We start from the raw sequence: 88,619 nt of genomic DNA, 5'->3' as shown, positions 1-88,619 counted from the left end.
AATTCCATCTGGTGGAGCCAGACGGGATCGAACCGACGACCTCATGCTTGCAAAGCACGCGCTCTCCCAGCTGAGCTATGGCCCCGTACCAGAAGACGAATGCTCCGCACTCGATCAAAATGGTGGGCCTGGGAAGACTTGAACTTCCGACCTCACGCTTATCAAGCGCGCGCTCTAACCAACTGAGCTACAAGCCCCTAACACGAGAGACATGCCGGCGCGCACTCGACCTGAAGTCGGTACATCGCACAGCGCTCAGCCCCTGGCGCGTGTTCGTCCGCGAAGAAAGAGAAACGAAGACGGCGAAATCCCGCCAATGGAGCTCAACAATCCTGAAACTGTTGGCCCCTGAATGTTTCTAAAACGATCCGATAGATAGCGTGAGCTGATCTGAAGGATCATCCTTAGAAAGGAGGTGATCCAGCCGCAGGTTCCCCTACGGCTACCTTGTTACGACTTCACCCCAGTCGCTGACCCTACCGTGGCCGGCTGCCCCCTTTCGGTTAGCGCACCGTCTTCAGGTAAAACCAACTCCCATGGTGTGACGGGCGGTGTGTACAAGGCCCGGGAACGTATTCACCGTGGCGTGCTGATCCACGATTACTAGCGATTCCAACTTCATGGGCTCGAGTTGCAGAGCCCAATCCGAACTGAGACGGCTTTTTGAGATTTGCGAAGGGTCGCCCCTTAGCATCCCATTGTCACCGCCATTGTAGCACGTGTGTAGCCCAGCCCGTAAAGGCCATGAGGACTTGACGTCATCCCCACCTTCCTCGCGGCTTATCACCGGCAGTCTCCTTAGAGTGCTCAACTAAATGGTAGCAACTAAGGACGGGGGTTGCGCTCGTTGCGGGACTTAACCCAACATCTCACGACACGAGCTGACGACAGCCATGCAGCACCTGTCTCCGGTCCAGCCGAACTGAAGAACTCCGTCTCTGGAGTCCGCGACCGGGATGTCAAGGGCTGGTAAGGTTCTGCGCGTTGCGTCGAATTAAACCACATGCTCCACCGCTTGTGCGGGCCCCCGTCAATTCCTTTGAGTTTTAATCTTGCGACCGTACTCCCCAGGCGGAATGCTTAAAGCGTTAGCTGCGCCACTAGTGAGTAAACCCACTAACGGCTGGCATTCATCGTTTACGGCGTGGACTACCAGGGTATCTAATCCTGTTTGCTCCCCACGCTTTCGTGCCTCAGCGTCAGTATCGGGCCAGTGAGCCGCCTTCGCCACTGGTGTTCTTGCGAATATCTACGAATTTCACCTCTACACTCGCAGTTCCACTCACCTCTCCCGAACTCAAGATCTTCAGTATCAAAGGCAGTTCTGGAGTTGAGCTCCAGGATTTCACCCCTGACTTAAAGACCCGCCTACGCACCCTTTACGCCCAGTGATTCCGAGCAACGCTAGCCCCCTTCGTATTACCGCGGCTGCTGGCACGAAGTTAGCCGGGGCTTATTCTTGCGGTACCGTCATTATCTTCCCGCACAAAAGAGCTTTACAACCCTAGGGCCTTCATCACTCACGCGGCATGGCTGGATCAGGCTTGCGCCCATTGTCCAATATTCCCCACTGCTGCCTCCCGTAGGAGTTTGGGCCGTGTCTCAGTCCCAATGTGGCTGATCATCCTCTCAGACCAGCTACTGATCGTCGCCTTGGTGAGCCATTACCTCACCAACTAGCTAATCAGACGCGGGCCGATCTTTCGGCGATAAATCTTTCCCCGTAAGGGCTTATCCGGTATTAGCTGAAGTTTCCCTCAGTTGTTCCGAACCAAAAGGTACGTTCCCACGCGTTACTCACCCGTCTGCCGCTGACATATTGCTATGCCCGCTCGACTTGCATGTGTTAAGCCTGCCGCCAGCGTTCGCTCTGAGCCAGGATCAAACTCTCAAGTTGGACTTGAAACCTTGAACCGGCTGATCACAACGTTTGACGAGGTCCCACCATTCTTCGTCGACCGAAGTCAACGAGCCGCCTGCGATTCACATCGTTGGCAGCGATGGTGTAACCTTTAAAACGTGTACCGCCGAAGTCTTTCGTCCACTCTCAGAAGTCAAAAGCCGAAGCTTTCAAGTATTCCGAGAGACGCAAGGACTCCGCCGTCCACGTTTCTCTTTCTTCATCTTCACTTGTCAAACAGCCCGGGATCCGATGACCCCACACCCTTGGAGGGTGGTTCTACCCTTCACCGGCCGACGGTGAACTTCAACCGATTTATGTCGGCTGTTGTGTCACTCATCGAAGTGAGGAGCATCAGTGGCGCGTTCGCTCGCCTTGGTCAGTGACCCGGCGGCGCCGCGCTCAGTGGTTGGTTTATAGTCCGCACCCCTCGGGATTGTCAACGGCCATTGTCAACAAATCGTCGCACGCCCAAATCGCTTGTGCAGTGCGAAGAAATTCTCGTGCTTTCCGTGGCTTAGGTCGGAGGTAAAAATTCGCCGCCCAGCCCACGCGGCAAAAAACTTTAAAAAAAGTTCGTCGCCGGGCGGCCCGTGAGGCCCTCCAAAACGGGTTCCGACCGCCCCGGGGCCGGGCGGCGCGCATCGACCTGCTTTCAGGGAAGCTTTTCCACCTCAAATGCCGCACTTGAGCCACAATCCTGCGACGTTCTGGCTATAACGAATGCATTGAACCGCTCGTAACCTGTGGGGGCTGGGGCGGTTTTTCTGGGGGACCAGGCGATTTTCTCCAAAAATCCGTCGCCTCTTCCCTTCGCGGCCGAGCAACATCGAGAGATCTGCACACCATTGACGTTCGAGATCGCGGCTAGCTAATGGCCATCGGCTTCTCGAATTCGATGCGTGTGGCTCGCCACACTGCCGCGATTCCTCTTCGGGGGATCAAGGTGGGGACGAGGACGAGCTGAGGTCGATCGCAGTTGCTGGAATTTGGGGGGATATCGGGTTGAGCCAACGGGCGTCACGCGGAAGCGGAATTGGGCGCGAGACCGGGATGATCGATCTCGGTCACGAGCCGCCGCTTTCAGTCGACGGCACCGAGGCCGCGGTGATCGACCGTCGCCGTGTCTCCGTCCAATGGTTTAGCGGCACCATTCTGACTGGACTATGTGGCGCGGCCCTGATCGGCGGCGCCGTTTTTGCGTCGCTCGACGGCGAGATGACCTTCGCCAAGGTGCCGGAGCGTGTCGAAGGCGCGCTCCGCGGCGCGTTCACCGGCAACGATCGCGTCGTCAGCCTGCACAAGGGTGACCGCCTGCCGCCGCCCAGCGAATCCTCCGCCTCCCGCAGCCTGGTGCGCGTGTCGACCGTGACCCGCGTCGGCAATCGCGACGTGATGCGGGTGCGGCCCTTCATCCGAATTTCCGGCAATCTCTCGATGACCACGAGCGACCTGTCGGCAAAAATCCCTGCGTTCAACGCGCAGCGTCTCTTGACCGATGTCGGCTCCGACACGCCGGCGGCGGCCGAGGATCCGAATGCGGCGGCCGAGCCCGACGCCGAGGTCTCGTTCGTCACCAAGGATCTCGGCTCCGTGCTGCCGAAAGCCAAGCTCGCCGCGGTCGTCGCGCTCGACGACGTGCTGATGCGGGTCCGCGACGCCGCCAACTGGCGCGGCTCCGGCGGCTCGGTGCGCTACGCTTCACTCGCCAATGCCGCGGCTGACGCGAGCGGCGCCGGCCCCGACATGAGGATGGCCTACGCCACCGAGGGCAACACCTCCGATCCCTATGCCGGCTTCGAGACCCGCGTGGTGCCGGAAAACGTCACCCTGCTGCCGAAGACCAAAGAGCAGGTCACCGGCGGCAATCCGGTCGGCGAGCGGGTTCACCTCGTCAGGAAGGGCGACAGCATCACCTCGATCCTGCGCGATCAGGGCGCAACGCCCGACGAGGCGAAGGCGATCGCCGCAACGCTCGGCCCGCGTGGCCGCGAGGGCGGCCTGAAGGAAGGCCAGAAGGTACGGATCCTGATGGCGCCGGCCGCGCCCGGACCGAATGTCAGGCTGCAGCCCTATCGCGTGATCGTCGCCAACGAATCCGTCATCGAGGCCGTCGCTGCGCTGTCCGATCTCGGCAAATACGTTGCCGTCGACGTGCAGAGCATGAACACCGTCACCGAGACCGCCGACAATTCCAGCGACGATGACGAGGATGATGGCAGCGGCGTGCGGCTCTATCAGAGCATTTACGAGACCGCGCTGCGCAACAAGGTGCCGCCGACCGTCATCGAAGACATGGTCAAGATCTACTCCTACGACGTCGATTTCCAGCGCAAGGTCCAGCCCGGCGACTCGTTCGACGTGTTCTTTGCCGGCGAGGACGAGGGCGTCACCAGCACCGAAAAGACCGAAGTGCTCTACGCCGCGCTGACCGTGGGCGGCGAAACCAAGAAATACTACCGATTCCAGAGCTCCGACGACGGCCTCGTCGACTACTATGACGAGACCGGCAAGAGCGCGAAGAAGTTCCTGGTACGCAAGCCGGTCAACAACGCGATCATGCGTTCGGGCTTCGGCGGCCGCCGCCACCCGATCCTCGGCTATGTGAAGATGCACACCGGCGTCGACTGGGCCACCGCCTACGGCACGCCGATCTTCGCGTCCGGCAATGGCGTGCTCGAGAAGGTCGGATACGAGGGCGGTTACGGCAAATATATCCGCATGAAGCATGCCAATGGCTACGAGACCGCCTACGGCCACATGTCGGCCTTCGCCAAGGGCATGGAGATCGGCAAGAAGGTGCGGCAGGGCCAGGTGATCGGCTTCGTCGGCTCGACCGGCCAGTCGACCGGCCCGCACGTCCACTACGAAATCCTGGTCAACGGCCGATTCGTCGACCCGATGCGCGTGAAGCTGCCGCGCGGCCGTTCGCTCGAAGGCCCGATGCTGGCGAACTTCGAGAAGGAGCGCGACCGGATCGAGGCCCAGATGTCCAGCCGCGGCAGCTCGCGAATCGTCTCGGACGCCACCAGTTCCACGTCGCAGACGCGCTCCACCACCAACCGCTGACGGCGGAAACCTCGCTCAGGAAGCCGTTCCATCCGGAACCATCCGCGCCCGTCAGGCTTTGTCCGCTTAGGTAAACCTTGCAGAGGAGGCGCGCATGGCAAGCCTCACCCGCGACGATGTGCTGAAGGCCGTCGGCTCCGCCGACGACGTCACGATCGCGAGGATTATCGCGTCGGGGGCGACGATCACCGAGCTTGCCGAGGCGCAAGCCTGGCTCGCCAATGACGAGCCGCTGATCAATGCCGGCAAGCCGCTGGCCACCGGCCGCGCCCGCGAGCTGGTCGATATCCTGTCCGAACTCGAGCCCGGCGAGGACGACGAGCCGTCACCGCCCATCGCCCCGCCGGAATGACGGCGCGAGGCTGGCGCAGATCAGGAACACGATCCCGATCGCGGTCAGCCCGAACGCCACGGATGCGAGCGGGAGCAGCATGTCGATGGTGGCATGGGTGCTGTTGATCGTGCTGCCCCAGACCGCGAATTCGCCGGTCCGCCACTCCCGGAACGGAATCGACCGCTGATGCAGGTTGTGCCGATCGTCGTATTTCTGCCGGATCAGCGAAAGCACCCACGGCAACAGCACCGCGACGAACAGCGATACGCTGACGAACATCAGCGACAGCTCGACGTCGTCCTGACGGTCGAACAATATCCATGCCGCCACCGCGAACCACCGGCGGCTACGCCGTAGACGCGGGGATGAAGATCGTCATAGACGGGCCGGTTATGGGCAATGAGGTCTCTGCTCATGCAATTCGCCTGCTGCTGAGGGCGACCGGAGGTGTGGCTTTGCAGGATGATGCAAGGCGGCGCGCGAATCAGCGATGCGATTCGGACCGAATACTTCCCTTTGCAGCTGCGCGGGACGTTTGCCACGCCAGCCGATCATCAGGATGAAAACGAACGCCGTCCCGAGGCGGTTTCATTAATTCGGGCTCACAAAACCGGCCGCCGAACAGGAACTCCGTCGCATGCGGCCCGCCGATGTCATGGCGATGGATGCGGCCTGTCGCCAGGCCGCATCCGGTTTCGCTATCGAAACGCTCAGTTCAGCTTGCGCTTCGAGACCGGGGCCTCGAACTGCACGATCTCGGCGGTTTTGGGCACCTGACCGTTGAAGGTCAGCACGTTGCCCTTCTCCGAGATCACGACATGATCGCCGTCCTTGACCTCGCCGGCGAGGATCATCTCGGCCAGCGGATCCTGCACGCTGCGCTGGATCACCCGCTTCAGCGGGCGGGCGCCGTAAGCCGGATCCCAGCCCTTCTCCGCGAGCCAGTCCCGCGCCTTGGGGTCCAGCGTGAGCTCGATCTTGCGATCCTCGAGCAGCTTGGTCAGCCGCGCGAACTGGATCTCGACGATACGGCCCATCTCGCTCTTCTGCAGGCGGTGGAACAGGATGATCTCGTCGATGCGGTTCAGGAATTCCGGCCTGAAATGCGCCCGCACGACGCCCATCACCTGATCGCGGACCGCCGCGGTGTCCTCGCCCTCCGGCTGATTCACCAGGAACTCCGAACCGAGATTCGAAGTCATGATGATCAGCGTGTTGCGGAAGTCGACGGTGCGGCCCTGACCATCGGTCAGGCGGCCGTCATCGAGCACCTGCAACAGCACGTTGAAGACGTCGGGATGCGCCTTCTCGATCTCGTCGAACAGCACGACCTGGTAGGGCCGGCGCCGCACGGCTTCGGTCAGGGCACCGCCCTCGTCGTAGCCGACATAGCCGGGAGGCGCGCCGATCAGCCGCGAGACCGAGTGCTTCTCCATGAACTCGGACATGTCGAGGCGGACCATCGCGGTCTCGTCGTTGAACAGGTCAGCGGCGAGCGCCTTGGTCAGCTCGGTCTTGCCGACGCCGGTGGGGCCTAAGAACATGAACGAGCCGGTCGGCCGGTTCGGATCCTGCAGGCCCGCGCGGGCACGGCGCACGGCGGTTGCCACCGCACGCACGGCTTCAGCCTGGCCGACGACGCGCTTGGCGAGACTGTCCTCCATTTTCAGGAGCTTGTCCTTTTCGCCCTCGAGCATCTTGTCGACCGGCACGCCGGTCCAGCGCGAGACGACCTGCGCGATGTGGTTGGCGGTGACCGCCTCCTCCATCATCTCGCCGCCGCTCGGCTTGCTGTTCGCTTGCGCCTCGATGTCGGCGAGCTTCTTTTCCAGCTCGGGAATCCGGCCATAGGCCAGTTCGCCCGCCTTCTGGAATTCGCCGCGACGCTGCGCATTGGCCAGCTCAACGCGGAGCGCGTCGAGTTCGCTCTTCAGCTTCTGGGCATTGGAGAGCTTGTTCTTCTCCGCGCTCCAGCGCGCCGTCAGCGCCGTCGATCGCTCCTCGAGCCCTGCGAGTTCCTTCTCCAGGGTCTGCAAGCGGCTCTTGGAGCCGGCATCGTTCTCCTTCTTCAGCGCCTCCTGCTCGATCTTCAGCCGGATGATGTCGCGATCGAGCGAATCGAGCTCTTCCGGCTTCGAATCAACCTGCATCTTCAGCCGCGCCGCCGCCTCGTCCATCAGGTCGATGGCCTTGTCCGGCAGGAAGCGGTCGGTGATGTAGCGGTTCGACAGCGTGGTCGCGGCCACCAGCGCGGAGTCGGTGATGCGCACGCCGTGATGCTGCTCGTATTTGTCCTTGAGGCCGCGCAGGATCGAGATGGTGTCCTCGACCGTCGGCTCGCTGACATAGATCGGCTGGAACCGGCGAGCCAGCGCCGCATCCTTCTCGACATGCTTGCGGTACTCGTCGAGCGTGGTCGCACCGATACAGTGCAACTCACCACGCGCGAGCGCAGGCTTCAGGAGGTTGGACGCGTCCATTGCGCCGTCGGTCTTGCCGGCGCCGATCAGGGTGTGCATCTCGTCGATGAACAGGATGATGCCGCCCTCGGCCGACGAGACCTCCTGCAGCACGGATTTCAGCCGCTCCTCGAACTCGCCGCGATATTTCGCGCCGGCGATCAAGGCGCCCATGTCGAGCGACAGCAGCTTCTTGTCCTTCAAGCTCTCCGGCACGTCGCCATTGAGGATGCGCAGCGCCAGGCCCTCGACAATGGCGGTCTTGCCGACGCCGGGTTCACCGATCAGGACGGGATTGTTCTTGGTCCGCCGCGACAGAACTTGAATCGTGCGGCGGATCTCCTCGTCGCGGCCGATCACCGGGTCGAGCTTGCCGTCGCGCGCAGCCTGGGTCAGGTCGCGGGCATATTTCTTCAGCGCGTCGTAAGCGTTCTCGGCGGTCGCACTGTCGGCGGTGCGGCCCTTGCGCAGCGCTTCGATGGCCGCGTTCAGGTTCTGCGCCGTGACGCCGCCCTTGCTCAGGATCGAGGCCGCCTCGCTGCCCTTCTCGAGCGTGAGCCCGAGCAGCAGCCGCTCGACGGTGACAAAACTGTCGCCGGCCTTGTCGGCGGCCTGTTCCGCCGCATCGAAGGCGCGCGCCAGCTCCGGCGACAGGTAGACCTGTCCGGCGCCATTGCCCGAGACCTTCGGCAGCTTGTTCAGCGCCTCTTCGGTCGCTTTCAGGATCGCTCCGGAATTGCCGCCGGCACGGTCGATCAGACCGCCGGCGAGCCCCTCATTGTCGTCCAGCAGTACCTTCAACAGATGCAGCGGCGAGAACTGCTGGTGACCGTCGCGCATTGCGAGCGACTGGGCAGACTGGATGAATCCGCGCGCGCGCTCGGTGTACTTCTCAATGTTCATTCGTTTTCCCTCGGCCTGCCGTCACCACCCATTCAGGCATGGTTCCGGCATCTTCATTGGGTTTCCGCGGGCCGCGTTGACGTTCCTCAACCAGCCTCTGGTCGTCGCCATCATTTTTCAGGCTTGCCGCAGATGTGGGCACTTGGTTCCAAAACGGAAGAGCCACAGCCTGCGATTTCGCCCGGTGAAGCTCAGCGCCGCACGATGGCGACAAGGTAGCGGCAAGGCTGAGCGGTTTCGTTACGGAAGACGATGTCCGACGGCGGACCGAGCTCGACGCGGTCGCCCGCAGCGAGCTCGTGGCGCTCCGCTCCTTCCATCAAGGTGAGGCGGCCGCTGATCACCCAGACCACCTGGCGGACCAAGTGATAGGCGCTGGCGGGGAAGCCGGCTTCCTGCCTCGCAGGCAGTTCGATCTCCACCAGCTCCAGCGGATTGGCCGGATGCAGGAACACTTGCCGCCGCAGATAGGCCGCCTTCGGATCTCGCCACACCGGCTGATCCTTGGCCCGCTGCAGGCGGGAATTTCGTGAGGCAACCTCGAACAGCGCGGCCATGGTCAGGCCATAGGCCGTGGCGATCCGCGACAGCGTCGCCGCCGTCGGGCTTGCCTCCGCCCGCTCGATCTTGCTGAGCATGGCCTTGGACACGCCCGCCCGCCCGGCGAGGTCCGCCAGCGACCAGCCGCGGCCCTCCCGTTCGGCGCGAACCCGCCGCCCGAGAGCCTCATCGGCCTTGTCCTCTATAATTGACATATCGTCTTATATAATAGACGATGGGGATCCGTTCAAGAGGCCCGTCAAGGAACCACCGATGATTATCCGCCCCGCCACAGAGCAGGACATCCCTGCGATTACCGCGATCTTCAACGAGGCGGTCGCCAACTCGAATGCGATCTGGACGGAGAAGCAGGATTCCGAGGCCGAGCGGCTGGCCTGGATGACGGCGCGGCTGGCTCTGGGCTATCCCGTGCTGGTGGCCGTCGAGGGGACGACGGTGCTCGGCTACGGCACATTCGGCGACTTCCGGGCCTTCCCGGGCTACCGCTACAGCGTCGAGCACAGCGTCTATATCCATGCCGATCATCGCGGCCGCGGCCTCGGCCGGATCATCGTCGACGAGCTGATCGCCGCGGCCACCGCGCTCGGCAAGCACGTCATGATCGCCGGCATCGACGGCGGCAATCTCGCCTCGCTGCGGCTGCACGCGCGGGCCGGCTTTGTCGAGGTCGCCCGGATGCCGGAGGTCGGACGCAAATTCGGCCGCTGGCTCGATCTCGTGTTCATGCAACGCCTGCTGGACGCTCCTGGAGCGGCGCGCGCCGACTAGTACCTTCCCGCGGGCGGCAGTTCTCCTCGCACGCCAAACAGGCTAGAGCGGGCGAATGGACAACACGCACGCTTCCTCTGCCCGGATCACCGGCATCTATCGCTACCCCGTCAAGGGTCTCACGCCCGAGCCGCTGCCGCACGCAGAGCTCAAGGCCGGCGAGACGCTCCGCTCCGATCGCCGCTATGCGATCGAGAACGGCCCGAGCGGTTTCGATCCCTCGGTGCCGAAATGGCTGCCGAAGCCGCATTTCCTGATGCTGCAGCGGGACGAGTGGCTGGCGCCGCTGCGCGCCCATTTCGACGATGACAGCCATGTGCTGACGCTGCGCCGGGATGGCGCGATGGTGGCCCAGGGCGACCTCGAGACCGCGGAAGGCCGCGCGGCGATCGAACGCTATTTCGCCAATCGTCATACCGGCCAGATCAAGGGCCCGCCCAAGGTGCTGGTCAGCCCCGGGCACAGTTTCTCCGATGTGCCGCGCAAGGTGGTCTCGATCATCAATCTGGCCAGCCTGCGGGCGATCGAGGAGATGGTGCAGGCGCCGGTCCATCCGCTGCGCTTCCGCGCCAACCTCTATGTCGAAGGCTGGCCGGCCTGGCATGAAGCCAGCCTGCTCGACCAGACCATCGCGATCGGCAGCGCCCGGGCCAGGGTGGTGAAGCGCATCACCCGCTGCGCCGCGGTCAATGTCGATCCCGACACCGGCGCGCGCGACCTCTCGGTGCCGAACACGCTGATGCAGCGTTTCGGCAACAATGAGTGCGGCATCTATGCCGAGATCATCAGCGATGGCGGCGCCGCCGTCGGCGACACGATTGCCGCTGAGGGACCTGTAGCGTCGTAGGCCGGGCAAGGCGCGTGCGCGCCCCGCCCGCTTTCGAGCGATCAGTTGGTCGGCATCACATAGGCGTAGATGCGGCCGCGCGAGACCCGCGTCTCGCGGACGCGGTGGCCGCTGTTGCCCGAGATCATGATCGGATTGCCCTTGGCATCGACGCCGGTGATGATGCCGACATGGCCGCCGCCGCGGCGGCTCATCACGGCGATGGCGCCGACCTGCGGTCCCGAAACGCGCGTGCCGTATTTGGCGAACGAGCTCGCCATGTCGGAGCCGGTGCCGCGACGGCCGGTGTGCTGCAGCACCATGTTCATGAAGCGGGCGCACCACAGGCTGGAGCGGCCGGTCGGATTGCCGCCGAGATAGCGGCGCGCCTCGGCCACGATGCCGGACGAGCCGAAGCCGCTTGCCGCAATCACGCCGCCCGTGTTGGGCACGGGGTCAGGCAACGGCGCTGCGTTGGTTTCGATGATCCCGCCCGGCTGCGCGAGTGCGCGGCGCTCGGCGCGCGACAGCCGCGCTGCGGGCCGATAGTGATGACGGGCATAATGACGCGCGTGATGGCCGGCATGGGCCGAATGCGCGTGACGGGAATGATGCGGACGGGCGGATGCCGGTGCGGCGGAGATCACGGCGAGAGTGAGCGAACACAGAGCCAGCGCCAAAACACGAAGTGACCGGCGACACGCAAGCAACTGAACCATACTTCACTAGATCCTCTGTAACGCCCCCCAATTCCCCGTCGCGTTCCCGGGGGAACACGGCGGTGGTTTTGAAAATCGGGATGGCGCGAGGAAGATTTCATGCGGCACTGCGGGACCAATTTCTTGGTCATTCCGCGATGATTCGATGACGAGAAAGGAACCGGAACTGCCGCATTGCGGCCTCGAAAATTAACTGCAAATCTGGAGGCGGCCAACGAGAGGAGAATTTCAATGCCCTACGCCACGACGAAAGATCATGTCCGCCTCCACTTCGAAGAGGCCGGCAGCGGAACCCCGATCATCTTCCTGCACGAGTTCGCCGCTGATCACACCAATTGGGAGCCGCAGATGCGCTACTTCGCGCGCGGCCACCGCTGCATCGCCTATTCGGCGCGCGGCTACACGCCGTCCGACGTGCCTGCGAGTGCCGACGTTTACACCTACCAGCACTTCTATACCGACGCGCTCGCCGTGCTCGACCATCTCGGCATCGCCAAGGCGCATTTCGTCGGGCTCTCGATGGGCTCCTATTCGTCGCTGCAGATCGCCCTCAACGCGCCGGAGCGCGCGCTGTCGATGACGCTGGCCGCGGTCGGCTCCGGCTCAAGCCTCGAGCATCTCGATGCCTTCCGCGCGCAGTGCCGTGCCAATGCCGAGCAATACGAGAGCATCGGCGCGGTCGAGGTCGCCAAGGTGACGCGCGAAGCGCCGAGCCGGATTCCGTTCCTGGTCAAGGATCCGCGCGGCCACGCCGATTTCTACGCCGCGCTCGCCCGCCACGACGCCAGAGGCTCAGCCAACACGATGCGCAGCTTCCAGGGCGGCAGGCCCTCGATCTACACCATGACCGACGCCATCAAGCGCGCCGCGACGCCGGCGCTGATCCTGTGCGGCGACGAGGACGACAATTGCATCGCGCCCAGCATGTTCCTGAAGCAGCATCTGCCGGCCGCCGGCCTCTCGTTCTTCCCGAAGTCGGGCCACGTGCTCAACCTCGAGGAGCCGGCGCTGTTCAACGAGATGGTCGAGCGCTTCATCGCGCTGGTCGAGGCCGGCCGTTGGCCGGTACGCGATCCGCGGTCGCTGGTGGCGGCGCCGGTGTAGTCCTGTCATTCCGGGGCGATGCGCAGCATCGAACCCGGAATCTCGAGATTCCGGGTTCACACTTCGCGTGCCCCGGAATGACGCCATGACGTCACTTCCCCTGCCCACCCCGGCTGAGCAGGAACACGCCCTGCTCGCCGAACATGTTCCACACCCACCACGGCAGGTTGAGCGGCACCGGACGGCCGTAGAGATCGAGCGCCACCGCGCGCTCCATCTTGACGTTGATCTCCTCGCAGAGCTGCACGAAATCCTTGATGGTGCAGAAGTGGATGTTCGAGGTGTCGTACCAGCTCGCCGGCAAATTCTCGGTGCGCGGCATGTGGCCCCCGATCAACAGCTGCAGCCGCATCCTCCAGAACCCGAAATTCGGGAACGAGACGATGGCGCGCTGGCCGATGCGCAGCAGATTTTCCAGCACCACCTTGGGCTGTCGCGTCGCCTGCAAGGTCTGCGACAGGATCACGTAGTCGAACGCATCATCCGGATAATTGACGAGGTCGGTGTCGGCATCGCCCTGCACCACCGCGAGCCCCTTGGCGACGCAGCCATTGACACCCTCGCGCGACAGCTCGATGCCGCGGCCGTCGATGCCGCGGCTTTCCAGCAGTTGCAGCAATTCGCCGTCGCCGCAGCCGACATCGAGCACGCGCGAGCCCGGCCGCACCATGTCGGCGACCAACAGATGATCGGTGCGATAGCCGCCGGTCCGCTCCGGCGCGATACCCGGCAAGGGCAATGTCTGCTGCATGCTCATGACCGGCCGCCGTCCTTCAGGCCGCGCGCCTTGCCTGCGGCCAGCAGGAAGGCACGGGAGATCTCGAGGAATTCGGGCACGTCGAGCAGGAAGGCGTCGTGCCCCTTGTCGGTCTCGATCTCGGCGAACGACACCCGCGCGCTCGACGCGTTCAGCGCATGCACCAGCGCGCGCGATTCCGAGGTCGGAAACAGCCAGTCGCTGGTGAACGACACCACGCAGAACCGCGTTTGGATGCCGGTGAACGCCTTCGCCAGCACGCCGTTGTGGTCGGCGGCGATGTCGAAATAGTCCATCGCGCGGGTCAGATAGAGATAGGAGTTGGCATCGAAGCGCTCGACAAAGGACGAGCCCTGGTAGCGCAGATAGCTCTCGACCTGGAAATCCGCATCGAACGAGAAGGTCGGCAGCTCGCGGTCCTGCATCCGCCGTCCGAACTTGCGGTGCAGCGCGGCGTCCGAGAGATAGGTGATGTGCGCGGCCATCCGCGCCACCGCCAATCCGCGGTGCGGATGGGTGTCCTCGTCGACATAGCGGCCGCCGCGCCAGTCCGGATCGGCCATCACGGCCTGGCGGCCGAGCTCGTGGAACGCGATGTTCTGCGCCGAGTGGCGCGTCGAGCAGGCGATCGCGAGCGTCGAGAACACGCGCTCCGGATAGGCCGCGGTCCATTGCAGGACCTGCATGCCGCCCATCGAGCCGCCGACCACGCAGAACAGCGTCGTGATGCCGAGACGATCGATCAGCATCGCCTGCGCACGCACCATGTCGGGGATGGTGATGATCGGGAAATCGAGTCCCCACACCTTGCCGGTCGCGGGGTTCAACGACGCAGGGCCGGTCGAGCCCATGCAGCCGCCGATCACATTGGAGCAGATGATGAAGTACTTGTCGGGATCGATCGGCCGGCCGATGCCGACCATGGTCTCCCACCAGCCGGGCTTGCCAGTGACGGGATGGATGTTGTTGACATGCTGATCGCCGGTCAGCGCGTGGCAGACCAAGATCGCGTTGGAGCGGTCGGCATTGAGCTCGCCATAGGTCTGGTAGGCGATCTGGAATGGTGCGAGATCGACGCCGCAATCGAGCTTGAGCGGCTGGTCCATCCCGAACTTCGCCACCAATGACGACGGATGGTCGGCCTCATGGGCGCGATCATCGCTCGGGGTTTGTGGGCTCGGTATCGGACGCACGTTGCTCATCTAGGCGACCCTGCCTCCGCGCGGGAGGGCTCGACGGACCTCAGGCCAATAAAAAACCCGGCCTGAACAAAGGTTCGGCCGGGAGCTGATAAGGTCCCCGGCCTGTTTAGCGAGTTGTTTAACGTGGCTGCAAGCCGGCCGGCTCAAATGACCACGGGACGCAGGGAACGTAGTCCCCACGCCCCCCGCCGTCAAGACAGCCCTGCCCACGGCCAATTGGTTAACCGAATGCGCAAGGCACGCCTGCGACGTTTCTCTTTGCTTTCGCTGCCCGTCTTTCCTAATCAGGGACCCTGTCCGACGCGGCACCGGGCCGCCCCGACGACAAGGTTTGAGAGCATGTCCAACCCACCCCCGTCGCCGCCCTCGCTGCAGGATCTGCGCAAGGAGATCGATGCGATCGACGAGCAGGTACACCGCCTGCTGATGGCGCGCGGCGACATCATCGACCGCCTGATCCAGGTCAAGAAGACCCAGGAGGTCGGCTCGGCATTCCGCCCGGCACGCGAGGCCAGCATGATGCGCGAGCTGGTGCGGCGTCATCGCGGCATCCTGCCGCTCGACACCATCGAGAGCATCTGGCGCGTCATCATCTCGACCTTCACCTATGTGCAGGCGCCGTTCGCGGTGCATGCCGATGTTTCGGTCGGCGAGTCGGCCATGCGCGACTCGGCGCGGTTTCACTTCGGCTTCGTGGTGCCTTACGTGTCGCATTTCAGCGCACAGGCCGCGGTCGAGGCGGTGGCGAAGTCGAAGGGCGACCTCGCGCTGGTCTCCGCGATCGCAAGCCGTACGCCGTGGTGGAATGCGCTCGAGGCCAGTGGCGCGCCGAAGATCATCGCGCGGCTGCCGTTCCTCGAACGCGCCGACCATCCCGCCGCGCTGCCGGTGTTCGTGATCTCGCGGGTCGCCGACGACGCCATGGTCACCGAAGTGCAGACCTGGAGCGTGCGCGTCTCCGGCTGGAACGCCGATGTCGCCCGGGCGCTTGCGCCGCTCGCCGAGATCGTCGCGGTCCCCGACACCGCTTTCGACGGCGCGGCGCTCCTGGTCTCGGTCACCGGACACGATTTCGAGGCCATCAAGCTCGCCCTGATCAAGGCCGGCGCCTCGGTCCGCTCGTCGGCCCTCGTCGGCAGCCACGCAACGCGCTATACGGTGCCCTCTAACGGATCGGCCAGGACCTGAAGTAAGAGCCAGCCGCCCGTCCAGGCTTTTGTTTTGACGCGTTTTCTTCACGCGAACCGGTATCCACTTCGCTCGAAAACGCTCTGTTCGGAGTTGATGATGTCCCGCCCCGTGCCGAACCCCGGCATCCTCGATATTGCGCCCTACACGCCCGGCAAGAGCCCGGTGCCGGAACCGGGCCGCAAAGTGTTCAAGCTGTCCGCCAACGAGACGCCGTTCGGGCCGTCTCCGAAGGCGATCGCGGCCTACAAGGCGGCGGCTGACCATCTCGAGGACTATCCGGAGGGGACCTCACGCGTGCTGCGCGAGGCGATCGGCCGCGCCTACGGGCTCGATCCCGACCGCATCATCTGCGGCGCCGGCTCCGACGAAATCCTCAACCTGCTGGCGCACACCTATCTCGCGCCCGGCGACGAGGCGATCTCGACCACCCACGGCTTCCTGGTTTACCCGATCGCCACCATGGCGAACGGCGCCAGGAACGTGATCGCGGCCGAGACCAATTTCACGGCCGACGTCGACGCCATACTCAAGGTGGTGACGCCGCGCACGAAACTGGTCTGGCTCGCCAACCCGAACAATCCGACCGGCACCTACATCCCGTTCGACGAGGTCAAACGGCTGCGCGCCGCGCTGCCGTCGCATGTGCTGCTGGTGCTCGACGCCGCCTATGCCGACTACGTCTCGCGCAACGACTACGAGCTCGGCATCGAGCTGGTCGCGACCACGGACAACACGGTGGTGACGCACACCTTCTCGAAGATCCACGGCCTTGCGGCGCTGCGGATCGGCTGGATGTTCGGGCCGGCGCATATCGTCGATGCCTGCAACCGTATCCGCGGTCCGTTCAACGTCACGACGCCGGCGATGCTGGCGGCGGTGGCGGCGATCGAGGACTCGGCGCATGTGCAGATGTCGCGAACCCACACCGAACAATGGCGCAACTGGCTGACCGAGCAGATCGGCAAGCTCGGGCTGAAGGTGACGCCGAGCGTCGCCAATTTCGTGCTGATCCATTTCCCGACCGACAAGGGCAAGACCGCGGCGGAAGCCGACGCCTATCTCACACGGCGCGGCCTCGTGCTGCGCGCACTCAACAATTACAAGCTGCCGCATGCGCTGCGCATGACCATCGGCACCGAGGAGGCCAACCGCCTCGTGGTCGAGGGGCTGCGCGACTTCCTGGCCGGAAAGTGACATCGTGACCACCGCCCCGCTCTTCCAACGCATCGCGCTGATCGGCTTCGGCCTGATCGGCGGCTCGATCGCGCGCGGCGCGCGCGCGCAAGGGCTGGTCGGCGAGATCGTGACCACCGCGCGCTCGGAGAAGACGCGTGCGCGCGTCGCCGAACTCGGCATCGTCGATCGCGTCGTCGAGACCAACATCGAGGCGGTGAAGGATGCCGACCTCGTCATCCTCTGCATCCCGGTCGGCGCCTGCGGCCCGGTCGCCGCTGAGATCGCGCCGCATCTGAAGCCCGGCGCGATCATCTCCGACGTCGGCTCGGTGAAGGGCGCCGTCGTCAAGGACATGGCGCCGCATCTGCCTGACGGCGTCCACTTTGTCCCGGCGCATCCGGTGGCCGGCACCGAGCATTCGGGGCCGGATTCCGGCTTCGCCGAGCTGTTCATCAACCGCTGGTGCATCCTCACCCCGCCCGAAGGCACCGATCCCGCGGCGACCGACCGATTGCGAACGTTCTGGGCCGCGCTCGGCGCCAAGGTCGAGATCATGACGCCCGACCATCATGACCTCGTGCTCGCGATCACCAGCCATTTGCCGCATCTGATCGCCTACACCATCGTCGGCACCGCCGACGAGCTGGCGCAGGTGACGGAATCCGAGGTCATCAAATTCTCCGCCGGCGGCTTCCGCGACTTCACCCGCATCGCGGCCTCGGACCCGACGATGTGGCGCGACGTATTCCTCGCCAACAAGGACGCCGTGCTCGAGATGCTCGGCACCTTCAACGAGGATCTGTCGAAGCTGACCCGCGCGATCCGGCGCGGCGACGGCGAAGCGCTGTTCGACCACTTCACCCGCACCCGCGCCATCCGCCGCGGCATCGTCGAGACCGGCCAGGACTCCGCCGCACCCGACTTCGGCCGGCCGCATGCGAATTTGGAGAAGTAGCCGGGGCGACTCTTTCCATTCGTCGTCCCGGCGAAAGCCGGGACCCATACTCCGCGGCGGGTGTGGTTGACGGGACTCGTCGTTTCAGCTTCGCGCAACGATGCAGCGAAACCCATCATTGGCGCCGCGGGCTTAAATCGATGGGTTTCGCTTCGCTCTACCCATCCTACAATTGGAGTTGCCCGTCGGATTGTGTCGCCGCAGGGCCGACCCGCCTACCGGCGGACGGAGCGAGCTGATAGCCTCCAGCAGGAAAGCCGGCGCGTCGCTGATGACAGGGAGCGATCAGATGATACTCAGTCCGGATCATGTGACTATCGCAGTGGCAGATGCCGGCCCGGCGATCGAATTCTTCGCGCTGCTCGGCTTCAAGAAGACTCACGTCGCGACCATCGACGGCGGCGTTCCCGCCCGGTACATGGGCATGCCGGCCATGAGAGCGCAGCACATCACCCTCGCACTCGAAGGAGCGGATTTCGAAATCCAGCTGCTTCAGTTCGACCCGCTCCCGGGGACCGATCCGGGGATGCACCCGACCAATCTGCGAAAGCTGGGCTTCAATCACCTCGCCTTCCGCGTCGACGACATCGAGGCGGCCACCGCGCACCTGGTGGCCAACGGTGTCACCATGCTGAGCGAGGTGATGGACTACATCAGCCGGAAGCTCCGGCTGTTCGAGGGCCCGGAGGGCATCACCTTCGAGTTGGTCCAGCGGGACGCCTGAGACTACGCTGGCCAGGGCCGTTTGCATTGCCCCAAGCGGCGCAGAATGATGTCGGCTTTTGACCCGAGCGGACCCGATCTTCGGCTAGCCCGGGCCAATATCCCGCCCCATTATCACGAGACCTCGGGCGCGCTATCATCCGGCCATTCTTTAGACAAGACTGAAGGGAGTGCTGGAGGCTGATCGCCCCTGACGGATAGCCGAGTCGGCACTCTTGGGTGACATTGGACGGAAAGGGAAACGTCAATGAACTCCACGCCCACTCCGAACCCAGTTGGATCGAACGATAGCCCGAGCGCGCGCGCCGACGAACGACTCGCGGAAGCCCAAAAGCAGATTGCGCGCGCCGATGAAGAACTCACGCGCTTGAGTGAACAGCTCGCAAGAATGGAGCGCGATGCCGCGTCCCACCCGTCGGCAAAGCCAAACCCGCCCTCGGTCGGACCCAACCCCGTTTCTTCCGGGCCCAGCCCTGCTTCTTCCGGACTTGCCTCGCAATCGCGGCCCGGAAGACCGGTATTCCGCGCCCTCACCGCCTTGTCGGTGGCAGCATGTATCGTGGTCGCTGCCCTGGCTTTGCAGTCGTCATATGGCGGGGAAGCCAAGCTGCTTGTCGCCCGTTGGGCGCCGCAGCTCGTTTCAACTCCAGCATTGCCGCCGGATGATCCGCAGCCTCCGGCGCAGCCCGCTCCACCTGCCGTTCAGGTCGCCGCGGCAGACGCCGCTCCGCCCCAAGCGACGCCGTTGCCTCAGACCGCACCACCGCAGGACGCCGCGCCGACGGCCAACACAGCCCTTCCCGATCAGACGCAGCTGCTGCAAACGATCGCACGCGACCTCGCAAATGTTGAGCGAAATATCGAGCAACTAAAGGCGAACCAGCAACAGATGGCCCGCGAGAGCTCCAAAGCCATTGAGGAACTCAAGGCGAGCCAAGAAGAAATGAAACGAGCGCTCGCGAAGGTTTCCGAGCCGAAGGCGTCACCGGCTCCGACGCAGCCGGCGCCGGCCGCGCGCAAGCCCGAGCGGACGTCTATCCCGCCATACGCAAGAGCGCGGCCTCGTATCCCGAGGGAGTGGTTCTACGACGAATGGTGACCGTCGATGCAGCCATCCTTCAGTTCCGGATCGCTTCAAGCCGGCGGCAGGCCGAGTGACTGCGCGGCCTCCATCCAGACCGGCAATTCACGCTGATACAGCGCATTGCTGTCCTTGAAGCCGATCGCGGGCTCCAGCACGAAGGTCGCGAGCACCTCCTTCACCTTCGGATCGTTATTGGCGGCGACGCAAATCTCCGACAGCCGATCGACGATCGGCTGCGGCGTCGCCTTCGGCAGTGCCCAGCCCGAGAACCGCTCACGGTGAAGAACTTCGACGTCGCGCCCTGCTCGGGCAGCGTCCTGATCTCGGGGATCGCGTCGACCTTCTTCGAATGCACCCCAAAAACGACGCCGCGACCGCTTTGCAGGACGGTTTGCGCGGCGGTGTAGCTGCCCATCGCGACATCGAGCGTACCTTCCGCGAGCCCGGTCCACATCGGTGCTTCGCCGCGATAGTGGATCGGCTCGATGGTGAGGCCATACTGCTTGTTGAGCTCGTTGATCGTCATGTGCGGCGCGGAGCCCGCGCTATAGGTGCCGAAATTCACCTTGCCGCTGCTGCGCGCATAGGCGACGAATTCCGCCAGTGTCTTGACGCCCAATTTCGGGCTCGCGACCAGCAGCAGCCCGGCGCCCGGGATCACGCTGACCAGCGTCAGATCCTTGTCCATGTCGTAGCCGGGGTTCTTCATCATCGCGCGGTTCATCACGTAAGTGGTCGAGATCGAGCACAGGATGGTGTGACCGTCAGGCGCGGCGCGCGCCACCTCGGCGGCGCCGATCGAGCCCGAGGCGCCCGCCTTGTTCTCGATGACGACGGTTTGCCCGACTTGCCTTGCGATGAATTCGCCGAAGGCGCGTGCCAGGAGATCGGTCTGCCCGCCGGCGGGGTAGCTGCAGATCATGCGGATTTGCCGCGAGGGCCAGGCGGCTTGCGCCGAGGCGCCGCGCGGCAGGAAGGGCATCGCAGCGGCCGCGGTTCCGGCAGCGATGACGTGACGGCGGGTGAATTTCGCTGGCATGAAGTCCCTCCCCGATTTTTTGGTGAGGGTATCGCATCGGCCGATCGCAGCTACGGGACAGATTGGCGCAGCGGGCCGCAGGTCTGCGACCGTGCTCACCGCCGCAGCCGTTGATCCCGGATCGGCCGCGTCGACATCGCGGCGGCGTTCGCCAGCCGCTGACGGCCGACGAGACCGGCGGTCGCCAGCATGATGCCGCCGCCGAACCACCAGGTGCCGATCACGAACTCCCAGGCGCGCGGCGGAATCTCGTCGAACACGATGCCGTAGACCGACACCAGCGCAGCCAGCGCGGCAAGGAAGATGCCGCCCGCGCTCATCAGCTCGACGGCATCGATGCGACCCGTGCCGCGCATCACCGGCTTGGGAACATCGATGCCGAGATAGAAGCCGACTGCACCGATCACGATCGTCGTCGCGATGAAGCCGAGCGTGCCGAAGACAGCGACATGGCCCTTGGCGAGCTGGGCGGCGACGAAGGTGCCGGCCATGGCACCGGCCATCGCGAGGCCAGTTCGCTGCAGCACATGCGCGGCGCGGCTGACCATCATCAGTTCGCGCGCGATCACGGCCCTCTGCTTCGGTCTGGTCACGATCCTCATGTGCGGTGTTCCTTTGCCGGTGGTGCACTCCCTCTCCCCGTTCTTACGGGGTCGAGACAAGCGAAGCGTGCTCTTGGAGGGTTGGGGTGAGGGGCCGTCTCCGCATGGATGGTGATAGCAACGTTTGCGGAGGCTCCCCCTCACCCGGGGCGCATCTAACGATGCGCTCCGACCTCTCCCCGCGCGCGGGGCGAGGTAACCAGAGTTCGTAGCTCGGCTCGAAATGACATCGTCACGCCCTAGAACGGGTAGTAGCGGATCTGGGTCATGACGATGTGGTCGTCGGTCTTCGGCGCGCCGCCGACACCCTGGAAGGCGAAGCGCTGGGTGTAGGAATATTGCGCGCCGGCCTTGATGGTGCCGTAGGAGCCCTTGAAGATCGTGTCGTAGAAGCCCGCGGTGTACTGCCTCACCTCCGAAGTGTTGCCGTTGCAGGTCGCGGCCGGCGAGTTCTCGATGTTGCAGCCGAGGTTGTTGTAGAGCGGATTGCCGTAGCCGAACGGCACCGTGCCGACATTGGAGAAGGTCGCCTTGGTCTGTTCGAGCCCGGCATAGGCGTAGAGATCGAGCGACGGCGTCGTGTGCCAGACCGAGCCGACCAGGAAAGCCGTGATCGGCAGCGGCTGGATCGAGCCGTCCTGGCGCACGGTTGCATCCGGGAATGGCGTTGCGGTGAAGCGGCCCAGCGCACCGTAGGAGGCGGAGGCCTGCACCTCGAGCAGCTTCGGCACGATCTCGGCCGAGAGGTGGCCGCCGAAGCTGACCGTGTTGACGTCGTGATTGGCGAAGTTGAAGCGATCATAGAAGTCGCGGTAGAGCGCCCACGCCTCGACATGCAGCTTGTAGGGCCCGAGCCGCGGATCCCACGCGCCCTTCACGGTGAAATCCGGAACGTGGTTGAGGCTGACATTGTTCAGGCTGTTGAAGAAGCTGCCGCCCGGACCGGTGAGATTGACCAGCAGATTCGGATTGAGCACGCCCTGCGGGCCAACCGCCGGCGTGCCGACCAGCGGGTTGTTGCCGCCGAAAAAGGATGTCTGCGGATTCTCCGCCGAGACCGCGAGCTTGAACTCCGGCCCGATATCCTGCCAGACCCGGACGCCGGGTTGGCGCGCGCCGAGAAAGCCCGGCACCAGCTCGAAATCGATCACGCCCGGCGTATCGGCGCCTCGCGGATCGATGCCGGCCTTGCTCGGCGTGTTCAGCGACCATGATTGGCCGGCGAGGACATGCAGGCCGAGATCGCTGCGGTCGATCTCGATGCTGGCCTGCCGCAGCCGCGGATTGAACGAATTGGTCGCGACCGAATTGGCGGTCTGCGCCGCGCCCTCGAAATCGAGCTCGCCATAGCCGGCGACGTGGATGTTCTCCGTGGCGTTGGCTTCGGCGAGCACCGAGAAGCGGGTCTGGCGCGCGGTGAAGCGCGACTCGCCGGTGTTGTAGTTCTTGCTCTGCGGGAACGGGATGAAGTTGTAGACCGAGCCCGAATCGGAGGCGAGGTTGCGGCTGCGATAGATGCCGGTGAGATCGACCCAGCCGCCGAAGGTGAAGGTGACGCCCTTGTAGCAGAGCTTGCCCGATGCGCAGGGATCGAACGGCACCGGCGCCTTCGCCGTCATCTGCGCGTTCTGAATTGCGTTCTGTCTTGCGGCCAGCGCCTCCTCCTTGCGCGCCTGCGTCTCCATTTTCTGCTCGAGCTGCTTGAGCCGTGCCTTCAGCGCACGCAGCTCGGACGCATCGTCCTCCGCCAACGACGGACCTGCCGACAGCAGCATGCTGCCGAGCAGAATTCCCCCGAGAATTCGCATCGCTTCTCCTCCACACGAGGTTGCTTCCTCAGGCGAGAGAGCGGTACTCGGGGAGTGATATTCGCGCCGGGGCGCATTATTCCGGTCACGTTTTTCTCATCGCGGCGGCGGGAATAGATCGCGGTAATCGACGATAGCGCGCGAGGAGATAGTGAGCGGCCTTACCGGTAAGCTCTGTCATTGCGAGCGAAGCGAAGCAATCCATCGCGCGGCATATGCGGAGCCATGGATTGCTTCGTCGCTATCGCTCCTCGCAATGACGGATGTTTCCGCAGCGTCCATCCGCTCAGAACAGCGGCGGAATCTGCGCGACTTTCAGCGGCCCCAAGAACACCGCGCCGTCGGCGAAGCGCAGCGGGAAGCTGCGCGCCTTCTTGCCTTCGAGGGTAGCCTCGGTGCCGAGCGAATTGACGCCGGCGGAAATGCCGGCATTGGCGTTCTGCTTGATCACCTTGCCGAGGCCGGGGATGGCGCGATCCAGCGCGCCAAAGAGATTGCTGAGGTCCTGGCTCTTCACGCCGGGCGCGACGCGATCAAGCGTTGCCTGCGGCACGCCCTCCTCCAGCATCTTGTCGATGCCGAGCGCGGGGATGACGCGCTCGAGGCCGGCGACCGTCATCTGCAATTCGCCCTCGATGCGACCCTGCGCGTTGAGGCGCAGCGTGCCGGCCGCGACCGACAGCACATCGCCCTGCTCGATCCGCGACTGCTGGATCTCGACGCTGCCGCCGGCGGCCTGGATCTCGCGGAAGCGATCGGGCCAGGGTTTCGGCGAGAAATCCTTCAGGCCATTGAGCCGCGCATGGATGTCGGCGTTGAACGGCTGGGCGAGCAGCGGATGCACCTCCTGCAAGGTGCCGCCGGCAATCTGCAGCACGGCCTCGATCGCCGGACTGTCCGGCGCCGAGCCGTCGACCTGCCTGCCGTGCAGCTCGATGTGATTGACCCGCGCCAGCGGCGCCGGCGCCGCGCCGCCGGTGCGGTCGATGGCGAGATCGTCGAACACCAGCGAGGCGCGCTGCGGCGGCGCCGGCAGGCCGACCACGCTGCTGCGTGCCTTGCTCCAGCTCACCGACAGCGTCGGCTGCGCGCCGCGCTCGGCGATCGTGGCCGGGCCCTTGAATTCGGCGATCACGAGCTTGGGATCGTAGACCTGCGCCACGACCAGGATCTCGGCGAGCCGCGCCACGAACGCCATCTGCGGCGCGGCGGTCTGCGAGACCAGCATCACGCTCGGATCGGTGCAGCGGACCTCGAACCGGAACGGGTAGCCCGCCACCGAACGGTCGCCGCAATCATAGACCCGGCCGGCCTTCGCCTCCTGCGCGCGCCAGGCATCGGCCTGCACGCCGACCTGCGAGGCGGCGAAGAACCAGAAGCCGCTCCATGCGACCGCGGCGATCAGGACCGCGACGGGGACGGCATAAAGGCCGAAGCGCGAGCGGCGGCGGGGGGCGGAGGTCTGATCCGACATGCAGGTCCTTTGGCGGGCGAATTTGTCAAAATCTAAGCGGCCGCGGGCCTTGAACAAGCCCCGAGCAACCCTTGAGCGAGCCTTCAGCAAGCCTTGGAAACATCACGGAATCCGCTTCGCTTCGACGGCCCGTTCTGCTAGCCCATCAGCGCGATGTCAGCAAATCCTCCCCATTCCGAAACCGACGGCGACCTCTGGGTGTTCGGCTATGGCTCACTGATGTGGAAGCCGGGCTTCGAGTTCCTGGAACAGGTGCCGGCGCGGCTGATCGGCGAGCATCGCGCGCTCTGCGTCTATTCGTTCGACCACCGCGGCACGCCGGAGAAGCCGGGCCTGGTGCTCGGGCTCGACCGCGGCGGCGCCTGCCGCGGCATCGCATTCCGCGTCGCCGCCCGCCTGCGCCACGACACCATCGCCTATTTGCGCGGACGCGAGCAGACCACCAACGTCTATCGCGAGGTGATGCGCTCGGTGTGGCTGGAGAATGCGGCGCGCGAGCGCGTCAGCGCGCTGGCCTATGTGGTCGATCGCGGTCATGTGCAATATGCCGGGCGGCTGTCGCTCGCCGAGCAGCAGCGCCTGGTGCTGCAGGGCCATGGCCGCTCCGGCAACAACCGCGACTATGTGCTCTCGACAGTGGCCTCGATCGAGAAGCAGGGCTTTCGCGACACGCAGCTGCACCAGCTAGCGACGATGCTGCATGATGCCCACGCGGCGCGTCACCCGCTGCAGGATGCCCGGGATGCGTAAGGCTGCGTCGCGAGGCTCTACTTAGTTCGCTTGGCCAACCGTCGTTTAACGACCTCGCCGAGCGGACTATCCGGCGACTTGCGGAATGCCTTGAGCTTCTTCATTTGGCCTTTGCGCAGTGCTTGCGACTGCGCTTCGCCACCATCATCGATCAGCCTTTGTAAACGGGTTTTGCCAGATCCTCGTTTTTCGGCGTGCGCCGCGGTGCATCCGGCAAATCGCGGCGGCGGTATGGCGCCGCCCTGTGACATTTAGGCTTTTGCATCCCGGCGCGGACGGATAGAAGCTGATCCGCAAACAGCGCTCGCAAATTCGATGAACCTCTCCGCCCCCTTTGTCCGACGGCCGGTCGGCACCACGCTGCTGTCGCTTGGACTGGTGGTGGCGGGCATCATTGCGTTCTTCAAGCTGCCGGTGTCGCCGCTGCCCGACGTCGACATCCCGACCATCATGGTGCAGGCGACCCTGCCCGGCGCCAGCCCGGCCGACGTCGCCTCCACGGTGGCAAGCCCGCTCGAGCGCCACCTCGGCCAGATCGCCAGCGTCACCGAAATGACGTCGGTGTCCTCGCTCGGCTCTGCCCGCATCACGCTGCAGTTCGATATCGACCGCGACATCAACGGCGCTGCGCGCGACGTGCAGGCGGCGATCAACGCGGCGCGGGCGGACCTGCCGACCAACCTGCGCGCCAACCCGACCTACCGCAAGTTCAACCCGGCCTCGGCGCCGATCCTGATCTACACCTTGACCTCGGACACGCTGACGCCGGCCGAGCTCTATGACGCCGCCTCGACCGTGCTGGCGCAGAAGTTGTCGCAGGTCGAGGGCGTCGGCGAAGTCTCGGTCGGCGGCGGCTCGCTGCCGGCGGTGCGCGTCGAGCTGATCCCGCCGGCGCTGTACAAATACGGCATCGGGCTCGAGGACGTCCGCGCCGCGCTCTCGAGCGCCAATGCGCACAGCCCGAAGGGCGGCATCGACGTCGGCAACCAGCGCTACCAGATCTACGCCAACGACCAGGCCCGCAAGGCGGCCGACTACAGGCCGCTGGTCGTCGCCTACCGCAACGGCGCGGCGGTGCGCCTGACCGATGTCGGCGACGTGATCGATTCCGTCGAGAATGTGCGCACGCTCGGCCTTTCCAACGGCAAGCCGGCCGTCGTGATGATCGTGTACCGGCAGCCGGGCGCCAACATCATCAAGATGGTCGACACCGTGAAAGGGCTGATGCCGCAGCTGAAGGCCTCGGTCTCGCCTGCGGTTGACATCACCCTCGCGATGGACCGCTCGAAGACAATCCGGGCCTCGCTGCACGACGTCGAGATCACGCTGTTGATCGCGGTGGCGCTGGTGATCCTTGTGGTGTTCGCCTTCCTGCGCAATGCCCGGGCCACGCTGGTCCCGGTGGTGGCGGTCGGCGTGTCATTGATCGCGACGTTCGCCGTGATGTATCTACTCGGCTACACGCTCGACATCTTCTCGCTGATGGCGCTGACGGTGGCGACCGGCTTCGTGGTCGACGACGCCATCGTGGTGCTGGAGAACATCACCCGGCACATGGACGCCGGGCTGTCGCGGCTCGAGGCCACGCTGGTCGGCACCCGCGAGGTCGGCTTCACGGTGCTGTCGATGAGCGTGTCGCTGATCGCGGTGTTCGTGCCGATCCTGCTGATGGGCGGCCTGGTTGGCCGCCTGTTCCGCGAATTCGCCATGACCATCACGATCGCGATCGTGATCTCGCTGGTGGTCTCGCTGACCACGACGCCGATGATGTGCGCGGTACTGCTGCGCAAGGAGGAGGGCCGGCCGCACGGCCGGATCTACCGGATCAGCGAACGCATCTTCGAGCTGATGCTGAACGGCTACCGCGCGACGCTCGGCCTCGCGCTGCGCCATCCGCTCCTGGTGATGCTGATCCTCTGCTCGACGCTCTATTTGAACTTCCATCTCTACAAGGTGGTGCCCAAGGGCTTCGTGCCGCAGCAGGACACCGGATTGCTGGTCGGCTCGATCCAGGCCGACCAGAGCACCTCGTTCCAGCTGATGCAGCAGAAGCTGACCCAGTTCATCGACATCGTGAAGTCGGATCCGGCGGTCGACACCGCGGTCGGCTTCACCGGCGGCGGCGGCGTGGGTCCCGGCGGCACCAACACCGGCACCGTGTTCGCCTCGCTGAAGCCGATGGACGAGCGCCGGCTGCGCGCCGACAAGGTGATCGAGCGGCTGCGCGAGCCGTTGGCAAGCGTCGCGGGCGCCACGCTGTTCCTGCAATCGATCGGCGACCTCGGCGCCGGCGGACGCTCGGGCAATGCGGCGTATCAGTACACGCTGAAGGGCTCGACCTTCGAGGAGCTGAACGAGTGGACGCCGAAGCTCGTCGCGGCATTGCAGAAGGAGCCGACGCTCGCCGACGTCAACAGCGACCAGCAGAACAAGGCGCTGCAAGCCAATCTGATCATCGATCGCGACGCCGCCTCCCGGCTCGGGATCACCGTCAGCCAGCTCGACAACACGCTCTATGACGCGTTCGGGCAGCGCCAAGTCTCGACCATTTTCGTCGCGCGCAACCAGTATCATGTCATCATGGAGGTCGCGCCGCGTTTCTCGCAGGACCCGCAGACCCTCAAGGAGGTCTATATCTCGACCTCGGGCGGCTCGGCGAGCGGCACGCAGAGCACCAATGCCGTGGCCGGCACGGTGGCCTCGTCCTCGCAAAAAAGCTCGGTCAGCGCGGTCGCCGCCAATGTGGTGCGCAACCAGGCCACCAATTCGATCGGCGCCACCGGAAAGGGCGTCGCATCGACCGGTACCGCGGTCTCCACCAGCGCGGAGACCATGATCCCGCTGTCGAGCGTCGCAAGCTTCGAGCACGGCGAGACGCCGCTTTCCGTCAACCACCAGGATCTCCTGGTCTCGAGTACCATCTCGTTCAACCTGCCGCCGGGCGTCTCGCTGAGCACAGCGACCACCACGATCGAGAACGCGATGCACGCGCTCGGCATGCCCGCGGGCATTTCCGGCGGGTTTGCGGGCTCCGCGAAAATCTTCCAGCAGGCGCTGGCGAACGAGCTGTTCCTGATCCTCGCCGCGCTGGCGACGATCTACATCTCGCTCGGCATGCTCTACGAGAGCTACATCCACCCGCTGACCATCCTCTCCACTTTGCCCTCGGCAGGCGTCGGCGCGGTGGCGGCCTTGATGCTGTCGCACACCGATTTCGACATCATCGGCATGATCGGGGTGATCCTCTTGGTCGGCATCGTGAAGAAGAACGCCATCATGATGATCGACTTCGCTCTCGATGCCGAGCGCCAGCGCGGGCTGTCGTCGCGCGATGCGATCTACGAGGCCTGCCTGATGCGCTTCCGGCCGATCATGATGACGACGCTGGCTGCCTTGTTCGGCGCGGTGCCGCTGATGATCGGCCTCGGCGAAGGCAGCGAACTGCGTCAGCCGCTCGGCATCGCGATCTTCGGCGGCCTGATCCTGAGCCAGATCCTGACGCTCTACACGACGCCGGTGGTCTATCTCTATCTCGACCGTGCCAGGCTCTGGACCCAGCGCCGCCGCGCCGCGCGCCGCGCACGCCGGGCCGCGGCATCAAGCGCCGCCGGTCGTTGACAGACCGGTATCGATGTTGCCAACCTTGCGCCGTGAGCGGACGCAAGGAACCGATCTGTGACTCTCGCACCTGATATCGCCGCGTCGCGCTGGTTCAACACCAGCGAGCCGCTGACCCTGGCTGGGCTGCGCGGCCGGCCGGTGCTGCTGCACGCGTTCCAGATGCTGTGCCCCGGCTGCGTCGCGCACGGCACGCCGCAGACCCAGCGCGCGTTCGAGCTGTTCAAGCATTCGGACCTGCAGGTGATCGGGCTGCACACCGTATTCGAGCACCACGCGGCGATGACGGAGGTGTCGCTGGAAGCCTTCATCCACGAGTACCGGCTGACCTTCCCGATCGGCGTCGACGAGGCCGGCGAAGGCACGCCGATCCCGGTCACCATGCAGCGCTACGGCATGCAGGGAACGCCGACCAGCATCCTCATCGGCCGCGACGGCAACGTCGTGCATCATGGCTTCGGACAACAGAGCGACATGGCGCTCGGCGCGATCATCGCGGCCGAGCTTGCCGCGCCGCATGGCCGATAGCGGCCCGCCTCGGCTGCAACCCGGCTCACGCGACTGCGTTATGACGGCGTCGCGCAATGCGTGATAGCGTTCCGCCAACCAGAACCATCGCCTTGCGGGAGGATGTCATGAAAACCTATCAGCTCTACATCAACGGCCAGTATGTCGACCCCGCCAATGGCGAATGGTTCGACAGCATCGATCCCTATCGCGGCGAGGCCTGGGCGAAGATTCCGCGCGGCACGGCCGCCGACGCCGACAAGGCGGTGAAATCAGCCAATGAGGCGATGTGGCGCGGCCCCTGGGCGAAGATGACGGCCTCCGCACGCGGCAAGGTGATGCGCAAGCTCGGCGACCTCGTCGCGGCCAATGCCGAGCGCCTTGCCGAGATCGAGGTGCGCGACAACGGCAAGCTGATGGCCGAGATGCTCGGCCAGTTGCGCTACCATCCGGAGTGGTGGTGGTATTTCGGCGGGCTCGTCGACAAGCTCGAGGGCGGCCTGGTGCCGATCGACAAGGCGGAGACCTTTGCCTACACGACCCATGAGCCGGTCGGGGTGGTCGCGGCGCTGACCGCCTGGAATTCGCCGCTGCTGTTCGTCGCCTGGAAGTGCGCCGCCGCGCTCGCCGCTGGTTGCGCCGTGGTCGTCAAACCGTCGGAATTCACCTCGGCCAGCACGCTGGAATTCGCCGCGCTGACCAAGGAAGCCGGAATTCCCGACGGCATCTTCAACGTGGTGACCGGCTTCGGTCCCGAGGCGGGCTCCGCGCTGATCGCCCATCCCGGCGTCGCCAAGATCACCTTCACGGGATCCGATACGACCGGCGCAAAGGTCTACGAGACCGCAGCCAAGAGCCTGAAGCGCGTCTCGCTCGAGCTCGGCGGCAAGTCGCCCAACATCGTGTTCGAGGACGCCGACCTCACCGCCGCCGCGGCCGGCGCGATCTCCGGCATCTTCGCTGCCACGGGGCAGACCTGCATCGCGGGATCGCGCCTTCTGGTGCAGAGCTCGATCAAGGAAAAATTCGTCGCGCGGGTGCTGGAGCTGGCAAAGTCCGCCAAGATCGGCGATCCCATGCAGTCCGACACCAATGTCGGCCCGATCACGACGCCGGCGCAGTACAAGAAGGTGCTCGACTATATCGACATCGCCAAGGCCGAGGGCGCGCGCTGCCTGCTCGGCGGCAAGCCGGCCACCGGCGACGGCATCAAGGGCGGCCAGTTCGTCGAACCGACCATCTTCACCGACGTCGACAACACCATGCGGATCGCGCGCGAGGAGGTGTTCGGACCGGTGCTGTCGATCATCTCTTTCGACACCGAGGAGGACGCCATCCGGATCGCCAACGACACGATCTACGGCCTCGCCGCCGGCATCTGGACCAAGGATCTCGCGCGCGCCATCCGCGTGCCGAAGCAACTGCGCGCGGGCACCGTGTGGGTGAACACCTACCGGGCCATCAGCTACATGATGCCGTTCGGCGGCATGAAGCACTCCGGCGTCGGCCGCGAAAGCGGCATCGACGCGGTCCGCGAATATCAGGAGACCAAGAGCGTCTGGATCTCGACCGCGACGGACGTGCCGGCCAATCCGTTCGTGATGCGGTGAGTTTTCCGCACTGACATCGCTTGCTTCACCGCTCCCGGACGCACAGCGGTACGACGGCACCCGCGCGCCGAGCTGTCGCACTTGACGTGCAGGGTGGAGCAGCGATCATCAGCCCCACGGCACACGCCGAAGAGCGTGGCCGATACTTGGGGAGATTCGCCATGACGTTTCGTTACTCACGCGCAGTGTTCTGCGCGCTGATGCTCGCCACCGCCCAACCTGCCCTCGCCGACAAGAAATACGGCCCCGGTGTCACCGATACCGAGGTGAAGATCGGCCAGACCATGCCCTATAGCGGCCCGGCGTCCGCCTACGGCACCCAGGGGCGTCTCGAAGAGGCCTACTACGCGATGATCAACGCGAAGGGCGGCGTGAACGGCCGAAAGATCAAGCTGATTTCACTGGACGACGCCTATTCGCCGCCGAAGACCGTGGAGCAGACGCGACGCCTCGTCGAACAGGACGAGGTGCTGGCGATCATAGGCACCATCGGCACGCCGACCAATTCAGCGATCCAGAAGTATCTGAACCAGAAGAAGGTCCCGCAGATCTTCATTTCGACGGGCGCGGCAAAATGGGACGACCCGAAGAACTTCCCGTGGACCACCCAGCTTTATCCGCCCTACCAGATGGAGGGCATGATCTTCGCCAAATATCTGTTGAAGAACAAGCCCGACGCGAAGCTCGGCGTGTTCTCCCAGAACGATGATGCCGGAAAGGATTGGGGCTGAAGGATGGCCTCGGCGACAAGGCGAAGACGATGATCGTGAAGGAAGTGACCTACGAGGTTTCCGATCCGACGGTCGATTCGCAGATCGTCTCCCTGAAAGCCTCCGGCGCCGACACGCTGTTCACGATGGCGACGCCCAAGTTCGGCGCGCAGGCGATACGCAAGGTCTACGAGCTCGGATGGAAACCGCTGAACTACGTGGTCAGCGTCTCCTCATCGATCAAGGGCGTCATGGAGCCGGCCGGCATCGAAGCTTCGAAGGGATTATTGACCGCGCTGGCGTTCAAGACGCCGACCGATCCCACCTGGGAGAACGCCGCCGACGTGAAGGAGTTCAAGGAATTCCTGGCGAAGTGGTATCCGCAAGGCGACATCGCCGACGGCAGCAACGTCACCGGCTACATCTCGGCCTATATGACGGTGAAGGTCATCGAGATGTGCGGCGATGATCTGACGCGCGAGAATTTGCTGAAGCAGGCAACCAACCTCAACAAGGTGGTTGCGCCGTTGCTGCTGCCCGGCATCGCTATCTCGACGCGGCCGGACCGCTATGCGCCGTTCACGCAGATGCAGATCGCGACGTTCGACGGCAAGAGTTGGGTGCCGCAAGGCGAGACCTTCAACACCGACGCGGCGGCCGGTCAGTGATGGCGACGCCTTTCGCGATACGGTAACTCTCCGCATCGTCATGAGCCGGGCAGCCGCCCGAAGGACGGCATCGCTTCGGCTTGCCTGTGCCCGGCCATCCACCGTCTTGCTTCAGGCCGAACCAAAAACGTGGATGCCCGGGACAAGCCCGGGCATGACGATTTCTGAAGGGACCGACGAAACCGCGCGCACGAAATTCCCGGCAGCAACCGCACCAGGGCTTGTGCTGCGCCCTACCCTTTCGCCGCGTTCGGCACACCGCCGAACAATTTCGCCTGCTCGGCGCGGCCGGCCTCGACGATGCGGGTGGTGGCGGTTTCGATCTGGTCGCGCAAGCGAGCCATGAACTCATCGCGCGGCAATCCCGGCGGCAGCGGATCGAGGAATTCGACCACCAGCGTCCCCGGATAGCGCATGAAGGTGCGGCGCGGCCAGAACAGCCCGGAATTGAGCGCGATCGGCAGGCACGGCACGCCGCTCTCGGCATAGATCTGCGCGACGCCGGCCTTGTAGTTCGGCGGCGCCCCTGGTGCGGTACGGGTGCCCTCGGGAAAGATCACAAGCTGCCGGCCGAGCTTCACCTCGGCCGCCGCGCGCTTCAGCGTCTTGATCAGCGAGCGCGGGCCGCCGCCGCGCTCGACCGAGATCATGCCGACCTTCTTGAGGTACCAGCCGAACACCGGGATCATCATCAGCTCGCGCTTCAGGATGAACAGCGGATGCTCGAAGAAGCGCACCAGCGCGAACGTCTCCCAGAACGACTGGTGCTTCGAGGCGACGACCAGCGGCCCGCTCGGTATCTTCTCGATCCCGCGAAACTCGATCCTGATGTTGCAGATCACGCGCATCAGGAACAGGCTGGTGTTGGCCCACGCGACTTCGAGCGCCATCAACGCCCCCCGCGGCAACAGCAGCGCCGGCAGCGCGATGATGCAGAGCACCACCAGCACGAGATAGAACAGCACGTTGAAGATCAGCGAGCGCAGGAAGATTGAAGTCATTCTCTCAACACTATCCTTTACACCGTCATTCCGGGATGGTGCGTCAGCACCAGACCCGGAATCTCGAGATTCCACAATTCGCAATTACGAATTGGGGTTCGATGCCGCGCATCGCCCCGGAATGACGGTGCCTGATACATCAATTCGCCTGCGCCGTCGCCGGGCGGCGCGGCGCGGCAGCCGGCTCGGCGAGATCGGAGGTCAGGTCGAGGCCGAGACCGGCCAGCCGCACCCGCATCTCGGCGGCGACATATTTGGCGTATTCCGATAGCAAGAGACGGAACGTCGCGCCGCTCGTCCACCACGGCTCGTCGCGCCATTTGTCGCCGACCACCGCGAACGGGATCAGCGTGACGTCGGGCATCGCATGTGACAGTTCCACGATCGCCCGCGGCATGTGGTAGTTCGAGGTCACCACGATCAGCGACTTGAAGCCGCGCTCGCGCGCCCAGCGCCGCGTCTCCGCCGCGTTGCTGCGGGTGTTCAGCGCCGAGCGGTCGAGATCGACGCAGCAGCTCATCAGCCCCTTGCTGTCCGGCACCGAGCGAGAAATGTCGCTGGCGTCGTTGGTCGGATGTACGCCCGAGATCAGCAAACGCTTGCCGTAGCCGGCGGCCAACAGTTCCATGGCGTCGGACACCCGCGACGAGCCGCCGGTCAGCACCACGATGCCGTCGGCATTTTGCGGCGGGTCGGTCTCGACGCCGCGCAATTGCGAGAGGAAGCCGACAAAGCCGACCGCCGCGGCGACGAAGGCAAGCGCCAGCGGCGCGACGATAACGGCGCGCAGCCAGCCGCGCGGGCGCGCGGCAAAGCCATTCGGCGACGTATCGTCGGACTGCAAACTCATGTGATGCGGTTATCCTTCCCCCCGGGCGATTTTAAAGCATGATCCGGAAAAGTGGAAACCGGTTTTCCCCGGGACCAGTGCCGCGTGCACGCGCGCGAAATCACACCTGGGCGACGAAATGCGATCACGAGGCGGCGCCATGATTTCGAGTTTCGCAGCGCCGTCAGTCGATGTCGTCGAGCGTGGCAAACAGGGTGCGCCGCGATGCCCACGCGGTGATCGCCGCGATCAGCACCGCCTGCATCGCCAGCACCAGATAGCCCGACGGACGCAGCGAGAACGTGCCGAGCAGGGCCGCGAACTGGTCGCCGACCGGCGTGCCGGAGAACCAGTTGGCGATCGACTCGGAGAAGCCGAACGCCAGCATCGCCGCACCGCCACCGATCAGCCCGCCTTCGAGGCCGAGCCGAAGGAAATGCCGCAGGAAGCGGTTGGCGATGAAGCTGTCGCCGGCGCCGACAAAATGCAGCACCTCGACGATCGGGCGGTTGGCGGCCATCGCGCCGCGGGTCGCGAACGACACCGAGATGATGGTTGCGATGATCACGAGGATGAGGATGCCGACGCCGGCGAACGTCGTGGCGCCGGTCATCGAGCGCATGCGCTCGATCCAGGCGCGGTGATCGTCGACGCTTGCGGTCGGCGCCGCCTGCGTCACCCGCGCGCGTAAGCCGGCGAGATCGAGCGTGGTGCCGGGCTGCACCCGCGCCACGATGACGCGCGGCACCGGCAGTTCGTCGATCGAGAGCCCGCTGCCGAGCCACGGCTCCAGCAGCTTGGCGGATTCCTCCCTGCTGAACGGACGGACCTCGAGAATGCCGGGCTGCGCCCGCATAGCGTCCACCGCGGCCTGCGCGTCGCGATCGAGGTCACGGCCCGGCGAGGGGCGCACCTGGATGGTGATCTCGCTCGATACTTCCGACTGCCATTCGGCGGCTGACGCGCTGACCAGCAGCACGGTGCCTGTCGTCAGCGAGGCGAGGAAGGTCATGATCGCGACGACCGCGACCAGTGCACGGCCCGAAATCGACGCCCGCGGCACGATCGGCGACATGTTGCGCGCAGTGGCCGGGACCTGCGGGCGTTCGCGCCCGAGATCGACCAACGACACTTTCTCGTCGCCGCTCCTATTCATAGATGTGCAGCCGTCCCTGATGCAGCACCAGCCGCCTCGCTTCGTATTGATCCATCAGCGTGATGTCGTGGGTCGCGATGATGACCGCGGTGCCGGATTTGTTGAGCTCGATGAACAGCCGCAGCAGGCGGCGCCCGAGCGTCGGATCGACGCTGCCGGTCGGCTCGTCCGCCAACAGCAGTTGCGGCCGCGAGATCACCGCGCGCGCGATCGCGGCGCGCTGCTTCTCGCCGCCCGACAGGATCGGCGGCAGCGCGTCCATGCGCTCGCCGAGGCCAACCCATTTCAAGAGATCGATCACCTCGCGGCGATAGCTCGATTCCTCGCGGCCCATCACGCGGAACGGCAGCGCGACGTTCTCATAGGTGGTCATGTGATCGAGCAGGCGAAAATCCTGCAGCACGATGCCGATCCGCTTGCGCAGGTCGGCGACCTGATCCTTGCTCAGCAGCGAGACGTCCTTGCCGAACAGATTGACCAGCCCGCGGGTCGGCCGCAACGACAGGAACAACAGCCGCAGCAGCGAGGTCTTGCCCGCGCCCGACGGCCCGGTCAGGAACTGGAACGAGTGCGCCGGGATCATGAACGAGAGGTCGCGCAAAATCTCCGGGCCGAGCCCGTAGCGCAGACCGACATTTTCGAACCGAACCAATGCGCTAGCTCCGTTCGAGAGGGCCGATGGCCCAATACCCTACACCGACGGCGAAGACGGCCCGAACCCCGGCCGAGCGCCCGCGAACCGCACAGAAAGCTTGTGCTTCGGTTATGGTTTCCGATTCGTTAACGGTCGCTAAGTAGCATCCGGGCATCCACACGGTGGAGATTCGGCCTCCATGCATATTGTCTGCCCGCATTGTACAACATCCTACGCCATCAATCCGGCCACCCTTGGCGAGGCCGGACGTACCGTCCGTTGTTCCCGCTGCCGGGAGGTCTGGCTGGCCCGGCCGGAGGACGCCATCGGGGCGACCGCGCCCACTCTGGCCTATCAGTCCGCCGGATCCGACCTCGCCGCCGAATGGGAGGCCGTGGGCCGGGAGGAGGCTGACGCGACCCCGATGGTCGAGAGCCCCTCGATTTCGGCCGATTTGCCCACCGAGGGCAGCGACGCCGACACGGAATGGCCGGCGCTGGCCGAGGCGGATGCAGTGGCCCATGCCGGGGACGCGGGAACCAGGGGCCGCTTCCGCCTGCCCCGGCTTCCCCGCCTGTTCCGCCTGCCCGCCCTGCCCCGAATTCCGTTCATGCCGGTGATCGGCGCCCTGCCGACCACCTGCGGCGCCATGGCCGCGCTGATCATCGCGCTGTTCGTCTGGCGCAACGACGTGGTGCGGCTGCTGCCGCAGACCGCGCTGTTCTACAAGATGGCCGGGCTCGACGTGAATCTGCGCGGGCTCGCCTTCAAGGATCTCAAGATCACCAACGAGACCGTGGACGGCAAGCCGGTGCTGGTGATCGAGGGCATGATCGTCGGCCAGACCAGGAAGCCGGTCGAATTGCCGCGGCTGCGCTTCTCGGTCCGCGACGCCCAGGGCGCCGAAATCTATGCCTGGAACGCCGTGCTGGAGCAGCCGGTGCTCAATCCCGGCGAGCGGGCCTTCTTCAAGTCGCGCCTCGCCTCGCCGCCGCCCGAAGGCCGCAATATCGACGTACGCTTCTTCAACAAGCGTGATCTCACCGGCGGCCGCGCGTGAGCCGCCGGCCAACTCCATCGGGAACCGACCAATCACCATGACGCGTGTTCTGATCGCCGACGACGAAGACTCAATGCGCTCGCTGGTGGCGCGCGCCATCGCCATGGACGGCCACGAAACCGTGACCGCGCAGGACGGCGCCGAGGCGCTGGAGGTGCTGACGCGCGACGAAGGCGCGTTCGACCTTCTGCTCACCGACATCCAGATGCCCGTGATGGATGGCATCGCGCTGGCGCTGACCGCGGCGCGCGACTTCCCTGCGCTGAAGATCCTGCTGATGACCGGCTTCGCCCATCAGCGCGAACGCGCCTCCGGCCTCGAGGCGATCGTGCATGACGTGGTGACGAAACCGTTCTCGGTGGCCGATATCCGCACCGCAGTCGCGGACGCGCTGGCGGCGCGGAAGGCCGGCTAGTGTGCTGAATGCGAAGTTCGTGCGATTTCGCGGCAGCCACTTTCACGAACTTCGCATTCATAAAGCACACTAGAATCATAAATTTGCTAGTGTCTTTATCGAATCCGAAGTTCGCTCCGAAGGTGCGGCAAATGATGCGAACTTCGGATTCGGGACACTAGGGTTACGAGCTCAACTCGGAAAGCATGCCCGGGCGGTCAGCGTCACCGGGGACAGATTGAGAAATTGCGCAAATTGAAATGCATAACTCGCGCTGACCACGTTGCCGCAGGCTGACGTGGAATAGGTGAATGTCTGCGCCGGGAGCGTGAGGCCGAACGCCTGCTGCGCGGCGTAATTCGTGATGGCGCTGCCGCTTGGACAGAGCGTGCTGTTGACGGTCGCGCAACGCGCCGCCATTTCGGAGCCGTGCTGCAGCCCGAGCTGAGTCCAGAACAGCAGTCCGAATTCGATGATGCCAAATATGAACAGGAAGAACACGGGAGCGGTCAGGGCGAATTCCAGCGCGGAGGCCCCTCGATTGTCCCGCCATAGCGGTGTGAGTTTCACTGCAGCCTCGCAGTGGACTGGGCGCTATAGGTGTAGGTGGCCGCCACAATCTGATAATTGATCAGCGTGTAGTAGGTCCCTTGCGCCGAAACCATGGCATATGTTCCGGCCTGCGCGCCGCTGGGGCAGACCGCACCGCAACTGACGGTGCTGACCCCCGAACTGGTCGGGCACCCGCAAAACTGGTACGGCTTGGGCGAAGCATTGATGGCTGTGGAATTCGTGGCGGCTGTTACGGCGCTGGTGACGCCAGTCTCGTCAAAGCCGCGCACGATGGCGTATTGCGCTCCCGCCTGCGCGGCATTCTCGACCTGCATCTTGCGATAGAGCGCGAGTCCGATGTCGGTTACCGAGACGACCATCAGGGACAGCAACGGGATCATGATCCCGAATTCGATGGCCGCGACGCCGCCCCTGTCGTGAACGGCGGTGCGCACAAGCCGCGTCAGAGAGAAAACCAATCGACCACGGCTGTTGGATGAGGATCTCTGGATTTGCATCGGGGCCAACCTCACTCGATGAGTTGCGCGGTTTGCGTGCCTATCGTCGCGGTGCCGAGCGCCGAACAATTGACCTGAAGGTTCGACGTGCCGCTGAACGTCAGCGTGTCCGCGATGATCTTGGTGCATGATGTGCTTGTGCCGTTGCCACCGCCGAAGCTGAGGTCGGCCTTCGGCAGGTAGATGGCGCCGCCGAAGTTCTGGGTGGCACCACCCGTGAGATTAAAGGTAGTCCCGGCCGGCATGTTGCGGTCGCCATACATGACGATGCCCTTCGTGGAGCCGGAGGTCGGCGCCGTCAGATCGACGATCGCGTTGCTGCCGATCGAAGCCGTGCCCCACTTGCTTCCCGAGCCCGTAAAGACCAGGGTCACGCCGCTGCCCGTGATGGTGGCGTTGCCCGCGACGCTCAAGTTCGAGCCGTCCAGGTAATAGATGCCTGGATCGAGGTTCAGCGTTGCGCCGGCGTTCACCGTAATACTGCCCGAGTAGCAGCCGGGGCTGAGGGAGTTCGTCTTTCCGTTGGAATTGACCGTAATCTTGGCGTTCGTGCAGCTCGGCTTCGACGGCGGAGAGACGTTCGCATACGGGTCAGCCATTGGCTTCACATGCGTCTTGACGCCGTTGGTGGCCGTGATGTTGCTGGTGCCGGAGACGTCGCCGACGACGCCGACCTGATTGGCGGCGACCGTCGCGCTGCCGGCCACGTTGAGCGATGGGCTTGCACCCGAGTTGCTGTAAAGGTTGCACTTGATCAGGTTGAGCTGGTTGCCGCCGCTCACGTTGACCGCGGGACTGGCGCTGGCGTTGAGCGCAAGCACGCAGCCCGTCCCGGAATTCGGCAGCGCGACCGCGCGCGCGGTGACCGGCACCGGGGCCGAGCCGAACAAGGCTGACAGCAACCGCTGTTGCGGTTGGCTCACGATGACTTCGACCGCCTGCAGGTTCGACGTCTGACTGCCGGTCTTCGGCGGTTGATTCACCCTGACCGTGACGTTGTTCGCCCCGTTCGCGTAACCGTAGTTTGCCGTGACCGCATTGGCTTCGGACAAAAGGTCGGCGCCTGCACTTGCCGCCGTTGCGGCGCTCACCGCGCCGGAGTCGGCGGCACTCTGCATGTTCTTATGTTTGTAGTACCACCATCCCACTTCGGTACCCAGCCCTGCCGTGCCGACCAGGACCGGCATGAGCAGCGCTGAAATGATCACATAGCTGCCCGACTGGTCTCGAACGAATTGTCGAACCAAGCTGGTCTGATGTTGGTGCCGGCGAGTAATACCCAATGGCCGGTATGACGATGCAATGAATAAACGGCTGTGCCTCATGTGCTCTCCTGAGACGCTTGCCAATTTTCCGAAGTAAGGTGACGCAAGCGACTTAAATGCGCACCAACGGGAACCCGACAATTTTAGGAAAATTGTGCGCAACGGGCGGACGACACCCGGTCCCGATCGCACCGATTGGAATACGGGGCGCGTAGCCCGCAGAAGCTGACGTCCGCAGGCTTACGACCGTCGTGCAGATTCCGCGTCATTCCAGTGGAAGCGCGGCATACAGGTGGCCGTGGCCGTTCGATTCAAAGCGCCGATGTCTCGTGAGTAGGCACGAGCTTTCACGGATGACGACAGTCGAAGGACGAGGCGCTCAATAATCCTTCAGCAGCCGCTCGATGTAGTCGAGCTCGATCTGCGGCCGCGACGGATCGGCGAGGCGGCGGCGCAGCTCTTCGAGGATGCGGCGGACGCGCTGCACGTCGATCTCGCCGGGGATCTTCACCGTGTAGTCGTCGCCGAATTCCCGGCCATGCAACGGGCGGCCGAGCGGATCGGTCTGGTTGCCGCCGCTCTGCTGGCGGCCGGCGCGGTTGCCGGGGCTGTCGCCCGGCTGGTCGCCATCGCCCTGCTGCATCGCGTCGGCGAGGCTCTGGGCGCCCTTGCGCAGCGCATCCAGCGCACGGCCCTGCGAATCCACCGCGCCGTCGGCATTGCCCTCGCCGAGCCGCCCGGAGGCATCGCCCATCGCGGAATCGGCCTGGTCGAGCCCGTCATCGCCGTCATCGCCCTGGTCGCCGCCTTGATCGCCCGGCTGCGCCTGGTCGCCCTTCTGACCCTGGCCTTTCTGGCCCTTCTGGCCGCGCTGGTCCGGTCCCATGCCGCGCTTGGCGAGTTCTTCCTGCAGCTTCTTCAAGCGGTCGCGCAGCGCCTGCTGGTCCTGCTGCAGGTCGCCCATCGACTGCTCGCCCTGCTTGCCGCGCATGCGGTCGCGGCGGGAATCCTGGCCCTGCTTGAAGGTCTTGTCGCGCAATTGCTGCTGCTTGCGGATCATGTCGCCGAGCTCGTTGAGCGACTGCTGCATGTCGTCGTCGCCCTGATTGGGCTGCGCCATTTGCAGGTTTTCCAGCATCTGCTGCATCTGCTCGAGCAGCTGCCGCGCCGCATCCTTGTCGCCGGAGCGTGACAGCCGCTCCATGCGATCGAGCATGTTCTTGAGATCCTGCTGGCTCAGCACCTTGGCATTGGGATCGAGCGGCCGGGCGAGCTGCTGCGGATTGTTGCGGAACTGCTCGACCATCTGGCGGAGGAAATTGTCCAGCGCGGCGCGCAGATTGTCGGTGAGCTTCTTGATCTCCTCGTCGGTCGCGCCGCGCTCGAGCGCCTGCTTGAGCGCGTCCTGCGCCGCGCGCAGCGCCTTGTCGACGTCCGAGATATTGCCGTCCTCGATGGTGACGGCGAGCGACCACAGGCTGGCGACCACCTCGCGCAATTGGTCGTCGGTGCGCGCCGCCTCGAGCTGCCGGCTCACGGTGTGCAGGCCAAGGTAATAGCCGGTCTCCGGCATGAACATTTCGGGCGCGATCATCAGCGCCTCGAGCGCGGCGAACACCTGGCCGTTCTGGTTGGCGTCGAGCGCCAGGATACGGCGCTGCTCGATCAGCGCGCGCGCCAGCGGCTTGGTGAACAGGCGCTCCGGCAGCCGCATGTTGAACGGCTCGCTCTTGCCCTCATTGCCGGCCTCGTCCTTGGCCGTCAGCGTCAAGGTCACGTCGGCGCCGGCATAGGGATCCTCACTGAGGTCCTTCACGGTCTGGCCGACGCCGTTGCGGGTGCGCGCATTCGGCAGCACCAGCGCGAATTGCGGCGGCTCGAACAACGGCCGTGGTTGCGCCGCCTTGCCGTCGGCATCCTTCTTGCCGTCAGCCTCCTTCGGCGCATCGGTCGGCCGCACCGCGAATTGCGCGCGCGCTTCGCTGACGCCGTAATCGTCCTCGAGCCGGTAGGACATCTGCAGCGCGCCGCGCGCCTGCCGCTCCGGATCCTTGGCGAGCACAATCGACGGCGGGCGGTCCGGCGTCGCAGTGAACTTCCATTGCGGCTGGCCGGCCGGCGCGCGGACATGCGCGGTGCCGTCGCCGGTGATCTTGAAATGCCGCTCGTTGGTGCCCTTGGGCGCCTGCCCGTCCGGCGCGACCTCGGTAACACCGCCACCGACGACGACGTCGATGCTGCCGCCGCTGGAGCGTACCAGGAGCGTGCTGCCGGCCGGAACCGCGAGCGGGGTGGTGTCCGCCGCGTTGGCGTCCTTGTTGGCGTTCGACAGAATGATCGGCGGCTTGCCGGTGTAGTTGGGCGGCGTCACCCAGGCATCGACCCGGACATTGGCCGGCGCCATGATGCCGTTCCAGTCGAATGCGGAGGCGACCCGCAGGCCGCGCTCGTCGCCGGCGGCGACATAGCTCGCGACCAGCATCACGATGACCAGCGCGCGCAGCGCCCAGGGGTCGTGCAGCGACACGCGCGGCCGCGGCAGCCCGGCGCGGATGCGCTTGATCGAGGCCAGCGTGCGCTCGCGCTGCGCCTGCCACAGCGCCAGCGCAAACGGGTCCTTGTTGGTGAGCGTGTCGGAGAGCGTGGTCGCCGGACGATGGCGAATGCCGGCGCCGCGGTCGAGCCGGCTCAGGCCCTCCTCGCGGCTCGGCCAGCGGAAGCGCACCAGCGGCGACAGCGCCGCGAGCGCGGCAATCGCGAACAGGCCGGCGCCGGCCACGCGTGCGACAAACGGCAGCACCAGCCACAGCCCGGCCCAGGACGCGACCAGGAACAATCCTGCGACCGTCAGGAACCGGGCCAGATGCGGCCAAGCCCGTTCCCACCCAATCGCGAACCTTGCCCGCTGCAGAGCCTCTGTCAGTTTCAGCCGCGCGATCGCATCGCTGTCGCGGACGGCGCGTGACGGGTCAGAGGGGTCGATGTTGGCTCCGCTCAATAAAATCTCCGGGGTAGCCGGCAGGTCAGCCTAGCACGGCGGCGGCTTTGAGGCACCCGTTCCAGGACGTAACCCACACCGGGAAATACGCATAACACGAAGGCGTGACTGCGGCGGTTCGACCCCGTAACGTCGCGGCCGAACCATCGCATTAACGCATGAGGAACGCGATATGGACCAAAAAACGCACGACAAGGGGCTTGAAATCCGCAAGGCGGTGCTGGGCGAAGCCTATGTCAACAATGCGCTGAAGAATTCGGACAGCTTCAACAAACCATTCCAGGAACTGGTCACCGAATATTGTTGGGGCGCGGTCTGGGGCCGCGAGGAACTGCCGCGCAAGACCCGCAGCATGCTCAACCTCGCCATGATCTCGATCCTGAACCGGCCGCACGAATTGAAGGCCCACATCAAGGGCGCGCTGACCAACGGCGTATCCCGCGACGAAATCCGCGAGATCTTCATGCAGGTCTCGATCTATGCCGGCATCCCCGCCGGCGTCGACAGCTTCCGCATCGCGCGCGAGGTGTTCGCCGAACTCGACAACAAGGCGTGAGCGAGCTCCACTCGTTGTCGTCCCGGCCAAGCGAAGCGCGAGCCGGGACCCATAACCACAGCTCGTCGTGGTTACGACGGCTGTGGCCCCGACTGCACCAAACAACTTAGTCCTGGGGTTATGGGTCCCTGCTTTCGCAGAGACGACATCGTGTGGGAGGCGCGCATATCGCACACAACGACATAGAGGAAACGACTCATGGAAATCGGATTCATCGGCCTCGGGAAGATGGGCTTCCCGATGGCACGCCGGCTGATCGAGGCCGGCCACAAGCTCACCGTGTTCGACACCAGCAAGGACGCGCTCGACAGGCTGGTCGCACTCGGCGCGGTGGCCGCAACCTCGCCCAAGGACATCGCCGACCGCGTCGAGACCGTGATGGCGAGCCTGCCCTCGCTGCAGGCCTCACTCGAGGTGGCGACCGGCGCGGGCGGCGTGATCGAGGGCACGCGCGTCAAACGCTTCATCGACCTCTCCACCGTCGGCTCGCGGATGGCGGTGAAGATCCACGAGCTGTTGGCCAAGAAGAACATCGTGCAGATCGACAGCCCGGTCTCCGGCGGCGTCGCCGGCGCCGAGAAGGGCACGCTGGCAGTGATGGTGTCGGGCCCGCGCGCCGATTTCGAACTGGTGAAGGGCGCGCTCGACGTCATCGGCAAGGTGTTCTTCATCGGCACCAAGCCGGGCTCCGGCCAGACCATGAAGCTCGCCAACAACTTCCTGTCGGCGACCGCGATGGTGGCGACCTCGGAGGCTGTTGTGATGGGTGTCAAGTCCGGGCTCGATCCGGCCGTGATGATCGACGTCATCAATGCCGGCTCCGGGCTGAACACCGCGAGCCGCGACAAGTTTCCGCGCTCGGTCTTGCCGCGCAGCTTCGACTTCGGCTTCGCCACCGGCTTGATGGTGAAGGACGTGCGGCTTGCGGTCGAGGAAATGCGCGCGCTCGGGCTGTCGATGGAAATCGCCGAGGCGGTCGGCCGGCTCTGGGAAGTCATCATCCGCGACGAGGGACCGGAGTCGGACTTCACCGCGGCGATCAAGCCGATCGAGAAGGCCGCGGGCGTGATCGTCGGCGGCGGTAAAGGCGGCGCGCACGCCGCGAAGTAACGCTCTCGCCGAAATAAACGCTGTCGTCCCGGGCAAGCCAACGGGTCGGCGCGAAGCGCCGCCCGATGACAGGCTCCGCGCGACCCGGGACCCATCACCACAGGACTTCGTGGTTTAGCTGAGCTGCGGCCCCAGCTCAGGACAACAATCAGGAGCGGTGGTTATGGGTCCCTGCTCCCGTGCGCAATTGCGCACTAGGCAGGGACGACACCGTTAGTGAAGCGCGACACCGGCCATCACAGCCACGGCGCCGGCTTGTCCATCGCGATCAGGGCGTCGACGTCGATGCGCGGGCGGACCACGGCGTACTGGTCGTCTTTGACCAGCACTTCGGGCACCAGAGGCCGCGTGTTGTAGGTGCCGGACTGCACCGCGCCGTAGGCGCCGGCGGTCATGATCGCCAGCAGATCGCCGGCCTTCGGCTGCGGCAGCGCGCGATCGAGCGCGAGGTAATCGCCGGTCTCGCAGACCGGGCCGACTACATCCGCGACCATGGTCGGGGTGCCGGGCGCGGGCTGGCGCACCGGCAGAATGTCGTGATGCGCTTCGTACAGCGTCGGCCGGATCAGGTCGTTCATCGCCGCGTCGATGATGACGAAGTTCTTGGCATCGCCCGGCTTCACATGGATCACGCGGGTGACGAGGATGCCGGCATTGCCGACGATCATGCGTCCCGGCTCGAACATCAGCGTGCAGCCGAGATTGTGCGTGACGCGCTTGACCATCGCCGCATAGGCGTCCGGCGCCGGCGGCGCGGCGCGATCCATGTAGTAGGGGATGCCGAGGCCGCCGCCGAAATCGATATGCGAGATGTCGTGGCCGTCGGCGCGCAGCGTCTGCACGAATTCGGCGAGCAGCCGGAAAGCGACCTCCAGCGGGCCCAGATCGGTGATCTGGCTGCCGATATGCACATCGGTACCGGTGACCTTGATGCCCGGCAGCTTTGCCGCGCGGGCATAGACCTCGCGGGCGCGGGCGATCGGAATGCCGAACTTGTTCTCGGACTTGCCGGTCGAGATCTTGGCATGGGTGCCGGCGTCGACATCGGGATTGACCCGCACCGAGATGCGGGCCGTCTTCTTCATCTCGACCGCGAGACGCGACAGCATCTCGAGCTCCGGCTCGGACTCGATATTGATGCAGAGGATGTCAGTTGCGAGCGCGGCGCGCAGCTCGCCTTCGGTCTTGCCGACCCCGGAGAACACGATCTTCGAGGGCGGAATGCCGGCCGCCAGAGCCCGCTTCAACTCGCCGCCGGATACCACGTCGGCGCCGGCGCCGAGCTTGGCCAGCGTGCGCAGCACCGACTGATTGGAGTTCGCCTTCATGGCGTAGCAGACCAGCGCCTTCTCGCCGGCGAAGGCTTCGGTGAAGACGCGGTAGTGACGCTCCAGCGTCGCGGTCGAATAGCAATAGAACGGCGTGCCGACGGCCTCCGCCAGCTCAATGAGATTGACCGCCTCGGCATGCAGCACGCCGTTGCGATAGTCGAAATGGTTCATGACACGCTTTTAAATACTAATTGCCGAGCAGCGGATCGAGGAGGAAGGGCCGTTTATTGCCTCGCGGCGCGGCCGGCGCGGCCTCCGAGCCATAGGTCGGATTGAACACGCTGGGCTGCGCCGCCCGCTCGCTCTCGGTGTCGCTCGGTGCCGCGCCCGGCGCGACGTTCGCGGTCGGCGGCAGGTCGAGCGGTCCCTTGCGGCCGCAGCCGCCGAGCGCCAGCGCGGATACGCCCAGCACAATGATGGCCCATCCCGAGGGGGTCAGGCGGTTCTTGCTAATCACGACGAATTCCCCAATTCGGGCGGCACCATACAAACATTGGCGTGCTCTGGCGAGAGGCGGAGCGCCATGAAATCACGGCCAAATTTTCCGGTTCAGCCCAATTTTCGCTCTTTTTCCAGCCGCTTGGCCCAGGCCTTGGCCTGCGCCATCACATTCTTCGGCGCCGTGCCGCCAAACGAGGTCCGGCTCTGCACAGAGGATTCGACGCTGAGCACCCTCAGCGCGTCGGCCGTGATCTTCGGCTCAACCTCCTGCATGGCCTTGAGCGGCAGCTCGTGCAGCGCCACACCCTGCTTCGATGCTAGGCCGACGATGCGCCCGGTAACGTGGTGGGCGTCACGGAACGGCATTTTCAGGGTGCGCACCAGCCAGTCGGCAAGATCGGTGGCGGTGGCGTAGCCCTCGCCGGCGGCGGCCTTCATCTTTGCTTCGTCCGGCACCAGGTCCTCGACCATGCCTGTCATGGCGCGAATTGCCAGTGACAGCGCCTCGAAAGCCTCCATCGCGCCCTGCTTGTCCTCCTGCATGTCCTTTTGATAGGCGAGCGGCAGGCCCTTCATCACGATCAGCAGCGCGGTGAGCGCGCCGATCACGCGGCCGGTCTTGGCACGGACCAGCTCGGCCGCGTCCGGATTGCGCTTCTGCGGCATGATCGACGAGCCGGTGGTGAACTTGTCGCTGAGCTTGACGAGGCCGACCAAGGGCGAGGTCCAGATCACGATCTCCTCGGCGAAGCGCGACATATGCACTGCGCAGATCGCGGCCGCCGACAGCGTCTCCAGCACGAAATCGCGGTCGGATACCGCGTCGAGCGAATTGGCCATCGGACGGTCGAAGCCGAGCGCCTTTGCGGTCGCGGCGCGGTCGATCGGAAACGAGGTCCCGGCGAGCGCGGCCGCGCCCAGCGGCGATTCGTTCAACCGCTTGCGCGCGTCGGCGAAGCGGCCGCGGTCGCGGCTGGCCATCTCGACATAGGCCAGGAGATGATGACCGAAGGTCACGGGCTGCGCGGTCTGCAGATGGGTGAAGCCCGGCATCACCGTGCCGGCATGCTCCAGCGCTCGGGCGACCAGCGCCTGCTGGAACGCGGCCAGCGCCGCATCGGTCTCATCGATGGTGTCGCGGACATAAAGCCGGAAATCGGTCGCGACCTGGTCGTTGCGGGAGCGCGCGGTGTGCAGCCGGCCCGCCGCGGGCCCGATCAATTCGGACAACCGCGACTCGACATTCATATGAATGTCCTCGAGCGCGCGCTTGAAATCGAAATCGCCCTTGCCGATCTCTGACAAAATCGTGTCTAGACCTTTGCCGATATTTTTCGCATCAGCGGACGTGATGATGCCCTGCGCAGCGAGCATCGCGGCGTGGGCCTTGGACGCGGCAATGTCCTGGGCATAAAGGTGACGATCGACGTCGATGGAGACGTTGATTTCCTCCATGATCGCGTCGGGACGTTCCGAGAAGCGGCCGCCCCACATCTTGTTGCTCATGACATCTCGCTCACGAATTCGTATTTCAGCCTTGCGGTTTCATGGCCGGAGGCGGCGAAACAGCACCGCAGTTCCGGTCGTATTCCCGGCACTGCTTAGCCACATCGACCCAGGATGACAAACGATATGCCCGAGACGACCCAACCCAACCCGACCGCCAGGCCGACCGCCAAGTGGCGCATCCCGCTGGTGATCGGCGCCGTGCTGGCCGGGGCTGTGATCGGCTATGCGGGGGTCTCCAGCCTCAAGCATCCCGCGGGCGGCGATATCGCCTGCAACAGCGCGGTGGCTCTTGCGAAGAAGATCGCCCCGCTTGCCCACGGCGAGGTCGCGGCGCTGACCATGGCGACCACCCCCTTGATGCTGCCCGACCTGACCTTCGAGGACGCCAACGGCCAGCCGAAGAAGCTCTCGGACTGGCGCGGCAAGACCGTGCTGGTCAATTTGTGGGCGACCTGGTGCGTGCCCTGCCGCAAGGAAATGCCGGCGCTCGACAGCCTGCAGACCAAGCTCGGCGGCAAGGATTTCGAGGTGGTCGCGATCAACATCGACACCCGCGACCCGGACAAGCCGAAAAACTTCCTGAAAGAGGCCAATCTGACCAATCTCGGCTATTTTTCGGATCAGAAAGCCAAGGCTTTTCAAGACCTTAAGAACATAGGCAAGGCGCTGGGCATGCCGACCTCGGTGCTGGTCGACGGCAAGGGCTGCGAAATCGCCAATATCGCCGGTCCCGCCGAATGGGCGAGCGACGACGCGATCAAGCTGGTGAAGGCCGCGCTGCAGCCAGCCGCAGCCGGGTTCTGATCAGGCGACGGTGTTGAGGTTGTCGCCGATGCCGGGCGACAAATTCGCGGTGGAAGGCGTGCCGAGCAGGGTCTGAACCGCGAACTTCTCGGCGTCGAGGTTCTGCTTGGTCACGCGGGTTGCGATCTCACCCTGCAGACTACCCTGCTGCATCGACAGGATGCTGGTGACCATGCTCATCATGTCCATACGCGGCACTCCCAAAACTGGGGTTTGAGGTAACGCGCGAAAGTTAATGCTTGGGTAATCGATGGCCGCGTCAGGCTGACGCATCGGCCTCGAAATTCCCGCTAGCGCGATGATCCGCGTCTCAGGCCGTGTTCGCCGCGAAGGCCGCGCCGAGGGTGCGCAGCGCTTGCCGTGTCCGCGCATCGGACAGTTTTGAGTGAAGCATGACGTCGCGGGACGGCAATGGCGGCAGGCCAAGCCGCGGCCCGAGATCGACGGTGTCCGCCGGCGCCACCCGGCGCGCCAGCGCCGCGACCGCAAGGCCTGCGGAGATCGCAGCTCCGATCGTCGACAACCCGCCGCCGACGAATGCCTCGGTCCAGGCGATGCCGGCGGCGTCGAGCGCTTCGACCGCCATGGCACGCACGCTGCACGGCTCGGCTTGCGTCGCGAGGCGCAACGGCTCGCCCGGTCGATGGTGAAAATCGGGTGCGGCCATCCAGCCGAACGGCTCTTCGAACAGCACGTCGCCATCGCGGCGCTTGGCGTCGTGGCGGAGCACGATCGCAGCATCGAGCCTGCCGTCGTCGAATGCGCTAAGCACCGAACGCGACGTGTCGACGTGCAGCTGGATCACCAGCCCGGGATCGGTGCTGTTCATCCGCTTCAGCAGCGAGGCGAGTTCCGAGCCGACGATGTGGTGGCTGATGCCGACGACCAGCCGCCGATGCTCGACGGCAAACGAGCTGATCGCCGATTGATGCGCGGCCACCAGATTGCGCGCGGCGCCGAGGAAGGCGGCCCCTTCAGCGGACAGCCGAACCAGCCGCGGCGTTCGCTCCAGCAGCCGCCGGCCGAGGCCGTCTTCCAGACGCCTGATCTTCAGGCTGACCGCGGACTGCGTGGTCTCCAGCGCCTGCGCCGCGCGCGTGAAGCTGCTGAGATCGGCCACCAGGACGAACGCCTGGACTGCCTCGACGTCGAGTGCCTTCATGGTCATTCATTTAAATATGAAATCATTGAAATGCATTACCATACCGTTTTTCAATGAGCAAGGAGCCCCTAGGATCGGCGGCACGTCACGCCACTAGGAGAGCCACCATCATGCCGCTGACCCGCGTTTCATTGCGACGGGGCAAGCCCGCCGCCTACCGCAAGGCCGTTCTTGAAAGCCTTTATCGCGCCATGCGCGAGACCTTCGACGTGCCGGAAGGCGATCGCTTCATGACAATCTCCGAGCACGATGACGATGATTTCCTCTATGGTGCCGACTATCTCGGCATCAGGCGCAGCGATGATCTGATCATCATCCAGATTACTGTCAGCAATACCCGCCCGGTGGCGCAGAAGCAGAAGCTCTATCGACGGATCGCGGAACGGCTGACCGAAAGCCCCGGCCTGCGCGCCGAGGACATCTTCATCAACCTTGTCGAGGTGCTCCCCGAGAACTGGTCGTTCGGCAACGGTGAGGCGCAATACGTCCGATGACCGCTGCACCGCTTCTCTCACCGCGCATGAGCGGCATCACGGCATCGCCCGCATCAGTGCTGCGCCGCCGCGCCCGCGAACTGCGAGCTGCCGGGCGCGACATCATCGAGCTGTCGTCGGGCAATCTGGACTTCCCGACACCGGACCATGTGATCGCAGCGGCGCATGCAGCCGCATTGCGCGGCGAAACCCGTTACACCGATGTCGACGGCACGCCGGAACTGAAGCGGGCGGTGCAGGCCGCGCTGCTGCGCGACCATCATCTCGACTACGGCCCGGACGAGATCGTCATCACCAACGGCTCGACGCAGGCGCTGTTCAACGCGCTGCTGGCGACCCTGGCGCCCGACGACGAGGTCATCATCCCCGCGCCCTATTGGGCGCCCTATCTCGATCAGGTACGGCTGGCCGGCGCGGCGCCGGTGGTGGTGCCGTGCGCGCAGAACAACGGCTTCAAGCTGCGCGCGGAGGATTTGCAGGCGGCGATCTCGGCGCGAACCCGCTGGATCATCGTCAACAATCCGGTCAACCCATCCGGCGCGCTGTATTCGCGTGATGATCTGTCCGAGATCGCCACGGTCCTGCTGCGGCATCCGGAAATCCGGGTGCTGGCCGACGGGCTCTACGAGCACATCGTGTTCAACGGATCTCCGGCGCCGACGCTTGCGGAAATCGAGCCGCGCCTGAAGCCGCGGACGCTGACCGTCAGTGGCCTCGCCAAGAGCTACGCCATGATGGGATGGCGCATCGGCTATGCCGCCGGACCCGCGGCGCTGATCCGCGCGATGATCACGATCCAGTCGCAGACCACGTCCGGCGCGTCGTCGATCAGCCAGGCCGCGGCAATTGCCGCGCTCGACGGCGCGCAGGATGTGCTGCTTGCGCGTGCCGCCATCCTGCGCGCCAAGCGTGACCGCTTTGCCGAACTCGTGAACGAATGCGCCGGGCTGTCCTGCACACCGCCGGAAGGCACGTTCTATCTGCTGGTCGCCTGCGCCGGCATAATCGGCAAGCGCGCGCCCGACGGCAGAGTGATCCGGACCGACCGCGATTTCTCGGCCTATCTGCTCGAGGCGGCCGACGTGGCAGTGTTTCCCGGCGAGGATCTCGGGCTGTCGCCCTATATCCGCCTCAGCTTCGCCAACCCGTCATCGACCATCGAGGAGGCCGCAAGGCGGCTGAAGCGCGCCTGCGCGGCACTGCAATGACGCCTCACGGACGGACCCCGCGCCTCGCGCTGACAGCACATCTGCTCGGACTTGGAACGGGTGTGACGATGATTGTCGGTCTGGTGCCCGCGACGCTTGCGCTGCTGCGGGCACTGATCTGAAGACGCGACGATTACCGCGTCGGGATCGGCTTGTCGCCGCGATAGTCGTAGAAGCCGCGCTGGCTCTTGCGTCCGAGCCAACCGGCCTCGACATACTTCACCAGCAGCGGACACGGCCGGTACTTGGAGTCGGCCAGCCCCTCGTGCAGCACCTGCATGATCGACAGACAGGTGTCGAGGCCGATGAAATCGGCGAGCTCGAGCGGGCCCATCGGATGGTGCGCGCCGAGCTTCATCGCGGCATCGATCGCCTCGACGTTACCGACGCCTTCATACAGCGTGTAGATCGCCTCGTTGATCATCGGCAACAGGATGCGGTTGACGATGAAGGCGGGGAAATCTTCCGACACCGCGACCTGTTTGCCGAGCTTGGCGACGAACGCCTTGGCGGTGTCGAAGGTCATGTCGTCGGTGGCGATGCCGCGGATCAACTCGACCAGTTCCATCGCCGGCACCGGATTCATGAAATGAATGCCGATGAACTTCTCCGGGCGGTCGGTCGAGGCGGCGAGCCTTGTGATCGAGATCGACGACGAGTTGGTCGCGACGATCGCCTCCGGCTTCAGTACCGCACAGACCTCGTGGAAGATCTTGCGCTTGGTCTCTTCCTTCTCGATCGCGGTCTCGATCACGAGATCGCAATCGGCGAGCGCGTCGAGCGACTCGGCGGAGGCGATGCGGTCGAGCGCCTGCTTGCGGTCGCTCTCGCTGATCGCCTTCTTCGCGACCTGCCGGGTCAGATTGCCGTTGATGGTCGCCAGCGCCGACTTCAGCCGGTCGCCGGACACGTCATTGAGCACCACGTCGAAGCCGGCCAGCGCCGCCACATGGGCAATGCCATTGCCCATCTGGCCCGAACCGATCACGCCGACCTTTTTGATTGCCACCGTCATCTTGTCATCCACCGGAACGGCGCGCACATCGCGCCTGCCCAATTCCAACGATACCCGAAGTAAAGCCTTCCGGGTTGCCCAATCCGCCGGAAAACGTTTCCCGGGACCATGATGTGATGACAGGTCATCATACCCGGGTCCCATTTTCCCCCGTCGAGCACGATCCTTTCGGAAAAACGTTTCCGGATCATTGCCTCGAAAATAATAACACCGGCCGGAGCTTACCCACCCGGCCGGTGTCTTGTCGCTTACTTTCCGAGCTTGCCGAGCGCTTCGGTGAGCTCCGGAACCGCCTGGTAGAGGTCGGCGACCAGGCCGTAATCGGCGACCTGGAAGATCGGCGCGTCCTCATCCTTGTTGATGGCGACGATCACCTTGGAGTCCTTCATGCCGGCCAGATGCTGGATCGCGCCGGAGATGCCGACCGCGACATAAAGTTCCGGAGCCACCACCTTGCCGGTCTGGCCGACCTGCCAGTCGTTCGGCGCATAGCCGGCATCGACCGCGGCGCGCGAGGCGCCGACGCCGGCGCCGAGCTTGTCGGCGAGCGGCTCGATGTACTTGGCGAAGTTCTCGCGGCTCTGCATGGCGCGGCCGCCCGAGACGATGATCTTGGCCGAGGTCAGCTCGGGACGGTCGCTCTTGGCGACTTCCTCGCCGACGAACGTCGACAGGCCGGGATCGGCGGCCGCAGCGGCGTTATCGATCGCAGCGCTGCCGCCTTCGCCGGCGGCGGCGAAGGTCGAGGTGCGCACCGTAATCACCTTCTTGGCGTCCTTCGACTTCACGGTCTGGATCGCGTTGCCGGCATAGATCGGCCGCTCGAAGGTGTCGGGGGCGACGACCTTGATGATCTCGGAGACCTGCATGACGTCGAGCAAGGCCGCGACGCGCGGCATCACATTCTTGAAGCGCGAGGTCGCGGGCGCGACGAACGCGTCATAGCTAGGAGCCAGCGCGACGATCAGCGCGGCCAGCGGCTCGGCAAGGTCGTGTTCATAGGCCGGGCCTTCGGCCACCAGCACCTTGGTGACGCCGGCAAGCTTGGCGGCTGCTTCCGCCGCCGCCTTGGTGCCCTGGCCGCCACCGGCAACCAGCACATGGACATCGCCGCCGAGCTGGCTCGCCGCGGTCAGCGCCTTGTTGGTCGCGTCCTTCAGCGTCTCGTGGTCGTGTTCAGCAATCAACAGCGTCGTCATCAGAGAACCCCGGCTTCGGTCTTGAGCTTGTTCACGAGTTCGGCGACGTCCTTGACCTTGACGCCCGCCTTGCGGCCTGCCGGTTCCGCGGTCTTCAGCACTTCCAGACGCGGCGTCACATCGACGCCGTAGTCAGCGACGCTCTTGTCGTCGATCGGCTTCTTCTTCGCCTTCATGATGTTGGGCAGCGACGCATAGCGCGGCTCGTTCAGGCGCAGGTCGGTGGTGACGATCGCCGGGCCCTTGAGCTTGATGGTCTGCAGGCCGCCGTCGACTTCGCGGGTGACCTTGAAGTCGGATCCTTCGACCTCGAGCTTGGAGGCGAAGGTCGCCTGCGACCAGCCGAGCAGCGCGGCCAGCATCTGGCCGGTCTGGTTCGAGTCGTCGTCGATCGCCTGCTTGCCGAGAATGACGAGGCCGGGCTGCTCCGCCTCGACCACCGCCTTCAGGATCTTGGCAACCGCGAGCGGTTCGACATTGCCTTCGGCCTTGACCAGGATGCCGCGGTCGGCACCCATCGCAAGTCCGGTGCGAATGGTCTCGGAGGCCTGCGCGGGTCCGATCGACACCACCACCACTTCGGTCGCCTTGCCGGCTTCTTTCAGCCGCAGCGCTTCCTCGACGGCGATTTCGTCGAACGGGTTCATCGACATCTTGACGTTGGCGAGCTCCACGCCCGTCCCGTCACTCTTGACGCGGACCTTGACGTTGTAGTCGACGACCCGCTTTACCGGCACAAGAACCTTCATCGATCCTCTTTCGCTTTGATTTTATGGGTTTCGGTTGGCTGGCGCGGAACCTAAAGGTCCCGTTTCTCCCGGTCAACGCGCCAAAGCCAAAAAACCGTCCCCCGGTTTTGAACCAGTTTAGCGGTTCTGGCCCGGCACCCACAACACGTCTCCCGCTCCCTTACTGTTCTGGAAGCGGCTGGCAACGAACAGGAAATCCGACAGCCGGTTCATATACTGGATGCCAGCCTGATTGACCGGCTCGTCGGGTTGGGCGGCGAGTTCCACCATCATCCGTTCCGCGCGGCGACATATCGTCCGGGCGAGATGCAGATAGGCAGAGGCAGGCGTGCCGCCGGGCAGCACGAACGAGGTTAGCGGCGCGAGCAGGTCGTTCAGGCTGTCGATATCGCGCTCGAGCCGCTCGACCTGGCTTGCCAGCATCCGCAGACGTTCGGCCTTGCCCTCGCGTTCGGGCACCGCGAGGTCGGCGCCGAGATCGAACAGATCGTTCTGGATCCGGCCCAGCATCGCATCGACCTCGGGGCTGCCGGCAAGGTGCAGCCGCACCACGCCGATCGCGGCATTGGTCTCGTCGACAGTGCCATAGGCGGCAATGCGCAGATCGTATTTCGGCCGCCTCTCGCCGGAGCCGAGCGCGGTGGTGCCGTCATCGCCGGTGCGCGTGTAGATCCGATTGAGAACAACCATGGCAGGCTCCGGTGTTCGATGTTCGAGTCCACCACTCCGATCGGGAGAGGTGGAGAATAGCCCGACAAATCTACCTCACCTAGCGCCCCATCGCCCAGACCGCGAGCATCGCGATGACAATGGCGACGAACTGCAGCAGCACGCGCAGCCGCATCAGCTTTTGCGACGTGTTCGGCGAGCCGCCCTTCATCATGTTGATGAGGCCGAGCAGGAGCACCAGCGCGACGGCGCCGACGGCGATGGGAAGAATGATCGTGCTGAGGAGAGATGTCATTTGCGGTACATAACACCGCAGGACGCGGACTTCCACACAGCCCGGCCATGCAACCAACTGGCTTTTCAGCGCGTAATATCAGATGCTGGGTCGGTTCTCGGGCCGAGCGGTTTTCGACAATGCCGGGTGGAATGTGAAGCAGCTTCGTTACGTCACCCACGTCGTGATGGATGCCTTTTACACGTTCCTCGCCGACGACGGCTGGGCGATCGCGAGCCACATCGCGCTGTCGACGCTGATGGCGCTGTTTCCGTTCCTGATCGTGCTGACCTCGGTGGCCGGCTTCTTCGGCTCCAAGCAACTCGCCGACCAGGCGGTCGGGCTGATGCTGCAGGTCTGGCCGCGGCAGGTCGCCGAGGCGCTGTCCGGCCAGATCCACGACGTGCTGACCAACACCCGCGGCGATATCCTGACCATCGGCGCGGTGCTCGCGGTCTACTTCGCCTCCAACGGCGTCGAGGCGCTGCGGGTGGCGCTGAACCGTGCCTACGCCGTGATCGAGCCGCGGCGCTGGTACTGGCTGCGGCTGGAGTCGATCGGCTACACGCTGGTCGCGGCGTTCACCTCGCTCGCGATGGCTTTCCTGATCGTGCTCGGACCGCTGATCATCGAGGCGGCGCGGCGCTATATCCCGTTCTTCGTCGAATCGAACGAGAGCCTGCTCAACACCGCCCGTTACGGCGTCACGATCCTGGCGCTGGTCGTCGCGCTTTTCATCCTGCACGCCTGGCTGCCGGCGGGCCGTCGCAGCTTCACGCAAATCCTGCCCGGCATCATCTTCACCATGGTGGCCTCGCTGCTCTCGGGCATCGGCTTCGGCATGTACCTCGCACGCTTCGCCAACAACTACGTCACGATGTATGCGGGGCTGGCCTCGGTGGTGATCGCACTGGTGTTCCTGTATTTCATCGCCGCGATCTTCGTGTTCGGCGGCGAGTTGAACGCGGCGATCATCAAGTCGCGGTTGCCACACGGCGTGTCGCTTCATGCAGCGCAGTCGCGAGCGCCCGCGGGGACACAGGCTTGACCAGGAAGCCGTCTGCGCCGGCAGCGCGCGCCGCGGCTTCGTCCTCGGCCCGGCCGGAAATCCCGACAATCATGATGCGACCGTGCGGCGGCGGCAGCGCGCGGATGCGTTTGATCGCCTCGATGCCGCCGATGCCGGGCAGCACCATGTCCATCAGCACGGCGTCGAAGGCGCCCTGCGCGAGCCGGTCGGGCGCGGCCTCGCCCTGACCGACGAATTCGGCGTGGTGGCCGAGCTCGGTCAGGATCGTGTTGAGCACGACGCGGCCGAACGGATTGTCCTCGACACTGAGCAGCCGCAGCCCTTGCGACAGCAGCGCCGCCGCGCTCTCGCCGGAGGCGGTGCCGGCCGGCCCTTCGGCGGGCGCCAGTTCCACCTTGAGCGTGAAGGTGGTGCCCCCGCCGGCGCGCCGGTCCGCGACGATGTCGCCGCCCATGGCGCGCGCGAGCTGCCTGACGGACGACAGGCCGAGCCCGGCGCCGCCGAACCGCGCGGCGATCGAGACGTTGGCCTGCGAGAACGGCCGGAACAGGCGCTTCACCTCCGATAGCGTCAGGCCGATCCCGCTGTCGGAGATCGCGAACGCGACGCCGATCTTGTCGCCCGACCTTGCCTTGACCATGCCCACCGGCACGATACGCAGCTCGATGCTACCCTGCTCGGTGAACTTCACCGCGTTGTCGATCAGATTTTCCAGCGCCGCGCGCAGACGGACGGGATCGCCGACCGCGAAGGCAGGCAACTGGTCGGAGACCTCGACGGAAGCCTGCAGCCCCTTGGCCGCCGCGCGGCCGGCGAGCGAATCCGCTGCGTGACGCGCCAGCGTGCGCAGGTCGAAGAAATCCTGCCGGATCTCGAGCCCCGGCCCCTCGCTCCGGGCGGCGTCGACGAACAGGGTCGCAAGGCTCGCCAGATGTTCGGCGCCGGCCTTGATGGTGTCGACCCAGCGCCGCTCGCGCTCGCCGAGATCGGATGTCGCGAGCAGATTGCTGATCGCAAGGATTCCGGTGAGCGGCGTCCGCACCTCATGGGCAAAGGCGGCAAGCGCGGCATCGACCATGCCGGGACCGGCCTTCGGGGCCGGCTTGGGCACGGCCCGCTTGCGGCGCGGCCTGGCCGCCACCTTGGCGGCGCGGGCCTTGGCAGTTCGTGTTTTGGCAGTTCGTGTCTTGGCAGCACGCGGTTTGGCGGCGCGCGCCTTCGGCGGCGTCCTTTTGGATGGCCGCTTGCTGCGCCGTGCGCGCGATTTTGACGCCATGGTCTCCGTGATCCCCACCCCGGTCAACAACATGGCATGCCAGGCGTGCCGGAGTCACGGCGACGTTTACGGCGCGCCCGCGCAAAACGCCATCATGCGATCAATTGGCCAGAATCTACGGCAAGCCGACCAGGCGGCGGATATCGGCCGGGCTCGCCCCAGCCGCCCGCAATTCGCGCAGTCCGGTCGCCTGGGTCGATTTCGACAGCTTTTGGCCGGCCGCGTCTCGGATCAGCCGGTGGTGCCGGTAGTTTGGCGCGGGCAGGCCGAGCAGTTCCTGCAACAGCCGATGCACGCTGGTCGACCAGAACAGGTCAACGCCCCTGACGACATCGGTAACGCCCTGCAGGGCGTCATCGATCACGACCGAGAGATGGTAGCTGGTTGGGGTCTCCTTGCGCGCCAGGATCACGTCGCCCCAGGCCTCAGGCCGGGCCACGACGTCTCCGCTCTCGCCAGCCGGCCCCTCGCCCGCTTCCAGCCAACGCAGCTCACCGGCGCGCGCGCGGGCTGAGGCCATGTCGAGCCGCAACGCGAACGGCACACCCTGCCCGATCAGCCGGTCGCGCGCCGCGGCCGACAGCGATTTGGCCAGCCCCGGATAAAGCGGCGCGCCGTCCGGATCGCGCGGCCACGCGCCGCCGGCCTCGCGCTCCGCGACCAGCCGCGCGATCTCGGCCCGGCTTTCGAAGCTCGGGTAGACCAGCCGCTGGGCCGACAGGCGGTCGAGCGCCGCGCCATAGGCGCCGAAATGCTCGGACTGCCGCCGCACCGGGGTCTCCCAGGCGATGCCGAGCCAGGCCAGATCCTCATAAATCGCCTGCTCGAATTCCGGCCGGCAGCGCGTCGCGTCGATGTCCTCGATCCGCAGCAGCAAGCGTCCGCCCGACTGCCGCGCGAGGTCGTGGTTGAGCAGCGCCGAATAGGCGTGGCCGAGATGCAGGTAGCCGTTCGGACTTGGCGCGAAGCGGAAAACGGGTGGCATGGTCATCGGTCACGCATCATTGCCGGGCTTGCCCGGCGTCTCTGGTTCATGCGCCCGGACAAGACTCTGTTACGATAGGAGATCGATGCGCGGGTCAAGCCTGCGCCTGACAAGCCGGTGCAGACCCCGCAAATGCTGATTCACCTCGAAACCCAGGCCGACCTCGACGACGCGATCCACAAACTGGTCGACCAGGACCGCCGCCTGCGCCCGATCCTGGAGCTGACCGGCATGCCGGCGATCCGGCAGCGCGAGCCCGGATTTGCCGGGCTTGCCGCGATCATCTGCGGCCAGCAGCTCTCGACCGCGAGTGCGGCGGCGATCTGGGGGCGCGTCAGCACGGCGTTCGACCCGTTCCACCATGACGCGATCCGCAAGGCGCGGGCCGACCGGCTCGGCCGGCTCGGGCTGTCGGCGGCCAAGATCAAGACGCTGAAGCACATCGCGCGCGAGCTCGCCGAGGAGCGGCTGAACCTCGACGTCCTTGCCAATGAGGAGGCCGATGCGGCGCACAACACGCTGACGGCGCTGCCCGGGATCGGCCCGTGGACCGCCGATGTCTATCTGCTGTTCTGCCTCGGCCATGGCGATGCCTGGCCCGCGGGCGACCTCGCCGTGCAGGAAGCGGTCAAGGTCGGGCTCGGCTTGAAGGATCGGCCGACGCCGAAGCAGATGGCGCCGCTTGCGGAGCCGTGGCGTCCGCTGCGCGGCGCCGCAGCGCATCTGTGGTGGGCATATTATCGCGTGCTCAGAAATCGCGAGGGCGTGATCGCCGGTGCAAAGTAGTCGTGGAGAAAAACACACCAACTGCGTGATCGCGTGATATAGAATCAGCAGACATATAGTTTTTCAATTTGCCGGCCTCGCCCATTTTGCACGCGCAGCACGTCCTTATTGCAAGGAGACGGACCTGATTTCTTTCCGTATCCCGCTGACGCTTCTCTCGTTATCCCTGGGCGCGATCGCCGCGGCGTGGTGGTGGCTCGGCATCCCGGTCGACCTGCCGCGCGCGCCGATCGATCCGAACGACAAGGTGCAATGCATCTCGTACGCGCCGTTCCGTAACAATCAGACATCGCTTTCGCCGGCGACGCAGGTCTCGCCGGAACAGATCGCGGAAGACCTCGCGCAACTCGCGAAGATATCCGACTGCATCCGCACCTATGCGACCGATCTTGGTCTCGATCAGATTCCCGCACTCGCGGCCAAGGCGGGGCTGAAGGTCATCCAGGGCATCTTCCTCGATCGAGACCGCAAGAAGAATGCAACGCAGGTCGCCACCGCGATCCGCCTCGCCCAGGAATATCCGGAAACCATCATCGCGCTCGTGGTCGGCAACGAAGTCTTGCTACGCAAGGAAATGTCGGCTTCCGACCTTGCCGCCACGATCCGCTCGATCAAGGCGCAGGTCTCCGTGCCCGTCACCTATGCCGACGTCTGGGAATTCTGGCTGAGCAATCGCGAGCTTTCCGACGCCGTCGACTTCGTCACGGTTCACATCCTGCCCTATTGGGAAAATGTTCCAATCCGGGCGGAAGATGCCGCCGCTCACGCCGACGAGATGCGCCGGCAGATCGCCGCGGCTTTTCCAGGCAAGGAAATCTTTATCGGAGAGATCGGCTGGCCCAGCGAGGGGCGCATGCGCGAGTCCGCGCTGCCGTCCCGCATCAATCAGGCGCGAGTGGTTTCGGAGGTCCTCGACCTTGCCCGGCGCCAGCATTTCCGCGTCAACCTGTTCGAGGCCTATGATGAAGGCTGGAAGCGGGAGATCGAGGGCACGGTCGGCGGCTCCTGGGGCCTGTTCGATTCCGAGCAGCGCATGCCGAAATATCCGCCGGGCCAACCGGTCAGCAATTTTCCGCTCTGGAAGCTGCAAATGGTCAGCGGAATGGGCCTGGCGATCCTCGTCTTCGGCGCGGCATGGCTGACCTTGCGCCGCAAGCCGAGAAAGCCCGCATTCGCGTCATGGCTTGCGGTCGCGCTATCGGCGACCACGGCTGGAATCCTGTTTGGCGTCGCCGAGCAAAGATTGGTCTATGAAAGCTACGGAACGGGAGGCTGGCTTGTGTGGGGCTCGCTGCTGGTGGCGGCCACGGCTTCGCCGGTGTTGAGCGCCAACGCCCTGATGTCGGGCCGCGCACCGCCCAGCTTTTTCGAAGTGTTGGGTCCGAAGGGTCACCACACTGAATCGGTGCTGGCAACCCTGCACGGACTGGCCTTGATGATCACCGTCGTGATCGGCACGGCGACCGCAATCGGTCTCGTGTTCGACCCGCGCTTCATTGATTTCCCTTTCGCGCCTCTCACCATGGCGGCGGTGCCCTTTGCGGCCGTGACGCTGCTCAATCCTCCCACGAAGGGAATCCGCCCACTGGCGGAGTCGATCTTTGCCGGCATTTTCATTGCAACGGCGATCTACACAGGATTCAACGAAGGGGCGGAGAACTGGCAGTCGCTGTGGACCTGCGCGGCCTTTGTCCTGCTCGCGGTGACGCTGTTGCGGGCGCGTGCTTGACAACGCGACCTAGAGCGTTTCCCGTTCCGATGGAATCGGAACGGCGCTCTAGATTCTTGTTTTGACGCGTTTTCTTCACGCGAACCGGTATCCACTTCGCTCGAAAACGCTCTAGCCGCGCAGCCTGACGCGATCCTCGCGCGCGCAGTCGGTGACGAAGCCGATGACGGCGCGCACCGCGGGAAGCTCGACCAGATCGGGATGGGCGAGCAGCCAGAGATCGGAGAGGCTCGAGAGCTTTTGCGGCGCGACCCGCACCAGATCGGGGTAGTCGGCCCCGACCAGGCAGGACAGCGCGCAAATCCCGAGCCCAGCCCGCGCCGCTGCCAGCATGTCGCCCTGCGAGGAACAGCGCATCACCAGCGTGCCCTGCCGGGTGATGACGTCGCTCCAGCGCGCCAGATGCGCGTTCGAGGCCTGGTCGGCAAAGCCGATCACATGGTGGCCCCGCCACTCGTCCCGCCGCTCCGGCAGCTTGCGGCCTGCCGCATAGTCGCGGGAAGCGTAGAAGCCGGTGCCGAGCCGCCCGATCTTGCGCCCGATCAGGTTCTCCTCGCCCGCATCGACCGGCCGTAGCACCACGTCGGCCTCGCGGCGGCGCACGCTGGCCGGGAACGGATGGGTGATGATCTCGAGCTGGATGTTGGCGTGATCGCGCAGGAACGGGCCGAGGCGCGGCATCAGCCAGTGCGCGGCCAGCGTCGCGCCGATCGACAGCTTCACGACACCGCGCGCCTGCCCACCGGTGGCGGACGCGGCCGCCTCCGCGCGCAAGGCCGCCGCGGCCATCGCTTCGGCGTGCTCGCGGAATTTGCGGCCATGCGAGGTCAGCGACAGGCCGTCATTGGAACGCGCGAACAGGCGGGTGCCGAGTTGCTGCTCGAGCGCCGCGACGTTGCGGCCGACGGTGGGATGGCTGATGCGCAGCCGCCGTGCCGCCCCGGCAAGGCTGCGTGTCTCAGCCACCGCGACGAATGTCTTGCAAAGCTCCCAGTCCATGCCGCTCCCCTTCTTGCGACATCGTTCATTTCTGGTCGATCCGATGTTCAATATTGAACGTCATGACCGAGCCGTCCAGCCTTATATTGCCGCGCCAAGAGCGCCACCGCTCCAGCCATCACAATAAATCGCGATCCGCCCCGGCTGCCGGCCGGGCGACGCGCATGGAGGATCCGAAAATGACGCTGCCCGTTTCGCTCGCCAACAGGCTTGAACTGCCGGTCGTCGGCTCCCCGCTGTTCATCGTCTCGGGGCCCGAGCTCGTGATCGCGCAGTGCAAGGCCGGCATCGTCGGCTCGTTCCCGGCGCTGAACGCCCGCCCGGCCGAAAAGCTCGACGAATGGCTGACCCAGATCGAGAACGAGCTCGGCGAGTACCAGGCGCTGCATCCGGAAAAGAAGGTCGCACCCTACGCCGTCAACCAGATCTGCCACGCCTCCAACGACCGGCTGATGCGCGACATGGAAACCTGCGTGAAGCACAAGGTACCCGTGATCATCACCTCGCTGCGCCCGCCGTCCGAGATCGTCGAGGCCGCGCACTCCTATGGCGGCGTGGTGTTCCACGACGTCATCAACGTGAAGCACGCGCGCAAGGCCGCCGAGCAGGGCGTCGACGGCCTGATCCTGGTCTGCGCCGGCGCCGGCGGCCATGCCGGCACGCTGTCGCCGTTCGCGCTGGTGCGCGAGGTCAAGCAATGGTTCAACGGCACGATCCTGCTGTCGGGCGCGATCTCCGACGGCTGGAGCATCGCATCCGCGCTCGCGCTCGGCGCCGACCTCGCCTATATCGGCACCCGCTTCATCGCGACCGAGGAAGCCAACGCCGATATCAGGTACAAGCGGGCGCTGACTGAATACGCCGCGCACGACATCGTCTATTCGAACCTGTTCACCGGCGTGCACGGCAACTATCTCGGACCGTCGATCGCGGCGGCAGGGCTCGATCCGGGCAATCTGCCGGTAGCCGACAAATCCAGCATGAACTTCGGCTCCGGCGGCAACATGAAGGCCAAGGCCTGGCGCGACATCTGGGGCTCGGGCCAGGGCATCGGCCAGATCTCCGATGCCCCGCCGGTCGCCGAACTGGTGGCGCGGCTCAAGTCCGAGTTCGCCGCGGCGCGCAGCGAGTTTCTGCGCGCCAGCGCCTGACGCTGTTTCACAAAGTCCGGGAGTGAACCATGAAACGAGCGCAACACGCGCTGGCAGCCGCGCTTGCGGTCTGCGCGATCGCCGGCACGGCCGCCGCCGACAACGGCAACGAAGCGATCCGGATCGGCCAGACGCTGCCCTATAGCGGACCGGTCTCCGGCTTCGGCACCATCGGCCGCGCCCAGGAAGCGTTTTTCGCGAAGGTCAACGCGGAGGGCGGCATCAACGGCCGGCAGGTGAAATTCATCACGTTGGACGACGCCTATTCGCCGCCGAAGACCGTCGAGCAGACCCGCAAGCTGGTGGAGCAGGAGGAGGTGCTGATGATGTTCGGCTCGCTCGGAACCGCCACCAACAACGCCGTGCACCGCTATCTCAACAGCAAGAAGATCCCGCAATTGTTCGTGCTGAGCGGCGCGACCAAATGGGCCGACCCGAAGACCTATCCGTGGACCATGCCAGGCATGGCGTCCTACGAATCTGAGGGCGTGGTCTATGCCAAATATGTGCTGCAGGCCAAGCCCGACGCAAAGATCGCGATCCTTGCGCAGAACGACGATTTCGGCCGCGACTATGTCGCCGGCTTCAAGCGTGCGCTCGGCGGCAAGGCCGCGAGCATGATCGTCGCGGAAGCGAGCTACGAGACCTCAGCGCCCACCATCAGCTCGCAGCTCGCGACCCTGAAGGCGTCCGGTGCCGATGTGCTGTTCGGTGTCGTGCTCGGCAAGTTCACGCCGCAGATGATCAAGGGCGTGGCCGAGATCGGCTGGAAGCCGGACCTGTTCTTCGTGCCGACCTCCGCGTCGTCGATCTCGTTCCTGGAGCCCGCCGGGCTCGAGAACGCGGTCGGCCTGATCTCGTCCAGCAACCAGAAGGACACGATGGATGCGCAATGGGCCGATGATCCCGCCGTGAAGGACTATCTTGCCTTCATGAAGCAGTACCTGCCCAATGCGGACCTCAGCAACTCGAACTACTCGGCGGGCTATCATTATGCGACACTGCTGATGGCCGTGCTGAAGGCCTGCAAGAACGATTTCAGCCGCGAAAACATCATGCGCCAGGCGGCGTCATTGCGCGACGTTCCGCTGCCGCTATTGTTGCCGGGCATGACGGTATCGACCGGGCCGGACGACTACCTGCCGTTCCAGCAGTTGCGGCTGCGCCGGTTCAACGGCAAGAGCTGGATCAGCTTCGGCGAGATCCTGGACGATCGCTAGAAGACGAGGCGCGACATGATCATCAGCGGCGAAAGACAGATCAGCTACGGCGACATTCACGCCCGCATCGCGCGGGCGGCCAGCGGCTTCCGGGCGCTCGGCGTGCAGGGCGGCAAGCCGGTCGGCATGATGCTGCGCAACGATTTCGCGCTGTTCGAGGTGGTCGCGGCTTCGGCCGCGCTCGGCAGCCCGGTGGTGCCGATCAACTGGCATCTGAAGGCCGACGAGGTCGCCTACATCCTGTCCGACAGCGGCGCCGACACGCTGGTCTGCCACGCCGATCTGCTGCCGCAGATCCGCGACGGGCTACCGCCGGCAATCAAGCTGCTCGTGGTGACGACGCCGCCGGAGATTGCCGCGGCCTATGGCGTGGCGCCGGCGCTCACCCGCGTGCCCGACGGCACGACCGACTGGGACGTCTGGCGGGAGACGCACCAACCACTGACCGACGCACCGATCGGCGCGGCGCCGATGTTCTACACGTCGGGCACCACCGGACTGCCGAAGGGCGTCAAGCGCAAGCCGATGCGGCCCGAGCAGCAGGCGGCAGCCGCGCGGGTCGGTGCCATCACCTACGGCGTCAAGCCGAACGAGGATCAGGTGATCCTGATGAACGGCCCGATGTATCATTCGGCGCCGCACTCCTATGGAATGCTCGCGTTCCGCAACGGCTGCGTGATCGTGCTCGAGCCGCGCTTCGATCCGGAGGATCTGCTGCAACTGATCGAGCGCCACCATGTCACCCACATGCATATGGTGCCGACCATGTTCGTGCGGCTGCTGCGCCTGCCCGAGGAGACGCGGCGCCGCTACGACCTGTCGTCGCTGCGCTTCATCGTCCATGGCGCGGCGCCCTGCCCTGTCGACGTCAAGCGCGCGATGATCGAGTGGTGGGGACCGGTCATCAACGAATATCTCGGCTCGACCGAGACCGGCATCCCGGTCTGGCATTCGTCAGCCGAAGCGCTGGCCAAGCCCGGCACCGTCGGCCGCGCGATCGAGGGCGGCATCGTCAAGATCTTCCGGCCCGACGGGACGCAATGCGACCTCGGCGAGCCCGGCGAGATCTTCATCGTCAGACGTTGATCTCGGACTTCGACTATCACGGCAATGCCAAGGCGCGCGCCGAGGCCGATCACGACGGCCTGATCAGCGTCGGCGATGTCGGCTATCTCGACGCGGACGGCTATCTGTTCCTGTGCGACCGCAAGCGCGACATGGTGATCTCGGGCGGCGTCAACATCTATCCCGCCGAGATCGAGAATGCCCTTATCGGCATGGCAGGCGTCCGCGACTGCGCGGTGTTCGGCGTTCCCGACGACGAATACGGCGAGCGGCTGTTCGCCTGCGTCGAGCCGGAAGCCGGCGCGACCCTGTCGATCAGCGCGATCCAGGATTTTCTCCGCGGCAAGCTCGCCAACTTTAAGGTGCCCAAGGATATCCGCTTCATGGACGCGCTGCCGCGGGAAGCCACCGGCAAGATCTTCAAGCGCAAGCTGCGCGACCTCTACCGCGAAGGACAGCTTCGCTGAACGATGTAACGGCGAAGCGAACGGCGTTTGAAACTTAGTTGCTGTTGCAAAAGGCCGGCAATCGACGCAACGATGCCGGCGCATCGGAAGCTGGGATCATCGCCATGAACTCGACCGACTTCATCGTCATCCGCAACGACCTGCAACAGTGCAGGGTGATCGAGACGCAGTTGCCCGATGCCGCGGCGCTGCCGGCCGATGCGCTGCTGGTGAAGGTGACCCGCTTCGCCTTCACCGCCAACAACATCACCTACGCCGTGATCGGCGAGCAGCTGAAATACTGGCATCTGTTCCCGGCGCCCGAGGGCTACGGCATCATCCCGGTGTGGGGCTTTGGCGAGGTGCTGATCTCGAAACATCCGATGATCGCCGTCGGCGAAACGCTGTTCGGCTATCTCCCGATGGCGGCCCATCTGGTGATCGAGGCGGCCGACGTCAACAAGCGCGGCCTGCGCGATGGCGCGGCACACCGGCAGGAGGTCTCGCCGGTCTACAACGCCTATGCCCGCGTCTCCGGCGATCCGACCTATGCCGGCCAGCAGGGCGATTTCCGCGCACTGCTGCTGCCCTTGTTCATGCTGTCGTTCCTGGTCGACGACGCCCTCGCCGAGAATGCGTTCTACGGCGCACGCCGCGTCATCCTGTCGTCGGCCTCGAGCAAGACCGCGTTCGGCCTCGCCCATCTCGTGCACAAGCGGGGTATCCCCGTGATCGGGCTGACCTCCAAGGGCAATGTCGATTTCGTCAGCTCGCTCGGTTGCTATGACGAGGTCGTCACCTATGACCAGGTCGCCGCGATCCCGGCGGCCGAGCCGACAGCCTATGTCGACATGGCCGGCAACAGTGCGCTGCGCGAAAGTCTGCACCGGCACTTCGGCGCGCAGATGGTCTATTCCGGCCGGGTCGGGCTGACGCACCGTGCGAGCGAGCCGGAGGAGCCGACGCTGCCAGGCGCCAAGCCGGTCTCCCGGACCAGATCCGCAAGCGCGCCAAGGAATGGGGTCCCGGCGGCATCGACCAGCGTTTTGGCGCCGCATGGGCGGAGCTCGTGCCGCATCTGCCGAATTGGCTTGACGTGGTCGAGCGGCGCGGCCCGGCCGCGGTGCGCGAGGCCTATCTCGATACCCTGCAAGGCCGCGTTCCACCGGATCAAGGCCTGATCCTGTCGCTGGCCGAATAGGCGCTATCTCGTCGCGCCCTTTCTGCACGCCTTCGAATGGGTATAGGCTTCGCGGAAAGGGAACGCCGCCAAGAAAATATCAGCAAGGCGGCCGATGGCGAGAAACGCTCAATGCTCGACAAGACGGACGATATTTCGGTCGCCGCCGACAATTGGCTTGTGCAGTTCGAAGATGCGCTGGCGAGCCCGGACGATGTGCTGCTGAAGCCACTGTTCCATCCCGACAGCTACTGGCGCGACGTGCTGGCGCTGAGCTGGAACATCCAGACCGTCAACCGGGCCTTCGCAATCATCGAGGAGCTGCCGGCGCATGCGCGTCACAGCGCGCCGCATGACTTCCGCATCGATGCCGATCGCGCCCCGCCCCGACGGGTGACGCGCGCTGGTACCCATGCGATCGAGGCGATCTTCAAATTCGAGACGGCGGTTGGCCGCGGCCACGGCATCGTGCGGCTGATCCCCGATGCCGCCGACGACGATCGCCTGAAGGCCTGGACCTTGCTGACGGCGCTCGAGGAGCTGAAGGGTTTTGAGGAGCAGCAGGGCCACACCAGGCCGCGCGGGCAGTCCTATTCGCGCGACTTCCGCGGCCCCAACTGGCTCGACCTGCGCAAGGCATCCGCCGAATATGCCGACCGCAACCCTGATGTGCTGGTGGTCGGCGGCGGACAGGCCGGGCTTGCGATCGCCGCGCGGCTGCAGCAGCTCAAGATCGACGCGCTGATCGTCGACCGCGAGGCGCGCGTCGGCGACAATTGGCGCAAGCGCTATCACGCGCTGACCCTGCACAACCAGGTACAGGTCAATCATTTGCCCTACATGCCATTCCCGACGAACTGGCCGACCTACATCCCGAAGGACAAGCTCGCCAACTGGTTCGAATCCTATGTCGACGCCATGGAGCTGAACTTCTGGACCGGCACCGAATTTGTCGGCGGCAGCTATGACGATGCGGATGGGCGTTGGACCGTCGAGCTGCGCCGCGCCGACGGCACGACACGGACAATGCAGCCGCGCCATGTCGTGATGGCGACCGGCGTCAGCGGCATTCCCAATCTGCCCGACATCCCCGGCTTGAAAGATTTTGGCGGCAAGGTGATGCATTCCAGCCGCTACGAGGACGGCGAGAACTGGACCGGCAAGCGCGCGCTCGTGATCGGCACCGGCAACAGCGGCCACGACATCGCGCAGGACCTGCATTCCTCGGGCGCCGAGGTCACGCTGGTACAGCGCTCCTCGACGCTGATCACCAATATCGAGCCGTCGGCGCAGCTGGCCTATGCCGCCTACAATGAAGGTACGCTCGAGGACAATGATCTGATCGCGACCTCGATGCCGCTCGTGCTCGCCAAACGCAGCCATGTGCTGATGACCGAGCAGTCGAAAGAGCTCGACAAGCCGCTGCTCGACGGCCTCACGCGCAAGGGCTTCAAGCTTGATTTCGGCGATAGCGGCACCGGCTGGCAGTTCAAATACCTGACCCGCGGCGGCGGCTATTACTTCAACGTCGGCTGCTCCGATCTCGTCGCGAGCGGCGCGGTCGCGCTGCGGCAATTCGCCGACATCGACACCTTCGTCAGCGAGGGCGCGCGGCTGAAAGACGGCGAGATCATTGCCGCCGACCTGATCGTGCTCGCGACCGGCTACCGGCCGCAGGAAGAGCTGGTGAAGAAGCTGTTCGGCGAGGCGATGGCCGCGCGCGTCGGCCCGATCTGGGGCTTCGGCGACGGCCAGGAGCTGCGCAACATGTACACCCGCACGCCGCAGCCCGGCCTGTGGTTCATCGCCGGCAGCCTCGCGCAATGCCGCATCAATTCGCGCTATCTCGCATTGCAGATCAAGGCGATCGAGGAAGGCCTGTTGCCGCGCGACGTCGGGCAACGGGCGGATTTTTCCTAACCCCACCATCGTCATTCCGGGCTGGTCCGAAGGACCAGACCCGGAATCTCGAGCTTCCGGGTTCGATGCTGCGCATCGCCCCGGAATGACGGCTCAGAGGAGAGACAACATGCCAACCACCCTCGGCACCGGCGAACACCGCTATCGCGTGGTGGAGAACTTCGCAAAACTGCCCGACGGCTGGAGCCTGACCGATGTCGCGTCCGTCGCAGTCGACAGCAAGGACCGTGTCTATGTCTTCAACCGCGGCGACCATCCGATGGTGGTGCTCGACCGCGCAGGGAATTTCATCAAGAGCTGGGGCGAAGGCGTGTTCTCGCGTGCCCACGGCCTGCATATCGACGCCGACGACAATCTCTATTGCACCGATGACGGCGACCACACCGTGCGCAAATGCTCGACCGACGGCAAGGTGCTGCTGACGATCGGCATCCCGAACAAGCCGGCGCCGTTCATGAGCGGCGAGCCGTTCCACCGCTGCACCCATACCGCGCTGTCGCCGAAGGGCGAGATCTATGTCTCCGATGGCTACGGCAATGCCTGCGTCCACAAATACGCGCCGGATGGCAAGCTGATCAAAACCTGGGGCGAGCCCGGCACCGACCCCGGCCAGTTCAACATCGTGCACAACATCGCGACCGACGCCGATGGCTGGGTCTATGTCGCCGACCGCGAGAACCACCGCGTCCAGGTGTTCGACGGCAACGGTAAATACGAGACGCAGTGGAACAACCTGCACCGGCCCTGCGCGCTGTGCTGCTGCGGCGGTGGCAAGCAGCCGAACTTCGTGATCGGCGAACTCGGCCCTGGCATGGCGGTGAATCGCAAGGTGCCCAATCTCGGCCCGAGACTGTCGATCGTGGATCACACCGGCAAGCGCATCGCGCGCCTCGGCGGCGAGCAAGGCCCCGGCGTCGAGACCGGCAAATTCCTGGCGCCGCACGGCATCGCGCTGGATTCCCGCGGCGACATCTATGTCGGCGAAGTCGGCGTCACCGACTGGAAGACCAGCTTTCCGGACACCGAGATGCCGGCCGCGGTGCGCGTGACGCGGTGCCTGCAGAAGCTGGAGAAGGTTTAGATTCAGTCTCCCACCGTCACTCCATCACCGTCACCCTGAGGAGCGCGCATCGCGCGCGTCTCGAAGGGGCGACGGCCCCCGGCTGGTGGCCGTGCATCCTTCGAGACGCCGCTTCGCGGCTCCTCAGGATGACGGGTCGAAAAGCGTTCCCGCGCAATCAAATCTCGCCGATCACCTCGCGGCGGCGCTGCTCGGATTCTTCCGCGTAGCGCCGCATCGCGTGCGCTTCGGTGAGCAGGCCGATCGGCCGGCGGTCACCTTCGACCACGGCGAGCGATTCCGCTTCGGCCGCGTCGAACACCGCGATCGCCTCCTGCACGTTCATGCCGGGATGCAGCACCACATCGGCATAGCGCAGAATCGCGGCAAGCCCCTTGTCGGCCTCGATATCGGGCGCATGCGCTTCGGCGACCAGCGCAAGCCCGGCGTAATGCCCCTCGCCGTCGACCGCGACGACCTGGGTCTTCGAGCCCGGGGGGAATTCCTCGCGGAACGCCTCGATCGGCATCGCGGCGTTCACCGTCGTCATGTCCTGCCGCATCATCTTGCCGACCGTGAGATCGCGGATCCAGCCGATATCGGCGGCGCTGCGGATGGTCTCGCCGCGCAGATGCAATCGCCAGGTCGCGAACGAATAGCCGAATAGCTCGCGCGTGATCGTGGTCGAGATGATGACCGCGACCAGCACCGCGGTGGTAAGCCAGAGGTTGCCGGTGGATTCCAGCGCGATGAACGACATCGTCAGTGGACCGCCGATCACCGAGGCCGACAGCGCGCTCATGCCGATCACCGCATAGGCGTTGGGGTCGAGGTTCAGCCCCGGCCACACGATGTCGACGCCGGCGGCGAACAGCCGGCCGCCGAGCGCGCCCATGAACAGCGTGGCGAAGAACAATCCGCCACGAAAGCCCGAGCCGAGCGAGATGATCGAGGCCACCGCCTTCAGCGCGAACACGCCGGCGATGAAGGCAAGCGGCATCGCCACGATGCCGGCGAAGCGCAGCGCGCCATGGCCCGACGACATCACCTGCGGCGTCAATAGCGCCATCGCGCCGACCGCAAGCCCGCCGAGCGCCGGCCGCAGCGGCGGCCACAGCCGGCTCTTGGTCAGCAGCGCCTCGCACAGCGTCACCCCGCGCATGATCGCAATGCCGGTCAGGGCCGCGACCATGCCGAGCAGCGCTGCAATCGCAAGATCCCGTCCGAGCACATCGCCGACGGGTCCGACGCCGACGCCGAGCGGCAGCGGTTCGAAGGCATGGGCAACGAAGTAGCCGGTCACCGCCGCCACGCCGACCGGGGTCAGGCTGGCCGGCGTATAGCCGCCGATCACAAGCTCGAAAGCGTAGAACGCACCCGCGAGCGGCGCGCTGAAGGCGCCGGCGATCGCCGCCGCCGCACCGCAGCCCACCATGATTCGCTGGTCGTTGCGGCGGAGGTGAAAGCCGCGCCCGAGCGAGGCGGCGAGGCCGCTGGAGAGCTGGGTGTAGCCGGCCTCGAGCCCGACCGAGCCGCCGACGCCGCTTGACCAGATCGTCTGCAGCGCCACGATCACGCTGCCGCGGAACGACATCCGCCCGCCATAAAGCGCGTTGGCCTCGATCGGGTCGATTTCGCGGGCCGGCCGCACCCGGAGCAACAGAAGGAATGCAAATCCCAGCAGCAGGCCGCCGATCGTGGGAACCACGAGCGCGCGCACGGGATCGATGCTGGGCTGGCTCGACAACCGGTCGCCGAGCGGCAGATTGAACAGCACCGAATGCAGCACCGTGACGAGGCCGCTCATGACCGCCACCACGAGGCCGCCAATGGCGCCGATCAGCACCGCCAGCACCACAAGGCTCGTCTCGTGCGCGCGCACGAACGCGCGCAACCGGCGCGGCGCCTCGAGATAGCTTGAGGTCGTGGTCATCGGCAGGGTCCGTCACTGGCCGACAGGGCCTTGCGGCTCCCTTTACGGGCCTCGCGGGCGGGAGGCAATCGGGGCAGGAACATGGCAGGGCGCGGCGGATAAGCCGCTCATTGCTCTTCACAATCCCGTCACGCTGCCTGTAGTATGTGAGTGCATGCTGCTTCGCAGCTAGTGGGAGTCAGGAGCGTTATTTGAACGCACATGTCTCGCAAGGCGGTTGGCCGGTGCTGGTCTTGAATGCGGACTTCCGGCCGCTGAGTTATTACCCGCTGTCGCTCTGGTCCTGGCAGGACGCGATCAAGGCGGTGTTCCTCGATCGTGTCAACATCGTCGAATATTACGACCGGGCGGTACGAAGTCCTTCCTTCGAAATCCAGCTGCCGAGCGTCGTATCCCTCAAGTCCTTCGTCAAGCCGACCACCCACCCCGCCTTCACCCGGTTCAACGTTTTCCTGCGCGACCGATTCAGCTGCCAGTATTGCCTGTCGGGCGACGATCTCACCTTCGATCACATCATTCCGCGCAGCAAGGGTGGCCAGACCACCTGGGAGAACGTCGTCGCCGCCTGCTCGCCCTGCAATTTGCGCAAAGGCAATCTGACGCCGCAGCAGGCCAAGATGTTTCCGAAGCAGACGCCCTACGCCCCGACCGTGCATCAGCTGCATCGCAACGGCCGGCTGTTTCCGCCGAACTATCTGCACGAGAGCTGGCTCGATTATCTCTACTGGGATACTGAGCTCGATCCGTAGAGCGCGCTGGCGCGCATCGTCGTCACATCGAATGCAAGCCGTACTGCTGTGATTTGGATCAGGCGGGTCGCTTGGTGAGGGCCGCTTCACCCTCCTCGCGCCCGGGAACGCTGACGTGGACCTCGTGCCCCATCCTGATCGCCAGAGCCGCGGCGGCCGCCGCGGATTCGAATGCAGCTTCCTTGGTGGCGTATCCGCCGTTGAGATTGCCGTCGTGCAGGACGCCCCATTCCTCGCCGGCTGCAATCACCGCATATTGAGCCAATCCCATCGTCTCCTCCTTGCGCCAGCGGCGCTGCGTCAGGTCTCATTCCGCTTGTATCGCTCGCGGACGACCTCCTCGCCGGCCTGCACCGTGCGCCTGCTGCGAAAATGGTGTTGAAGCACGCCGAAGATCAAAGCGGTCAGCAGCACGAGCGCTCCGATGCCGTAGATGATCTCAAGGCCCATATCCATTTGGTCTCTCCAGGCCTTGTTCTCAAAGCCTTGTTCTCGAAGCCTTGCTCTCTTGCCGCCCGCCGGGGCGGCATCGTTCATCCGCTCTTCGCGGCACTGTCGATGCTTTCGCGGTGAATTTCGCGGGCGTCGCTGCCGATCACCGAGATGTAGTAGCCGCGGCCCAGATATTCCTGTCGGGTCTCCGCAAGGTCGATGGCGAGCCGCTTGGCCACCGCAATGGCTTCATCGCGGTCGGCAACCGGCTGACCGGTTGCATCGATCACACGCTCATCATTCACGATCGCGAAATGAAAGGCGGACATTGGCTATCTCCGCGCATCAATGCGTGTTCGATTCATGCCACTTTTCCAGGTCCGGCTTCTCGTCTCCGGAGGCCTTCGCGTCTCCTGAGCGCCTCGCATCTCCGGAGCGCTGCTCCTTCTCCGGGTTTCCCTTCCACGGCTTGTCGGTTTGCGCGTGCGAACCCCAGTCGCTCGAGCGTCCGGAATCCTGCGTTACCGGCTTTCTGTTCATGACAATCTCCTCAAGAACAGAAGCATCTGTATCCCGATGTGTTCCTAACCCGCCGCGCTCAAGGTCCGCCCGCAACCGAGCATAACCAGCGCATCGAGGTCGATCCCGCAGCAGTACTGACACTCCCTCACGCAGGATCGCATTCGCGTGATCATCCGCGATGTTCGTACTATATCGTTGCATCCTAATAGTTCGCATCCTATCTAGTTTACATGCCTTCACAGTCCCATATCCACGCCGAGATCGGCCGCCTAGTGACCAGACTGGCCCGGATCTGGCGCCGCGAGTCGGATCAGGCCTTGTCCGACCACGGACTGTCCTACGCGACGGCGATTCCGCTACTGGTGTTGTCCCGCCAGGGGGAAAACGTCCGGCAAGGCGTGCTCGCGGATGAACTGGGAATCGAGGGGCCTTCACTGGTGCGGCTGATCGATCTGCTGCAGTCTGAAGGCCTGGTCGAGCGTCGCGAGGACCCGACCGACCGGCGCGCCAAGACGCTGCATCTCACCGCGGCCGGCGGAGCCAAGGTCGAGGAGATCAATCGGGTGCTGCGTCGCGTACGGGCCAGCCTGCTGAAGGATATCGGCAGCGCGGAACTTGCGGTAACCTTCGAGACGCTGCAGCTCATCGAGCAGCGGGCGAGCCGCCTGCAGGACGCCAGGACTGCGCCAGCCAGGACTGCTCCAGAGGCGAAATAGTCATGCGCGCGGAAGAGCCGTTCCTGGTCCGCCACGCGGATCTCATCTTCGCGTTGAAGACGTTCGCGGCGTCGATGCTGGCGCTTGTCATCGCCCTGGCGATCGATCTGCCGCGTCCCTATTGGGCGATGGCGACGGTCTACATCACCTCGCAGCCGCTGGCCGGCGCGACCAGCTCGAAGGCGTTCTTCCGCGTGATCGGTACGCTGGTCGGCGCGAGCGTCACGGTCGCCCTGGTGCCGAACCTGGTCAATGCACCGGAGCTACTGTGCCTCGCGATCGCGCTCTGGGTCGGGCTCTGTCTCTATTTATCGCTGCTCGACGGCACGCCGCGCAGCTATGTCTTCATGCTGGGCGGATATACCGTCGCGCTGATCGGCTTTCCGTCGGTGGCCGAACCGGGCAGCATCTTCGATGTAGCGCTGGCACGAGTCGAGGAGATCTCGCTCGGCATCATCTGTGCGAGCCTGGTGTCGACGGTGGTGTTTCCCCGCAGCGTCGCGCCGGCGGTCGGCGGCCGCATCAGGAGTTGGCTGTCGGATGCGCGCCGTCTGTCCCGCGACGTGCTGCTTGACCGCGGGACCGGCGAGACGCGCCGGGCCCAACGCCTCCGTCTTGCGACCGACATTGTCGAGATCGATACGCTGGCGACCCATGTCGCCTATGACCGGCTGGCCGACGCCGGCACCGTGCGTGGCCTCGGCGAGGTCCGGCTGCGCATGCTGATGCTGTTGCCGATCATCACGTCGATCGAAGACCGGCTTACCGCACTTGGCGAAGCGGCGCTGCAACGGCAACCGGAGCTGCAACGCCTGATCGGCGATCTCGCCGCATGGATCGTGGACGAGGACCGCCAGCGGCAATCCGGCGAGCAGATCCGCACCGCAATCGCCGAGCAGCAATCTGCGCTCGACGGCATCGCGCCGCGGGAACGCATCATCACGATCAGCCTGCTGCTCCGGCTGCGCGAGCTTGCCGACATTTCGGCCGACTGCCGCGCGCTGGGCGATGCGATCACCGCGGGCCGGGATATCTCCAGCGTCCGGCTGGCGTTCCACCCGGAGTCGGGGGCCGCACCGGTCCGTCATCGCGACCACGGCATGGCGCTGTGGTCGGCCGCGGGCGCGGCGGTCGCCATCCTGATCTGCTGCGGCCTGTGGATTGCGACCGGCTGGGCCGATGGCGCCTCGGCGCCGATGATGGCGGCGGTCGCCTGCTCCTTCTTCGCCGCACAGGACGAGCCTGCGCGCAGCATCCGGGCCTTCGGCCTGTTTTCACTGGTCGCGATCGTCATCGTCGCAATCTATCAGTTCGCGCTGGTGCCCGGCATCTCCCATGTCGAGGTCCTGATCGCGGCACTGGCGCCGACCTTCCTCCTGTACGGCTTTTTGATCGCACGACCCAAGACCGCGCCGATCGGCATGGCGCTCGCCGCCAACACCGCGACGCTGCTCGCGCTGCAATCGACCTACAGCGCGGATTTCGCCAGTTTCGCCAACACGTCGGTCGCCTTCTTCCTCGGTGTTGTGATCGCGGAGATCGTGACGCGGATCGCGCGCGGCGTCGGCGCCGAATGGATCGCCAAGCGGTTGATGGCGTCGAGTTGGCAGACGCTCGCGGTCGCGGCCGAACGGCGCGGCCACGGCGATCGCGCGCAGTTTGCCGGCCTGATGCTGCATCGGCTCGGGCTATTGGTCCAGCGGATCGCCTTCATCTCCGAGAGCGACCGCCGCGATGCCGACAGCCTGGTCCAGCTCCGCATCGGGCTCAACATCATCGACCTCCGGCGGGCCCGCTACGGCCTCGCCGCAGTGACCGTGCGTGCCATCGACGACATGCTGGACGACCTCGCGGCGGCGTTTCGCGCCCGTGCGGACCAGGCAATGCCGGCCGAACTGTTGTCATGCATCGATGCGGCGCTGACCGCGGTCGTCAAGGACCCCAATGAGCGCGCGCGGGACGATGCGTTGCTCGGCCTCGTCGGCATCCGCCGCGGCCTGTTTCCGGATGCACCCGCGTATCGATCGCAGCCCGAGGAGAGCTTTGCCGCATGAGATATGAGCTCGACATTTACGGCGTGCTCGTTCCGGCGCTGCTGCTGTGGCTGATCGTTGCCTATGCATTGAGCGCAGTGGCGAGCCGGATCATGCAGCGCTTCGGGTTCTACCGGCTGGTGTGGCATCGCGCGTTGTTCAATTTCGCCCTGTATGTATGCCTGCTCGGCGTCGTGGTTTATCTTTCGGAGTTTCTGCCATGAAAGGGAATTTCGCCTGGCTCGGCCGGGTTGCGCTGACCGCGGTCGCCGTCATCGCTGCACTCGCTGTCGCTCGCGCGCTCTGGGTCTACTATATGGAATCGCCGTGGACCCGCGACGGCAGGGTTCGCGCCGACGTGATCCAGGTGGCTCCCGACGTCTCCGGCTTCGTCACCGACGTGCTGGTCAGGGACAATCAGCCGGTGCGTCGCGGCGACATCCTGTTCCGGATCGATCGCGCCCGCTTTGCCCTGGCGCTGAAGCAGGCCGATGCTGCGGTCGCCGGCCATCGCGCGACGCTGGATCAAGCCGACGCCGACCTCAAACGCTACAGCTCGCTGACCACCGATGCGGTGTCGCAGCAGAAGCAGGAGCAGGTTCTGGCGACGCAGCTGCAGGCCAAGGCGGCCTATGACCAGGCGGTCGCCGACCGCGCCGTCGCGCAGCTCAATCTGGATCGCAGCGAGGTGCACGCTTCGGTGAACGGCACCATCACCAATATGGACCTGCGGCCGGGCGCTTACGTCACCGCAGGCAAGGGCGTGATGGCGCTGGTCGACACCGACACGCTGCATGTGGAGGGCTATTTCGAGGAGACCAAGCTCGCGCGCATTCGCGTCGGCGACAAGGCGCAGATCCGGCTGATGGGCGAGCCGGTGCGGCTCACCGGACATGTCGAGAGCATTGCGGCCGGCATCGAGGATCGCGACCGCGCGGCAGGCGCGAGCCTGCTCGCAAACGTCAACCCGACCTTCAGCTGGGTTCGGCTCGCACAGCGCATCCCCGTGCGCATCGCGCTGGACCACCTGCCGGATCGCATCGCGCTGGTCGCCGGCCGTTCGGCGACGGTCGAGATCATGGACTAGCCGGCTGGCCGGGCGCATCCGCGGCGACAGCATCGAGCCGGTGCACCTTACTGCGGCTCGTCGACCACTCGCCTATCGCACGCCGTATCGTGTGAAATCGTCGCCGATGCTGCCCTGGATCGCCTTGGCCGCCGCCATGTCGGTATTGCCGCCGGCCTTGTCACCCTGCTTCAACTTCGCCAGGCCGCGGCCATAAAGAGCGCTTGCGAGCTTGGGATCGATGCGAAGTGCGGAGCTGTAGTCGGCGATCGCCGCGCCCAGCTCGCCGGTCTTCAGATAGATAAGGGCACGCGAGTCATACGTCGCGGCGTTGGTTGACGCCAATTGAAGGGCCTTGTTGCAATCTTCCAGCGCCGCCTGCAATTCGCCGAGGATGGCCCGGCTCCAGCAGCGTCCGTTCCACACCCCGTCGAGCTTCGGCTCGAGGCGAATGGCCTCGTCGTAGTCCTGCGCCGCGCGCGCATAATCGTTCTTCTTCAAATAGGCGCCGGCGCGGTTGGCGAAGGCCTCGCCGTAGTTCGGGTTGAGCTTGATCGCCTGATCGAAGGCGTCGGTCGCGCGATCATATTCGCGCTTCCTGAGATAGGCCACGCCGCGGTTGTTGAACGGCTTGGTGTAGGTCGGATTGAGTTCGATCGATCGATCGAAATCCCGGATGGCGCCGTCATAGTCTCCCTTGGCGGCGTAGGCGTTACCACGGTTGTTATAGGCGATCGCGAGGCCAGCCTGGGTCATGTCCTGCCCCGCATCGATCAGCGCCGTGCAGGCAGCAATGCGCGCCTCGGCCGGTGTGCGATCGAGGCCGCTGCACAATCCGATAGTGCGGAGATAGCTGTCCTTCTTCGCGTTCTGCGCGACCGCCGGCAACACTGGGAGCGTCGCAACGAGGAGCGATATCAGGCTGACAATTGCGCCGGCGCTTGCACGAAGTTTCATATCGGGCCTTGCTTGCACGAAACTGGCTGCGCCTGGCCTAGCACCCTCGACAGATGTTGGGATTGAACTTGTGAAGGGTGTTTTGCTCAGGTTGCTGCGGCGTTCGAGTCCCGACCTTCCTGACCTTGCTCTTGCCCTCTTCAACGAGCGTGGCGAACCTCACCGTTCCATCGTCCGATATCTCGATGCGTGGCGTGGTGCCTCGAATGCCCATCGTTGCGACAGGGGTGTCGATCTTCATGTCTCCGGTCTTCGCAATGTTGCCGGCAACGAAGGTGAACGTCCCATTGGTCAGTTTGAGCAAGGTCGAGTTCGACTTGCCGTTCGGGTCGTACACGAACTCGGTCATCGCCATCTTGGCGTTGCTCGACAGATTGAACGAAGTGCCGTCGGAGAAATTGATCCCAACGCGTCCGTCGGCTCCAGTTTGCACCACGTCGCCCAGATACACGGGGTCGCCCACCTGCGCCTGAGGCAGTTTGCCGGGCAGCCCTGCCTGAACGACGACTGCATTCGGATGCTCGATCGTGACCGAACCGGTGGCGGCTACGACCCTTCCGATGAATTTCAATTGGATATTGTCCGGTTCGGTTTGCGCCTGCACCTGGCCGGGCGTGAGCGTTGCGAGCGCCAGGACGAAGCTTGCAAGCAATTGAACAATCAGATGGATGCGCACGATCCCCTCCTCGAAAAGGTCTTGTCGTGCCGGGGCTCGATGGGTGACCGGGACCACCGGGCCGAGACCGCAGGACCTTGAGTGCCAAACGAGTTGTCGCAGACAGGCCTAAATGCCTGACGCAGTTCGACTAAAAATTAATAAGTGGACAATTTGCATGGTAATCATACTATTAATTTTGCGGGGCTGCACGCGCGATAAAGGACAGCTGTTCTGTCCTTTTCGTAAGGCTTCCCCGCAGTATTGGAATTCCATTTTTACTGCCGAATTTGGTTTCAATCAGGACGTTTCAGCGGACAAGCCTATGGCTGACGGCGCGGGGTTTTTCGCCGCGTGGCCGAACCAAGCCAAAATAAAAAGACTGCGGCGCCACTTTCCGCTCGAACTGCCTAACAGGCAAAAAGCCAATGTCAGTTGCGTCCGGCGTAGAGATCGGGGACGCGTGCACGGCCGTTTTGGGCCAGCCGCCCCGCTTAGTTGGCACTGTTCGGACGGCGATCGGCTGCGGCACGATCGCGGGTGCCCGCGGCATACCGATTCAAATCGTAGCTGGCGATCCCGTTCGCCAGGGTGACGTCATCGAGGTCGGAGCCGGCGGGCGGATCGAAATCCGCCTGGTCGATGGCAGGGTGCTCAATTTGCCGGCCGGCACCCGGCTGGAGTTGGACATCGCGCAGGACCCCGGCGGGGGCTTGCGGCCGGGCCTGTTCGCGAAAACCAGAAGCCTCTTCCGCCTCATCGGCAGCCGGCTCGCGGGGTCTGGCGTCCTGACGGCGGACACACCGGTTGGCACCATCCGCGCCAGCGGCCTCGGCATGCTGTCGCTGGCCGCCCTGACCTTCTCGCTGCTGGAGGACGCCCGAGCCGCGGAGCCGAACGTCACGCTCCTGGACGACGACAACATCAAATACAAGGACCTCCACCACGGCGTGTTCGAACTCGTCACCAAGGAGGCGATCCCCCGTCACATCATCGTCGAGGATCCCGAAGAGACGATCATCCTGAGCAGAAGAGGCTCCTCCGTCGGCGTGAACCATGCCACGAATTCCCCTTCGCACATGGAGGAATTACGGGAGGCCCAACAGGAGACCCTTGCCTATTTCGAGAAAGGACCGGCATCGAAAGGATCCGGCATGCCTGCTCTCGAAGGCGGACAACTCCTGCTGCCGATCAATTTTATTCAGCAGTCTCCGCTGTCGCCGGTGCAAGATACGCTCGGGCCGCTGCCGGTAGCGACCTTCGCGAAAAATGATCTCTTCAAGCTGCCGCCGGTTCCGCCGAAGCTGAACCTCGGAGCGGGGCCGACTGAAATCGATACGGTGATATTTGACGACTTCAATGCGGCGAGCGGGACCTTTTCCGCGAGCAGCATCAAGGGCGGCGCACTGAAATTCGGCATCAGCGGAGGCGCCACAGGCGATACGGTGCTGGGACAGGCGACATACGACGTGTCGAGCGTCGGTACTTTTGGCACGCTCTATCTCAACAGCGCGACCGGAAGCTACACCTTCGTTCCGAACAATACCGCAATCAACGCGCTGAAGGCCAACACGACCCAGAGCTTCGTGATCACGGTCTCGGACGGCGCGCTTTCGGCCAGCGAGAGCTTCGACATCAGCATCCTGGGCGCCGACGACGCCTCCATCATCTCCGGCACCATGGCCGGCTCGGTGGTGGGTGCGGTCGGCGTCAGTCATGCCTCGCCCGGCCTGCTCATCGCAAAGGGCACGCTCACCGACACCGATGTCGACGATCCCGCCAATACCTTCACCGCCGTGAACGCGCCGACGACAAGCGCAGGTGGCTACGGCTCATTCACGCTCACAACGGCCGGCGTGTGGACCTATACGCTCGACAACGCCAACAGCTCCGTGCAAGCCCTCCATGTCGGCAACACGCTGACCGACAGCTTCACGGTGACCACGATCGGCGGAACCCCGCAGACGGTGACACTCACCATCCACGGCCCGCTGATCGAGGTTGGGACCGCGCCATCGCTGACGTTGAGCGAGACCCATCTGACAGCGACGACGCTGGACGACAATATCGCCGGCTCGGCACCGGACGCCGCGCTGACGACGACATCGGGCGAGTTCTCGGCGGCATTCGTCACCGAACCGGGTCTGACGGTCAGCTACGCACTGACGATCACCGGCGGCAACGGTACGGCGTCAGGGCTGATCGATTCGCATACCGGCCTCGCTGACCTGCTGGTTCTGAACGGCAACACCATCGAAGGCCATGTCGGCACGGCAAGCGGGGCGCTCGCGTTCACCATCACGGTTGACCCGGCCACGGGCCGCGTGACCTTCGTCGAGCACCGCGCGGTCGAACAATCGTCGGGCACCAGCCCTGACAGCGGCGAAGGGATCGCGCTGGGGACCGGCCTCGTCAACCTGATCGCGACGGTCACGGAGAGCGACGGCCAGTACCAGGATCTAAGCATCGATCTCGGCAAGCAGCTGACAATCACGGACGATGGCCCGCGCATCGAGGCGGCGGGCACAGCCCCATCGCTGACGCTGAGTGAGACGCATCTGACGGCAACGGCGCTGGACGACCACATCGCCGGCTCGGCACCGGACGCGGCGCTGACGACGACTTCCGCCGATTTCTCGACCGCGTTCACTTCGGTGCAAGGCGCCGATGGCGCGACCATCCGCTACGCGCTGACGATCACCGGCGGCAACGGCACGGCATCGGGGCTGATCGACTCGCATACCGGCCTCGCTGACCTGCTGGTTCTGAACGGCAACACGATCGAAGGCCGCGTCGGCGCGACCAACGGCACACTGGCATTCACCATCACGCTCGATCCGGCTACGGGACGCGTGACCTTCACCGACTACCGGCCGGTGGAGCAGCCGCTCGGCACCAGCCCGGACAGCGGCGAAGCCGTATCGCTGGCCGCGGGCATCGTGGGCCTGACTGCCACGATCACGGACAAGGACGGCGACTTCCAGAGCGCCGGCCTCGACCTCGGCAGCAGGCTGACCATCAGCGACGATGGCCCCTGCATCCGGGCCAATTGCACCGCTCCGTCGCTGACGCTGAGCGAGACGCACCTGACGGCAACGGCACTGGACGACCATGTCGCGGGCTCGGCACCGGACGCGGCGCTGACGAAAATTTCCGCCGAATTCTCGACGGCGTTCAGCTCGCTCCAGGGCGCCGACGGCGCGACGACTCACTATGCACTGTCGATCAACGGAGGTGACTGCACCCCATCCGGTCTGATCGATTCGCATACCGGCTGCTCCGACGTGCTAGTTCTGAACGGCAACACCATCGAAGGCCATGTTGGCACAGCAAGTGGCGCGCTGGCATTCACCATCGCGGTTGATCCGGCCACGGGATGCGTCACCTTCACCGAATATCGCGCGGTGACGCATCCGGCCTGCGCCGGCCCTGACAGCGGCGAAGCCGTGTCGCTGACCGCCGGCGTCGTAAGCCTGGTTGCCACCATCACGGACAAGGACGGCGACTTCCAGAGCGCGTGCATCGACCTCGGCAAGCAACTGACGATCACGGACGATCACCCGACCATTTGCGGCTTCCCGGAGACCTTCGTCGCCGCTCAGGATCATCAGACTGCGACAGGTACCTACGATATCAATTTCGGCGCGGATGGCGATGCCGCGATGTTCGTTGCCGTCCACAACGGTCCGGTCGGCTGCTCGGGATATGATCTGGCCACATCATGCCTGGGCAACGGCATCACCGCGGTGCACGTCACCGGACATGGCGATGATTACAACTTCTACTATACGACCCATGAGGTGGGCGGCGGCGTCGAGCTCGACGCGTATCTTACCGATTGCGGCGGTAGGTTGGACGATCCTTATTTCAAGTTACTGATCAATCCGGATGGAACATTCTGCTTTGATCTCGAGCACGCCGGGCCGTCGAAGGACGTCACCGTCCATGGCTCCGATTTTGATGCCCCGATCTGCGGCACGCCGTCATTGACGGCTCCGGACGGACAACTGGTTATTACCGGGTCGGACTGCGCCGGCCAGCCGCTCGATGTCAAGGCATCGGACTGCGGTATTGCGGTCGGCGACAGTGGACTGCAGATGGACCCGGCCGAGCAGTTGAATCTCGCGTTCACCGAGAAGCAGTCGCAGGTCGGCTTCAATCTCACGGAATGGCAGGGCTACGGCACCGCCGGTGTGATCCTCAAGGTTCTTGATGGCAGCGCCGACGTTCACGACTTCTGCATCGATGTTCCCAGGCCGCTCTGCGGCAGTGCCGGCTTCGTGGTGCAGGAGACATCGGATGCTTCGCTGATCGACACCTACACCTTTGATGCCACGACGACGACTTATACGCTTTACGTTGACAGGTCGTTCGATCAAGTCCAGGTCGACTACGATCGGGTGGAAGCCGGGTGTCCCACCTTCGCGATCAACAACATCAGCTATACCGAAAAGACGAGCATCAATGCGGATCTGCTGTTCGATGTGACGGCGGTCGATGCGGACGGCGATTCGGCCACGAGCAGCCTTCAGGTCGATATTCAGTGCCACACGGCGGGGATGGACACCTTCATATTCGCCGCCAGCCAGGACAGCCCCGCGCCGCCGGTCGGCGCCAGCGCTCCCGCACCCGATGTTAGTCCGATGTCAACGAGTAGCCACGAGGACGCGGCGTTGTCTCAGGCAATCTTGCCCTTTGTAGACGGCGGAACGTCGGGAACGACCGAGCAGTCCTTTCATTTCGCGGAGCCTTCGAGCCTTGAACAGCAGGGAGCTTCGTCCCCTCCACAGTTTGATCAAAGCCTCGCATGGTTCGGCCGCCACGACGATTCCGCCGGATTTCAGCTGGCGCAAGGAGTTGCAACTGGTGGAACGCCGGCAATGGGGCCGGCTGTCCCGGAGCACCAAACAGATTTCTTCCCGGACCATACGCCGGACGCCGTCGTGACCCATCCGCTACACGATCTGATCATGTAGCGATCGCTTCTTGTAGCGATCCCTTCGTCTAGCGATCCCTTGGGCGCGTGGCCGGCACTCCGGCCCGCGTCGGACGTTGACGCGGGCGGCCGGCAGCGTTTCTCGTGTCAGTGCCAGCCCTCGCCGGCCTTCAGCGCCGCCGAGAGGCTGCGCACCGGGCGCGTCACCAGCGGGTCGAGGTCGAAGCGCTTTTCAAGCATCTTGAGGATCGACGTGGTGTCGAAGTCCTCGTGCGCGACGCCTGACTTGTTGAAGCGCTTGGCGATCAGGAGCGCCGGAATGCGGGTGCCCGGGCCCCACTGGTCCGCAGCCTTGGCTTCGGCACCATGGCGGTTGAACGGAGGCGGGGGAACGTGATCCCACTGCCCGCCGAACTCGTCATAGGTGATGACGATCAGCGTGTCCTTGCCATCCGGCCCCTCGACGATCGCCTTGACGAGATCGACGAGATGCTGGCTGCCTTCGGACTCGCTGGTGTAGCCCGGATGCTCGTTTTCCTCGCCGATCGGCTTGATGAAGCTGACCTGCTTCAGCCGGCCGGTCTTCGCCGCCTGGATGAACTCCGCCTCGTCCTTCAGGCGATCTTTGCGGGCCTGCGTTCCGGGCGCGTAGTTGGCGAAGTAGTTGAACGCCTGATGGTGGTACTGGAAATCCACGTCCGGGCAGTTCGGGAACACCGCCGTGGAAACATGGTTCGGGTCGGTGCAGGTCGTACCGTTGCCGTTGGTCCAGCCCGAAGCGCCGACGTCGCCGTTGGCGTTCGACCAGCCGCCCGAATACCAGGCCCAATCGACGTGCTTTGCCGACAGCCGATCGCCGATGTTCGGCGTGTGCAGCGGCGGCAGACGCTTGATGTCGGCGGTGCCCGGGGAATAGGGCTGATAGAACGGCTGCGTGGTGTTGACCGCGTAGTCGCCGCAGGCGAGGCCCGCCGGCAGGCCGGCCTGATTGCACTTCGCCGTCAGCTGCGCATCCTTCACGGTCGAGAGCGGCGTGTAGAGCGGCGTGCTGGTCGGCATGCCGTTGGCATCGACGATCGAGTGGAAATCGTTGGCGCTGCCGTCATTCAGGGCACCGACGAACTGCGGCGCCGCGGCGGCGACCAGGAACTGGTGGTTGAGGAACGAACCGCCGAAGGCGCCCTGGAAGAAGCTGTCGGCAATGATGTAGTTCGGCGCGCCGTTGCCGTGGAGATAGGTGTAGATGGGCAGCTTCTTGGTGTCGTAATAGCCCATCACCAGACCCGCCGCATCACTGCCGGTCATGTAGCGGTTCTGCCGGCCGCCGTTGAGCTGGTACTGCTCGCTGTAGAAGCGGTGCACGATGTCCGCGGTGCAGCCGCCGGGCGCGCCGGTGCCGTTGAGGAAACCGTGAGCCGCGAAAGCGCCGAGCGGCTTCGGGCAGGTCGTGGCCGAGGTCGGAATGAATTCATTGATCTCGAACGGCTTGTTCTTGAAGGCGCTCAGGATCGCGACCGTGCCCGTATTGTCGGTGCAGCTCGTCGGTTGCGGCGACGGAGAAGTCAGGTTGACGTCGTTCTGCAGCAGACAAGCATAGACGGTCTGGTTGTCCTGCCGAACCTGCAGGGTGTGCGCCTGATCGGCATAGGATGTGCCGTTGATCCGGTCGCGGCCGACGTCGCCCCAGTGACCGTAGAGGTTATCGAAGCTGTGGTTCTCCTGATAGATGACGACGATGTGCTTGTACTGGTGCACGCCTTCATGGCCACGATCCCGCAGGTCGCGCAGCTCGTCCTTGATCTCGTGCTTGAACTCATCAACGATCTTTTCGACCAAATTCTCTGCGTTTGCTACCGGCGAGATGGCAACGGCGCCAGCAACAACCGCGAGCGCCGGAATGGCTCCCCAAAGCCGCATAGTGCTCTCCTGATTTAGAAAGAAATAGAAATGGAGCTACACGCTATGCAAAACACATTTCGCTGGGATGACTGTTTTTCGACGCGCGCGCAAACGCGCGGAAAGATGCTCGCGCACCAACAGACTTTCATCGTGTCAAACGCAGACTGCGTTGCGCTTCGCTGATCGCGCGTCATCAAACCGCAATCAAAATTCGTCTATCCAGTCAGATGGTCATTGATCCTGCCGACAGGAAACTGTCACCTCCGTGACATCTTCCGACGCGCGGCAGCGCATATACATTTGTGACAGGGACGTTTTCGCGCGATGGCTTGGGATATTCTGGCGTCCGGCTCCGGAAAACATCGCGCGACAGCCGCCGATCGCGGCGTCAGACCGGCACGGGGCGCGTGGCTGGCGCTCGTCGTTGCCCTGCTCCCGTTGCGCGCGACGGCGTTCCCGCTCGGCGGCGACCAGACCGTGCTGCCGGCCGGCACTGAATTTTCCGAGGAGGCGCCGGCGCGGCCGCGCGAACTCTTTCATTCCGAAGCCGTCGGTGGGCGAAAGTCCTATTTGGTCAATCTCGGCGATCTCGCGTTCAACTCGCCTTCCATCCTCGGCGGCAAGGCGCGTCAGGCCGAGATGAGCTGCGGCACCTGTCACGTCAACGGCGCATCGAACCCGAAACTGTTCGTTCCGGGCGCATCCTCCCGGCCGGGCACCTTCGATACGACCAGCCTTGTCTTCAACGCGAAGACGTTCAACAGCATCCTCGATCCGGTGAGGATTCCGAGCCTGCGCGGCGCCCGCTTCCTCGCCCCCTACGGACATGACGGACGCATCACCTCGCTGCGCGACTTCGTCTACAATGTCATCGTCAATGAATTTTCCGGTCCGAAGCCGCGTGACGAGGTTCTCGACGGCCTGGTCGCCTATATCAACGATATCGATTTCCTCCCCAATCCGAAGATTGCGCCCGGCGGCAGGCTTGCCGCGCAGGCGAGCCTGGCCGAGCGCCGCGGCGAGGCGCTGTTCTTCAAGCCGTTCCCGAAGCAGGCCGAGCTGAGCTGCGCCGGTTGTCATGTTCCGGGTGGTACCTTCAACGACCAGATGCGCCACGACGTCGGATCCGGTGGACTGGTGAAGACCCCGACTTTGCTGAACGCCAACTTCAACGCCCCGTATTTCCACGATGGCCGCTACGACAGCTATGAACAGGTGGTCGATCATTTCGATCGTGTGTTCGACCTCGAACTATCGACCCAGGACACCCAGGACCTCGTGGCCTATCTGAATGCGGTCGGCGACGGCGAACGCCCGTTCGACAAGGACGGCGTCATGCTCCGGATGAGAGAGGTGCTCGAGCTCTCGAGCGTCCTCGAGGTCGCGATCCCGGCTGCCGACACCGCGGTGGTGTCACTGGCCGTGACCGGGGTCGGGGCCGAACTGCGCGAACTGACCGAGCGCATCCCAGACATCAGGAACACCTCGATCGGTGGCAAGGACGAGCGGCTGGCGGCGCGCGCGATCCTGAAGGACCTCGTTCTCACCCTGCGCCGCATCGATCTCGATGTCGCCGCCGGCCGTATCGACGATGCGATGGCCGAATATCGCAACTTTGCGCAGCTGGTGCACTTCGACGTACCCGTCGCCCTGAAAAAGGCCGAACCCTGGTCGCTGTTCAACAGCAACGTGCATCAGTCGCACTACACTGCGCTCGGCCGGATCCTGCCGGTAACAAGCCAGCAGTCGCACTAACGGACGGCGTGCTCACTCCGAAGCCGGCGGCTCAACCCATACGTCACTCTGCTGGATCCGACGGATCAGCGCTTGCGGGTCGAACTTGCGCAAGCCTGCGGGGATTTCAAACGTCTGCGCCGGCTGCGGCTCGTCGCGGATGTGATCGGCAGCGATCACCGTCCCATCCGCGGTCTTGATCCGTACCGGAAATCTGCGCGCGCGGTCGATCCAGCCGACAAAGCTCAAACCGGACGGCGCGGCGATTCGAAAGACGTCTGTGTCGTGCCCCGCGATGGTTTCCGTTCCATCGCGCTGGCAGTGCCACGTCGCGAGGTCGATCGGCGCGGACAGCTGCGCCATCGCCAGCCATTGCCGGCAGGGATCATCCGGATCAACCGGAATGAACATCCGGGTGAGCGGGCTCGATTGCCGCGCGTCCATGTAAACCCGTGCCGCCGGACGGACGAAATAGGCCGCGGGCTTGCCCGTATCGATCAGGAAGAAGCCGTCGGGCAGCGCGCTTGTCTCGATCCGTGCTTTTCCGCCCGAGACCCGCGAGGCTCCCATGGCGGTTGCCGTGTCGTCCTTGTTCGCGACGAGGTCGGCGGAAAACTGCTGCGCCATGGCCGGGATCGCCGCGCCGGCCAGGATGGCGACGGCAAGCAGGCCGGCCGCGACGCTGCTGCTGATCG

General features: G+C 64.8%; 75 protein-coding genes, 2 tRNA genes, 1 rRNA gene, 4 pseudogenes and 1 riboswitch (1 of these 83 cut by a window edge). Of the genes and pseudogenes, 38 read left to right on the top strand and 44 right to left on the bottom strand.

Annotation, left to right across the window (positions count from 1 at the left end; genetic code table 11):
- Positions 1 to 9: 9 nt before the first annotated feature.
- The 3 genes from J2R80_RS11825 to J2R80_RS11815 all read right to left on the bottom strand — a co-directional run bounded on the left by J2R80_RS11825 (position 10) and on the right by J2R80_RS11815 (position 1,897).
- Positions 10 to 85 (bottom strand) — tRNA-Ala (locus J2R80_RS11825).
- Positions 86 to 120: 35 nt separating this feature from the next.
- Positions 121 to 197 (bottom strand) — tRNA-Ile (locus J2R80_RS11820).
- Between the two features lie 211 nt (positions 198 to 408).
- A 16S ribosomal RNA gene (locus J2R80_RS11815) occupies positions 409 to 1,897 on the bottom strand.
- Positions 1,898 to 2,905: 1,008 nt separating this feature from the next.
- Here J2R80_RS11815 and J2R80_RS11810 point away from each other — a divergent pair.
- Together J2R80_RS11810 and J2R80_RS11805 are read left to right on the top strand one after the other, a co-directional pair.
- Positions 2,906 to 4,969 (top strand): M23 family metallopeptidase, encoded by a 2,064-nt coding sequence (locus J2R80_RS11810; protein WP_057017855.1) that lies wholly within the window; start codon positions 2,906 to 2,908, stop codon positions 4,967 to 4,969.
- Between the two features lie 94 nt (positions 4,970 to 5,063).
- A complete protein-coding gene (locus tag J2R80_RS11805; protein WP_057017856.1) occupies positions 5,064 to 5,321 on the top strand; it encodes a hypothetical protein in 258 nt (85 codons plus the stop codon).
- Here the strand turns inward: J2R80_RS11805 and J2R80_RS11800 are convergent.
- The 3 genes from J2R80_RS11800 to J2R80_RS11790 all read right to left on the bottom strand — a co-directional run bounded on the left by J2R80_RS11800 (position 5,295) and on the right by J2R80_RS11790 (position 9,420).
- On the bottom strand, positions 5,295 to 5,633 hold the full coding sequence (locus J2R80_RS11800) for a hypothetical protein (RefSeq protein WP_253638607.1): 339 nt from the start codon (positions 5,631 to 5,633) through the stop codon (positions 5,295 to 5,297). The two genes, J2R80_RS11805 and J2R80_RS11800, sit on opposite strands and share 27 nt — an antisense overlap.
- A gap of 380 nt (positions 5,634 to 6,013) precedes the next feature.
- Positions 6,014 to 8,665, bottom strand: a complete 2,652-nt coding sequence (gene clpB, locus J2R80_RS11795; protein WP_076827467.1) for an ATP-dependent chaperone ClpB — start codon at positions 8,663 to 8,665, stop codon at positions 6,014 to 6,016.
- 191 nt (positions 8,666 to 8,856) lie between these two features.
- Complete coding sequence (locus tag J2R80_RS11790) at positions 8,857 to 9,420, bottom strand: XRE family transcriptional regulator (RefSeq protein WP_076827465.1); 564 nt, start codon at positions 9,418 to 9,420, stop codon at positions 8,857 to 8,859.
- A 58-nt stretch (positions 9,421 to 9,478) separates the two neighbouring features.
- Between J2R80_RS11790 and J2R80_RS11785 the strand changes: the two genes are divergently transcribed.
- Both J2R80_RS11785 and J2R80_RS11780 read left to right on the top strand, forming a co-directional pair.
- On the top strand, positions 9,479 to 9,994 hold the full coding sequence (locus J2R80_RS11785) for a GNAT family N-acetyltransferase (RefSeq protein ID WP_076827463.1): 516 nt from the start codon (positions 9,479 to 9,481) through the stop codon (positions 9,992 to 9,994).
- Positions 9,995 to 10,049: 55 nt separating this feature from the next.
- Positions 10,050 to 10,841 carry an MOSC domain-containing protein gene (locus J2R80_RS11780; RefSeq protein WP_057017861.1) on the top strand — a complete coding sequence of 264 codons (792 nt, stop codon included), beginning with the start codon at positions 10,050 to 10,052 and terminating at the stop codon, positions 10,839 to 10,841.
- Between the two features lie 41 nt (positions 10,842 to 10,882).
- On the opposite strand, the gene J2R80_RS11775 is transcribed toward J2R80_RS11780, so the two are convergent.
- A complete protein-coding gene (locus tag J2R80_RS11775; protein WP_253638606.1) occupies positions 10,883 to 11,539 on the bottom strand; it encodes a TIGR02594 family protein in 657 nt (218 codons plus the stop codon).
- Between the two features lie 231 nt (positions 11,540 to 11,770).
- On the opposite strand from J2R80_RS11775, the gene J2R80_RS11770 reads away from it, so the two are divergent.
- A complete protein-coding gene (locus J2R80_RS11770) occupies positions 11,771 to 12,643 on the top strand; it encodes an alpha/beta fold hydrolase (RefSeq protein ID WP_076827459.1) in 873 nt (290 codons plus the stop codon).
- 91 nt (positions 12,644 to 12,734) lie between these two features.
- Here J2R80_RS11770 and metW read toward each other — a convergent pair whose 3' ends face one another.
- Positions 12,735 to 13,400, bottom strand: coding sequence for a methionine biosynthesis protein MetW (gene metW, locus J2R80_RS11765; RefSeq protein WP_076827457.1), 666 nt, complete (start codon positions 13,398 to 13,400; stop codon positions 12,735 to 12,737).
- The gene (locus J2R80_RS11760) at positions 13,397 to 14,602 is read right to left on the bottom strand and encodes a homoserine O-acetyltransferase (RefSeq protein WP_076827455.1); all 1,206 of its coding nucleotides are present in this window, start codon (positions 14,600 to 14,602) and stop codon (positions 13,397 to 13,399) included. Before J2R80_RS11760 ends, metW begins: the two co-directional genes overlap by 4 nt.
- 85 nt (positions 14,603 to 14,687) lie before the next feature.
- Positions 14,688 to 14,767, bottom strand: a riboswitch (SAM riboswitch).
- Between the two features lie 174 nt (positions 14,768 to 14,941).
- Here J2R80_RS11760 and J2R80_RS11755 point away from each other — a divergent pair.
- The 5 genes from J2R80_RS11755 (at position 14,942) to J2R80_RS11735 (ending at position 19,746) form a co-directional block, all read left to right on the top strand.
- Positions 14,942 to 15,790, top strand: coding sequence for a chorismate mutase (locus J2R80_RS11755; RefSeq protein ID WP_038385298.1), 849 nt, complete (start codon positions 14,942 to 14,944; stop codon positions 15,788 to 15,790).
- Positions 15,791 to 15,889: 99 nt separating this feature from the next.
- A complete protein-coding gene (gene hisC, locus J2R80_RS11750; RefSeq protein WP_076827513.1) occupies positions 15,890 to 16,987 on the top strand; it encodes a histidinol-phosphate transaminase in 1,098 nt (365 codons plus the stop codon).
- Positions 16,988 to 16,991: 4 nt separating this feature from the next.
- Entirely contained in the window at positions 16,992 to 17,924 is a 933-nt protein-coding gene (locus tag J2R80_RS11745) for a prephenate/arogenate dehydrogenase family protein (protein ID WP_057017866.1), read from the top strand.
- A gap of 289 nt (positions 17,925 to 18,213) precedes the next feature.
- The gene (locus tag J2R80_RS11740) at positions 18,214 to 18,648 is read left to right on the top strand and encodes a VOC family protein (protein WP_076827454.1); all 435 of its coding nucleotides are present in this window, start codon (positions 18,214 to 18,216) and stop codon (positions 18,646 to 18,648) included.
- Positions 18,649 to 18,894: 246 nt separating this feature from the next.
- Complete coding sequence (locus J2R80_RS11735; protein ID WP_141340956.1) at positions 18,895 to 19,746, top strand: hypothetical protein; 852 nt, start codon at positions 18,895 to 18,897, stop codon at positions 19,744 to 19,746.
- A gap of 35 nt (positions 19,747 to 19,781) precedes the next feature.
- Here the strand turns inward: J2R80_RS11735 and J2R80_RS11730 are convergent.
- The 4 genes and pseudogenes from J2R80_RS11730 to J2R80_RS11715 form a co-directional block, all read right to left on the bottom strand.
- A pseudogene (locus J2R80_RS11730) lies at positions 19,782 to 20,770 on the bottom strand (Bug family tripartite tricarboxylate transporter substrate binding protein).
- 95 nt (positions 20,771 to 20,865) lie between these two features.
- Positions 20,866 to 21,372 (bottom strand): hypothetical protein, encoded by a 507-nt coding sequence (locus J2R80_RS11725; RefSeq protein WP_076827451.1) that lies wholly within the window; start codon positions 21,370 to 21,372, stop codon positions 20,866 to 20,868.
- Positions 21,373 to 21,611: 239 nt separating this feature from the next.
- A complete protein-coding gene (locus tag J2R80_RS11720; protein ID WP_244558796.1) occupies positions 21,612 to 23,180 on the bottom strand; it encodes a hypothetical protein in 1,569 nt (522 codons plus the stop codon).
- Between the two features lie 286 nt (positions 23,181 to 23,466).
- Positions 23,467 to 24,654, bottom strand: coding sequence for a DUF2125 domain-containing protein (locus J2R80_RS11715; RefSeq protein WP_076827446.1), 1,188 nt, complete (start codon positions 24,652 to 24,654; stop codon positions 23,467 to 23,469).
- Positions 24,655 to 24,807: 153 nt separating this feature from the next.
- Between J2R80_RS11715 and J2R80_RS11710 the strand changes: the two genes are divergently transcribed.
- Entirely contained in the window at positions 24,808 to 25,404 is a 597-nt protein-coding gene (locus J2R80_RS11710) for a gamma-glutamylcyclotransferase (protein ID WP_057017872.1), read from the top strand.
- 17 nt (positions 25,405 to 25,421) lie between these two features.
- Here the strand turns inward: J2R80_RS11710 and J2R80_RS11705 are convergent, their stop codons facing one another.
- A complete protein-coding gene (locus J2R80_RS11705; RefSeq protein ID WP_141340958.1) occupies positions 25,422 to 25,655 on the bottom strand; it encodes a hypothetical protein in 234 nt (77 codons plus the stop codon).
- A 64-nt stretch (positions 25,656 to 25,719) separates the two neighbouring features.
- Between J2R80_RS11705 and J2R80_RS11700 the strand changes: the two genes are divergently transcribed.
- The 4 genes and pseudogenes from J2R80_RS11700 (at position 25,720) to J2R80_RS11685 (ending at position 32,517) form a co-directional block, all read left to right on the top strand.
- Positions 25,720 to 29,022, top strand: a complete 3,303-nt coding sequence (locus tag J2R80_RS11700; RefSeq protein WP_076827444.1) for an efflux RND transporter permease subunit — start codon at positions 25,720 to 25,722, stop codon at positions 29,020 to 29,022.
- A 57-nt stretch (positions 29,023 to 29,079) separates the two neighbouring features.
- Positions 29,080 to 29,550, top strand: a complete 471-nt coding sequence (locus tag J2R80_RS11695) for a peroxiredoxin (RefSeq protein ID WP_076827442.1) — start codon at positions 29,080 to 29,082, stop codon at positions 29,548 to 29,550.
- A 107-nt stretch (positions 29,551 to 29,657) separates the two neighbouring features.
- Positions 29,658 to 31,139, top strand: a complete 1,482-nt coding sequence (locus tag J2R80_RS11690; protein ID WP_057017874.1) for an aldehyde dehydrogenase — start codon at positions 29,658 to 29,660, stop codon at positions 31,137 to 31,139.
- A gap of 161 nt (positions 31,140 to 31,300) precedes the next feature.
- Positions 31,301 to 32,517 (top strand): annotated as a pseudogene (locus J2R80_RS11685) (ABC transporter substrate-binding protein).
- Positions 32,518 to 32,750: 233 nt separating this feature from the next.
- Here J2R80_RS11685 and J2R80_RS11680 read toward each other — a convergent pair.
- From J2R80_RS11680 to ftsE, 4 genes are all read right to left on the bottom strand, one after another.
- Positions 32,751 to 33,518 (bottom strand): 1-acyl-sn-glycerol-3-phosphate acyltransferase, encoded by a 768-nt coding sequence (locus tag J2R80_RS11680; RefSeq protein ID WP_057017876.1) that lies wholly within the window; start codon positions 33,516 to 33,518, stop codon positions 32,751 to 32,753.
- A gap of 139 nt (positions 33,519 to 33,657) precedes the next feature.
- Entirely contained in the window at positions 33,658 to 34,368 is a 711-nt protein-coding gene (locus J2R80_RS11675) for a YdcF family protein (RefSeq protein ID WP_076827440.1), read from the bottom strand.
- 163 nt (positions 34,369 to 34,531) lie between these two features.
- Complete coding sequence (locus J2R80_RS11670) at positions 34,532 to 35,503, bottom strand: ABC transporter permease (RefSeq protein WP_057017877.1); 972 nt, start codon at positions 35,501 to 35,503, stop codon at positions 34,532 to 34,534.
- Positions 35,496 to 36,155, bottom strand: coding sequence for a cell division ATP-binding protein FtsE (gene ftsE, locus J2R80_RS11665; RefSeq protein ID WP_016845305.1), 660 nt, complete (start codon positions 36,153 to 36,155; stop codon positions 35,496 to 35,498). Before ftsE ends, J2R80_RS11670 begins: the two co-directional genes overlap by 8 nt.
- Before the next feature lie 181 nt (positions 36,156 to 36,336).
- Here ftsE and J2R80_RS11660 point away from each other — a divergent pair, with 181 nt between their 5' ends.
- A complete protein-coding gene (locus J2R80_RS11660) occupies positions 36,337 to 37,197 on the top strand; it encodes an MJ0042-type zinc finger domain-containing protein (protein ID WP_076827438.1) in 861 nt (286 codons plus the stop codon).
- A 37-nt stretch (positions 37,198 to 37,234) separates the two neighbouring features.
- The gene (locus J2R80_RS11655; protein WP_016845302.1) at positions 37,235 to 37,612 is read left to right on the top strand and encodes a response regulator; all 378 of its coding nucleotides are present in this window, start codon (positions 37,235 to 37,237) and stop codon (positions 37,610 to 37,612) included.
- Positions 37,613 to 37,783: 171 nt separating this feature from the next.
- Here J2R80_RS11655 and J2R80_RS11650 read toward each other — a convergent pair whose 3' ends face one another.
- The 4 genes from J2R80_RS11650 to J2R80_RS11635 form a co-directional block, all read right to left on the bottom strand.
- A complete protein-coding gene (locus J2R80_RS11650) occupies positions 37,784 to 38,161 on the bottom strand; it encodes a TadE/TadG family type IV pilus assembly protein (protein WP_244558795.1) in 378 nt (125 codons plus the stop codon).
- Positions 38,158 to 38,598, bottom strand: a complete 441-nt coding sequence (locus J2R80_RS11645) for a TadE/TadG family type IV pilus assembly protein (protein ID WP_141340959.1) — start codon at positions 38,596 to 38,598, stop codon at positions 38,158 to 38,160. Before J2R80_RS11645 ends, J2R80_RS11650 begins: the two co-directional genes overlap by 4 nt.
- 74 nt (positions 38,599 to 38,672) lie before the next feature.
- A complete protein-coding gene (locus tag J2R80_RS11640; RefSeq protein ID WP_229191842.1) occupies positions 38,673 to 39,908 on the bottom strand; it encodes a pilus assembly protein TadG-related protein in 1,236 nt (411 codons plus the stop codon).
- A gap of 397 nt (positions 39,909 to 40,305) precedes the next feature.
- Complete coding sequence (locus J2R80_RS11635; protein WP_076827437.1) at positions 40,306 to 42,924, bottom strand: TIGR02302 family protein; 2,619 nt, start codon at positions 42,922 to 42,924, stop codon at positions 40,306 to 40,308.
- A 172-nt stretch (positions 42,925 to 43,096) separates the two neighbouring features.
- On the opposite strand from J2R80_RS11635, the gene J2R80_RS11630 reads away from it, so the two are divergent.
- Together J2R80_RS11630 and J2R80_RS11625 are read left to right on the top strand one after the other, a co-directional pair.
- Positions 43,097 to 43,480 carry a carboxymuconolactone decarboxylase family protein gene (locus J2R80_RS11630; protein ID WP_018268955.1) on the top strand — a complete coding sequence of 128 codons (384 nt, stop codon included), beginning with the start codon at positions 43,097 to 43,099 and terminating at the stop codon, positions 43,478 to 43,480.
- 198 nt (positions 43,481 to 43,678) lie between these two features.
- Positions 43,679 to 44,590 carry an NAD(P)-dependent oxidoreductase gene (locus J2R80_RS11625; RefSeq protein WP_076827435.1) on the top strand — a complete coding sequence of 304 codons (912 nt, stop codon included), beginning with the start codon at positions 43,679 to 43,681 and terminating at the stop codon, positions 44,588 to 44,590.
- A gap of 236 nt (positions 44,591 to 44,826) precedes the next feature.
- Here J2R80_RS11625 and lysA read toward each other — a convergent pair whose 3' ends face one another.
- From lysA to argH, 3 genes are all read right to left on the bottom strand, one after another.
- On the bottom strand, positions 44,827 to 46,092 hold the full coding sequence (lysA, locus tag J2R80_RS11620; protein ID WP_057017759.1) for a diaminopimelate decarboxylase: 1,266 nt from the start codon (positions 46,090 to 46,092) through the stop codon (positions 44,827 to 44,829).
- Between the two features lie 16 nt (positions 46,093 to 46,108).
- Positions 46,109 to 46,378, bottom strand: a complete 270-nt coding sequence (locus tag J2R80_RS11615; protein WP_057017758.1) for a lipoprotein — start codon at positions 46,376 to 46,378, stop codon at positions 46,109 to 46,111.
- 92 nt (positions 46,379 to 46,470) lie between these two features.
- Positions 46,471 to 47,868, bottom strand: coding sequence for an argininosuccinate lyase (gene argH, locus J2R80_RS11610; protein ID WP_076827431.1), 1,398 nt, complete (start codon positions 47,866 to 47,868; stop codon positions 46,471 to 46,473).
- A 126-nt stretch (positions 47,869 to 47,994) separates the two neighbouring features.
- Here argH and J2R80_RS11605 point away from each other — a divergent pair, with 126 nt between their 5' ends.
- The gene (locus tag J2R80_RS11605) at positions 47,995 to 48,675 is read left to right on the top strand and encodes a TlpA disulfide reductase family protein (RefSeq protein ID WP_076827429.1); all 681 of its coding nucleotides are present in this window, start codon (positions 47,995 to 47,997) and stop codon (positions 48,673 to 48,675) included.
- On the opposite strand, the gene J2R80_RS11600 is transcribed toward J2R80_RS11605, so the two are convergent.
- Together J2R80_RS11600 and J2R80_RS11595 are read right to left on the bottom strand one after the other, a co-directional pair.
- Positions 48,676 to 48,864 carry a putative motility protein gene (locus J2R80_RS11600; protein WP_076827427.1) on the bottom strand — a complete coding sequence of 63 codons (189 nt, stop codon included), beginning with the start codon at positions 48,862 to 48,864 and terminating at the stop codon, positions 48,676 to 48,678.
- Positions 48,865 to 48,985: 121 nt separating this feature from the next.
- The gene (locus J2R80_RS11595) at positions 48,986 to 49,837 is read right to left on the bottom strand and encodes a LysR substrate-binding domain-containing protein (protein WP_076827508.1); all 852 of its coding nucleotides are present in this window, start codon (positions 49,835 to 49,837) and stop codon (positions 48,986 to 48,988) included.
- A gap of 110 nt (positions 49,838 to 49,947) precedes the next feature.
- Here J2R80_RS11595 and J2R80_RS11590 point away from each other — a divergent pair, with 110 nt between their 5' ends.
- Positions 49,948 to 50,331 (top strand): tautomerase family protein, encoded by a 384-nt coding sequence (locus J2R80_RS11590; protein ID WP_076827425.1) that lies wholly within the window; start codon positions 49,948 to 49,950, stop codon positions 50,329 to 50,331.
- Complete coding sequence (locus J2R80_RS11585) at positions 50,328 to 51,539, top strand: pyridoxal phosphate-dependent aminotransferase (RefSeq protein WP_253588804.1); 1,212 nt, start codon at positions 50,328 to 50,330, stop codon at positions 51,537 to 51,539. Before J2R80_RS11590 ends, J2R80_RS11585 begins: the two co-directional genes overlap by 4 nt.
- A gap of 133 nt (positions 51,540 to 51,672) precedes the next feature.
- Here J2R80_RS11585 and J2R80_RS11580 read toward each other — a convergent pair whose 3' ends face one another.
- The 5 genes from J2R80_RS11580 to J2R80_RS11560 all read right to left on the bottom strand — a co-directional run bounded on the left by J2R80_RS11580 (position 51,673) and on the right by J2R80_RS11560 (position 55,466).
- The gene (locus J2R80_RS11580; RefSeq protein WP_076827506.1) at positions 51,673 to 52,554 is read right to left on the bottom strand and encodes a 3-hydroxybutyryl-CoA dehydrogenase; all 882 of its coding nucleotides are present in this window, start codon (positions 52,552 to 52,554) and stop codon (positions 51,673 to 51,675) included.
- 248 nt (positions 52,555 to 52,802) lie between these two features.
- Positions 52,803 to 53,753 (bottom strand): electron transfer flavoprotein subunit alpha/FixB family protein, encoded by a 951-nt coding sequence (locus J2R80_RS11575; RefSeq protein ID WP_141340063.1) that lies wholly within the window; start codon positions 53,751 to 53,753, stop codon positions 52,803 to 52,805.
- Complete coding sequence (locus tag J2R80_RS11570) at positions 53,753 to 54,502, bottom strand: electron transfer flavoprotein subunit beta/FixA family protein (protein WP_016845285.1); 750 nt, start codon at positions 54,500 to 54,502, stop codon at positions 53,753 to 53,755. The genes J2R80_RS11575 and J2R80_RS11570 overlap by 1 nt, the downstream gene beginning before the upstream one ends.
- A gap of 117 nt (positions 54,503 to 54,619) precedes the next feature.
- Positions 54,620 to 55,192 (bottom strand): cob(I)yrinic acid a,c-diamide adenosyltransferase, encoded by a 573-nt coding sequence (locus J2R80_RS11565; protein WP_076827419.1) that lies wholly within the window; start codon positions 55,190 to 55,192, stop codon positions 54,620 to 54,622.
- A gap of 79 nt (positions 55,193 to 55,271) precedes the next feature.
- Positions 55,272 to 55,466, bottom strand: coding sequence for a twin transmembrane helix small protein (locus J2R80_RS11560; protein ID WP_028340366.1), 195 nt, complete (start codon positions 55,464 to 55,466; stop codon positions 55,272 to 55,274).
- A 166-nt stretch (positions 55,467 to 55,632) separates the two neighbouring features.
- On the opposite strand from J2R80_RS11560, the gene J2R80_RS11555 reads away from it, so the two are divergent.
- Positions 55,633 to 56,493: a YihY/virulence factor BrkB family protein gene (locus tag J2R80_RS11555; RefSeq protein ID WP_371852129.1), complete on the top strand. Its 861-nt coding sequence runs from the start codon at positions 55,633 to 55,635 to the stop codon at positions 56,491 to 56,493.
- Here the strand turns inward: J2R80_RS11555 and J2R80_RS11550 are convergent.
- Both J2R80_RS11550 and gluQRS read right to left on the bottom strand, forming a co-directional pair.
- Entirely contained in the window at positions 56,420 to 57,751 is a 1,332-nt protein-coding gene (locus J2R80_RS11550) for an ATP-binding protein (RefSeq protein ID WP_076827504.1), read from the bottom strand. The two genes, J2R80_RS11555 and J2R80_RS11550, sit on opposite strands and share 74 nt — an antisense overlap.
- Positions 57,752 to 57,866: 115 nt before the next feature.
- Complete coding sequence (gluQRS, locus tag J2R80_RS11545; protein ID WP_076827417.1) at positions 57,867 to 58,736, bottom strand: tRNA glutamyl-Q(34) synthetase GluQRS; 870 nt, start codon at positions 58,734 to 58,736, stop codon at positions 57,867 to 57,869.
- Positions 58,737 to 58,868: 132 nt separating this feature from the next.
- Between gluQRS and J2R80_RS11540 the strand changes: the two genes are divergently transcribed.
- Entirely contained in the window at positions 58,869 to 59,522 is a 654-nt protein-coding gene (locus tag J2R80_RS11540; RefSeq protein ID WP_229193514.1) for a DNA-3-methyladenine glycosylase, read from the top strand.
- A gap of 166 nt (positions 59,523 to 59,688) precedes the next feature.
- Positions 59,689 to 61,251, top strand: a complete 1,563-nt coding sequence (locus J2R80_RS11535) for a glycosyl hydrolase family 17 protein (RefSeq protein ID WP_229193515.1) — start codon at positions 59,689 to 59,691, stop codon at positions 61,249 to 61,251.
- A gap of 111 nt (positions 61,252 to 61,362) precedes the next feature.
- Here J2R80_RS11535 and J2R80_RS11530 read toward each other — a convergent pair whose 3' ends face one another.
- Positions 61,363 to 62,250 carry a LysR family transcriptional regulator gene (locus tag J2R80_RS11530; RefSeq protein ID WP_057017747.1) on the bottom strand — a complete coding sequence of 296 codons (888 nt, stop codon included), beginning with the start codon at positions 62,248 to 62,250 and terminating at the stop codon, positions 61,363 to 61,365.
- A gap of 179 nt (positions 62,251 to 62,429) precedes the next feature.
- Here J2R80_RS11530 and J2R80_RS11525 point away from each other — a divergent pair, with 179 nt between their 5' ends.
- From J2R80_RS11525 to J2R80_RS11500, 6 genes and pseudogenes are all read left to right on the top strand, one after another.
- Complete coding sequence (locus J2R80_RS11525; RefSeq protein WP_253588802.1) at positions 62,430 to 63,401, top strand: nitronate monooxygenase family protein; 972 nt, start codon at positions 62,430 to 62,432, stop codon at positions 63,399 to 63,401.
- Between the two features lie 29 nt (positions 63,402 to 63,430).
- Positions 63,431 to 64,621 carry an ABC transporter substrate-binding protein gene (locus J2R80_RS11520; protein ID WP_229190368.1) on the top strand — a complete coding sequence of 397 codons (1,191 nt, stop codon included), beginning with the start codon at positions 63,431 to 63,433 and terminating at the stop codon, positions 64,619 to 64,621.
- 15 nt (positions 64,622 to 64,636) lie between these two features.
- Positions 64,637 to 66,153 (top strand): annotated as a pseudogene (locus J2R80_RS11515) (acyl-CoA synthetase).
- A 104-nt stretch (positions 66,154 to 66,257) separates the two neighbouring features.
- Positions 66,258 to 67,333: pseudogene (locus J2R80_RS11510) on the top strand (DUF2855 family protein).
- 111 nt (positions 67,334 to 67,444) lie between these two features.
- Entirely contained in the window at positions 67,445 to 69,232 is a 1,788-nt protein-coding gene (locus J2R80_RS11505) for an NAD(P)/FAD-dependent oxidoreductase (protein WP_253638605.1), read from the top strand.
- Positions 69,233 to 69,341: 109 nt separating this feature from the next.
- Positions 69,342 to 70,313: a peptidyl-alpha-hydroxyglycine alpha-amidating lyase family protein gene (locus tag J2R80_RS11500; protein ID WP_253588798.1), complete on the top strand. Its 972-nt coding sequence runs from the start codon at positions 69,342 to 69,344 to the stop codon at positions 70,311 to 70,313.
- 157 nt (positions 70,314 to 70,470) lie between these two features.
- Here the strand turns inward: J2R80_RS11500 and J2R80_RS11495 are convergent, their stop codons facing one another.
- Entirely contained in the window at positions 70,471 to 72,225 is a 1,755-nt protein-coding gene (locus tag J2R80_RS11495; RefSeq protein WP_253588797.1) for a chloride channel protein, read from the bottom strand.
- A 191-nt stretch (positions 72,226 to 72,416) separates the two neighbouring features.
- Between J2R80_RS11495 and J2R80_RS11490 the strand changes: the two genes are divergently transcribed.
- Positions 72,417 to 72,974: an HNH endonuclease gene (locus J2R80_RS11490; RefSeq protein WP_016845270.1), complete on the top strand. Its 558-nt coding sequence runs from the start codon at positions 72,417 to 72,419 to the stop codon at positions 72,972 to 72,974.
- A gap of 58 nt (positions 72,975 to 73,032) precedes the next feature.
- On the opposite strand, the gene J2R80_RS11485 is transcribed toward J2R80_RS11490, so the two are convergent.
- The 4 genes from J2R80_RS11485 to J2R80_RS43670 are packed head-to-tail and all read right to left on the bottom strand — an operon-like array spanning position 73,033 to position 73,946.
- On the bottom strand, positions 73,033 to 73,245 hold the full coding sequence (locus J2R80_RS11485) for a hypothetical protein (protein ID WP_028333636.1): 213 nt from the start codon (positions 73,243 to 73,245) through the stop codon (positions 73,033 to 73,035).
- 29 nt (positions 73,246 to 73,274) lie between these two features.
- The gene (locus J2R80_RS11480; RefSeq protein ID WP_253588796.1) at positions 73,275 to 73,511 is read right to left on the bottom strand and encodes a hypothetical protein; all 237 of its coding nucleotides are present in this window, start codon (positions 73,509 to 73,511) and stop codon (positions 73,275 to 73,277) included.
- The gene (locus tag J2R80_RS11475; RefSeq protein WP_057017740.1) at positions 73,508 to 73,735 is read right to left on the bottom strand and encodes a DUF6894 family protein; all 228 of its coding nucleotides are present in this window, start codon (positions 73,733 to 73,735) and stop codon (positions 73,508 to 73,510) included. The genes J2R80_RS11480 and J2R80_RS11475 overlap by 4 nt, the downstream gene beginning before the upstream one ends.
- Before the next feature lie 16 nt (positions 73,736 to 73,751).
- A complete protein-coding gene (locus J2R80_RS43670; RefSeq protein WP_076827404.1) occupies positions 73,752 to 73,946 on the bottom strand; it encodes a hypothetical protein in 195 nt (64 codons plus the stop codon).
- Between the two features lie 212 nt (positions 73,947 to 74,158).
- Between J2R80_RS43670 and J2R80_RS11470 the strand changes: the two genes are divergently transcribed.
- Genes J2R80_RS11470 through J2R80_RS11455 form a run of 4 tightly spaced genes read left to right on the top strand, consistent with a single transcriptional unit; the run spans position 74,159 to position 77,764 of the window.
- The gene (locus J2R80_RS11470; RefSeq protein WP_057017738.1) at positions 74,159 to 74,644 is read left to right on the top strand and encodes a MarR family winged helix-turn-helix transcriptional regulator; all 486 of its coding nucleotides are present in this window, start codon (positions 74,159 to 74,161) and stop codon (positions 74,642 to 74,644) included.
- Positions 74,645 to 74,646: 2 nt separating this feature from the next.
- Positions 74,647 to 76,698: an FUSC family protein gene (locus J2R80_RS11465; RefSeq protein ID WP_253638604.1), complete on the top strand. Its 2,052-nt coding sequence runs from the start codon at positions 74,647 to 74,649 to the stop codon at positions 76,696 to 76,698.
- Complete coding sequence (locus J2R80_RS11460) at positions 76,695 to 76,901, top strand: DUF1656 domain-containing protein (protein WP_092080457.1); 207 nt, start codon at positions 76,695 to 76,697, stop codon at positions 76,899 to 76,901. The genes J2R80_RS11465 and J2R80_RS11460 overlap by 4 nt, the downstream gene beginning before the upstream one ends.
- Positions 76,898 to 77,764 (top strand): HlyD family secretion protein, encoded by an 867-nt coding sequence (locus J2R80_RS11455; protein WP_225646561.1) that lies wholly within the window; start codon positions 76,898 to 76,900, stop codon positions 77,762 to 77,764. Before J2R80_RS11460 ends, J2R80_RS11455 begins: the two co-directional genes overlap by 4 nt.
- A gap of 72 nt (positions 77,765 to 77,836) precedes the next feature.
- On the opposite strand, the gene J2R80_RS11450 is transcribed toward J2R80_RS11455, so the two are convergent.
- On the bottom strand, positions 77,837 to 78,700 hold the full coding sequence (locus tag J2R80_RS11450; protein ID WP_253588793.1) for a tetratricopeptide repeat protein: 864 nt from the start codon (positions 78,698 to 78,700) through the stop codon (positions 77,837 to 77,839).
- Positions 78,701 to 78,737: 37 nt separating this feature from the next.
- Positions 78,738 to 79,376, bottom strand: a complete 639-nt coding sequence (locus tag J2R80_RS11445; RefSeq protein WP_194295347.1) for a FecR domain-containing protein — start codon at positions 79,374 to 79,376, stop codon at positions 78,738 to 78,740.
- Positions 79,377 to 79,783: 407 nt separating this feature from the next.
- Between J2R80_RS11445 and J2R80_RS11440 the strand changes: the two genes are divergently transcribed.
- Positions 79,784 to 84,331: a DUF5801 repeats-in-toxin domain-containing protein gene (locus J2R80_RS11440; RefSeq protein WP_253588792.1), complete on the top strand. Its 4,548-nt coding sequence runs from the start codon at positions 79,784 to 79,786 to the stop codon at positions 84,329 to 84,331.
- Between the two features lie 107 nt (positions 84,332 to 84,438).
- On the opposite strand, the gene J2R80_RS11435 is transcribed toward J2R80_RS11440, so the two are convergent.
- Positions 84,439 to 86,208: an alkaline phosphatase family protein gene (locus J2R80_RS11435; protein WP_057017734.1), complete on the bottom strand. Its 1,770-nt coding sequence runs from the start codon at positions 86,206 to 86,208 to the stop codon at positions 84,439 to 84,441.
- Positions 86,209 to 86,514: 306 nt separating this feature from the next.
- On the opposite strand from J2R80_RS11435, the gene J2R80_RS11430 reads away from it, so the two are divergent.
- Positions 86,515 to 87,945: a cytochrome c peroxidase gene (locus J2R80_RS11430; protein ID WP_253588791.1), complete on the top strand. Its 1,431-nt coding sequence runs from the start codon at positions 86,515 to 86,517 to the stop codon at positions 87,943 to 87,945.
- Positions 87,946 to 87,957: 12 nt separating this feature from the next.
- Here J2R80_RS11430 and J2R80_RS11425 read toward each other — a convergent pair whose 3' ends face one another.
- Positions 87,958 to 88,619, bottom strand: partial view of a hypothetical protein gene (locus J2R80_RS11425; RefSeq protein ID WP_253588790.1) — the 3' portion only. It continues 25 nt past the right edge of the window; only the last 662 of its 687 coding nucleotides appear in the window; its start codon lies beyond the right edge, outside the window; the stop codon is at positions 87,958 to 87,960.

It is taken from the genome of Bradyrhizobium sp. USDA 4541 (assembly GCF_024171085.1).
Lineage (GTDB): Bacteria > Pseudomonadota > Alphaproteobacteria > Rhizobiales > Xanthobacteraceae > Bradyrhizobium > Bradyrhizobium australafricanum.
The sequence above is the reverse complement of the archived record's forward strand: the minus strand, read 5'-3'. Positions and strand labels throughout refer to the sequence as shown.

Excerpts from the sequence above, each read along its gene's own strand:
- J2R80_RS11805 (WP_057017856.1), top strand. The coding sequence starts at position 5,064 with ATGGCAAGCCTCACCCGCGACGATGTGCTGAAGGCCGTCGGCTCCGCC.
- clpB (WP_076827467.1), bottom strand. The coding sequence starts at position 8,665 with ATGAACATTGAGAAGTACACCGAGCGCGCGCGCGGATTCATCCAGTCT.
- J2R80_RS11790 (WP_076827465.1), bottom strand. The coding sequence starts at position 9,420 with ATGTCAATTATAGAGGACAAGGCCGATGAGGCTCTCGGGCGGCGGGTT.
- J2R80_RS11785 (WP_076827463.1), top strand. The coding sequence starts at position 9,479 with ATGATTATCCGCCCCGCCACAGAGCAGGACATCCCTGCGATTACCGCG.
- J2R80_RS11780 (WP_057017861.1), top strand. The coding sequence starts at position 10,050 with ATGGACAACACGCACGCTTCCTCTGCCCGGATCACCGGCATCTATCGC.
- J2R80_RS11775 (WP_253638606.1), bottom strand. The coding sequence starts at position 11,539 with ATGGTTCAGTTGCTTGCGTGTCGCCGGTCACTTCGTGTTTTGGCGCTG.
- J2R80_RS11770 (WP_076827459.1), top strand. The coding sequence starts at position 11,771 with ATGCCCTACGCCACGACGAAAGATCATGTCCGCCTCCACTTCGAAGAG.
- metW (WP_076827457.1), bottom strand. The coding sequence starts at position 13,400 with ATGAGCATGCAGCAGACATTGCCCTTGCCGGGTATCGCGCCGGAGCGG.
- J2R80_RS11760 (WP_076827455.1), bottom strand. The coding sequence starts at position 14,602 with ATGAGCAACGTGCGTCCGATACCGAGCCCACAAACCCCGAGCGATGAT.
- J2R80_RS11755 (WP_038385298.1), top strand. The coding sequence starts at position 14,942 with ATGTCCAACCCACCCCCGTCGCCGCCCTCGCTGCAGGATCTGCGCAAG.
- hisC (WP_076827513.1), top strand. The coding sequence starts at position 15,890 with ATGTCCCGCCCCGTGCCGAACCCCGGCATCCTCGATATTGCGCCCTAC.
- J2R80_RS11740 (WP_076827454.1), top strand. The coding sequence starts at position 18,214 with ATGATACTCAGTCCGGATCATGTGACTATCGCAGTGGCAGATGCCGGC.
- J2R80_RS11735 (WP_141340956.1), top strand. The coding sequence starts at position 18,895 with ATGAACTCCACGCCCACTCCGAACCCAGTTGGATCGAACGATAGCCCG.
- J2R80_RS11725 (WP_076827451.1), bottom strand. The coding sequence starts at position 21,372 with ATGAGGATCGTGACCAGACCGAAGCAGAGGGCCGTGATCGCGCGCGAA.
- J2R80_RS11720 (WP_244558796.1), bottom strand. The coding sequence starts at position 23,180 with ATGCGAATTCTCGGGGGAATTCTGCTCGGCAGCATGCTGCTGTCGGCA.
- J2R80_RS11715 (WP_076827446.1), bottom strand. The coding sequence starts at position 24,654 with ATGTCGGATCAGACCTCCGCCCCCCGCCGCCGCTCGCGCTTCGGCCTT.
- J2R80_RS11710 (WP_057017872.1), top strand. The coding sequence starts at position 24,808 with ATGTCAGCAAATCCTCCCCATTCCGAAACCGACGGCGACCTCTGGGTG.
- J2R80_RS11705 (WP_141340958.1), bottom strand. The coding sequence starts at position 25,655 with ATGTCACAGGGCGGCGCCATACCGCCGCCGCGATTTGCCGGATGCACC.
- J2R80_RS11700 (WP_076827444.1), top strand. The coding sequence starts at position 25,720 with ATGAACCTCTCCGCCCCCTTTGTCCGACGGCCGGTCGGCACCACGCTG.
- J2R80_RS11690 (WP_057017874.1), top strand. The coding sequence starts at position 29,658 with ATGAAAACCTATCAGCTCTACATCAACGGCCAGTATGTCGACCCCGCC.
- J2R80_RS11680 (WP_057017876.1), bottom strand. The coding sequence starts at position 33,518 with ATGACTTCAATCTTCCTGCGCTCGCTGATCTTCAACGTGCTGTTCTAT.
- J2R80_RS11675 (WP_076827440.1), bottom strand. The coding sequence starts at position 34,368 with ATGAGTTTGCAGTCCGACGATACGTCGCCGAATGGCTTTGCCGCGCGC.
- J2R80_RS11670 (WP_057017877.1), bottom strand. The coding sequence starts at position 35,503 with ATGAATAGGAGCGGCGACGAGAAAGTGTCGTTGGTCGATCTCGGGCGC.
- J2R80_RS11660 (WP_076827438.1), top strand. The coding sequence starts at position 36,337 with ATGCATATTGTCTGCCCGCATTGTACAACATCCTACGCCATCAATCCG.
- J2R80_RS11655 (WP_016845302.1), top strand. The coding sequence starts at position 37,235 with ATGACGCGTGTTCTGATCGCCGACGACGAAGACTCAATGCGCTCGCTG.
- J2R80_RS11630 (WP_018268955.1), top strand. The coding sequence starts at position 43,097 with ATGGACCAAAAAACGCACGACAAGGGGCTTGAAATCCGCAAGGCGGTG.
- J2R80_RS11625 (WP_076827435.1), top strand. The coding sequence starts at position 43,679 with ATGGAAATCGGATTCATCGGCCTCGGGAAGATGGGCTTCCCGATGGCA.
- lysA (WP_057017759.1), bottom strand. The coding sequence starts at position 46,092 with ATGAACCATTTCGACTATCGCAACGGCGTGCTGCATGCCGAGGCGGTC.
- argH (WP_076827431.1), bottom strand. The coding sequence starts at position 47,868 with ATGAGCAACAAGATGTGGGGCGGCCGCTTCTCGGAACGTCCCGACGCG.
- J2R80_RS11605 (WP_076827429.1), top strand. The coding sequence starts at position 47,995 with ATGCCCGAGACGACCCAACCCAACCCGACCGCCAGGCCGACCGCCAAG.
- J2R80_RS11600 (WP_076827427.1), bottom strand. The coding sequence starts at position 48,864 with ATGGACATGATGAGCATGGTCACCAGCATCCTGTCGATGCAGCAGGGT.
- J2R80_RS11595 (WP_076827508.1), bottom strand. The coding sequence starts at position 49,837 with ATGAAGGCACTCGACGTCGAGGCAGTCCAGGCGTTCGTCCTGGTGGCC.
- J2R80_RS11590 (WP_076827425.1), top strand. The coding sequence starts at position 49,948 with ATGCCGCTGACCCGCGTTTCATTGCGACGGGGCAAGCCCGCCGCCTAC.
- J2R80_RS11585 (WP_253588804.1), top strand. The coding sequence starts at position 50,328 with ATGACCGCTGCACCGCTTCTCTCACCGCGCATGAGCGGCATCACGGCA.
- J2R80_RS11580 (WP_076827506.1), bottom strand. The coding sequence starts at position 52,554 with ATGACGGTGGCAATCAAAAAGGTCGGCGTGATCGGTTCGGGCCAGATG.
- J2R80_RS11575 (WP_141340063.1), bottom strand. The coding sequence starts at position 53,753 with ATGACGACGCTGTTGATTGCTGAACACGACCACGAGACGCTGAAGGAC.
- J2R80_RS11570 (WP_016845285.1), bottom strand. The coding sequence starts at position 54,502 with ATGAAGGTTCTTGTGCCGGTAAAGCGGGTCGTCGACTACAACGTCAAG.
- J2R80_RS11565 (WP_076827419.1), bottom strand. The coding sequence starts at position 55,192 with ATGGTTGTTCTCAATCGGATCTACACGCGCACCGGCGATGACGGCACC.
- J2R80_RS11560 (WP_028340366.1), bottom strand. The coding sequence starts at position 55,466 with ATGACATCTCTCCTCAGCACGATCATTCTTCCCATCGCCGTCGGCGCC.
- J2R80_RS11555 (WP_371852129.1), top strand. The coding sequence starts at position 55,633 with ATGGATGCCTTTTACACGTTCCTCGCCGACGACGGCTGGGCGATCGCG.
- J2R80_RS11550 (WP_076827504.1), bottom strand. The coding sequence starts at position 57,751 with ATGGCGTCAAAATCGCGCGCACGGCGCAGCAAGCGGCCATCCAAAAGG.
- gluQRS (WP_076827417.1), bottom strand. The coding sequence starts at position 58,736 with ATGCCACCCGTTTTCCGCTTCGCGCCAAGTCCGAACGGCTACCTGCAT.
- J2R80_RS11540 (WP_229193514.1), top strand. The coding sequence starts at position 58,869 with ATGCTGATTCACCTCGAAACCCAGGCCGACCTCGACGACGCGATCCAC.
- J2R80_RS11530 (WP_057017747.1), bottom strand. The coding sequence starts at position 62,250 with ATGGACTGGGAGCTTTGCAAGACATTCGTCGCGGTGGCTGAGACACGC.
- J2R80_RS11525 (WP_253588802.1), top strand. The coding sequence starts at position 62,430 with ATGACGCTGCCCGTTTCGCTCGCCAACAGGCTTGAACTGCCGGTCGTC.
- J2R80_RS11520 (WP_229190368.1), top strand. The coding sequence starts at position 63,431 with ATGAAACGAGCGCAACACGCGCTGGCAGCCGCGCTTGCGGTCTGCGCG.
- J2R80_RS11505 (WP_253638605.1), top strand. The coding sequence starts at position 67,445 with ATGCTCGACAAGACGGACGATATTTCGGTCGCCGCCGACAATTGGCTT.
- J2R80_RS11500 (WP_253588798.1), top strand. The coding sequence starts at position 69,342 with ATGCCAACCACCCTCGGCACCGGCGAACACCGCTATCGCGTGGTGGAG.
- J2R80_RS11495 (WP_253588797.1), bottom strand. The coding sequence starts at position 72,225 with ATGACCACGACCTCAAGCTATCTCGAGGCGCCGCGCCGGTTGCGCGCG.
- J2R80_RS11485 (WP_028333636.1), bottom strand. The coding sequence starts at position 73,245 with ATGGGATTGGCTCAATATGCGGTGATTGCAGCCGGCGAGGAATGGGGC.
- J2R80_RS11480 (WP_253588796.1), bottom strand. The coding sequence starts at position 73,511 with ATGAACGATGCCGCCCCGGCGGGCGGCAAGAGAGCAAGGCTTCGAGAA.
- J2R80_RS11475 (WP_057017740.1), bottom strand. The coding sequence starts at position 73,735 with ATGTCCGCCTTTCATTTCGCGATCGTGAATGATGAGCGTGTGATCGAT.
- J2R80_RS43670 (WP_076827404.1), bottom strand. The coding sequence starts at position 73,946 with ATGAACAGAAAGCCGGTAACGCAGGATTCCGGACGCTCGAGCGACTGG.
- J2R80_RS11470 (WP_057017738.1), top strand. The coding sequence starts at position 74,159 with ATGCCTTCACAGTCCCATATCCACGCCGAGATCGGCCGCCTAGTGACC.
- J2R80_RS11465 (WP_253638604.1), top strand. The coding sequence starts at position 74,647 with ATGCGCGCGGAAGAGCCGTTCCTGGTCCGCCACGCGGATCTCATCTTC.
- J2R80_RS11460 (WP_092080457.1), top strand. The coding sequence starts at position 76,695 with ATGAGATATGAGCTCGACATTTACGGCGTGCTCGTTCCGGCGCTGCTG.
- J2R80_RS11455 (WP_225646561.1), top strand. The coding sequence starts at position 76,898 with ATGAAAGGGAATTTCGCCTGGCTCGGCCGGGTTGCGCTGACCGCGGTC.
- J2R80_RS11450 (WP_253588793.1), bottom strand. The coding sequence starts at position 78,700 with ATGAAACTTCGTGCAAGCGCCGGCGCAATTGTCAGCCTGATATCGCTC.
- J2R80_RS11440 (WP_253588792.1), top strand. The coding sequence starts at position 79,784 with ATGTCAGTTGCGTCCGGCGTAGAGATCGGGGACGCGTGCACGGCCGTT.
- J2R80_RS11435 (WP_057017734.1), bottom strand. The coding sequence starts at position 86,208 with ATGCGGCTTTGGGGAGCCATTCCGGCGCTCGCGGTTGTTGCTGGCGCC.
- J2R80_RS11430 (WP_253588791.1), top strand. The coding sequence starts at position 86,515 with ATGGCTTGGGATATTCTGGCGTCCGGCTCCGGAAAACATCGCGCGACA.